Raw genomic sequence first — 115343 nt, forward strand, 5'->3', positions numbered from 1 at the left:
TCTTTTGAACATAATCATAGGTTTGACGCGAACGCATCTTTCTATAATGCTCTTTTACTGCAGCTGTAATATCTCCTTGCTCGTAATTTCTGAATTCACTCTTTTCCTTGGCAATAGTAGTTTCCATGGTTCTTTAAATAATTTGAGTTACAAATTACAAACTAAGATTTTAAAAATAAAAATTAGGGATGTATTACTGACAAAATAATCGCGCTAAGCAGCATCAGTAAACCAAGAATAAAAAATACGTTAGGGCTCAAAACGGGTACAGATTGGTCGTTTAATGAGGCCTCATACGGTTTTTCAGATAAATATCGAACTGGAATTTCCTGACCAATCTCATAATTTTTCATCAGACCTCTTTCCGCCTCACGACGAAATTCAAGTCCATTTACTTGATATGAAACGATTGGAAAATAAATTGGGAAACGACCTGCATGGTCTCCGCGGGCATATCGACGAGAAATCTCTACGACTCTCCCGTAGGTTAATTTACTGTGTTCAATCCATGCTTTACGTTTTTGGTATAATCTTCCGCCAACACCCAAAAGTACTAGGGCAATGACCGCGAACAGAGCCATAAACAAAAAGGTTGATCCTTGAAAATTACCCGTTGGCCTAGCCGAAATCAAAAAAATAAAATTCAATTCCATGTAACACAAATCCATGAGCGCTTTAATTTCCCTGAATTTTGGCCAAACTAACAACAAATATCATTGAAAATCAAATACTTAAGAGTTTGCGTTTAATAGTTACTTAATGCCTATTTTGGCTGTTTTTTGAAATATTTTTGTCAATTTTCTGTTTTAGGGTTTAAAATTTTAGCCTTTAAATAAAAAAAATGGGAAAAAGCTATTAGAAGAGTTCAAAATAATCATCAATAGAGGCTAAAAATTATTTTCTAAAAGAAGTAAAATTCATTCAAATTTGTATTTTTGGCTCACTCAAAACACGCTAAAATGAAAAACAGCACTCGAATTCAATTAATGACCATGATGTTTCTCATGTTCTTTTCTTGGGGATCATGGTATGGTCAAATGAGTAAATACCTATTAACCACCTTACATGCCACGGGAGATCAAGTAGGAAATGCCTATACTACTTTTTCAATTGCCTGTATTAGCGCTCCGTTTTTTGTTGGATTAATTGCCGATCGTTTTTTTTCTGCCCAAAAAGTAATGGGGGTTTTAAATATATTGGGGGGTATAATCTTATATTTCTTGAGTCAAAATAAAGACCCAGAAACGTTCTTTTGGTATATTCTAGCTTACACGCTATGTTTCGCTCCTAACCTAGCGCTCTCTAATTCCATCGCGATGAATCAAATGAATAATCCAGAAAAAGAGTTTCCTAGTATTCGAGTAACGGGAACAGTGGCCTGGATTGTTGTGACCAATATCATCGGTTTTTTGGCCTTAGGAGATCAGGTAGCTATATTTCAGATATCCATGATAAGTTCTTTTATTTTGGGAATTTATGCGTTCTTTCTACCAGACACTCCTCCCAAGGCAGACAAAAATTCATCCATTGGACAAATCATAGGAATCGATGCCTTACAACTTTTCAAGGATCGATCCTTCCTCATTTTCTTTGTTTCCTCTATTTTAATTTGCATTCCTCTATCCTTTTATTATGCCTTAGCCAATCCTTCATTAACAGATTCTCACATGCAAAATGTAGAGAACAAAATGTCGTTTGGTCAAGCATCTGAGGTCATTTTCATGTTATTAATTCCTGTAGCCTTTACACGTTTAGGTGTTAAAAAGATGTTGATTGTAGGTTTGATAGCTTGGGTTATCCGATTCCTGTGCTTCGGTTATGGAGATGGAATAAGTTCTGAATGGATTTTATTCTTGGGCATTATTCTACATGGAGTTTGTTACGATTTTTTCTTTGTGACAGGTCAAATCTATACCGATCAAAAAGCGGGGGAAAAAGTAAAAAATTCAGCCCAAGGTTTGATTACACTTGCCACGTACGGGGTTGGAATGGGCATTGGCTCCAAACTATCAGGAATAATTTTGGACCATTATACGGTTAATGGAGTACATAACTGGCAGGCAGTCTGGATGGTTCCTGCAGCCATAGCTGGCTTGGTACTGGTTTTATTTATTCTTTTCTTCAGTGAAAAAAAAAGAAGTTGTGGCTTAGGTATTTTTGATTTTACGGATCATCCAAAATAATAAAGATGGACTGAGGCGCTTGACAAACAAACCAAGCGCTTCCAGTTTTCCTCCGATGAAATATTCATTTTTTTGTTGAAAAACGGCCTGCACTATCCCTTTCGCTGTAATATTGGGGTCTAGACCTTTCGCTTGATTAGGGTCCATTTTTCCATAAGCTTGGCCATGTTCATTCATGGCATGTAAGGATATATTGGTCTTGATGTATCCGGGTAAAATTGTACAAACCTTGATCCCCAGATCATGAACTTCTGCACGAACAGCGTCAAAAAAACCAATTAGGGCATGTTTGGAAGCTCCATAAGCCCCCCTTCTTGGAGTGGATATTCGGCCCGCAACCGATGCAATAGGTACGAAGGTACCTGAACCCTGCTTTTTAAAAACCGGTAATAGTTTTTGAGTCAGAGACACAATCGAGAAAAAATTGATTTCAAATAATTTCCTGTAGACATCGAATTGGGTGTCCTCTACAAAAGATCGCTGACTAATTCCTGCATTAAGTACCATGATGTCTACTCGCCCAAAAGTAGATAAGACCTGTTCTAGCATGGCATCATGCAGCTCCAATTGAACCATATCAAAAGGCAAGACCAAAACACTATGTCCATACGTTTGACATTGGTTAGCTACTCTTTGTAATTCTGACTCCCTGCGAGCGGACAGTACGAGATGAGCACCTTCTTGAGCAAAGGCATGCGCTAAGGCCTCTCCAATGCCTGAGGAAGCACCGGTGATCCAAACAACTTGGTTGATAAATTTCATGATTACGAAGCGTAAGAAATATGTCTAATTTCTAATTCCTTGAAAAAGTCGGCCATGGGATTCACTTCCAAACGAAGCAGTTTTTGCCATAAACGAATGGCTTTAGTCATCAAACCGCTCTCAATTAAAAAACCATCGTGGCCATAAAGAGAGTCGATTACTTGGAAAGATGCTCCAGGAATATGTTTGGCTAAATATTCTTGCTCCACAATAGGAAATAAAGCATCTGATTTAATACCAATGACTAAGGTCTTTGACTTTACCGACTTCAATGCTTTGATAACTCCCCCTCTATTTCTACCCACATCTTGGGAGTCCATCATTTTTGACAAAATATAATAGGAATAGGCATTAAATCTGCCAGCTAGTTTTTCACCTTGGTAACGCTGGTAAGATATGGCACGAAGCGATTCCCCCGTCGAGTTTTCTTGTCGGGCCTGCGTGATTTGATAGGTTTCATAATTACGGTAAGAAATTAAAGCTGTTGCTCTAGCGGCTTTCATTCCTTCAATTCCAGCTCTTGGTTGAGATTCTTTCCAGGTAGGATCCACCTCAATGGACATTCTTTGGGATTCATTGAAAGCGATTCCCCAAGGAGAATGCACGGCATTAGTGGCAATTAATATAAGGTTCTCGATTAAATCAGGCTGAATGATGGCCCATTCTAGGGCTTGTTGACCACCCAAAGAACCACCGATACACGTTTTAATCCGATCAATGCCTAAATCCTTTCTGAGCAGGTCAAAACTATGGACAACATCTCGAATGGTGACTGTGGGGAAACTATGGTAATAAGGTTCATTGCTTAATGGATTGGTAGAAAGCGGCCCAGTAGAACCGTAATGTGAACCTAATATATTGCAACAAACGATAAAATGATTTTCCGGGTTAAATAATTTACCTGAACCAACCAAGCCTTGCCACCAATCAGAGACTTCATGACTACCGGTAAAGGCATGACATACCCAAACCACATTATCTTTTGCGGCATTTAATTTACCCATGGTTTCATAGGCTAATTGAATGGAAGGAAGAACGCCACCCATTTCTAGCGCAAAAGAAGAGGAAGAATGAAATTGATGAAACTCAGCTTGCATGTACAATTCGTTTATATTTCCCTAAACAGGCATTTGCCTGGGGTAGGAGTTAGCACCTTAGTCGATTAAAACTGGTTGCCAGAAGTTCGTTGAGCCTAGTCTCTCCCTTCTTCTTTATAAATCAATGCTGCTTTTGCGATTGACTTGGAAATACAAAGTAAAGGATGAAATGGAAGAATTCCAAAATTATCGCTTTTTCGGAGAGATTTGTCAACTTTTTAAAAGTTGACAAATCTAAAGTTGACAAATTTAAAGGACAGCAAAGCTAATTTCAGCCCAGCGAATTCGCCAATTTATTCTTGATAATTTTTATCTGTAAATTGATAATAGTACAAATTAGTAGTCAATGAAACCACTTTTTAAGACTTAATTCGGATATTTGCAGCATGCTAAAATTACTTAGTTTTTACGGCGGCTTGGGATTAGTGCTGTGGGGTGTCCATCATAGTAGCTTGGCCGAATGGTTGCATCCCGATGTTAAATTCATCTGGGCCTTCTTTTTCTTTTTGGCCTATTTAAGTCATGCCCTTCATCAAATCGGTTGGAAAAATGACCGAGAGAAATTCATCCCCTTCCACATGGCTTCACTAGCCATTCGGTTCATAGCAAGTCTCATTTTCATCGGAGTTTTTGGATATGTAGGAACTCCAGAAATGATCTTATTTGTAGGGAATTTTTTTGTACTCTATTTATGTAGTACAAATTTTGAAATAATTGGTTTGCTTCGTAACTTGCGACGTTTTTAGAAAAGGCCTAGGCCAAAAGTCACAAAAATCCTTTTCTACATCCAGCTAATCAACGAATTAGCAATATTATTCAAAGAAATTCAAGTAAAAGCGAGCATTAAGATGTCGGGTAAGTCCATTTTCAAAAAAGTGTATTTTTCAAATATAATCCTCGGATTATTCATTTCCCTTTTCAGTTTCTCTGCTTGGGCCAATGAGCCAGTAGCAGCCGAAGCGGCCGAGCATGCTCCAAAGCAAGAAGAGAAGTTCGATGCAGGTAAAATGATCTTACATCACATTGCTGATGAGCATGAGTGGCATTTCTTCACCATAGGACATTTCCATGCAACTGTTCCGCTTCCTTGTATTTTATATACTCAATCAGCTGGTTTGCAGATTTTTTCTTCTTCCAATTTCAAAAACGAACATCATGAAGAAGTTCCTTACCAAGGCTTAAAACTAGAACATGGTAAGATACATGCGGAAAATGGAGAACAAGTTTATGATATTTCCATCACCAAAAATGTGGCTTCCTTGTTAATCTCCGCTGTTTTATTGCTAAGTATTTTCATCGGAATTGGCAAAACATACAAAGAAAATCCTCACCGTGCACCTAAAGGCGTTCAATCATTATTTGAGCCCATCATCATATTTGTCCGTGACGAAATTGCCAAAAACAATATCGGCGAAAAACATTATCGTCGCTTTATGCCCTATTTATTGACTGTTTTCTTCTTCATTTGGTTCAACAATATGTTGGGCTTAATTCCAGGAGGAGCCAACGTAACTGGAAATATTGCGGTAACTGCGGTATTAGCCATCATTGCATTTTTTGTGACTAACCTAAATGGTAAAGCTACCTATTGGACTCACGTATTTGCCATGCCAGGTGTGCCGAAGTGGATGTTGTTGATTATGACTCCGGTTGAAATAGTGGGTGTTTTCATGAAGCCATTCTCCTTAATGGTGCGTTTGTTCGCAAACATGACCGCGGGTCACATCATTTTATTGAGTTTAGTTTCCCTAATCTTTATTTTTGAAAATTCAGCATTAGGAATTGCCGTAGTACCGTTCTCCTTATTTATGAACGTGATTGAATTGATTGTGGCCTTCATTCAAGCCTTTATTTTCACCATGTTGGTTTCAACCTACATTGGTGCAGCTATTGAAGAGCACCATCACTAGAATTTGTATTTTAATTTTTATTCATAAACCCAATTAGTATGTCTCTTTTATCAATTTTATTGGAAGTTTCTGTAGGAACTGGTCTTGCAGGTGTTGGAGCTGGTTTAGCTGCAGTTGGTGCTGGTTTAGGTATCGGTAACATCGGTGGTTCTGCTATGGAATCTATCGCTCGTCAGCCAGAAGCATCAGGAAAAATCCAAGGTGCGATGTTGATCGTAGCTGCTTTCGTTGAGGCGGTTGCTCTTTTCGCAGCAGTAATTTGTTTGTTGGTTACTTTAAAGTAATTCAACCCAAAGTTATGCCTCGGGTTAGCCTTGGCAAATGACTTAACTTATTTCAAACGCAATTTGGTCGCACTAGGCGCCAAATTGCGTTTTTAAGAAGATTCTAACATCTTAATTATACACAAGTATGGAGTTAATTACCCCAGATTTTGGACTTATCTTTTGGCAAATTCTAGTATTCGGAATTTTGTTCTTTCTCCTAGCAAAATTTGCTTGGAAACCCATCATTCAATCATTACATGAGCGCGAAGAGTCCATTGACCAAGCGATCAAACTTTCTGAGGAAACAAAGAAAGAAATGGCCGAACTTAAAGCAGGTAATGAGCAATTGTTAGTTTCTGCCCGCGCTGAGCGTGATGCTTTAATCAAGCAGGCTAAAGAAGCAGCTGATGCCATGATTTCTCAAGCTAAATTGGATGCCCAAACGGCTGCTAATCAAGAAATTGAAAAAGCCCGTGTAGCTTTTGAACAAGAAAAAGTAGCTGCTGTAGCTTCAATTCGCAAAGAGGCAGCCAGCTTATCGCTTGACTTAGCTGAAAAAGTATTAAAAAGCCAATTGAAAGACAAAGCTGCACAAGAGAAATTAGTTTCTGAGTGGATTGCTGATGTCACATTAAAATAAGAAGCAACACCTTAAATTTGATCAAATGTCTGAGTTAATTGTTGCCCACCGTTATGCCAAATCTTTGCTAGATTTAGCCATTGAAAAAAAGGTGGTGGAAGATGTTTACCAAGATATGGTGAGCTTCCAAGAAACCTGCCAAAACAGTAAGGAATTGGTGCTAGCATTTAAAAGCCCAATCATCAAGCACGGCACTAAAATGACTATCTTGAGTAAATTATTCAAAGATAAATTTCACGCTGTGTCTTATTCTATCTTTGAAATTATTACACGTAAAAACAGAGAAGAATTCTTACCTGCAATTGCGAAACAATTCATTGAATTATATACTTCGTACAAAGGAATTCAAAAAGCCGATGTCGTTACCTCTTCTGCCTTAACAGAAGAACAGCGTAATAAAGTGATTGCCATCGTTAAAGAATATTCTGGAAAAGATGTTCAATTACATGAATCCATTGACGAATCCTTAATCGGTGGGTTTATCCTACGTGTTGGAGACAAACAAGTCGATGATTCTATCCGACGGAAACTAAATGATTTAAAAGTTTCTTTCGCCTCATAAATTAAAAGCCTTGTTCATCAAGGCTTTTTTTATCCCTTTCTCATGAAACGTTTTTGCTTACTTGCTGGATCTATATTAGCCGCCCTTTCAGTTGCCATAGGCGCCTTTGGTGCTCATGCCTGGAAAGCTTATTTGTTGTCGACTCAAAGACTAGACACCTTTGAAACCGCTTCTAAATACCAAATGTATGGTGCTTTAGCCCTATTACTATTAGGTATCTGGCAAATTAACTCTGGAAACCGTTTTTTGAAATTAGCCTCCTACTTTACCTTGGCCGGTTGTTTTATTTTCCCTGGTGCCCTGTATTTAATCTGCATTACCCAACAAAATATTTGGGGAGCCGTGGCTCCTATTGGAGGACTATCCTTCATCCTAGGATTTTCCTGTATGGCGCTAGCCGCCTACCAAAAAGCCTAATGCCGCATGACCAATTCTAAACTGCTCCAAACAATTTCACCCATGGTTTTGCAGTTTAAAAAACGATCATCATTGTAATGCCTGGCTAATTCCAAGCGCAACTGTTCCATGTTTTCCACCGGAGCAATTTCATCTTTTGCCATGACTGTCATTAAATCATAGACGCGTTGGCTTTCCGATTTTAGTCGGCTTGCAATCATCGACCTTTCCTCAATTTGGTATTGCCAAACGGATTCAGGTGTCATAAATTTCATTCCCAGCTCTACCAAACGGTTGTTTTGTTTGAAATATTGAGGTAAATAAACAGACCGCTTACCCTCATAACATTGCTGATCGAAGTCGATTGGGCGAATTCGATAATAAATATCATCAAAATCGGGCGTTGTAATAACCACATAATTTGTGCTATGCATATCGCCTAAAAGTTGTACCAAACAACGCTCGTTGAACTTAACAAACTCCTTGGCCAGTCTGATAGGCGACTCTAAATCGTTTTCTAAATCTTGCTTTAGAAAAACATCCCCGGGGACCCCAGCAATATGCTCCTCCACCAAGGTATTATCATAAGTCACATAATTGATTCGGTTGGGAGACAGAATATGCTCCAATTCTAAACCATACACCCTGGAAGCATCCGCCACTTTGATGTAGAAATAATCAAAAATATCATTGACCTTATTAACGATTCGAATTCGAAATGGATGCGTATTTCCATAGGTACAATAGTCCACTCGATCAATGACCAAGTGCTTAATTACCCCCTCATTTCCATCCGTCTTTAAATCTGCATAAATATTTTTCAGGGATTCGTGCACTTCCTCCTGATCCGCAGGAGAATAAAAAACAGTTTCCCACAAGGTGTCATGCCCATTTTTATCATATAGGGTGATGGCATTGTCATATCGAAGCAAATCCTGATAACTAATATTCATAGAATACTCTCGACCATACTTATGTAGGTAGCGCCGCAACTGATTATTAATCCGATAAAGGTTTTTCTTCCGAGAGATTAAAGCCATTATTCTTCTATAAAATCCAATGATTTACCAAAAGTTTCCTTAAGCTGACTTACCGACCAAATCGATAAGGAAAAACATAAAACGCCAACGATGGTTGCGGCATGTACCATGCCAACACTTGGTATCAAAAATTTAAACAATAGACTTATCGGAATCAAGGCTCCACGCACAAAATTAGGCACCGTGGTCGTCACCGTCATGCGTAAGTTAGTCCCAAACTGCTCGGATGAACTAGTCAAGAATACCGCCCAATAGCCTCCAAAAAAGCCTAATAAGGTGATCATGATATTTCCATAAACCACCGATATGTCTGACATACCATACAAGAAGTAAATCGTTAATACCCAAGCAATGATCAAATAGGTCATGACAGCCTTATTTCTGCTCTTTAAAAATTGGCTCAAATATCCACTGGCAAAATCCCCAACTGAAAGACCCAAATAACAATACATGATAGCATCGCCCCCTGTTATTACCCCTTTTAGTCCCATTGTTTGCAAGAGCTCTGGGGAGGAAAAAACCAAGATACCAATGATATACCAAATGGGAAGTCCCATTAAAATACAGTAGATGTATTTCTTGAAAATCGTAGTATGCGAAAATAATTGAAAGAAGTTCCCCCTTTTTACATCTTTTTCTAATTCTAAAAACATCCCTGACTCAAAAGTTCCTAAACGCAATAGCAACAATGCCAATCCCATTCCTCCTCCTATGTAATAGCAAGTTCTCCACCATTCTGGATCAGTACTAAAATTAGAAACGATAGGGGCAAAAATAGCTCCAGAAGCCCCTACGCCAGCAATAATCAATGTACCTATCCCACGCTTTGAAGCCGGTAATGTTTCATTGACCAAGGTTATACCCGCGCCTAACTCCCCTGCTAATCCAATCCCAGCCAAAAATCGTAACCAAGCATAGGTATCCAAATCATGTACCATACCATTTAAAGCATTGGCCAAGGAATACAATAAAATAGAACCAAATAAGACCGATTTTCTGCCTTTTTTGTCCCCATAAATTCCCCATAAAATTCCGCCCAACAACATTCCACCCATTTGAATATTCATCAGGTTTAATCCTTGATTTAATAATTCTGGACCTACGAGTCCTAAGCTTTTAAGACTAGGATTTCGAACGACCGAAAAAAGGATTAAATCATAAACGTCCACAAAATAGCCTAGGGCAGCTACGGCAATTAAAAGTTTGGCTTTAGAACTAAGTTTTTCTTCTATCATAGGTTTAGGTTATTAACGCGAAAGCATGTCTGAACGATGAGAATCTAATTTCAGAAATATAAACAATAGTATGGTAAATGACCAAAGGGAAGAACCACCATAACTAAAAAAAGGCAATGGGATTCCCATGATGGGCATTAAACCAATGGTCATTCCAATATTCACTAGAAAATGAAAGAACAAAATCCCAACCACCCCATATCCATAGGCCCTAGCAAAACGAGAACGTTGCTGATCGGCCAAATACATGAGTCGCCATAAAAAGACCACAAACAAGATTATCACCACCATAACCCCAAAAAAACCATGCTCTTCACCAATCGTACAAAAAATAAAGTCGGTACTCTGCTCTGGTACAAAATCAAATTTAGTTTGTGTTCCTTGAAGATAGCCCTTTCCCCAAAAGCCTCCTGATCCGATAGCTATTTTGGATTGAGTTACTTGATAACCTAAACCCCTTGGATCAAAAGATGGATCTATCAATACTTTGATGCGATTACGCTGATGCTCTTTTAAAACTTTATTAACAGCTAAGTCTACCAAAAACACCATGAACATTATACCCACAATAAATAAGGCTGCCTTGACATAAGTTTGTTTTAAACGCTGAATATAAATGGGAGAAAGTGCTATGATACAGCCTGCTATGACAATTAAAGTGGCTAAAATGGTCCATGGACTCAAAAGCAAGGCTGAGACAAATATGGTTACAGAGCCAATGAATAATCCAGGGTATTCACCGGGTAAGCCTTCTCGATAAAGTAAGATTAAAAAGGAAGCAAATACCAAAGCAGAACCAGTTTCATTGGAAGCAATGATCAACAACATTGGTAGGCCAATAATGGCAGCCGAAAACCATTGGTTTTTCCATTTGGATAAATTCACCTGAGGTTCATTGATGTATTTTGCTAATAGTAAAGCCGTAGCCGTTTTGGCAAATTCCGCTGGTTGAATGGTAATTGACCCAAATTTAAACCATGAATGAGAACCATTGATGGTGACACCTAAAAAGGGCACTAATATCAATAATCCAATAAAACCAGCATATATAATGGGGGCAAAGGCTTCGAAAAAGCGAAAATCAATGGCAAATATACAGATGATGAGAATAAGACTAGTCGCTATCCAAATCAATTGTTTTCCTGCGTTGGAATCATAAAATTTAGCGTCAAAAATCCATAAATGGGTCTCTGGATTATATACGGCAGAATAAATATTCATCCAGCCTGCCAATACAAAAAGGGCATACAGAGATACGGTAATCCAATCAACCTTACTCACTAATTGATTTTGGTTACTCATTTTAGGGTATCTTTTTTAGGTTTTTGAGGTTTAGGGCCTGTGACGGATAACACATTGGGAAGATAACTTTTATTCATAAATTTCTCCTCCACAGCCTTTCTATCTACCTTTCCTTTTAAATATTTCTCAATAATAAGGGATGCGATTGGTGCCGCTGCAAAACCTCCAAAACCAGCATTTTCAACAAAAACAGCGATGGCAATTTTCGGATTCTCTTTGGGAGCAAAAGCTATAAAAACGGAGTGATCTTCTCCTTTAGCATTTTGAGATGTACCTGTTTTACCGCACATCACAATATCAGGAATTCGACCATCACTACCTACCGTACCATGCAAAACAGCATCCTTCATACCTTCAATAACCACACCAAAATGTTTGGCATCTATCCCAACAGAAACAGGGGTTTTATAAAATGGATCCACTACTTTATTGTCTCCAATGGCCTTAACTAAATGAGGAGGAATATACCATCCCCGATTAGCAATTATAGCAGCTACATTGGCCATTTTTAAGGGATTGACCACTAACTCTCCCTCCCCAATGCTCAAGGAATAGATATTGGAAAACTTCCAAGTATTTTCCCCTTTGTACACTTTATTATAATACTCTACATTGGGCAAGATTCCTTTTTTCTCATTACCTAAATCAACCCCTAATTTTCTTCCAAAACCAAAATTGGCCACTAGTTCAGACCACCGCTGCAATCCTTGAGCCGAGCGCTCAAAGGTATTACCTTGGGTATTCTCGTACAAGATTTTTCGAAAAGCATGATAAAAATAAGGATTACAAGACCATTGAATGGCATTATGTAAATCATTATGCGAAGTATTATGGGCATGGCATTTCACCGGGGCTCCTGCATGTGTAAAAACACTTCCAGGTGTGATGATTCCTAATTGTAAACCCACCAAAGCTTGAATCAATTTAAAGGTTGATCCAGGCCGATAATAGGCTGAAGGTGGTCGGTTCAACAAAGGCTTCATGGGATCCAAGGCCAAATCCCGATAATATTTGGAGAAATTACGTCCAGCTAATAAACTAGGGTCATAGGATGGCGCCGAAACCATGGTTAAAATCTCTCCCGAAGAAGGCTCAATGGCAACCACAGAACCTACCTTATGTTGCATAAGGCTATCCGCATATTCTTGTAAGCGAATATCCACACCCGTAAATAAATTCTTTCCTGCTATTGGTTGAATATCCAATCGCCCTTCTTTAAAATCTCCCTTTTCTACACCATTACTATTAACCATTCGGTATTTAACCCCCCTTTGCCCTCGTAAATCTTCTTCATAAAAACTTTCAATGCCGGAAACTCCTACATAATCGCCTTGGCGGTAATAGTCGTCTTTTTGATTCTGCAAGGAATTGGAATTAATCTCAGCTACATAGCCTAAGGCATTTGAGAAAGCCTTTGATTGGTAAGTTCGAAATGCCGTAGTGGTAAAGGTAAATCCAGGAAAATCGACCATAGCATCCTGAACCCGAGCAAAATCCTCTTTCGATAAATGTTTCAAAAATAAAAATGGCTTCACCCGAGAATAAGCTTTGGCTTGCTTACAAGTAGAATCAAAGTAAGCCCTAGTGATACCAAAAAGCTGGCAAAATTGTAAGGTATCACGCACATGCGCCTTTCTAGGAGTAATGTACAAATCATAGACAGGGGTATTGTAGACGATCAACTTATTATGGCGGTCATATACCTCACCTCGAAAGGGTATTTGAATGATTTTTCGAATGGCATTATTATCAGCCGCCTTTTCATAACTATCATCAATCACTTGAAGGAAAAATAACTTCCCTAAAAACACCAATCCAATGATGATAAAGAACAACAAAAGAATTTGTCTACGACCCTCGAACACGGAAAAATGGAGTTAATATGAAAAATCTCAGCAATTTACAGAAATATCTCGGCTTATAAATCGAGCTAAATCGCAATTATTTTGGCAAACTGCGAATCAAACCAAGCATGGAAAAAATGATGGAACCCAAGGAAAAAACGATGGTCAGCCAGGGTTTATCCAATTCAAAATACCCATCCAAATATCGACCTAACCAAACCCCTAATAGGATGGTAACCAACATTTGAAAGGCCGCTCCAATGAATTTTTGGTAAGAGTTCATGTATTTGAATTAAATTAATCGTAAAGCCATGCTAAATTTATCCCTTTTTCGTTGAGATAAATTGTAAATTTGAACAATTTTGGTTTCCCACATGATAAGACGTTATTGGCTTCTTGCTTTATTAGCCCTAGTGAGTGCTTGTTCTCAACAAAGCACGAAACCAGCTGCCGTCGCTTTTCATAACCTAAATGCCAAATATAATGCGATTTGGCAGGCGGATCGACTAAAAAAAACCATACAAAAGAAATTTTGGGAGGAGCGCAAAGAAGATTACAAATCCATATTACCCATTATTCCTAAGGTAGACTCAACCTTTGGCCAACAACATGCTTCGGACATTGATCAGGTAATCAAAAAGGCTTCTTTAGTCATCGACCGCCACCAAAATTCCAATTATATCGATGATGCCTATACCTTAATCGGTTGGGGTAGGTACATCAAAAAAGATTATAAAAATGCTTTAGAGACTTTCAAATTTGTCAACTCAATCGACAATGACCCGCGTTCCCAAAGTACCTCTCTGATTCATTTATACCAAATTTACATCCATCAGCATGATTTTGTTTCGGCCGAAAAGGTCGGTGAATTCATTCAAAGTTTAGACTTAAACCAAAGTCAAAAAAATAATTATTTACTTTCAAGGGCCTTTTACCATCAAAGTAAAAATGAAATAATCCCCACGATTGCCTTACTGGAGGAAACACTTCCTTCCCTTTCTTCTGGGGAAGAAAAAGCCCGCTTGTATTTTATTCTTGGTCAGTTATTTGAATCCCAAGGTAAAAACAAACTAGCTTTGGAAAATTATGCTGCTTGTAAAAAATCAAAAGCCAGTTATGAATTACAATTCAATGCTACCCTGGCAGTTCATAAACTGAACAATGCCCCAGAAGAATTAGAAAAAATGATTCGGGAGCCGAAAAATCAAGATCATGTACCCGCTTTATATTCGGCTTTAGGTGAAATCTATTTTAAAAATAAGGATTTTGAGAAAGCTAAAGATTATTGGACAAAAGGAGGAAAAAGTGCTGGCGATCGCGGGGAACTTTATCTACAATTGGCTAATCTATTTGCCCAGCAATTAAAACGTTTTGATGAGGCGGCAAAATATTATGACAGTGCAGCCACCTATTTATCGCCTAATCATCCATCCTACAGCGCTACGCAAAAATTAAAAAGTACTTGGTCTACTTATTTGCAACTAAGTAAAACAGTAGGTCAGCAAGACTCCTTACTAAACTTAAGCCAAATGTCGCTGGCAGACTTAAGCGAACTTTACCAAAAGAAACAAAAAAGGCAACAAAGGAAAGCAGATTCCTTACAAAGCAAAACCTTGGCTGCGGTAAGTAATGTAGTCTTTACACGCAGGGCTCCTAGCCCAGAACAACAAAGTTTCTATTTCCATAATGACCAAGCAAGAATGCAAGGTCAACAGGAATTTACCAATAAATGGGGACCAAGAACTTTAGAAGATTTTTGGAATCGAAAAAATAAAAATAATAACCTGACGAATCGGATTGTGGACTTAACCCAAAACACAACGAATACTTCGACAGAGAATACCAAAGTAAATAGCAATAATCCAGCCCAAATTGATTCCTTACAAATTTGGTTGAATACCATACCAAAAAGTGTAGAACAAATCGCCCAAGTAAAAAAACGACAAGAAGATGCCTTGTTTGAGCTAGGCAAATTTGTCCGATTGGAATTGGGTGAAAAAGAAGAGGCTAGCAAATTATTAAAAAAGCTTTTGACCAATTTCCCCACCACGAGCCATGAGGCGGAAGCCCTGTATCTATTATATCTAAGTACTGTCAAAGATTCTCCAGAGCAAAAAAACTACCGCAGTGTTTTATTTGATCGATTCCCAACTGCCTATTTCAAACAATTAATATTGAAAATTGAAAATGGTAGTTTAACAGAAAGCAATGAATTAGCGGCACAAAAAGCCTATGAATTAGCTTTTGCTCAATTTAAGGCTACTAATTATTCTGAAGCCTCGCGGCAATGTCAGCAAATCTTACAACAATTTCCGGGTAGTAACTTAGAAGATAAAGTCGTATTTTTAAAAGCGCTTTGCTATGGTGGCCTAAAGGAATATACCAGCTACCAAGATAATTTAAAAAACTTCATTCAGGCTTTCCCCAAAAGCCCATTAACAACCGAGGCAGAAGCTTTGTTAAAAGCCTATACCAAAAATAAAAACTAATATGTTCGAATTTGAAGAGGGAAAATATCTAAAACTGATTCGATTTACGTATAAATTTCTTGTAGGCTCTACCCTATTTGTGGTCCTGTTTATAACTGCCGTCAATTTCAATTTTCTATGGCTGTTTGGCGGTATGCCCAGCCTTTATGAATTGGAAAACCCAAAAAGCCAAGAGGCTTCTTTATTGATTTCTGAGGATGGACAAGAAATTGGCAAATACTTTAGAGAAAACCGAAATCCCGTTGAGTTTGAAGATCTATCTCCGACCATCATCAATACCCTAATGGCCACGGAAGATGCCCGATTCACTACTCATTCAGGTATTGATATGCGCTCCATGATGCGTGTCGTTTTAAGCTTAGGAACTTCTGGCGGGGGTAGTACCATTTCTCAACAATTAGCCAAAAACTTGTTTCATACCCGTTCGGTGGAATTTGGGGAAGACGACCCCTTGTATATGGGTTTACTCATGAAAATTGGAGGTTTGAAAACGGCTATTGCTAAGGTAAAAGAATGGATACTAGCCATCAAATTAGAAAGACGCTATACCAAACAGGAAATTATGGCCATGTACCTCAATGAGGTAAGTTTTGGTAATAATGCCTACGGGATTCAAGTGGCTTGTAGGACCTATTTTCAAAAGGATGTCAAAACAGTCACCTTACCCGAAGCCGCTACTTTAATTGGATTATTGCAAAATCCATCTTTGTACGACCCAAGGATTAGACCTGAAAAAACCTTAGAAAGAAGGAATGTCGTTTTAGGCCAATTAGCCAAATATGATTATGTGTTGGAGGAGGAAGCTCGTGCTATGATGGAAAGCCCTTTGAACCTAAAGTTTAAGGTTGAAAATCAAAATACCGGCGCAGCACCCTATTTCAGAGAAAGTATCCGTAAACAAATAGTATCCATCATCAAAGAAATCAATGCCGATCGACCGGAAGACCAGCAGATTAACTTGTATACTTCTGGCTTACGCATTTATACCAGTATCGATTCCCGCATGCAAAAATATGCGGAAGAGTCCATTCAGGAACACATGAAAGCGGAGCAAAGTCTATTCTATTCACATTGGAAAGGTAGAAATCCATGGGTAAACGAAGAAATGAAGGAAATCAAGGGATTCTTGAAAGATGCCATGAAACGCACTGACAGATACCGTGAATTGATGTCAGCTTACAATAACGATGAATTTAAGGTGTGGGAAGAATTAAATCGGAAAGTAAAAATGACCGTATTTTCTTACCAAGGAGATATCGATACGACCATGAGCTCCATGGATTCATTAAATTATTATAAAAGAATATTGAATTGTGGCTTTATGGCCATGGATCCAACCAATGGCCACGTAAAAGCATGGATTGGGGGTATTAACTACAAATACTTTAAGTTTGACCACATTACCCAAAGTAAAAGACAGCCTGGTTCAACCTTTAAGCCTTTTGTTTACGGGGCAGCCATAGAAAATGAAATTGCCACTCCTTGTGATGAGCTGATTGATGAACCCGTGACTTTTGGGGAAGAAGATGGCCTCACCAATGGAACATGGACACCTTCCAATTCTGATGGGAAATATAGCTATGAAAAACTCAAATTAAGAAGAGCCATGGCCTTATCCATCAATACCATTTCAGCTAAATTAATGAAAGAAATGGGGCCTCAAAAAATTGCAGAATTTGCCCACAAGGCCGGCATCTCCAGTCCCTTATATGAGGGCCCATCCCTTTGCTTAGGAGCCTCTGAAGTATCTGTGTTCGAGCAAGTATCTGCCTACAGTACTTTTGCCAATGGAGGAGAAAGAATTGAGCCTATTTTGATTTTAAAAATTACCGATAAAGTAGGCAATGTACTTCGTGAATTTTCCCCAACAGCTAAAGCCGTTATTAAACCAGAAACAGCTTATCTGATGACGTATATGTTACAGGGTGCAGTACAGGAACCAGGAGGTACTGCGGAGGGCTTAAGAAGAACATCCATTGTAGCAGGGAATGAAATAGGAGCTAAAACAGGTACTACCTCTAACTTTTCTGATGGGTGGTTCATGGGAGTAACCCAGAAATTAGTAGCAGGGGTTTGGGTAGGTGGAGATGACCGAAGCATTCACTTCAGATCTCTTGCCTTAGGTCAAGGGGCTAAAATGGCCATGCCTGCTTATGCCAAATTCATGGAAAAAGTTTATTCAGATCAATCATTAGCCATTGAAGGGTACAGAAAAATGCCTTTCTTAAAACCAGAAAAATTTGTGTTCGATTTTACCTGCAGTGGTAAAGTGGGCATAGATTCAACCGCCGTTCAAAATACCAATGTTCAATAACATGCGATTCATTACCTTCCTATTTATTTTCTCTACTGTTTTTACAGCTTGTAAACAAAGTGCGGATGAAAAAAGTGAAGCTCTTGCCAAGGAGACCTGTTCTTCTTGCCATAAATTCCCAGATCCTTCCTTATTAGATAAAAAAACTTGGAAAGAAGGTGTTTTACCCGAAATGGGTTATCGCTTGGGTATTGGAGATCGTTTTCAATTGATGACGCGTATATCAGAGGAGCAATATCAAAGTGCCATGGCCATGGATATCTATCCCCTAGATCCAAAAATAAGTGAGGAAGATTGGCAGTTGATCGTGGATTATTACGTCAAAAATGCCCCAGAAAAACCTCTTCCACAAAAACAAAGAAGTCCAATTAGCACCTCAACCTTACATTTTAAAGAAGAATCCTATATTTCAAAAACGGACCAACTAGGTGTCGTAATATCCTTGCGAATCCATCCAGACAAACCCGAAATTTGGGCAGGAACACGCAATCGGACCTTGTGGGTGATGGACGCCAACAAAAAAGTTAAAAATACGATAGAAACTCAAAGCCCTGTAGCCTTAACTCAAATTTTAGCAGGAAAGCCCTACCTATTGGCCATTGGCAAAATGTATCCTAATGATGAGAAAATCGGGACGATGTATGGAATTAATCCTAAAGGCAAAATGGAAGCCCTGGTGGATTCCCTTAAACGTCCAGTAGATATTCAAATCAGTGACTTCAATGGTGATGGTGTCCAGGATTTTGTGATTTGTGAATATGGGTTTGAACGTGGTCAGTTAACGTGGATTGATGGAAAAAACAAAAATCGGCATCTTTTAAAAGCCCAAGCAGGAGCGCGAAATGTGGTCATAAAAGATTACACGGGTGATGGAAAGCCTGACTTATTGGTCTTAATGGCTCAATCTAGGGAAGGTGTTTCTTTATTCATCAATAAAGGACAAGGTATTTTCGTGGAGAAACCATTACTTCAATTTGACTCCGTCTTTGGAAGTAGTTATATGGAAGTGGCTGATATGAACAAAGATGGACATGATGACATCATTGTTTCCAATGGCGATAATGCCGATTATTCTCGCTCCAAAAAAGCTTTTCATGGTGTTCATGTATACCTCAATGACGGCAGAAACAATTTCAAAGAAGGCTATTTTTATCCATCTTATGGAGCATCAAAAACCGTGGCGAGGGACTTTGACCAAGATGGAGATTTAGATTTAGCCATGATTGCATTTTTTGCAGAAAACGATAAAGGCTGTAATGAAAACTTTTTATATTTTCAGAATCAAGGCAATATGACCTTTCAGGTCAGTAATTTAAATATTGGCAATGGCGGTCATTATATCTGCATGGATGCAGGAGATGTAGATAAAGATGGAGATATCGACATTGTTTTGGGAAATTATCAATTTGGTGCAGTGAAACCAGGAATCAAATTGACCCCTGGTCTCCAACTGACCTATTTTAAAAACTTAATTCGCTAAAGTAGCCCCCTTGGGAACAAAGCTTTGAGCTAAGGAACTTTGACTCAAATAAGATGAGCCATAATTCCAATTTATTTTTTGTTTCTTCCCTAAATATTGGTAGGTGAAATCCTTTCCAGCTTGAGCCAACGAAACAAAGTTCTTTACAGGTTTAAACACATGCATCGCTCCTCTATTTTGAAGGGCAATGAAACCTAATTGATCCTTGGCTAAACGAATACTCACCAAGGCTTTCGCGTCACTTGGAACAAATAAGCCTGAATTAGCTTGGTAGGTGAATTTACCTTTTCCATTTCCCAAAAGTACTCCTCCATTAGAGGCATCATACCTTCCTGTGGAGACTTCATTCCCAAAATTATTCCCTACAAACAGCACGTCTAAATAACCATCTTGGTTAATATCAATAACCTGCATGCCGTTCAGGGCCGAAACTTGTGCCATCGCAGGAAGTTCGTGTACCGCAAATTTACCTTTCCCTAAATTCTCGATATAAACCGATGCATTCTCCGTGAAAGACAATTTTGAGGATTTCTGCTTTTCAGCATCGGTAAATAAATTCTCTTGTTTGGCTTTTCCAAAGTCTTTATAATAGACATAGCGAGCTCGTGTAGCATTTAATTGCTTATGCGTATCGTCCTTTCCAAACAATGGATAAGATTCATACAATCCTTTCGGTCCTTGAAAGTACACAAAAGGGAAAATATCGTATAAGCCATTACCATCCAGATCTCCATGAACAATTTCAACAGGCTGCTTGCTATTAGCACGTAAAATGGTGTTTTTACCCATATTTCCTGCGATAAAGTCCATATCTCCATCTTGATCAAAATCAGCACTGGTAATAGAAGCCCATAATCCCGTATATTTCTCCAATCCCGTTTCACTTAATTTTTTCAATTTGGCCTTTTGGTTTTCAAAAACCTGAATCGGTAAATATTCACCAGCCAATACCAAATCCACCCAACCATCTTGATTGACATCTGACCAAATAGCGTCACAGATTAAGGATTCATTCAATAATTCCGGTGCCCATTGAGCTGTTTGATCACTAAATTTTATTTGCCCTGGTTTAGAATCATTACGTAATAATCTAGAAACGGTTCCCTTTGGATATTCAAAAGGCACATTTCTTCCACTGACAAATAAATCCAAATCCCCATCTCGATCAAAATCAACGGACCTTACTGCCGAATTACTTTCCAAGAAACTAGGCAAGGCTTGCATATCCAAGGTAAAATTTCCCTTTCCATCATTCTTGTACAGCACATCTTGAAAACTTGGAGAGTCCGCTTTATCCTCAGTACCACCACGTGTTATATACAAATCTAAATCCCCATCTCGATCAAAATCAGCCAATAAAGAACCTAAATCTTCACCCATTTTTTTGGGTTGCTCTTGTACTCCATCCAATGGCTTTGTAATAAAGTGTCCATTAGCTTGCTGTAAGTACAATAGTCCAGAATAAAACTTAGCTCCTCCTACAAAAAAGTCTTCTAACCCATCTCCATTAATATCGCCGACAGAACAGCCTGGACCTAATTGAGAAAGTTTATAAGGAATTAAACTCTGAAAATTGAAATCGACAAAATCATATTCTTTGTGCACATCTGTCAATTGTAGGCTTTCACTGATATCCTCCAAAAGAGGCTTTACTTGATCAAACATACTTTGAACAGGTAATTTGGCATCACTGATCTTAACTTGAATGACTTTATTCTTACCCGGATTTTTAATCACTTGCATGGAGTCATTAGGCCAGAAAATGCGCATTTCTTTGATCGCCAATTTGGACCCTAAACCAATATGGGCAACAGTCTCTACACTCGACAAATAACCACGATATGGAGTATTCTCATAATAAAAACGTGAACCATCAGCAAAAATACCCTCGATTTTAGCTCCAATTCCCAATACATTTTTACCTTTCCCTTCAAACTTCACACGTAAAAACTGTGATTTTTCCTTATCCTGTTCTATGGTATTGTTACGGTAAACAAAAGCCTCATCATTGATATTATTAACTACATAATCTAAATCACCATCATTGTCTAAATCCCCATAAACAGCACCATTAGAGAATGAAGCTACATTAATACCCCAGTTGGCACTCACATCATCAAACTTCAAGCCCCCCATATTTTTAAAGGCATAGTTATTGATTTTGATCACAGGTAATTTTTCCAACATGATAGCCTCCGATGTTAACCTTCTTGATTCAGCCTGATATGACATAAAATCTCGATCGGTTACATCTTTTGGAAATCCGTTGGTGATCAGTAAATCACGATAACCATCATTATCAAAATCAGCTAATGAAGGACACCAGCTCCATTCTGTTTCAGCGACACCGGCCATCAAACCAATTTCCTGAAAAGGATACGGCTTACCGTTAGCTTGCTTCCCTGCATTTAATTGCAGGGTATTTCGCATGTATTGATAAGTATAGCCATAAGTATCACTATTCAAATAGGTTTGATAGTGGTTTCCTGGAGCTAATTGTTTTTTACGTTCATTACTTTTAGGAAGCATGTCCAATGCCACTATATCCGCCAATCCATCATTATTGATGTCAGCCACATCATTTCCCATGGCACTTAAACTGGTATGTTTGAAGTAAACTTTGGACTGATCCGTAAATGTGCCATTCTGATTGTTGATGTATAAAATATCATCTGATACGTAGTCATTGGTCACATAAATATCTGGCCAATTATCTTGATTGATATCACAAATATTAATTCCCAAACCAAAGCCCTCTAAGGTGATTCCTGCTTCTTTTGAGACATTGGTAAAAACAGGATGTTTTAGCGCATCAGACCAATCATTTCGGTACAAGCGATCCGTATTCGGATAGGAACCATCATTGACCTTAGGTCTAAAAAGGGAAGGGAACTCGGTTATTTTATCGGTTAAAACATATAAATCTAAATCCCCATCTTTATCATAATCAAAAAAAGCGGCATGCTGACTATGGCCATTATCATTGATTCCATATTCAACCGCCATTTCTTTAAAGGTAGGAATACCTTCTTTGATTCCTTGGTTGACAAAGAGCAAATTTTCACGGTCTTTATCTGCATTTTTTAGGGTCACGGAAACATAGACATCCAAGAGACCATCGGCATTAATATCCACCACACTAACGCCCGCACACCAGCGGTTTTTAGTATCGATTCCTGCTTTTTTGGATACATCCTCAAACTTCATTTCCCCTCTATTAAGATAAAGAGTACCGTTGGCTTGATTACCCGAAAAAAACAAATCCAATAAACCGTCATTATTAAAATCTCCCATTCCCACCCCACTACCGTTGTATAGGTATTCATACTTCAAAATACTCAGTGTATCATTCTCGACAATCTGATTGGAAAAATGAATGCCTGTTTCATCACTAGGCAATAGTTCAAAGGTAGTTTTGCTTTTACAGGAAATGATTCCAAAAAAGACGAAGCTAAAATAAAGTAGTTGGCGTAAGTTCATATAATTAAAATTACTAGGCTAAAATTAAAAAAGGTGGGAACAAGTTCCCACCTTCTCAAGGATAATATTCAAACGATTAATAACTAGGGTTTTGCTTCAATACTGAAGAACCTTGGATATCAATTTGAGCTTGAGGAATTGGTAAATATTCTTTACCTGTTGTGAATTTAGCACCACCGAACATCGTTACTAAAATCTTACCTTCATAATCTAAGTAAGGTTGTAACACTTTGGCAGCATCACCCCAACGAACTAAATCGAAGAAACGGTGACCTTCAGTTGCTAATTCTAACATACGCTCCATTTTAACTGCTTTCAAAGCATCATCTGCATTAGCGAATGCTGCGTAAGGAGCAATTGAATAGTTGGCTTCTAATTCACCAGTCTTAGCATTTTTTACAAAACTTGATGGATTAGCCGCACGGTTACGTACTTGGTTGACATATCCTAAAGCAGTAGCTAAACTTCCACCACCTCTGATTTCAGCCTCAGCAGCCATTAACAATACATCAGCGAAACGGATGATGTTGTAGTTAAGCGTTGCATAACCACGAGTCCAACCAGAACCGTCAGTCAAGGTATTTTCCTGAGATTTGTAGTAAACATATTTCTTAGGAGAATATGGACCTGCATAAGTTTGGTCACGAATCCAGTTTTTACCAGGGTGCTCGATCCAGTCTAAGTACTGAATACCACGACGACCGATAGTGTGGTCTATACGTGGATCCAAAGGATCCTTATCTTCTGTAAATGGATCACTAGAAGCTAATTTATAGTCATGCTTTACTGCATTTTCAGGTGCATTGTAAGCAGGCTGACCATCTTTTGTATCCAATAATGGTAAACCATCTTTGGTACGGTAAGCATTAGCTAAAGAGAATGAAGGCTGGAAGAATCCACAGCAGTTACCTGGACCATCAGTTCCTGTGTTATATGGGTAGTTCAATACGTCGAATGCATTCGAGTTATTAACGTTACCTGTATTCATAGAAGACTGAATAGCGAATACTGCCTCTTCATTGTTGTCATTAGCAGCGTTGAATACATCTTGGAACCTTGGAACCAAGCCGTATTTCTTACCATTGGTAGTTTTACCATTTGCAATAACTGTAGTGAAGATAGCTCTAGCTTCAGCAAATTTTCCTTGGTATAACAAAGACTTTGCTAAGTAAGCACCAGCAGCCCATTTGTTAGCACGACCAGCTGAAGACTGAGTCTCAGGCAAGTTATCGTACGCAAATTTGAAATCTGCATCAATTTTACCCCAGATATCTGGTGAATTTGGCACCTTTTCGATACCCTTACCATAATCCATCGTCTCATCTACGTATGGAACTGAATTAAATAAACGCTTCAATTCAAAGTAGAAATGAGCACGCAAGAAACGAGCTTCAGCGATGATACGAGTTTTATCTGCAGCAGAAAGTGCTTTAGACTCATTCGCTAAATTAATGGTTGCATTAGCACGCGCAATACCTTCGTATTTTGCCTGCCATGTACCATTAACCTCTCCTTGTACAGGAGAAGTCTCATAACGCTGCATCGGGTTAATTGCTGAAAAGTCACCAGCATCCGTTCCTTTGTTGTTTTCACCACCTAGGATTGAACCCCATAACCAGTTATTAGAAGCGGCTACCTGAGTAAAGTTCTTAGCTGCTAAAGCAGAATAAGCTCCAATCAAAGTACCCTCAACACCAGCCTTAGAAGTTAATTGTGCCTGGGCTAATGAACCCGTAGGTAAAACCTCTAAAAACTGATCCTTACAAGCGAATGTCAAGGTAAATGCAGATGCACTTACTAAGGCTAATCGTTTTAAAATATGATATTTTTTCATTTTATTTTAATTTAAATTGGCTTTCGCGGATTAAAATGACAAGTTGATAGCTGCGTTGAATGAACGAGTAACAGGGTAGTTACCTACGTCAATACCGAAACTAGTATCAGCTGCACCACCAACACCTGGGTCTAAACCTTTGTATTTAGTGAACGTCAACAAGTTATTAGCAGAAAGAGTCAACTTCGCACGCTTGATACCCAGTTTAGAAGAGAAACTTGTAGGAATGTTATATCCGAAAGAGATATTTTGGAAACGGATATAATCACCATCTTCTACGTACCAAGAGTTCTCAGCACCGTTAGTTGAGATGTTAGATGCTGACTCCCAGATTGGAGCTAATGCATTGTTTCCTAAAGCTGGAGTCCAAGACTGCTTAGCACGCTCTCCTTTTCCTGAACCTTCGAATGATCCGTGGAAATCAGTAAACCACTTAGACTGGTTCCAGATTTTATTACCAGCAGAAGCATAAACATACATGTTTAATTCAAATGCTCTGTAAGTCAAACCTAAGTTAACACCACCTGTATAAGTTGGCACTGGAGAACCTAAATAAGTACGATCATCTGGAGTGATTTTACCATCACCATTCATATCAGCATAACGGAAACGACCTACGCCAGCACCTGATTGAGCTGGTGCGCTAGTAACCTCTGCAGCTGTATTGAAGTATCCAAGTACTTTGTAACCATAGAAAGAAGACAATGAACGTCCAATTTCCATACGTACTGGAGTAATACCACGGAAACCACCACCTGTTAAGTTAGTGATACCTGGAGCGAATGCTACGATTTCGTTTTTCAAGAATGAGTTATTGAAAGTCAATTCGTATTTCAACTCGTTAGTGATGTTACCACGGTTAATGATTTGGAAGTCGATACCTTCGTTACGCATTTTAGCTACGTTAACTGATGGAGCTGATGCGTTTGGACCAACAACCGCTGGAAGTGGTACGTTGAATAACAAATCACGTGTATCTTTTCTCCATAAATCAAACACGATTTCCCACTTACCATTTAATAAAGTAGCGTCAAAACCGATGTTGGTTGTTTCAGAAGTCTCCCACTTAGCAGCAGGGTTACCAATACGAGAACGGATATAACCTTCGTTAGCTCCTGAGCTCTGACCATCGATTGGATAGAAAGAAACATCACGTCTAGCAGCATATAATGAATACTGGTTAGCTGGATCTACGTTGTTTGAGTTACCCATTTCTCCCCAACCTCCACGGATTTTCAAATCCGAGATAGCAGGAAGATCTTTCATGAATTCCTCTGAAGTTACACGCCAAGCTGCAGAGAATGCAGGGAAAATACCATAACGGTTTTGAGAACCGAAACGAGATGAACCGTCACGACGAACAACAGCTGTTAAATAATACTTCTCATTGAAGTTATAGTCAGCCTTACCAAATAAAGAGTAGAAATTAACACCACTGAATAAGTTAGAGTTAACTACTGGCGACTGAACTGCGTTCAAAGTAACGAAGTCTAAGTCCATTGAGAATGGGTTGATACCCGATCCTGAAATGCTACGACCACGACCTGTATTCAATGACTCTAAACCAGCTAAAGCTTTGATACCGTGCTTTCTCCACTGGTACTTGTAAGCAACTGTATTAGAGAATACCCATGCAAAAGAATAACCTGAACCTTCAGAGAAACTATCAGAAGCTTCTGGCTCTGAGTCTCCTAAGTATCTGTAGTTATAGTTTACGAAATATGAGTTGTTGTATTGACCTCCGATACTAGATTTGATGATCAAATCTTTGATTGGCTCAACTTCAACGTACACATTACCTACTGCATTTGCATTATAGTTTTGGTCATTGATTTGGTTTGTCATCAATGAACGAACTGGGTTACGAGGGTTGTTGAAACCAGCAGCTCTTGTTGAAGCGAAACTACCGAAATCATCACGTACAGGAATAACTGTTGGCATACGATAAGCAGATAAGATTACTGACTCATCACCAGCAATACCTAAACCACCGTTACCACCTGATTGACCTCTAACTGAACGGTAAGTGAACTGTAAGTTCTCACCAATTCTAACATGCTTTCCTAAATCAAATTCTGAGTTGAAACGTGCAGAATAACGACGGAAATCATTTTCTAACAAAATACCTTGTTGCTCTTGTGCAGATAAACCAATGTAGAAACGACCATTGTCAGTTCCACCACTGAATCCTAAAGAGTGACGTTGTGTATTACCAAAACGAGTAATCTCATCGTACCAGTTAGTTCCAGCTAAATTTGGACGAATCGCAAAAGTAGTTAATGGGCTAGCAGCATAAGCAGCTTGCGCAGCAGCCATGTCTACAGCTCCTCTTACACCATTTGCGCCATTAAAGTGCAAATAAGTAGGTAAAGAAGCTTGTGCTGATGTACCGTATTGTGGGTGAGAGTAAGAAACCGCAGTTCCGTTAGCTGCCGCGTTGTTACGGTATGCTACGTGAGTCCAATCTGCTTGCTCTTGTGGAGTTAACATCTTAGGAGCTCCTCCTACGTTAGGGTCTGTACCACCGTACAATCCATCATAAGTAATTTGTAAAGGTTTTTTTCCTTTAGCACCACGCTTAGTGGTGTAAACAATTACACCGTTAGCAGCACGAGCTCCATAGATAGAAGCTGCAGCCGCATCTTTCAATACCGTAGTACTTTCAATATCATCTGGTGATAAGAAATCAGTAGAACCTACTGGTACTCCGTCAACAATGTACAATGGCTCGTTACCACCAAAAGCACCAAAACCACGTACACGAATGATACTGTTAGTTCCTGGCTGACCGTTAGTGATCAATGTAACACCGGCTACACGACCTTGCAATTGCTGCTCAACGTTTCCTGAAGGGGCAATTTGTAAATCTTTTGCTTTAACAATAGATGCTGCAGCAGTGGATTCTTTCTTGTTGGTTACTGAGTAACCTGTTACGATTACTTCGCTCAATTGACTTACATCTTCTTCCAATGTAACCGAAATAGAGGACTGTGAACCTACAGTAACATCCTTTGTTTTGTAACCTACGGCAGAAATAGACAATACTGCGTTTCCAGATTTAACTGAAACAGAGAATGCACCATTAATGTCAGTAGTAGTTCCTGTATTGGTTCCTTTTACCAATATACTCACGCCTGGGATACCTTGTGAATCAGTACCCACCACTTTACCCGAAACCTTGCGGTCCTGAGCAAATGACGCAAAGCTTCCTAGGACCATGATGGCCAGCAATAAGAAGCTTTTGAAAATTTGATAATAATTGTGTTTCATAAGTAATAGTTGATTAATTATTTATTTAAAGTTATGCGTTTCGATAATCGCCATTTTTAAATCATCAGACCTCCTTTCATTTTAAAGTATTTAAACAATTTTAGAACTCGGATAAATTCTTTAAAAAATACCAGAAGCAAGAATGCAAACGATTGCCATTTGCCTTTACTTAAGATATAATTCTTCTAAGAACTTAACTATCCTACACTATCCTAGGGCGTAGGGAACTCTCAAATATGTGTAATTCAAGACTAATCTGCAAATAATAAATGCAAATTTTTAGCGGTATTTTATCATTTATCAATTTAAGCCTCATTTGCGCTATATAATATATTATAATGATACAATAGGACTGTGTTAAGTTTGCATTATTTTATTGTTATTAGGTCTTTAACCTAGGTCCTCAACTTTTGTAGCAAAAAAATAAACTAAAAAAGCAAATATAAGTTTGCTTAAAAATAGATATTCTTAGAAAAATACAATTATGGCAATATTCGGAATGAATTTATTAAATTTGAGTCATGAATAGTTTCGACCCTAAGAGCATTTTACCTACCCTTCCAGAGGAACCTGGCGTGTACCGGTATTTTGATATTCAGGATACCATCATTTATATAGGGAAGGCCAAAAATCTTAAAAATAGGATAAGTAGCTATTTCGTCAATCCCAAAAATCACGATACCAAAACCAGAAGGTTAGTCCAACAAATCTGCCGCCTGGAATTCACCATCGTACATTCTGAATTTGATGCCTTGTTGTTGGAAAATACGCTCATCAAACAATTTCAGCCTAAATACAATATTCTACTTAGGGACGACAAAACCTATCCCTTCATTTGCCTCAGCCATGAACGTTTTCCTCGTTTATTAACCGCCCGGAGAATAGACCATAAGCTAGGAACGTATTATGGACCGTTTGCCAATCCCAAATCAATGAATGCTCTATTGGAAATGTTGCACCAACTATTTCCTTTAAGAACCTGCTCCTTGGCCTTAAAACAAAGCTCGATTGATGAAGGAAAATTTAAGGTTTGCTTAGAATACCATATTGGCAACTGCAAAGGTCCATGTGAAAACCTTCAAAGTGAAGAGGATTATTTACAATACATCGAGCAAATCGCCCAAATCCTGAAAGGGCATTTCCAAAAACCCAAACAGTTTTTCGTAGAAAAGATGCAAGTGGCTGCAGAAAAACTAGCCTTTGAACAAGCCCAAGAATGGAAAGAAAAATGGCAATTGCTTGAAAATTTTCAAGCAAAATCTACGGTGGTTAATCCCGCCATTCATGATGTTGATGTGTTTTCCATCGTTTCTGATGATCAACTTTCCTATATCAATTTCATGAAAGTGATCAATGGAACCATCACGCAATCACAAACTTGGGAGGTAAAGAAAAAATTAAATGAGGAGGAGTCTGATGTATTAACCATGTTGATTTGGGAAAAACGGGATGAATTCCATAGCAGTGCCAAAGAAATTATTTCCAATATTCCCATGGCCATTGAATTCCAAGGGGTAAAAAATACACTCCCTCAAATGGGTGATAAAAAAAAGTTACTAGACATGTCTTTAAAAAATGTCTTGTACTTTAGAAAAGAAAAGGCCGATAGGAAAGCCGCAGAGGAAAGTGGTGGAGACCGAAAAATGAGGATACTTTTAACCCTAAAAAATGATCTTCATCTAAACAAATTACCGCAACGGATTGAGTGTTTTGATAACTCAAATTTACAAGGCACCAATCCTGTATCCGCCATGGTTTGTTTTCTACAAGGAGTTCCTGCTAAAAAAGAATATCGGTTATTTACCCCCAAGACTGTTGAGGGGCCCAATGACTTTGCCACCATGACGGAAGTGGTGGGAAGAAGGTATTCTCGATTATTGGAGGAAGAAGCTGATCTTCCCGACTTAATTATCATCGATGGAGGGAAAGGCCAGTTAAGCGCTGCTTGTGACGCACTGAAGGCCATCGGTATCTACGGGCAAATCCCCATCATTGGAATAGCTAAAAGATTGGAAGAAATCTATTTCCCAGAGGATAGCCTACCGTTGTACATTGATAAAAAATCAGAATCCCTTAAACTGATACAGCAATTGCGGGATGAAGCTCACCGCTTTGGTATCACCGCCCATCGAAATAAACGAAGCAAGAATTTTATTGTTAGTCAATTGGAAGAACTGGAGGGAATAGGAAAACTGACTGCTCAGAAACTATTGAAAAAGTTTGGCACGATAAAAAAAATCGATGAGGCTCCCATGGAAGAATTAGAAAAGGTTTTAGGCAAAATGAAAGCCTTGAGCTTAAAGAAGCAAATTAAAAATTGGGTAGATTAAAATCTGGATTTTTCTGCTCCCAAATCAATGTGCTTGAACTGGCGATAAATTTGTAAAATAATGGCTAAGGCAATAGTCATTTCACATACGCCAATCACTAATACAAATACCGAAAAGGCTAGGCCTTGCATCTGATCATCTTGTCTAGAAAAAGCAATCAAATTTAAATTGGCGGCATTAAGCATCAATTCTATCCCCATCAATATAAATATCATGTTGCGCTTGAGCAGCATAATACTCAAACCTACTGAAAACAATAGGGCACTTACGATTAAAAAGTAGCTTAATGGAATATCATTCATGGTGTTTAGCGATATAAGTTGCCCCCACTAATGCAATTAAAAGAAATACACCCGCTAATTCAAAAGCAAAAGAATATTCTGTCAATAAGGCTAAGCCAAGATGTGTCAATTTTGAAGAACGCTGTATGTCATCAGATGCCAAACTAAAGGAATCCATGGAACGATTTAGAATCCAAAGCAAACCTAAGAAGATGGAAAGGCTGATCGACAAAGACCAAAATCTTCCAGATTGCCTAGTCCATAAATCATTCGGTGCTTCATAGTCTTGGGATCTCGGATTTTGGGTAAGCATTATTCCAAAGAGAATCAAGATTAAAACTCCACCCACATAAATGAGTAAATGAGCAACTGCCATGACATCGGCATAGGCCATAACATATAAACCTGCCAATCCCAACATGCACATGAACGTGGACAAAGCAGCATGCAATAGATTTTTCGTCCAAGCCATAGCCAATGCGCTAGCGCTGGTTAATCCTGCCAAAACCAAAAAAGAGGCGATCATTGGATTCATGATTCGGTGCTAGGTGGCTTAGGTTTAAAACTCGGTTTAAATGCGGGCTTGGCCACAGGTTTTACTTCCTCTGGCTTTGCTTCCTCGGTACCAGCCTCCGCTTTAGGTTTAAAACTCGGTTTGAATGCAGGCTTGGCCACAGGTTTTACTTCCTCTGGCTTAGCTTCCTCAGAAGCAGCCTCCGCTTTAGGTTTAAAACTCGGTTTGAATGCAGGCTTGGCCTCAGGTTTTACTTCCTCAGGCTTAGCTTCCTCGGTATCAGCATCTGCTTTGGGTTTAAAACTCGGTTTAAATGCGGGCTTGGCCACAGGTTTTACTTCCTCTGGCTTTGCTTCCTCAGAAGCAGCCTCCGCTTTAGGTTTAAAACTCGGTTTGAATGCAGGCTTGGTCACAGGTTTTACTTCCTCTGGCTTAGCTTCCTCAGTAGCAGCCTCCGCTTTAGGTTTAAAACTCGGTTTAAATGCAGGCTTGGCCACAGGTTTTATTTCCTCAGGCTTAGCTTCCACTTGGCTGGCAGCTTGTTTCATTGCTTCCTTTTCAGCCACAAACTGCTCATACAATTGCTTCTTTTCAGCCGCTTGCTCTGGACTTAAATTAGCAAATGAGAAATTATGTTCTTTTACATCAAATACAGAGAAATCATATTCCGATGTCATGGTTAAACATTCCGTAGGACAAACCGTGGTACATAAACCACAAAAACAGCATTTCGACATATCTATGTCGAATTTAGCAGCATAAAGCCTTATCGGGGAACCATCCGAGGTATAACCCACCAATCCCGTGGCTTTGATGGGTTCTATTTCTATACAATCCACAGGACATACCTTCACACATTTATCACAGACAATGCAATCGTCCATTTCATTGTGTAATTGGTAGCGCCCATTTACAGGTGTAGGAATTTCTTGATGCGGGTATTGTAAGGTAAAAACACCCTCATTGGAGGTAAAATACTCTGGATTTTGAATATTTTGAATGGTTCTTTGTTTCCTCGCATTCCAAGCATGCTTCCATGTTAAAGCCAATCCCTTCCGCGTACTTGTGATAGCGGATTTTATACTTTTGAAATATCGGGCTATAGCTGACATGATTAGAAATATATAGCGGGGAAAAGTCCGGGGTCAGACTCTCTCATCATTTCATAAATGGTATCCACCACATTCTCTACATTGGGCTTAGAGAAATAATCACCATCTGAACTATAAGCTGGACGATGTGGAGGTGCGGCTAAACAACGAGCTGGGGTATCTAACCAAGCAAAAGCCCCTTGTTTATCTAAAACCTCTTGCATCATATATGCGGTAGTTCCTCCAGGCATATCTTCATCCGCAAAAAGCACTCGATGTGTTTTCTGAATCGATGCTGCAATAATTTGGGTGCGGTCAAAAGGCAATAATGTTTGAACATCTATTACCTCAACAGAAATACCCATCGTAGATAAGGTTTCTGAAGCTTCCATCACCAAACGGCACATAGAACCGTAAGTAACTATCGTAATATCAGTACCCTCACGCAAAACTTCAGGAATCCCTAATGGAACCGAAATTTCATCTAAATTTTCAGGTAAAGCTTCTTTCAGGCGATAACCGTTTAGGCATTCAACCACAATTCCTGGATCATCACCTTTCAACAAGGTTCGGTACATTCCGGCTGCTTGTGTCATATTCCTTGGCACACAGAAATGAATCCCCCGTAAACCATTTATTAATACAGCCATAGGACTCCCTGAATGCCAAATCCCCTCTAAACGATGTCCACGGGTACGTAATATCATAGGTGCTTTTTGTCCACCGGCAGTTCTATAATGCAAACAAGCTAAATCATCTGAAAGAACCGGGAATGGATAAAAGATATAATCCAAATATTGAATCTCAACGATAGGCCTCAAACCCCGCATGGAAGCACCAATTCCTTGACCTACAATACTTATTTCTCGTATGCCGGTATCGGTAATTTTCAAATCTCCGAATACTTCTTGTAAACCGGCAAGCGTTTGATTTACATCCCCGATTTTACCTACATCCTCCCCTAAAATAAACACACGTGGATCCTCTAAAAAATGAGCAAAACTCTTGTTTAAAATTTCACGTCCATCTACGAAAGTTGGATCTTTGGCGTAAATGGGTTTTACCGGATTAACCAACAATGGTGAATGCTGAGATTCACTGATTTGATGAGAGCTAAAACGACGATGATTTCTTTCTTCTAATTCACTCAACCATTTTCTCAACAGCTTAACTGCAGGGCCTTGATAGACTCGAAATGCTCGTAAAGTCTTTCGTCCTGCACGGACTAAGTCTGAGAAAATAGGATAGGGCAATTGCTTTAATTCATCCAAAATTGGGGATAATAAACTCCCTTCATTGGTTGATTCCATTAAATTTTGGGCTACCCTTAAAAATGCTTTTTTATCAGGCTCAATGGAAGCCATGTAAGCAGCAAAAGCTTCCTTTTGGTATTTCCTGGCTTCAAGTACCGCCGCATCATCGATGGCCTTCAATTGATCTTCTGAAGCAAATCCATGCTCCAAAACCCAATTTCTGAATAATACATTACAATCTACCTCATGCTCCCAAGCTAGTCGCTCTGCTGATTTATAGCGCTCATGCGAACCAGAAGCCGAGTGACCTTGAGGCTGGGTACATTCAATTACATGAATTAAACAAGGTACAAATTCTTCTCTAGCTAATTTGGATGCCTTTTGGTAGGCTTGAATTAAACCTGGGTAATCCCAGGCTTTTACTTGAATGATCTCTAAACCTTTTTCTCCTTCATTTCGTTGGAAGCCCGCTAAGACCTTGGAAATGGAAGACTTTGTTGTCTGATATTCAATTGGTACAGAAATGCCATATCCATCATCCCAAACAGAAAAAATAATTGGAATTTGTAAGACACCCGCGGCATTAATGCATTCAAAAAACATCCCCTCCGAAGTAGAGGCATCCCCGATGGTAGTATAACAGACCTCTTTACCATCCTTAGAAAAAAGCTCCTTCCATGGAGATAAATCCTCCCGATACTGATACATTTTTGAGGCATAAGCAATGCCTAAAGATCGAGGAATTTGCATGGCAGTGGACGAAACTCCAGCCACTGAATTGTATTGATTTGTTTGATCTAACCATTCTCCTTGATCATCCAACCAACGTGTGGCATGGTGATTATTCATCTGCCTACCCGCCGAATGAGGGTCGAACTGACGATCCGGATGTCCATAAAGCTGAGCAAAATATTGCGGCCAAGTTAAGTCGCCAATAGCCACTCCAATGGTTTGATCTCGATAATATCCTGAAACATAATCCCCCAACCTCATGGAACGGGCAAGGGCTATTTGGCACAATTCTTTACCATCACCATAGATACCAAATTTAGCTCGGCCAGAAAAAACTTCTTTACGAACTAGCAGGCTACATTGCCTACTGAGGACTGCCAAACGGTAATCTTCCAATACTTTGTCTGGATTGAAATCAATCTCAACACGTGAAAATTGGGATGGCTTGGGTTGAATCAAAGGAGAATTGTTAAAATTTACGAGGTAAAAATACGATAAAATAATCGTGAGCCAAATACTGTGTCAAGCAATTCTTCGATAAAAAATAAGTGAATTCTTTTGCTGAATCTTTGCTTTGTTATAGCTTTGCTATCCATACATTGAAAAATTTCAAACGAAAAAGCATGAAAAAATTAATTGGTATTTTGGCTTTGTTAGTAGGTTTTGCATTTCAATCCAACGCCCAAGGAACTTTAAAATTCAAAAAAGAAAAGCACGATTTCGGCACCATTGCTGAAGGAGTTCAAGCAACCTACAGCTTTGAATTCACGAATACAGGTAATGCACCTGTAGTTATTTCAAATGTTCAGCCTTCTTGTGGTTGTACCACCCCAGATTGGACAAGAGAACCGATAATGCCAGGTAAAACTGGAAAGGTTACTGCGTCATACAACTCAACAGGTAGACCAGGTAACTTTAGTAAAACAATAACGGTGATAAACAATGGTTCTACTTCCCAAATTATTTTAATGATTTCGGGATCTGTAAAACCAAAAGCTTAATCCTTTTCTACTTAAATAAAAAAGTCTCCTTTTTCAAGGAGACTTTTTTTATGCTTTAATCGCGATTTATCAAGGCGTCATTGGCTCTTTTCTGCGTTAGGCCATTAATCCAGGAAGCAATTTTTAAAACATCTTTAGCTGGAACGTGTGACATAGGCGCCATTTCAGTGGCAAAGTCTGGCCAGTTTTTAGGATTAGGCTTGTAAACCAATGCTAAAATTTGTTTGTCACTATATTTCCTTTTAGAAATATCGGTAAACGAAGGGCCTATTAATTTCTCTTCACGCGCATGGCAAGCGACGCAGGTATGTTTCTTCAATAATGCCATGGCTTCATTATCTGAAATTATTGTTGAGCCTTTCGCGTTTTCCACTTTAGAAACCTTTTTCTCAACCACCACTTTTTCCACAACTGGGCTATTGGATGCATTCAAAACGACTTTATCACCAGAAGGAATTTGATTCAAAGTATAATATGCCGTTTCGTGTAGTAAAGGTTCTCCTGCCTCATTTTTTACCCCTGTCAATTTAAATTCATGTATGAAATATTGACGAACATTATCCAAAACGAATCGAACCTTCTTTTTATCTGCGGACACCACAATGCCTTTTATCGTCAGGTCTTTTACATCAATAATGGGGCTACCATATTGATGGTGGTATTTGTAGATATAGGACCTTAGGGCATAAGAAGCTGCTTTTTTTACTGAGTTCACATCCACTGCTTGCGTAAAGCTAATTTCAAATCCATCCGATCTGGCTTCAATCATATTAATTTCGAAAGGGGTTATTCCATTCCAAATCAAGCGTTGTAAACCAAAATTATCTTTACCCGTAGACCCCCACCCGCGGGAGGTCATACCTACAAACATACTTCCATCTAAACCAAAACGTTCCCGTAAAATACCGGATTGAAAACCCTCTCGGTAATTAATGCAAAAACCTTGATAGACACCATTCACTTTCTCCAAACCCATACGCATCACTTTGGATTGCCCTTGGTCTGCCACGAAGTACTGACCTGGGAATGGACTAAACTTGCCACCTGTGGTATCTTGCAAAATATCCGAAGTGGAAATACCCATGATAGCATGCGGGAACCAAACGGCAGGAAGCTTCAAGTTTTTCACTTTTTTGGCCGCCTCAAACATCGGAGCGCCATTGTCTGGAATTTCTTCCAAAGTCAACTTAAAAGGACTATTGGGTTCTTTGGCCCATTTTAATCCTCCAGGATTGCCCGCAAAATCACCTTTGGCTAAATGCGTCACTCGACCAGACCCAACCCAGTCACCTTGGTTTTCACCGTAAAAAATATCTCCTTCTTGGTTAATGCTATAACCTGCTGGCGAGCGTAAACCTGCGGCAAAAGGTTCTAATTTCCCATCTGGACTAATCTTCACTAACCAGCCTCTCCATTTTGAAAACTTACCTTCTCCAAAGCCTACCCAGGCTAAATTAAGGGTAACCCACATATCTCCATTTTTATCAAATACTGGCCCATAGGTGTATTCATGGTAATTTCCAGAAAGCTGAAATTGGTAGATTGGCTCATAGCGATCTGCCACTCCATCTCGGTCGGTATCTGATACTTTGGTTAATTCGCCCCGTTGTGAGCAATAAAAAGCACCATCCTTATAGGCTAAACCTAATATTTCGTGCATACCACTGGCAAATCGACGGTAGTATGTTTGGTGGCTATCTTTTTGGTAGGGATTCTCGATAATCCAAATTTCTCCCCTTCGCGTACTTACACCCAAACGACCATCTGGCATGGTGGCAATTCCTCCGATTTCTAAATAAATATCTTGGGGAATGGGTAAGGTTTTTATTTCATAAAAATCCTTTTCTGTTTTTGCAGCTGGATTTTGGGCCAGTGCAAAAGTCGATATGCATATTAATAAGATGCTTATTGTATGTTTCATGTTAAAATAAGGTTTACCAAATCACTTGATATGAAATACTGTTTCCTTGGGCGGGAATTCGAACTTGTTGTTTGCCATTACTTAAACTTTGGACCGTCTCAGACCCTCCATTCCATTGGACAAAATATTGATTCCCATCCAATGATATCAAACCCGGCTGAACCTTCACCACGGAGGTACTTGTACCTAGAATTAAATCAAAAGATGGATTTGATCCTTGTTTCGTCTTCCAAGAAAGAGTCCTAGTCCAACCTGTACCATTCGAATTGGGCACCAAATTATCCTCTAAAAGCACATTGTCCCATTGGTACATAAAAATAGGTCTACCTTGGTGTATTCGATATCCTTTATACATCCATTGAGCATTATTAACGGAATCGGGCTGCGCTTGTCCACTGATAACCAAAGGAAACTTAGCATCCAAAACTTGATTTAAGCCCAAGGGTTCTGCGGTCTGCGGCTCTCCCCTATTTTCCCACATTTGTGTCGCATTCAAGAATTTACCACGCCAAACTTGCATCAAGCCTCCTTGATTTAAATCATAAGAAAAATGTACTCCAGCAGGATCACCTACATGAATGACATGTGTCTTTTTGACCCCTTGATGAAAGGCAAAGGAACGCTGATAAACAGGTTCCGACTCAGCTTTCACTTCAATTAATCCCACTGCTTCAGGATCCGGTAAAGAAGTTCTAGCATGCAAGGCCACGGTATGTGAACCAATCCTTTTTACAAATAGGCCCAGGGCTCTATTACCCCAAGAAAAATCCTTACTAAAGCTTAATTTAAAAGTATGTTTTCCTGCGCTTAATGCTTTGGATTGACTCACACGGTCAGTATACCAATAATCTCCTTGATTCAATACTTGACCATCCACTTCCAAGCGACCCTTTCCGGTCCAGTTTGTAATAAATTCATAGGTATCTGCCTCAGGAACGTTTAATTCTCCTTCGTAAACCAACAAAAAGTCCTTCTGCACTTTAATGGTCTTACCCGTAATTTCTGTTGCCTTAGCTTTCAACAAAGGAATGGCATTATTGGCTTGAAGATTAGTGAAGGCCCCTTCATAATATGAATAATTCAAATCGCCTAGACTTACAGTAGGCTTTTCGTATGTTTCATAACGTAAGTTTTTGAAGGCAATAGGTCCATGGTCTCCTTGAATGATAATTGGCCCCATGGCTGCTTCCTTTTCAAACAAAGCTCCACGAGTCATACCGGAAACTTCGATGTTTTCCTGAACTAAAATTCCATTAAGAATCACCTTTTTAATTACAGCATTTTTGATCTTTTTTCCAGCGGCATCAAATCTAGGAGCTTGAAAATCTATTTCAATGCTTTGCCATAATCCAGGAGCTTTGCAGGCATTTTGACGAGGGGCATACCCTTCGTAACCTTCATTTCCTTTACCTCTGGCATCATCCCATCTTTCGTAGATTCCTCCACAATCGCCAAACTTCATCCTTTGTTTTTTAGCGAAGGAATCAAAAAGTTGAACTTCATATCGACCTTGTAAATAGATGCCTGAATTAGCCCCCTTCGGAAGCATGAAATCAAGCATTAAACGAATATCTCCGTGATTTAATTTAAATTTTAAATCATCGGAACGCTTGTATTTTCCGTTTCTTAAGGTGTTGACTAAGATTCCTTTTCCAGCACTAACTTGAAAGGAGGTGTCTGTGAAATTGGCCTTTACAGCTTGTTCAATGGTCCAATTACTACTGGGTTGATCAAATGCGCGAAGGTCATTGAGAGGTATCTCCTGTTGAGCCCATGATACACAAGGCATTAACAGAAGGAGGAAAAGTTTTTTCATTTTTTTAAATGTAGGTTTGGGTAATCGTTGGTATAAATTTCATTTCTACCGAAAAATCAATTGGCTACTTCATCGGCACAATTGGGAATATGGTAGAAAATTTATGAGAAATATAAGAATTATTAAGTTAATTTGAGTTCGATGTACCCTAAAAACGATGCCAAATAAAATTTTTAGATTCAAACCCATTTTACTTCATGTCATATTCTGGGCATGTTTCTTAGCTTTACCCTATTGGATGCGGCCAAGTCCTAACACAACTGATCCTCAGGCATTACAACGTTATAATTCTTGGACTACTTTCTTTATTGCCTTCGCTTTCAGTAACATTCCTTTCTTCTATTTAAACACAGAAATACTTATACCTAAGATTTTAAAGAAAAAAGGAATCATTCTTTATTTGATTTTATTATCGATTGCTATCCCTGGAATGATTTGGGTGTATTATCAATTACAAGAATTGATTATTATTACCGAACATGTTAAAGGGCGTGGGAGCGGATTTAGAAGAGGGCCTTTCATGGGTACCATTTTCCAATTATTATTTATCGTAGCTATTGGCGTATCTTATCGTTTCTTATCAGATAATTTAAAAGAGAAAGAAATTCAAAAAGAGGAGGAAAACGAGAGGTTGAAATCAGAATTATCTTTTTTAAGGTCGCAAATTAGCCCTCATTTCATGTTCAATGTCTTGAACAGCATTGTTTCCTTGTCTAGAAGAAAGCCAGAAATGGTGGAATCGGTGGTCATCAAATTATCTGAATTAATGCGCTACATGATTTATGAAACGACGGATGCGAAAGTAGCGATTAGTAAAGAAATGGTGTATTTAGAAAACTACATTGAATTACAAAAAATCCGTTTTGGGAATGATATCGAGATTACATTCAACCATAAATTAGCAGATACCCCTAATTCCATTGAACCTATGTTATTGATTCCGTTTGTAGAAAATGCTTTCAAACATGGGGTAGGTATGGTGATGAATCCTATCATTGAAATCACCTTGTTGGATGACAATGAAAAATTATACTTTGGAGTTAAAAATAAAGTAAGTTCACAAAAGAGTGAGAAAAAAGATGATAGCTCGGGTATTGGATTGACCAATGTTAAACGTAGATTAGAATTACTTTATCCCGATAAGCATCAATTGAAGATTAGCGAAGAGGGTGAATACTACCAGATTGAACTAGAAATACAACACATGTAATTATGTCAGAAGAGGTCTCAAACGAAAAATTTACAGAAGTTTCTTCCACCATTTTACGTTGTATTGCGGTGGACGATGAGAGTTTGGCTTTAGATTTATTGGAAGATAATATTGCCAAAATACCTTTTCTGAAATTAGAAGCCCGTTGTCGGAATGCCTTTGAGGCCATGGAGTTTTTACAAAAAACACCGGTAGATTTAATTTTCTTAGACATTCAAATGCCTGGTTTAACGGGAGTTCAATTCCTAGAAGGGCTGACTCAAAAACCCATGGTCATTTTTGTAACCGCTTATCAGCAGTATGCGATAGAGGGTTTTAACTTGGATGTGGTAGATTATGTGTTAAAACCTATCTCTTTTGAGCGCTTCCTGAAGGCCACCAATAAGGCCCTAGATTTCTACAAAAGTAAAAAATCGATTGGTCTGCAAGTTGCAGACACCAATAAATTGGAATACATCTTTATACATGCTGATTACTCTTTAATGAAAATCATGTTGGATGATATTTTATACATAGAAGGATTAAAGGACTATATCAAAATTCATTTAAAGACGCAGAAATTCCCGGTGGTTTGTAGGATGACGATGAAGTCCATAGAGGAAAAACTGCCTTCTTCAGATTTTCTTCGAATTCATAAATCTTTCATTGTTTCATTGAAAAAGGTAGAGTCTATCCGTAATCAAAAAATCAAGATTGGGGAAAATCATATTCCATTGAGTGAAAATTATGCCGAGCATTTCTATCAAACAATTGGATATCAAAAACAATAACAAAAGGTCTTGACCCTACTTAAATCTATTCAAGCACCCTTCATTCCTGATTAAAAAATGTAACTTTGGTTTTTGGTAACATCAACCTATGTCCATACTCAAAAAATTAGCAGGCGAGACCCTTTCCTACGGATTCAGTACCATCTTAGGTCGTTCGCTCAATTTTTTACTGGTATTTGTACATACATGGGCATTTTTACCTGCTGAATTAGGCATCAATGTCAAGCTGTATGGATATATGGCCATCGCCAACATTGTCTACATGTACGGCATGGAAACCGCTTATTTCCGCTTTGCGAAAGAGGCTCCTCAGAAATATTACAACCTGATTTTATCGGCTATCATCATCACCTCAGGCTTGTTTACCCTTATTTTATTTCTATTTTCTGAGCCATTAATGGTACAGCTGGGTTATGCGGGGAAAGGTATTTTTCTCAAATGGCTGGCTCTCATTTTGGCCATTGACGCAATAACGGCCATCCCCTTTGCACGATTAAGGTTGGAACAAAAGATCAAGAAATTCGTACTAGCCAAAATCATATCTATTTTAATCAATGTCGGTTTAAACTTATTTTTCTTAGTCGGTTTAAAACCTTTACATGATGGCATTTGGGGAGGTACTTGGCCACATTTTTTACGAGATTTATATGACCCTTCCATTGGAGCAGGATATATTTTTATGGCCAATTTAATTGCCAATGCAAGTTTATTTTATTGGTTAGGTTCAGAATTCAAATCATACCGATGGGAATGGGATTGGAAAGAATTTAAATCGCTTTGGATTTACTCCTATCCGATCATGTTCATGAGTTTAGCCGCTATGTTCAATGTGATGTTTGACAGGTTATTATTGGAGGAATATCTGCCTGAAGGTTTTTATCCAGGTCAAAGTTCCCAGGATGCCTTAGGAATCTATGGCAATTGCTATAAGCTTTCAGTATTCATGAGCTTAGCGATTCAAGCATTCAAATATTCTGCAGAACCCTTTTTCCTTGGAAAGAAAAACAATGCGAACAACAAAGAAAATTTAGCCTTGGTGACGCATTGGTTTGTGATCGTTTGCACCATTTTATGGGTGGGTGTTTCTTCCAATTTATTTTGGATTCAAAAGTTATTTCTCAAAAAAGCCATTTATTGGGAAGGTATAGATGTTGTCCCTATTTTATTGTTGGCGAATTTATTTTTGGGTATCTATTACACCCAATCCGTATGGTTCAAACAAACGAATAAGACCTATATGGGAACCATTATTACCTTGGTTGGATTAGCGGTTACCATCTTGGGGAATATCTATTGGATACCTAGCTATGGATATATGGCATGTGCCTATTCTTTTCTATTGTCTAGTATCACCATGACCCTGTTATGCTATGCGGGAGGACAATTCTATGATCCAGCACCCTATCGCTGGAAGGGGGCATTGGTCTATTTAAGCTTAGGAGCCCTAGCCATATATTCCGGTACATACCTAAGTCAGATTCCACTACCTAAGTTCTTTACCCAAAATACTGGATTATTTGTACTTTTAGTTTTTCTATGTGTGAAAGAGTTCCAGTGGAGAGGCTTGAAACCTAGACTAAGAAATTGATAATTTTCTTCCGTTCATGAAGCAGGACATTAAAATGCAATACTTGAGCCTCCGACTAAAAATCAGTCAGATGGTTACTCGTTTGCAGGAAAATGAAGGAACGATTCGTGAATTGGCTCAACAATTACGCTTGGTACAAGATAAGCTAGATATCAAAACTGAGGAGCTTAATCGGTCGCAGAGGCGTTTAAAAGAATTGGAGAAAAACTTTAAAAAATCAGATAAAATTGTTAAAATTGTAGTTAATACAGATAACACAGCGGTGCCGACTGCTGAACTGAAGGAAAAGTTAGACGAATATATCGTAAAAATAGATCAGTGTATTGAGCAATTGCGTCAACCATGAGCCAAAACCTACCATGTAATCTAATTTTGGGCATTCAAACCATCGCAATGAAGGTTGATCCACAAGAAGAGGCCTGCGTAAGGAATGCCGCCAATTTGGTGAACAGATTAGTCAAATACTATGAACATCAGACAAATAGTTCAGATCCAAGTGCCGTAATGGCTTTGGTAGCCTTGGATTTAGCCATGTGTGGCATAAAATTTGATGAACAGCATCGTTCATTAGAGTCCAACATACTGAATGAAAACAAGCAATTGTTAGAATTGACTGAAATTTACGCCTTATAATCCCCTTTTTCTTGATTCAGTAAGTACGGAACCAAAGTACATAAACCCATAGGTTCCATGATAATAGAAATAGTTATAGCCATCGTTTTTTTAGCGGGTGGTGTATTTACTGGGAAAGTATTCTTTTCTAAGGTGAATAAAAACATAGAGGACGATGCTAAAAGAAAGGCGGAGGATATCCTCAAAAATGCAGAAATCTCTGCCGAAAATCTTAAGAAAGACCGTATGTTAGAAGCAAAGGAAAATTTCCTTCGCTTGAGAGCTGAATTTGAGGAAGAGACTCAAAACAAAAAGGGTATTTTGTTAGAAAATGAGCAAAAATTACGGGAGAAGGAGCGTCAATTGGCTCAACAACAAGAGCAACAAAGACAGGCTGATCAAGACTTACAATCTCAAAAGCAAAGTTTACAATCCAAAGAGGAAAATTACCGCAAGAAATTAGAGGACGTTGAGAAAAAGCGATTAGAAGCTGAGGCAATGTTGGCTAATCAAATTAGTCAATTGGAAAAAATTGCGGGTTTATCAGCTGATGAGGCGCGCCAACAAATCATGGATGCATTAAAAGCAGAAGCTGAAAGTAAGGCAAGTTCATTGGTAAAACAAGCTATTGAGGAGGCTAAATTAACAGCTACCAAAGAGGCTAAAAAAGTCGTTATCGAAACCATTCAACGTACAGCAGCTGAAAATGCGATTGAAAACTGCGTATCAGTTTTCAACATTGAATCGGATGATGTTAAAGGAAAAATCATTGGAAGGGAAGGTAGAAATATTCGTGCCTTAGAGGCCGCTACTGGAGTTGAGTTTATTGTTGATGATACACCTGAAGCCATTATCATCTCAGGCTTCGATCCAGTTCGTAGAGAAATTGCCCGATTGTCGCTTCACCGTTTAGTTCAAGATGGTCGTATCCATCCGGCTCGTATCGAAGAGGTTGTCAATAAGACGAAGAAGAATATTGAAGATGAAATCATTGAGATTGGAGAAAAAACAGTGATTGATTTGGGTATTCATGGATTGCATCCAGAATTAATTAAAATGATTGGCCGAATGAGGTTCAGATCTTCTTATGGTCAAAACCTATTGCAACACTCCCGCGAAGTGGCCAAGTTATGCGCTACCATGGCGGCTGAATTAGGATTAAATGCTAAGTTGGCCAAGCGAGCTGGTTTATTGCATGACATTGGAAAGGTTTGGCATGAAGAGCCTGAATTACCTCACGCATTATTAGGTATGGAATTGGCTCAAAAATACAAGGAGCATCCTGAGGTTTGTAATGCTATTGGCGCTCACCACGATGAAATTGAAATGACATCAATGATATCACCCATCATTCAAGTATGTGATGCGATATCAGGTTCAAGACCTGGGGCCCGTCGTGAAATGATGGAGTCATATATGAAGCGTTTACGTGATTTAGAAGCATTAGCGACCTCCTTTGATGGAGTACAGAAGTGCTATGCTATTCAAGCTGGCCGCGAGCTAAGAATCATGGTTGATTCGGAAAACGTGAGTGATGAGAAGGCTTCTAATCTATCCTTTGATATTTCTCAAAAAATTGAGAAGGAAATGCAATATCCTGGTCAAATCAAGGTGACAGTTATTCGAGAAATGCGAGCTGTCAATTTTGCTAAATAATCTAGTAGTAGATTATTGAACTAAATAATCAATATATTGATTGGTTGATAGGCCAAATTCGGATATTTTCGGTTTAAATTTTCAACGCTGTCAAGGTTTAAAACCTTGACAGCGTTACATTTTTCACCCTATTTTTATGGAAATACGCAGTCCACAAAATCCTGAAGAATGGGAAGCTTATTTTTTGCTTCGATATAAGATTTTGCGTGAACCTTGGAATCAAGCTGCAGGATCTGAGCATCTACCAGATGATCAGGATGCCATTCATGTATTTGCCATAGAAAACAAACAAGTTTTAGGAGTTGCAAGAATGCATAAATCAAGTCCTCTTCAAGGGCAAGTTCGATGTGTGGCAGTGGATAGTTCTCAACAAGGCAAGGGCATTGGTAAGCAAATTATGAAATACCTTGAACATAAGGCTATCGAGAATCATTGGAAGGAAATTATTCTAGAGGCTCGAGAAAATGCAGTCCCATTTTATCAAAGCATAGGTTATCAAATAGTAAAAGAATCCTATCTCCTTTTTGAAGAAATACAACATTATACTATGTCGAAAGTTTTGCTAGAAGATTAATTTCTAAGCAATTATTTGATTCATGGAATTTATCAAATAGTAGATTGTGAACTTTTTTTGTATTCATGATATTGCGCTGATAAAATTTCATGAAGATGCCGGGGTCTTTGGTAAAAATTTATGTACATGCGGTATGGGCTACAAAAAAAAGGGAGCCGCTTATCTTTCCTGACTTGAAAGATGCCCTATTAAAGCATATTCATTTGGAGTTGGAAAAGATGAATTGTCAACCCATCATCACCAATTCCATGCCAGATCACATTCATTGTTTATTTTCTATTTGCTCAACTAAATCCATTTCATCCATTATCAAACAGATAAAAGGAAGTAGTTCTAGGTACATTAATTTAGAATATTCCTTACAAGCAAAACTTGAATGGCAGGCAGGATATGCTGCATTTTCAGTTTCAAAATGGGCTTTGAAAAAGGTTTATGATTATATTAAAAATCAGCATGTACATCATGGATTGAAATCTCCCCAACAAAATGAATTCGATCGAGTCATGGATGTAGCCATGGATTTAAATCCATGGCTAGGTAATGAAAATTGATTAATACAAACCCAACTAGAGAGATCTTTAATGCCATAGATTGAAATCTCCCCAACAAAATGAAATGGATAGAGTCATGGATGCAGCCATGGATTTAAATCCATGGCTAGGTAATGAAAATTGATTAATACAAACTCAGCTAGAGAGATCTATGATGCCATGGATTAAAATCCATGGCTATAAAATAAAAAAGGCCGGGATTAAAATCCCGGCCCTATACAAATTACCTTAATCTTAATGAGAATGTTCTAATCCCTGTGCACTAGGGATTTGATTAAACTCTATTCCTTGTTTCTTCGCATCTTTGAAGGCCTCCTTTGGCTTAATATTTAAAATCTGAAACAATTCAGCATCAGATTTAGCATCCGGATTAGGTGTTGTCAATAATACATCGCCAGAAAAAATCGAATTAGCCCCTGCCATAAAACAGAATGCTTGTCCTTCATAATTCAATTCCAATCTTCCCGCAGATAGACGAACTGCCGATTTAGGCATCATAATCCTAGCCGTAGCAATCACTCGCACCAATTCCCAAACAGAAGCTGTCTTTTGATTTTCGAATGGTGTTCCTTCCACGGGCACCAAATTATTCACAGGAACAGATTCTGGATGCTCTGGCAAATTTGCTAATGTCAATAGCATACCAATGCGATCATCCACGCTTTCACCCATGCCAATAATACCTCCCGAACATACAGAAATTTTTGCCTTACGAACATTGCCTAATGTCTCCAAACGATCGTCATAGGTACGTGTGGAAATAACATCATCATAATATTCTTCACTTGTATCAATATTATGATTATAAGCATACAATCCCGCTTCTTTCAAACGTTCAGCTTGTTGCTCACTTAACATACCTAAGGTGCAACAAACCTCCATGCCTAAGGAATTTACTCCCTTCACCATGTCAATTACTTTATCAAAATCCGAATTATCTCTCACCTCTCTCCACGCTGCACCCATACAAAAACGAGAACTCCCATTATCCTTAGCCCTCAATGCTGCCTCAATGACCTCATTATAAGGCAATAACTTTTGAACTTTTACATTGGTATGATATCTAGCCGCTTGAGAACAATAAGAACAATCCTCTGGACATCCCCCTGTTTTAATGGATAATAATGTACTAATCTGTACTTCATTAGGATCATGAAATTGACGATGAACAGTGGCCGCTTGATAAACCAAGTCTAAAAATGGCTGATTAAAAATGGCCTCTACTTCGGCGCGGGTCCAATTATTACGAATCATAATTCAAATTTTACTCAAAGATACTTTGAAATTCTTTTAACACGAAACTCTATTCCAATTCCATCATATAAGGCATCATTGCCAAAAAGCCTTCTCGCTTTTTCAAACGATCTAATTCAAAAACAGATTTAGCCCAAGGCAAATGGGATTTTGCCCATCGCATCTCCATCGCTTCGGATGAAGTAGCTGATTCTAAAACTGATTCAAAAAATGATTTAGCTTTGGGGTAAACGGCGACTTTATATTCTCCATCCTTCAATTTGGATTTTTGAGCAGCTAAAGAAATCGCTTTGTCCAATCCGCCCAATTCGTCAACCAATCCAATCTTCTTGGCTTGTTCTCCAGTCCAAACTCGACCGCCAGCCAAGGATTTCAATTTCTCTAAAGACATTTTTCTTCCGGCTGCTGCTTTACTCGTAAAGCTTTCATAACCTTCATTCACCATATTTTGAATAATGGACTTTTCGAAATCAGTTAAATGACCCGCAGAATTCATGAAATGTGAATGCTCATGAGTATTCACATGATCCTGAGTTATACCTAACTTATTTTTAAAGAAATTGTCCAAATTCAACCATTGCGCAAATATGCCAATTGACCCTGTTATGGTCGTTGGCTGTGCCACAATGGCATCTGCTCCCATGGCCATATAATATCCGCCAGATGCTGCATAATTCGACATAGAAGCAATAACTGGCTTAACTTTCTTTGCCAATAGGATTTCTCTCCACATGATATCAGAAGCTAAAGAAGAGCCACCCGGTGAATCTATTCGCAAAACAATCGCCTTCACGGAAGTATTATCCCTCAATTTACGTAGCTCTTTGACAAAATCATCCGAGCCAATAGACCCCTCTCCTCCTCGCGTACCGACAATCTCTCCCTCTGCTACCAAAACAGCTATTTTCTTCGTACCCTCTACTTCTGGAATGGGGTTCTTGGCATGTAAATAATCTGATAATTTGACCATGCTCAACTTCTCTTTTTCCCCAATTTTAACTGATTTCTTCAACAAAGATTCAAATTGGTCCCAATAGCTCAATTTCAAAATCCCCAACTTCTCAGCATTATTAGGATTCATGGCTTGTAAACTATCCGCAATTCGATCTAAGCGAGGAACAGAAATTCCTTTACTCTGCGATATTTTATTAAATACAACTTGATTTATGGAACGAATAAAGGATAAACTTTGCTCCTTATTTTCAGGACTCATATCCTCTCGGATAAATGGCTCAACTGCTGATTTGTAAGTCCCCACTCGAAAGACTAAAGGTTCTATTTCCAGCTTATCAAATGCCTTTTTGTAGAACATATACTGCACTGAAATTCCATTAAAGTCTAATAGACCAGCAGGATTTAGGTACAATTGATTCGAGACGGAAGCTAAATAATAAGCCTTTTCTGAGTATGAATTAGAATAGGCATAAACAAACTTTCCAGACTTTTTGAATTTTTCTAAGGCATCACGAATTTCTGACAATTGTGCATAACCTGCGATTGGAAAACTTACATCCAAATAAACCCCTTTGATTTTATCATCTACTCTTGCCCTTTCTAATGCGGAAAGAATTTGAATAAGTCCGACTTTCTCCGTGCTGGAGAAAAATGGATTCGGAAATTCCGAAAAAGGGTTGTCTTCATTGGATGCATTTTCAGCCATTGGTCGATTCAAATCCAATTTCAAAATTGAATTTTCCTTTACCTCGTATTCTGAGTCAGATGAACTCATGGCAGATCCAATCCCAACTAACAGGATGATACTAACGAGCAGAAACAAAAACATTCCTACTATCGTCGCCAGGGTGTATTTAACAAATTGCCACATATCTATTTAAATTTATTTGCGAATTTGAAGTCAATACATAACAATCCATCACAAAATATGTTCAAAGGAAAATTCATACAAACAACGGGGATATGTCTATCCGAAGTTTTTGCGGTAATCCTCTCTTGATTGACGAATCACTTCATGAGCTACTTCTCTTCCGTAAACATCATCAATATCCACAGCCAATGAACTTGTTTCACCAGGTAGCATTTTATATGTCCAAAAATAGTGTCTCAATCGCTGAACTATATCCTTAGGGGCGTCAGAAATATCTCTCCATTTACCATAAATAGGATCATCTTTCAACACGGCAATAATTTTATCATCTGCCTCCCCTTTATCAATCATACGAATTCCTCCAATAGGAATTGCTTGACATAAAATATCACCATGGGTAATGGCGCGTTCCGACAAGACACAAATATCTAATGGATCTCCATCTCCTTGTAAAATCTCTTTTCCAGAATATTTTCTGGCCAATTCCGCTATTCCTTCGGCACAATACGTTTGAGGTAAAAAGCCATACAAGGCTGGAACGATATTAGAAAACTTTTGAGGACGATCAATCTTCAAATAGCCTGTTTGCTTGTCAATTTCATATTTAACGGTATCCGTCGGTACGATTTCAATAAAAGCCGTCACCAATTCAGGCATTTGATCACCAATTTGAATTCCGTGCCATGGATGTGCCTTAAAGAAGTTTCTATTCATGTTATTTTTTCTGGGTTAAATTGCTACTCAGGTTTTAATCCTACAAAATTACAAAAAATATGCTGAAATCAGTCCTGTTTAGACATTCCAAAGCGTAAAGGTTTAGCGGGCTTTCCATTTAATTTAGTTAAATTCGTAGTTTGAATTCCATTGACCATGATATATCCCATCATACCTTACGGTGACCCTGTCCTTAGAAAGATAGCTAAAGACATTGAACCTGGCAGTATTGATTTAATCGCACTAGCTGATGACATGTTTGAAACCATGTATGCCGCTAGTGGAGTTGGTTTAGCCGCTCCTCAAATTGGCAAGGATATCCGCCTCTTTGTGGTGGATGGCCGCCCCATGAATGAAGGAGAGGAAGATGAGGATATTGACACTTCTTTGATTGATTTCAAAAAAGTATTTGTCAATCCAACCATCATCGATGAAACAGGAGAAGAATGGGGATTTGAAGAAGGCTGCTTGTCAATTCCAGGTATTCGAGGCGAAGTATGGCGACCAGAATACGTCAAAATACATTATTATACCGAGCATTGGGAAGAAAAAGAAGAAGTTTTTGAAGGCCTAGCCGCTCGAATCATCCAACATGAATATGACCATATTGAAGGCATCCTTTTTACCGACCATTTGAACGTCGTAAAAAAACGCCTAATCAAAAATAAATTAACGGATATCACCCGCGGAAAAGTTTCTGTGGATTATAAAATGAAATTCCCTAGGTAATCGAATATGAAGATTTCAACAACTTGGCTTAACGATTTTATCGATTTATCACAGCTTCCTCAGCAAGGCAGTCCGGAAGAATTGGATGTTCTTTTAACCAATACAGGATTAGAAGTAGAGGGAATAGAAGCGCATGATCAAATTCCTGGTGGGTTAAAAGGTTTTGTGGTGGGGGAAGTGATTAGCTGTGAGAAATTCCAAGTCAAAGAGAAAACCTTGAGTGCTACCACCGTAGATGTAGGTCAGGAGGAATTACTCCAAATTGTTTGTGGAGCAGCCAACGTGGCACAAGGTCAAAAAGTGATTGTTGCTACGCCTGGGACTACGTTATACGACAAAGAAGGTAAACCCGTGTTTACCATTGAAAAAAGAAAAGTTTACGGACAAGTTTCTGAAGGCATGATTTGTGCCGAAGATGAAATAGGAATCGGGGATTCGCATGATGGCATATTAGTGTTAAAGACTGATTTAGCCAATGGAACTCCAGCTACTACCTATTTCAATATTCAATCGGATTTGGTATTAGAAATTGGGCTTACACCCAATCGTGCTGATGCCGCTTCCCATTGGGGAGTAGCACGTGATATCCGTGCTGTTAGTGGATTAGCCATTCAATTACCAAATGTTTCAGCCTTCCAGGAAGGACCTAACAACTTTCCTGTTCAAGTTCAAATTGAGGATGAAGGCTGTACCCGTTTTTGTGGCATTAGCTTAGACCAAGTTCAAGTTGGCCCTTCACCCGAATGGCTGAAAGACCGTTTACAAGCCATTGGCCTACGTCCGATCAATAATATTGTCGATATTACCAATTTCATTTGTCATGGATTAGGTCAACCCATGCATGCCTATGATGCGGAACAAATAAAAGGTCAACAGTTAATCGTTAAGACCTTAGCGGCTGGAACTTCCTTTACTACTTTGGACGGAGTAGAACGTAAACTTGACGGAGAAGAAATCATGATTTGTGATGCTGCTGGTCCGATAGGATTAGCCGGAATCATGGGGGGAGCCAATTCGAGCATTCAAGAAAGCACTACGCGTGTATTTTTAGAGGTAGCCCATTTCAAACCAGAGCGTATTCGTAAATCGTCTCAAGTGCATGGCTTAAAAACAGATGCTTCTTTCCGTTTTGAACGTGGTACCGATGTGGAAGCTAAATTATTAGCCTTGCAATATGCGACTCTCCTGATACAGGAATTGGCTGGAGGAAAAGTCGCTTCTAGCTTATTGGATTATTACCCCAACCAGCCTGAATTAGCCAAAATTGAGATGACTTTCGAGCGCATTCATTCCATCATGGGAATTGAACTAGCACCAGATCGCATTCAAGAAATACTACAAGCATTGGATTTCACTTTAGAAAACATCAGTGCTATTGGCTTTACTGCCATAGCCCCAGCCTATCGGGTAGATGTCACCAGGGAAGCGGATGTTATCGAAGAAATCCTAAGAATACATGGCTTGGATAACATTCCCTTGTCAGAACATTTAAGTGCTCATTTCATTTCAGAATTTCCTGCGCTAGATAAGGAAAAGGTACAACAAACGATTTCTCACCAATTAGCTGCCAAAGGATTTCAAGAAATTATTAGTAACTCATTAACGAAAGCAGAATTTCATAGCTGGATCCAAAAGGATTTAAGCTTTGAATCCGTTGACATTTTGAACAAACTTTCCGAGGATTTAGGCGTCATGCGTCAGCACATGGTATTCCATGGTTTGGAGGCTTTAGCCCATAATATTAACCGTCGTCAGAAGGATTTGAAATTATTTGAATTTGGTAAAACCTATCATAAAAAAGGAGCTAAATACCTAGAAAAACGTCATCTTGCCTTATATTCGACCGGGCTTTGGCAGGGAGAAACGTGGGATCAAACCCCTCAAAAATCGAAATTATATCATTTATTTCAAGTGAGTAAGGCCTTAATGCAACATTTAGGCAATAAGCCATTTGATACCGAAGTCATAGAAGGATCCTCTGTTTTTGCCTATGGTTTGCGTATTTCTGTTCAAAAGAAAACTTGCCTTGAATTAGGCATGATTCACCCAAATTTGGCGGATAAATTTGATGTCAAGCAGGATGTCTTTATGGCGGATTTCGATTGGGATTATTGGGTAAAACAAGAGAAAAGTGATTTTGTCTACCAAGAAATTTCGAAGTTCCCAGAGGTAAGACGTGATTTATCTTTGGTTATCAATAAAGAAGTAAGTTTTCAAGCGATCCAACGGGTAGCGGAGCAAACCGAAAAAAATATCTTGAAGCAAGTGGCTATTTTTGATGTTTATGAAGGCAAAAACTTAGGCGAAGGCAAGAAATCATATTCCATTAGTTTCATCTTGCAAGATGAAAATCAAACCTTGACCGACAAGGTGATTGACTCCACCATGGAGCGATTCATTCAACGTTTTGAGAAAGAATTAGGAGCGATTATTCGGAAGTAATTTCCAATTCAGCTTTAGGCAGATTATAAGTTTATTGATAATAATTTATCAGTAAACTTATAATTTATCCTAGCTTAAAGGCTTGATTTCAAATATTACCTACTTTTATTAGACAATTTTCAAAGGCTTTAAGCTTATTTGATGCTTGTTTATACATATACCAAAACCACTAAATCCCATGAATACAACTTTGTATTTCGATCAAACTCCGATATATTTCACCCTATTTATTCCTTGTAAATTAGAAATTGATGGTGTCCTTTTCCCTTTACAAAATGAAATTCAATTAGGGGAATTATCTAAAAATTATGGACATTTCAGATTAAGGCTTATTTTCTTTGGAATAGTTAAGTCAAAACCCACTATCGTTTCGGCTAATAATAAATTTATTCACTTGAAGATTGCCTTGATTAGACATAAGCTACCCACATTTACATTGGCCATGATGGCTGCCAATTTTCCAATCGTGTATCACTTGAACACTCGGATTATGGCTTATGCATTTTTAATCTTTATACCAATCACATACATGTTGGAAGCCTTGGTGAAATTGGTTGAAATCCGAGAAACAAAACCTAGCCAATAAAACTAAAAAGGGAGCCTAAGCTCCCTTTTTCTATGCTTTTTCTTGAATGAAACTTAGCGCTTCATCATATTCGCCATGTTAGGCATTTTCATCTTGCCATCCTGCACTTTGTTCATCATGCGCATCATTTTACGCATATCTTCAAACTGCTTCAATAAGTTATTAACCTGCTGAATCGAGGTACCCGACCCAACAGCAATACGATTTTTGCGCGAAGGGTTCAATATATCAGGATTTTGACGCTCTTTCAAAGTCATCGATTGAATGATTGCCTCAATTGGCTTGAATGAATCATTCGAAATATCTACATCCTTAACTGCTTGACCCATACCTGGCACCATCCCCATCAAATCCTTGATATTTCCCATTTTTTTGATTTGCTGCAACTGCGCATAAAAATCCTCAAATGAGAAATTATTCTGACGTATCTTCTTATTTAAACGGGCTGCTTCATCTTCATCAAAGGCTTGCTGTGCTCTTTCTACCAATGAAAGGACGTCGCCCATACCCAAAATACGGTTCGCCATACGATCAGGATAAAACTGATCCAAGGCTTCCATCTTCTCTCCTGTAGAAATAAACTTGATCGGTTTTTCAACTACCTGACGGATAGATAAAGCCGCACCACCACGAGAATCACCATCCAATTTAGTCAACACCACCCCATCAAAATCCAAACGATCGTTGAAGGTCTTGGCCGTATTTACCGCATCTTGACCCGTCATGGAATCCACTACGAACAAAATCTCAGTTGGCTTAATGGCAGCTTTCACCGCTGCAATCTCATTCATCATCGCCTCATCCACCGCCAAACGACCTGCGGTATCGACAATCACGACTTTCTTACCCATTTTACGAGCATATGATAAAGCATTTTCTGCAATGCTTACCGCATTCTTATTTTCTGGTTCAGCATATACCTCTACCCCTACTTGCTCTCCCAACACTTTCAATTGGTCAATCGCCGCAGGACGGTAAATATCACAAGCCACCAATAAAACTTGACGGCCTCCTTTTTTGATGTATTGCGCTAATTTTCCAGAAAAAGTAGTTTTACCAGAACCCTGTAGACCTGCAATTAAAACCACAGAAGGGTCTCCTTTCAAATTGATTTCTTGCTTTTGGCCTCCCATCAATTGAGTCAATTCTTCGTGAACAATCTTCACCAATAATTGACCAGGTTCTACTGAAATCAAAATCTTTTGACCCAAAGCCTGCTCCTTAATTCGATCAGTAATTTCCTTGGCTACTTTATAGTTCACGTCGGCATCCATTAAGGCTCTTCTAATTTCCTTAACCGTTGCCGCTACATTGACATCCGTAATTCGGCCATTCCCCTTTAGGGTACGCATGGCCGAGTTTAACTTCGAACTTAAATTCTCAAACATAATTTTGAATCAATTAAAAAAGGGACTGCAATTTACGCTTTTTCAATCAAAAATTATTCAAATAAGATGGTCTTGTTTTGATGAATAAAAACCCGATCCTCTAAAACCAAGCGCAAAGCCTTGGCTAATACAATTTTCTCCACATCCTTACCTGCCTTGGACATATCTTTAGCCGAATAGGTATGATTCACAGGTACAATCTCTTGACAAATGATAGGTCCTTCATCTAAATCATCGGTAACAAAATGAGCCGTGGCACCAATGATCTTAACACCCCGATTGAAGGCTTGTTGGTATGGCCTAGCCCCAATGAATGCTGGCAAGAAGGAATGATGGATATTTATGAGACGACCCAGGTATTTTTTGGAAAATTGAGGTGTCAATATTCGCATGTATTTGGCCAGGACAATTAAATCAGGTTGATAGAAATCAATCTGCTGATTAAGTAAATCCTCGTGGGCCTCCCGAGATAAACCATCGGCAGAAATATAATGAAAGGGCACCTGGAACTGCTGACACAGGGGAGCTAGGTCCTCATGGTTAGCAATAACACCTTCCAATTTAAAATTCAAGTCTTGATATTGGTGCTTAATCAATAATTCACCTAAACAATGATGCTCTTTAGTGACTAAAATTAGAACACGTTTTTGCTTAGGAGGTATAATTTCAACCTCTGATTTTTCTGGAAGTAGGTCAATCAATTGGCTTTTTACCAAGGCCAAATCACATGACCCTGTAAAAGATATCCGCATAAAGAAACGATCAGACTCCTCATCCACAAACTCATTGGTTTGAGTCACGTTGACTAATTGTTCCAACAAGATGCCTGTAATTTTATGAACTAAGCCCTTCTCATCCTTACATGCAATTTTAATAATCGTCTCCATGAAAAATTTATTGGTAAATTCTTCAAATTTAGGCGGAAATAATGGAGTAAAAAAGATTTAGTCTTTACCTTTGCAGGATTATCATGACGAGGTCTGGTAATTTTCTAAACGTAACATCATTTACTTGTATTAAACAATGGAAAAAATTAAAGTAGCTAACCCTGTCGTAGAACTGGACGGCGATGAAATGACCCGAATCATTTGGAAATTCATCAAGGATAAATTGATCTTACCTTATTTAGATCTAGATATTAAATACTATGACTTAGGGGTAGAGTATCGTGATGAAACCAATGACCAAGTAACGATTGAGGCTGCTGAGGCAATCAAGAAATATGGTGTAGGTATCAAATGCGCAACCATCACTCCAGATGAGGCTCGTGTAACTGAATTTGATTTGAAACAAATGTGGAAGTCGCCAAACGGCACTATCCGTAATATCCTAGATGGAACCGTATTTAGAGAGCCAATCGTATGTGCCAACGTACCCCGTTTAGTTCCTAACTGGACTGCTCCTATCATGATTGGTCGTCACGCTTTTGGAGACCAATACCGTGCTACGGATTTTGTAACTAAAGGAAAAGGTAAATTAACGGTTACTTTCACTCCAGAAGATGGCGGTGATGCTCAAACTTTTGAGGTATACAACTTTAAAGGTGACGGTGTGGCATTAACGATGTACAATACAGATGAGTCAATCCGTGGTTTTGCTCACTCATGCTTTAACATGGCTTTGAGCAAAGGATGGCCTTTATACTTATCTACTAAAAACACCATCTTAAAGAAATACGATGGCCGTTTCAAAGATATCTTTGAAGAAATCTATCAAGCTGACTACAAGGCGCAATTTGATGCAAAAGGCATTGTTTATGAGCACCGTCTAATTGATGACATGGTAGCTTCTGCCTTGAAATGGAATGGTAATTTTGTTTGGGCTTGTAAAAACTACGATGGAGACGTTCAGTCTGACACCGTAGCTCAAGGTTTTGGTTCATTAGGTTTGATGACTTCCGTATTAATTACTCCAGATGGAAAAGTAATGGAAGCAGAAGCTGCTCACGGAACGGTGACTCGTCACTACCGTGATCACCAAGCTGGAAAGCCTACTTCTACCAACCCAATCGCATCTATCTTTGCTTGGACTCGTGGTTTAGAGTTCCGCGGTAAATTAGATAACAACCAGGCTTTGATAAATTTCTGCCAAACCTTAGAAAAGGTTTGTGTGGAAACCGTGGAGTCAGGAAAAATGACGAAAGATTTAGCAGTATGTATCCATGGAAATAAAGTACAACATGGAGAGCATTACTTATATACTGAAGAATTCTTAACCGCTTTAGATGAAAATTTAAAAGCGGCTTTAGGGAAATAATCCTTTCCTTCAAAAAATTAAAATCCCCTTGAGAAATCGAGGGGATTTTTTTGCTTTAGAATAAAAATAAATAAAGCTTTATTCATTCGACTAGTAACTTCCCTGTCCATGTTTAGGTTTGAGGCAAGCCATACTTCAGTAAGACACATAGCCCATAAAACAAGAAAGTCGTACCAGATTAGCTCCGATACGACTTCCTATTTATTCTGTATTATTCCTTATTCAGAAACAACCGAGAAAGTTACTTTGTGCTTCACTTCTTTGTGTAAATCCAAAGTAGCTGCGTAATCACCAATGGTTTTTACTTCGCTATCGAATGAGATTTTCTTACGATCTACATCGAATCCTTTTTCTTTCAACATTTCAGAGATTTGAAGGCTAGTAACGCGACCAAAGATTTTACCACTGTCGCCAGTTTTAGCAACAATCGTTAAATTCATGTCACCAATAGCAGCAGCTAAATCAGCAGCATCTTGACGAATTTTCTCCACCTTGTGAGCCGCTTGCTTGATATTTTCAGCCAAGACTTTGCGGTTGGACGGTGTTGCCATCATAGCAAAACCTTGTGGAATTAGGTAGTTACGACCGTAACCTGGTTTCACAACCACGACATCGTTCTTGTAGCCTAATCCAGCAATATCCGTTTTTAATATTATTTCCATTTTTGTATAAAATCAAATGTTATTAGGATGTACCTGGTCTATTTTAAACCGTCAGCTACATATGGCATTAAGGCCAAGTGACGAGATCTCTTTACTGCTTGCGCAACTTTACGTTGAAATTTCAACGAAGTACCAGTAATACGACGAGGCAAGATTTTTCCTTGCTCGTTCACTAACTTTAATAAGTAATCTGGATTTTTGAAATCAATGTATTTAATACCCGACTTCTTAAATCGGCAATATTTTTTACGATTACTATTTTTATCTACAGGTTCGTTTACAAGTGTCATATTATGCTTCTGTTTTTTCTGGTTTTCTACCTACTAAACCTTTTCTCTTTTTCTCATTATACGCAACTGCGTGCTTGTCAAGGGCTAATGTCAAGAAGCGAATAACCTTCTCATCACGCTTGTACTCAAGTTCAAGCTTAGCAATTAATGCTGGTGCCGCTAAAAATTCAAAAATCTGGTAATAACCTGTGTGCTTGTTCTGGATAGGATAAGCTAACTTACGTAAGCCCCATGCATCTTCGTGAACAATTTGTGCACCGTTATCTACCAACACTTTCTTGAATTTTTCAACGGCGTCCTTTGTCTGTTGCTCAGACAAAACGGGAGTTAAAATGAACACCGTCTCATAGTTTTTTAAGTCCATAAAAAATTGTTGTTAGTAAAAAATTAAAATTGGACTGCAAAAGTATCAAAAATACTTCACAATCAAAAACTTGTAAGAAATAATTGCTTATTTAACTTCGAAAGAACCAAGCCCGATTAGGAATCCCTCCGCATATAACTCTATTTCATGCTTTCCTTCTCGATAAGGAACCGATCTGGCGTAAATGAATTCGACCGACTGGTGATTATTTTCATAAAATATTCGCTGCTTGGCTGTATAAGAGAGCTCTTTGGATTTAAATGTAAAAGTTCCAGAGCCCAAAGAATAATCAGACAGGGTATGACCTGTTGGCTCAATAATACGCAAATAAATAGTTTTTACTTCTTTGGATGCCAAAGGGTTTTCTTGAAGGTGAAAGATTACTCGAATCTTATCAATTTTCTTTGACTTTTGAATCCCCACTTCTTTACCACGAGAAGAAATGGCATATACATTAACTCCCTCCGCGCGTAAAGCTGCGGCCACGGATACCTTTTCTACTAATTCTTGATTCCTTACTTCTAAAATCCTGGAGCGCTCATTTAGCTCCCTTTGTTTTAAGCCGAAAGTTTCTGAAGAATCTTTTAAGGCCTTTTGAACATTCGATAAACCATCTTGTAATAATTTTGCTTCTCGGCTCAATGAATCGTTTCTGGCTAATAAGAAGGTGTTTTCTTTTCGTAATTTCTTGATTTCCTGATCTTTCAAGCCCAACAAGCGCAAATAATACGCTAATTTCTGCTTAAAATCGGCTTCATCCATTTGTGGATTTTCCGCAAGTTCCTTTTTATCTCCCAAAATTTGCTCTCGAGCAATTTCCAATTCACTTACTCGGCCACCTAGTTTCTTGATTTGAATCATGCGCAATTGCAATTGCTTGGAGATAGAATCTAGCTGCTCACTAGCATTCTCCGCGAATTTCTCCTCTGTATTTCCCAGAGAAAATAGCTGAATTTGATAACGCTCACACACCCAAAGCCCGCTCATTATCAGAAGAAGCAAAGAAAGCACTCCAATAATCCGCTGCTGACTTTTCTCTTTGGAACTCATAGTATCTGACTCCATGTTCAAATTTTTCTGGTAGAAGCTGATGCATATCAAACTCCTAGAATCAAAAATAATAAATTAATTTTACTTTTATTTTTTTCTTCTTTCAATCTTTTACAAATTTCAACCATGTCCATCGCTCAACAAATTTCAACCATTCAATCACAATTGAAATCTAGTTCTGCGAAACTCATTGCAGTGACTAAAACTCGAAGCATTGAGGAACTAAAAGCCACCTATGATGCTGGCATTCTTGACTTTGGTGAAAACCGAGTACAGGAAATGGTGGACAAACAAAGTCAACTTCCAAACGACATCAGGTGGCATCAAATCGGTCATTTACAAACGAATAAAGTAAAATATATTGCCCCCTTTGTTCATTTAATTCATTCCGTAGATTCTTTTCGTCTATTAAAAGAAATTGATGCCCAAGGGAAAAAAGTAGGCCGGATTATTCCATGTCTTTTTCAAATGTACATTGCCCAAGAGGAAAGCAAATTTGGCCTTGATGAAAATGAATTATTGAGCATCTTATCAAGCCCTGAATTCGCTGAATTACAGCACATTAGGATCATAGGATTAATGGGAATGGCTAGTTTTACCGAGAATGAGGCACAGGTCACTCGTGAATTTAATTCCTTGCGTGAGCTATTTATCAAACTTCAATCCAAGGAAATAGGATATGTTACTGGCCTGGTTAAGTGGAAAGAATTATCCATGGGTATGTCTGGCGATTTCTTGTTAGCGGCACAATTGGGTTCAACCATGGTACGGGTTGGATCAGCGATTTATGGTGCTCGTTCCTGAGGAATAGCTATTCCACATCACTAGCGCCATTTCTACTAAAAAGAAAAATAAAGCTAAACCGAAACAATACATAGCCCAACTCATGCTAGGATTGCTTTCCCCAAAATTCTGAGGTAGTTGCTGCTGGATACTTACCTGGCTTTGGCCTTGATAATGATCTTTCAGTTCATCCAAGGAGTAGCTTGCTAATTGACTAAACTCTTTGGGATAATTGAATGCCAAAGTCGCCATGGTTTTTGAACCAATTTTAGCCTCGACAAAACCGCTTGCCCCAGACCTTAGGTCTTGCATCATGCTAAGAGGAATTTGACACAACCAAGACTTTCCCTTCCAATTTTGCTCAGGAATAAAACGTTGGCCTTGTTTATGCCAAGTCAATAAACTTTTTTCGGGTGATTCAAACACAAAATCTGGACTGGCCTTTATGTCAACTCCATTGGGCGTGATTCGCTGATGCAATACCGGGTTGGAGGCACTTGACAATACCATTTCATGCCAAACAGGTAAAAACAAGCCATGTTTGTTAAATCCATCCTGAGGTGTTAAAATGGAGGAGGCAAACAAAAAAACCGATCCTTGTCCTAAGCTAATTTTTTCTAAATAGGGTTTTCCATTCATCCATGAAATCAACACTTCTGGGCCTGGATTCCATTCCCATAATGGCTTAGAAGTCCAAAGTTTAGCTCCTTGATTCCCCGATCTTTTAGCTAGTATTTCTTGAAAAAAACTGGGGCGTGAGGAAACTTGTTGGACTGGAAGTTCAGATTGAGCCGTTTGAGCCAGCTGTTTCCCTGAACCCATTAAAAAACGGTTGATATCTTGTAAAGTAGCCGTATTGGGGCCCTGATTAGGAATAAAAGCTATACTATGCCCCTGGGCCACCCATGAATTCAAGGCTTTCCAATCGGAAGCAGATATGTCTTCTACTCCTACCAAGCAAATAAATGCATCATCAGGCAAATGAGAAGGCAATATTTCCGATGCAGAAATAGGTTTAAATTCAAAGAATTCCTCCTGCTCAAATACTTTGGCTAAATTTTGAGGGTTTCCAACCACAAAGATCTTACGAGGAGCGGAACTTTGAAGCAGGAAATAAAAACTATTATCAAAAGCAACCGGATCATCCGACATGAATTTTGCTTTGTAAACACCCGATTTATTCAGTGAAAATGGAAAACGCAATTCAGTCAACTCATCAGGTTTTAAATTTACCGACTGGCTTGCCATCTTGAAATCATTCAAATAAAGTGAAAACTGCCTATTTTTCGCTGCTTTTGCTCCACCATTCTTCACCCGAACGATTAATTCATAACTGGTATTGGGACGAATGAATTTATGCGACAAGCGAAGACTATCCACATAGATATTATCGGCGTCAATCCCTTTCATTGCCTGTAAAACATATTGACCCTTTTTAGAAAATTCAGGTAAGGCTTTATTCTTGGGGAAATCTGAAAACCAATACAATAATGGTTTCGAGTTCGTTTCTTCGGCTATCTGCTGGGCATTGTCCAACACTTGAGAGGCCTTCACTATACTCAATCCTGGGCCTTGCTGGTTCCATTGTTCCTTGATTTGAGGCCAGGATTTGGATTCAAAATCTTGGCTTTCTACATCATTAAAAAACACATGGGCTTGACCATTAGGGCTTGTAGGAAGTGCTTCGGACTTCTCCAAATAGGCCTTTCTATTTCCCAAAACTTGAGTTGGGCTGTTATCCACATAAAGAATGACTGGAGATGAGGTCCCTTGACTCAAGGATAATGGCCCCAAAGGATTGGCAAATCCTAGTATCAAAAAAAAGAGGCTAAGTAGTCGCGCCAACAAAAGCCAGATTTTCTGTACTTGCTTAAGGCCTTTTCCTTCTTGATGAATCTTTTCAAGCCAACTTAAATCCGAATAATATAGGACCTTGGCTGCCTTTTTTGAGTAAAAATGCATCCAAAGTGGTATGATTAATCCCAATAAGGCCCATAAATACATGGGATGGGCAAAATGAATATTCATATCCTCTAAAATACAAAAAATCCCAATCGAATGATTGGGATTTCAAGATTTGAAACGATTATCTTAACGAGTAATTGAAATAATTTCAAATTCCAATTTCCCTGCTGGTGCCTGAATTTCTGCCAAATCTCCTACTTTCTTTCCTAATAAACCTTTGCCGAATGGAGAGGATGCTGAAATTTTTCCAGCCCGCAAATCAGCTTCTTCTTCCGAAACGATGGTATAAGTTACCACGGCTCCAGATTTGGTATTTTTAATCTGAACGATGGAATAAATAGAAACCTTGGATAAGTCAATGGTTGACTCATCTAATACTCGAGCGTTGGCCACAATTTCTTCCATTTTTGAAATTTTTAGTTCCAAAAGTCCTTGAGCATCTTTGGCGGCATCGTATTCGGCATTTTCACTTAAATCACCTTTATCACGCGCTTCTGCAATTTGCTTAGCCATATCTGATCTACCTTGAATCTTTAGGTGATGCAATTCCGCCTTTAACTTATCTAGGGCCTCTGCGGTGTAATATTGTAACTTTGCCATATGCTTTGTTAATTATATAGGGTGATAAAAACAAAATAGAACGGCCTCCGACCGTTCTACTTAATTTATTCGTAGTTTTGTTTCGGATTCGTTCCTAAAATAAATATTTTATAAATAACACGTAATTCGGTTTATTTTGCCATGCAAAGGTAATTAAAAAGCTGAGAGATTCCCAAATCATTTCGAATATCCGAATTATTGATCCATTATATATGCGTATTGTCTTTTTTGGTACTCCGGAATTTGCTGTTGCTAGCCTAGAAGCTTTAATTGAAGCTAATTTCACTGTTGTGGCCGTGATTACAGCCCCTGATAAACCAGCAGGCAGAGGCCAACAAATTCAAGCATCCCCAGTTAAAATTTTTGCTGAAAGTAAAAATTTACCAGTTCTGCAACCACTTAAATTAAAAGACCCTGCTTTTTTAGAAGAATTAAAATCATATCAAGCTGACTTACAAGTAATTGTTGCCTTCCGCATGTTACCTGAAGCTGTTTGGAACATGCCTCCCCTTGGCACCTTTAATCTGCATGCTTCCTTATTACCTAATTATCGCGGTGCAGCACCTATTCATTGGGCGGTGATCAATGGGGAAACGGAAACCGGTGTTACGACCTTTTTCCTACAGCATGAAATCGATACAGGAGATTTATTATTTCAAGAAAAAGAAGTTATTTCTTCCACAGATACTACGGGGGAACTTTACGAGCGTCTTATGAATAAAGGGGCTAAATTGGTCGTTAAAACAGCTCAAGCCATCCAAGAAAACAATATACATCCCACTCCCCAAATCCTAACAGGTGACATGAAGCCAGCACCTAAATTACATCGGTCAACGGGTGAGGTACATTGGTCCAAAACGGGTCGAGAAATTATCAATTTAGTGCGTGGTATGCATCCATTCCCTGGCTCCCACACCCAATTTCAAGGGAAAAACTGCAAATTGATTCAAGTAGCATTTCACCCAGAAATCATTCCTGACTTAGGTATTGGAGTTTGGGATTCAGACCAAAAAACCTATTTACGTGTAGGATGCGCAGATGGGTACATCCAGATTTTGGAATGGCAAATGGAGGGAAAAAAACGCATGAAAATAGCCGAATTTTTAAGAGGATATTCTTTTACTTTTTAGCCTGCCGCTGCCACAATCCTAAGCTAAAAAAATATCCCGTGTTACCTCTTTGAACATAGGCCCATTGATCTTTTAAATTAACATGAATTCTCGGTTTGGGATTTAGCTGGTAACTGGCTATCCAGGCATGGGCACTTGCCGGAATGGGTTGTGCCTTTTCACAAAGACAAGCTTGATTCAAGCGAAATTCATTCATAGCTTCCAAAAGGTCTTGGGTATCTTGAACTAAATCTTCTCGACCCACACTGGCCTTTTGAGTATAAACCTGTTCATAATTAGCCTTAAAATGTTCAAATTCAAAGGCTAAATTAGGATGTTGGCGAAGCAGTTCTGCTGAATTTTTAAAGGCTTGAATATGCCCCAAATCTGGGAAACCCACAAAATCTCCTCCCCAAAAAAGCCCAAGGTCTTTGGCGATTGTACCCATTTTCTCATAGATCAACCCGTGTTTCAAATAACGTTTTTTCCGATAAATTGCGACGTCTGCGGCAAGGCTAAAATTATGCATGGATAAAGCAATTTTAGATTTACCTCGTCGCTGTAAAGCTAATTGCTGTTTTAATGAGCGCGTCTCCGAAGAATAGCGCATGGTATAATATTTGAACTTAAATTTCGCTAGTAAACTATCTTTAAGGGATTTAAACAAACTAATATCATCTTCTAATTCCAATGCCCAAAAAGCGGTTAAATCGGGTTTGTCAATCATAATTCGTTGAGCCAGATATTCATCTACCGACTCATTCATCCGAAAGGTACTATCCGATTGAAAAGTTTTTTCCAAACGTTTTCCTTGACGGTCTTCTAAGATCAAGGTCAATTGAGTATAGGGATTTAAGTCTAGCAAGCTGTCTTGCTGGGCAAACATCCAGACCAAATCTTTAAACTGAAGACTATCTACTTGAAAAGGTTGACAGGTTCTTACTATGGATTGCGAAAAGGCCGTGCAGGAAATAATGCTCAAAAAAAAGAGAATTAGGGCTTTCCGCATGGAATATAATTTAATGTAAAGGGATGATGAGTTGTTCTCCTCGCAGGGTTATATCTTGATCTTTGTGATTAACTTCCATCAAGGATTTTTTAGAAACGCCATATTTAGCGGCTACTACCCGAAGGACATCGCCTGGCCCAACCGTATGTATGGTTTGAATTTTCACATTCAATTTGGTTACTCCTACTTTTATCCCATTGGGATCAACACCCGGATTGAGGGCTTTTAATTGGTCAGGTTTAAGTCCAAATCGATTGGCTATGCCAAAAAATGTCTCTCCTTTTTCGACAGTATAACTATGATTTTTACCAGCCACATTTTTTAAGCTTTCTGCTTCAGGTACTTTTTCGGCTTCCGCTTCTTTTTTCTGGGCTTCTAAGGCTTCTTGCGCTGAAGCAATAGAATCAGTGGAACTATTCACAGAGGAGTTCGGCTCCAAATCTTCTGTTGAATCAATGATGATGGGTGTAGGATCGTCCAACAAAGTTTCATCCTCTTCCATTTTTAGCTTTTCAGCCTTTACTAATTCCTCCGACTTAGGACTCAAAAAATGCTCATATCCCACCATCATTAAGCCTAATAAAGTCGCCAATAAAATCACTAAAGTGATTAATGGAAGTTTGGCTGTAGAACTATCTTTGATGAATGAAAATGGATTTTTCATGAATTATGACAAATTTGATTTAGTTTTTTGGCTCATTTCAGCCACCTTTTCAATTAAATCTTGCTTGTAGGTCACTAATTTTTGAGATAAAGTAGCATCCGAAATGGCTAACATTTGTACCGCTAAAATACCAGCATTTTTAGAGGCATTCAATGCGACCGTGGCTACTGGAACCCCATTGGGCATTTGAAGAATTGATAAGACAGAATCCCAACCATCAATGGAATTCGACGATTTTACAGGAACTCCAATTACTGGTAAAATGGTAGCGGACGCTACCATACCCGGTAAATGGGCTGCACCACCTGCACCGGCAATGATTACCTGTACGCCCCGCTCTTTGGCAGTTTGTGCATACTGAAGCATTTTTACCGGAGTACGATGAGCTGATACAATATCTACCTCATAAGCGACTCCAAATTCCTTGCAGACTTCGATTGCATCTTGCATAACCGAAAGATCTGAACTACTTCCCATGATGATTCCTACCATATCCTTTGATGCTTAACTAATGACACGAATGATTTTTTTTACTTGCTTGGCTTTCTCCTCTACTTCTTCCCTACTGGATCCAATGATACTTACATGACCCATTTTTCTATAGGGCTTGGTGATTTTTTTTCCGTATAAAAATGGATAAACTCCTGGAATAGCTAATGCGTCAGCCAATCCTTCATATTTTACTTTTCCTGTGTAACCTGGCTCTCCCAATAGATTTAACATACCAGCAAAAACATTGGTCGAGGTATCTCCAAGGGGCAAACCAGCGATGGCTCTCAAATGCTGCTCATATTGAGAAGTAGCATTTGCCCGAATGGTCTGGTGTCCAGAATTATGCGGACGTGGGGCTATTTCATTGATTAAGACTTGTCCGTCTTTGGTCAAAAACATTTCCACGGCTAATATTCCCACCATTTTCATTTCTTCAATTAGGCGGGTAGCTATTTCAACTGCCTGAGCCTCAATTTCATTAGAAATAGCTGCTGGCGAAATCAGAAATTCTACTAAATTTTGGATTGGGTGAAAAACCATTTCAACAGTCGGAAAGGCTTTTACTTCCCCATGAATATTTCTTGCTACGATGACTGCCAGTTCTTTTTCAAAATCTACCGCCTTCTCCAATAAACCGGGTGCATCAAAACCTTCAGCAATTTGAGATGTGTCAGCAATCAATTGAACTCCTTTCCCGTCATATCCTCCTTTACCTAACTTTTGATAAGCCGGTAAAAAATCCAGATGTTGATTTATTTCTTCCCGTGATTCAATTAATCGAAAATCGGCTGTAGGAAAACCATATTGTTGGAAAAACTGCTTTTGAGTTCTTTTATCCTGAATCATCCGAAGCAAATGAGGCTGAGGAAAAACTTGTTTGCCTTCTGATGCCAATTTTTCTAGCGCATCAATATTCACATGTTCAATCTCGATACTAATCAAATCTTGCCCTTGACCGAACTGATAGACCTTGTCAAAGTCTTGAAAAGAGCCTTGGGTGAATTCATAAGCTAGCCGATGGCAAGGCGCCTCAGGATCTGGATCAAGACAGGAAATTTGAAAATCCAAATCAATACCAGCTTGCAAAAGCATGCGGCCTAACTGTCCTCCCCCTAATAATCCAATTTTTGGCAAGTCTTGATACATAAATTCCATTCGAATGGATAAAATTACTGCTTTTGTTTTACCTTTGGAAATTATTTTCCCAGTCCAAAATAGATTCTTTCAAATTTTAAGATAATGTCGAAAAGAACGCTTACCCTCATTTGCATTTTATTGCTAGCTGTTGTTAGCCGACTTTTAATATTGGCTGGACCGGCTTGGGCTAATTTTTCTCCCATTACATCCATGGCCTTATTCGCTGGGGCCTATTTTAGCAGTAAATCACAATCCATCTCTTGGACTATATTAAGTATTTGGTTGGCTAACTTGGTATTAAACAATTTGGTTTACCCCCAATATTACCAGGGCTTCTCATGGGGCTTTGCACCTATCCATATGACATTATTCGTAGGTATCTCATTAATCGGAACCTATATGTTGAAAAATAAAATGACAGCGCTGAACTTCTTAACATCCAATTTAGCGGTAGTTATTGGTTTCTTTCTACTTTCTAACTTCGCTGTTTGGTTAAACATTCCGAGCATGGGTGCTGCTATTGTAGGAGATGAACTGGTGTATTCGAAAGATTGGAATGGATTAATGCAGTGTTATGCCATGGGATTACCCTTTTTGAAAAATAGTTTGATTAGCCAATTCTTATTCTCTGGTATATTATTTGGAGGCTTCGAATTGTTAAAAAAACAAGTCCCTGCGTTAAGGTAATTTCTGCTCAATCTGATCAATCTGCTCAATTCGAGTAGATTTGACAACCTTCCAAAGGTTGTCAAATCTAAGTGAAATTCAACAAATATTGATATCCCTAGGAATTAATACCAAGATACTTATACCTCGGAATCTAAGATTTTGTCGACATGCGACCAAAAGCTTGGGTAAGATTTAGCTACTACCCCAGGTTCATGAATAACAATTTCTGTTATTAAACCCAGCGGTGCAAAAGCCATAGCCATACGGTGGTCATCGTAGGTATCAAACTCAGGTACTTGGCTGCTAGCAAGGTTGTTTGGCCCTGATAATTCATATTTTACCCCTTTTTCTACCTCCACTAATTGGCCACCAATCTTCTTTAATTCTTGCTGAAGTGCCAATACGCGGTCTGTTTCTTTAACTTTTAATGACTCAATTCCCGTCAAGGTTAAATGAATATTTTTGGCGGCAGCTACTACACAAATAGTTTGAGCCAAATCAGGACAATCCGTGAAATCCCAAGCTAAACTTGGCTTGGCTTTACTTTTGGTCAACAAAAACCCTCTTCCTGTATAAGTGCTTTTAACTCCCATTTCTGCCATGATGTGCTGTATGGCGGAATCTCCTTGGAGGGAGTTCTCTTTCAAGCCCAATAACTCCAAAGAAGCATCTTCAAAGGGAGATAGGGCTACCATGGAATACCAATAACTAGCACCCGACCAGTCTGACTCCACAGCAAATGGATTTACTTGATATTTCTGAGCAGGTATCGAAATAACAGCTCTATTCCAATCGGCCTTGGCTTGTATTCCAAAATGACGCATTTGAGCCAATGTCATTTCTACATAAGGCTTTGAGCCCAATGAACCTGTAATCGTTAATTCTAAACCCTCTGGCAACAAAGGTGCGAGCATTAATATGGCAGAAATAAATTGTGAACTCACATCTCCACGAATGGATAAATGTCTATTTCCTGCATAGGTAAATCCATTGAGTTGCATGGGAGGGTAACCTTCCTGATTCAGGTAGGTAATATCTGCTCCAAGCGTTCTTAATGCATCAACCAAAATCCCGATAGGACGTTCGCACATTCTTGGAGTGCCCGTCATTTTTTTCTTTTGACCTTTGATGGCATAATAAGCCGTCAAAAAACGCATGGTGGTCCCGGCATCTAACACATCCGCCACGTCACCATTCTCTGCCAATAAGCGAATCATGGTTTGAGTATCTCTTGCTTCCGCCAAATTAGATACATTAGACAAGGCTCCTCCCGCTAAAGCATTGATAACCAATGCTCGGTTACTTTCCGATTTAGAAGCCGGCAAAGGAATAATTTCTTGAAAGGATTTGTTTCGTGGGAATAGGCGAATTTGACTCAAAACTAGCTAGCGCTTAGCGCAATTTTAATGTGACAAGTGATATAACAGCTAAAATAATACCCACAATTAGGAAGCGGATAACAATTTTAGCCTCATGGTAATTTTTCTTTTGAAAATGGTGGTGCAACGGAGACATCAAAAAGACGCGCCTACCTTCACCGTATTTTCGTTTGGTATACTTAAAATAAGCCACTTGTATGATGACTGATAGATTTTCCACCAAAAAGATTCCGCATAAAACGGGAATCAACATTTCTTTGCGAATCACAATAGCCAAGGTGGCAATGACCCCACCCAACATCAAACTTCCCGTATCTCCCATAAACACTTGGGCAGGATAGGCATTATACCACAAAAATCCGATGCATGCTCCTACAAAGGCTGCACAAAAGATAGCGAGCTCCCCTGAATTGGGAATAAACATCACATTTAAATATTGAGAGAATACCTTATTACCAGATACATAAGCCAAAATAGCCAAAGTCAAACCGATAATCACGGAAGTACCTGCTGCTAAACCATCCAATCCATCGGTGATGTTTGCGCCGTTTGAAACAGCCGTGATGATAAAAATAACAACCAAAACATAGACCACCCATACATAATGATCCGGGATAAAATCCGGCAAAAGCATGTTATAATCGAACTGATTATTCTTCAAAAAAGGCACCGTAGTCATCAAGGATTTATGATCCGTATAGGACTGCAAAGTGGATCCATCAGCTAACACACTTACTTTAGAAAAAAGCCTAACTTTAATATGCTCATTGAAATACATGGTCAATCCCACGATAATGCCTAGACCGATTTGACCTACAATTTTAAAGCGACCAGATAATCCGTCCTTATTCTTTTTAAAGACCTTGATGTAATCATCTGCAAATCCAACTGCACCCAACCAAATAGCGGAGGTTAGTAACAGTACAATATATACGTTGGTAATTTTAGCAAAAAGTAAGGTGGGGATAATTAATGACAAAAGGATAATAAATCCTCCCATGGTGGGCGTACCCTTCTTTTGCATTTGTCCTTCCAAACCTAAATCCCGTATTTCTTCTCCAATTTGAAGTCTTTGCAAGCGATAAATAACGGCTTTACCCCAAATAGCTGCTATCCCCAAAGAGGTTATGATAGCCATAAACACGCGAAATGAAATATATTGAAATACCCCTGCTCCCGGAATGTTCCATTGCTTATCTAGGTAATCAAAAAGGTAATACAACATATTTCTGAAATTTGGATTAGATATTAAAAGCAAAAATGCAAAATTTTACAGCGATGTACAAATTAATTCGAGGCTTCAAAAGCTTCTCCAATGACTTGTTTATCGTCGAAATCATATTTTACACCTTGTATTTCTTGGTAGGTTTCATGTCCTTTACCTGCTACTAAAATGATATCTCCTGCTCCCGCTAAATGCTGAATTGCATAAAAAATACCCTCTTTTCGATCAACCAAGCGAGTCATTTTCCCCTTTTCTTCCTCCGTCAATCCAGCTTCCATTTGATCTAAAATATATTCAGGATCTTCCTTTCTAGGATTATCTGATGTCAATACCAATGAATCCGAATATTTAGCAGCCAAAGCCGCCATGATTGGCCTTTTGCCCGCATCACGGTTACCTCCACAACCTACTACGGTGATGATTTTTTGATTTTTTGTACGAATTGCTTGAATGGTTTTTAAAACATTTTCCAAGGCATCAGGTGTATGGGCATAATCCACAATGGCCATTTTTTGTTGACTCCCTGCCATTTGTTCAAATCTTCCCGGAGCTGTTTTTAGGCTGGACAATTGAATCAATACCTCTAAAGGATCCTCTCCCAAAATAATAGCTGTGGAATAAATAGCTAGTAAATTATAGGCATTAAAGGTGCCAATCAATTGAGCATGTAAATGCTGCCCATTGATTTCCAATTGCAATCCCGACAGTCCATTACTAATAATCTTGGCTTTAAAGTCAGCTGCATTCAACAAGCCATAGGTATATTTCTTGGCTTTGGTATTTTGTAACATGACCATCCCGCGCTTATCATCAACGTTGGTCAAAGCAAAGGCCGAAGTACCTAAGGCGTCAAAAAAACCTTTTTTAGCGGAAATATAGGCATCAAAAGTCTCATGAAAATCGAGGTGATCACGAGTAATATTGGAGAATATGGCTCCACAAAACTGAACCCCAAAAATACGTTTTTGTACGACGGCATGAGAACTCACCTCCATGAAAACGTGACTACAACCTTCTTCTTTCATTTCCCTTAGCAAGGCTTGTAAGCTCAAGGCGTCGGGTGTCGTATGTGTAGCAGGAATTACTCGATCTTCAATCTTATTTTGAACCGTAGATATCAAACCACAACGATGTCCTAGTTTTCTAAAAAGCTCAAATAATAAAGTAACAGAGGTCGTTTTTCCATTGGTTCCTGTAATTCCAATTAATTTCAACTCCTTTGAAGGATGGCCATAGAACTCTGCCGAAGCTAAAGCCAAGGCTTCATTGGAATCCTTTACTTGAATACAAATAACATCAGCAGGAATAGCATCGGGTAATTGCTCGACCACCCAAGCGGTACAACCTTGGGCATATACTTGTGGTAAAAACTGGTGACCATCTACTTGTGTGCCTCGCATGGCAAAAAACAAAGATCCTTTCTGTGCCTTTCTTGAATCAAAACACAACATTTCAACCGATTGATCTTCGCCAGCTATTTGTAATGTGGGAATCGATTGAAATAAGGTCTTAACTAATGCCATATTATTGAAGTTGAATTTGTAATAAAAGATTTTTTCGGGTAGGACTTCCCGGGGCTAAAGACTGACTTACTACGGTTCCTAAACCATTGGCTTTAACTTTCAGTCCTCTGTTTTCCAGGGTAAATAAGGCATCTCTTAAATTCATACCTACCACATTAGGTACCGTCTTAGCAGGAAAACTCAATGGAGTATTTTGTACCAATTGCTTATCCATTTTAAACTGCAACCAACTGCCATCTTCCTCTACCTTCGGTAAACCAAAATTGGAATACAATATGGACTGATCCATGGGATGAACCGTATGGCTCAAAGACGCTTTGTTTAAAGAATCTGGCAAGGTCCCGGCCAATTTGCGCTGAAGTTTCATATCTCGCAAGTAAATATTATCCGAAATTTCCTTAAATACCGGCGCTGTTACCTGCCGAGCATAGGTTGCTTCTGCATGCCCTTGTGGATTGTCAATGGAAACTAAAATCGTGTATTTAGGCTTTTTCACAGGGAAATAACCAATAAAAGAGGTATAGTATTTACCCGGAATATATCGACCATTGATGATACGCTGGGCGGTTCCAGTTTTTCCTGCAATCCCATAGGTGGTCCCTTTGATATTATTGGCGGTACCTTTAGTCACCACCCCTTCCAACATACTTTTAATTTTTTCTAAAGTCTTGGGAGAGCATAAAGGCTCCTGATCCTTAACCTGACTAGCTCGATAATCAATCACAACTTCATCCGCACGGGTGGCTTTAGTAACAATGATAGGTTGAATCCAATACCCGTTGTTTGCAATAGCATTATAAAAAGAGATCAACTGTAGCGGGGAATATTGAGTGGAATATCCCACGGATGACCAAAGTAATTGAAAGGCATCCCACTTGGCAGGAACAGGAAAATTAGGCCTTGGATTTGGTTGGATTTGAAAATTTAGGGATTCTATTAAATGATACTTTTTTAAATAATCATAAAACTTGGCTGGCTTAGAAGCAAATACCTTTTTCATAAGTACCATAGTGCCCACATTAGAAGAACTTTCTATCACTTGAGCCACCGAAATCGTTCCCATCGGGTGAGAGTCAGACATGGTCCCATTATAATGATGGTATTTTCCATTTCCAGTAGATACAGGCATGTCCAATGGCAAATCGGCCTCCTCTAGCATGGCCATCATGGAAGGTAATTTAAATACCGATCCCGGGTCCCTTGCTTCTCGAATCGCATAATTAAAGCTCTCTGAATAACCTGTGGGTGAATTCGCGTTCTTTGACAAATTTGAAATCGCCTTGATTTCGCCCGTGGCTGTTTCCATCACAATAACCACCCCATAATCACCTTCATAAGTGGTCATGGCTTTCATCAAAGCCGATTCGACAATATCTTGAATATTGATATCCAAGGTAGTATAAATATCTAATCCGGGTTTAGGGACAGATTCTTCTCCTCCTTCCACAGGTCGCCAAGTGTTTTTATCCATTTTCTCAAACAGACCTTTACCTGGTATTCCTTTTAATTCCTTGTTAAAACTACCTTCGATACCTACAGCTACTTTATCTTTTAAATAACCAACGGTACGATAGGCCATTTGACCAAAAGGAGCATAACGAACATTTACTTTATCGAATACAATCCCCGTTTTGGTGGCTTCTCCTAAATTAAATAAAGGGAATTTAGCCACCTTTTTACGTTCTTGAAAATCCAATAATCGGTTATTCAACAAGAGGTAATTTTTACCATTCTTTTTCGCTGACACAATCTTATTCTTGTATTCATCAGCAGTATGATCCTGAAAAAAATTGGCTAAGGCAATGGACAGTTCGTCAATATGTTCTTTGAATTTTTTTTCCGACGCGGCATTTCTATTGTAAACGGAAGGGTCTAAACCTAACCTGTATTTAGGCAAAGAAGTCGCCAATAAACTTCCATCATCCGAGTAAATATTTCCTCGCGTGGCTTCCACACTTCGCTCCTTGATATAGGTATTAAATACATCATTCCGCAAAGTCTCGCCGTTGATGAATACAATTTTGTACAAGTTGATAACTAAGACCAAAAACAACATAACCACCACGATAAAAAAGGCGATGAATCGTTTGGTAATAATTTCTCGAATATTTTGTCTTTTTACTTTTGCCATGAGCTAGTCGTTGTTTTTAGCTTCTTTTGATTGATCATAAACGACTTTAGTAGGCGGTGTCAAGCTTAATTCCAAGGCATATTTCTTCATAGCAATGGCCAAATAACTCTGTTTCCCAATCTTCATGAATTCGGCTTTCTGAGTAGTATAATCAGCCCGAATCTCTTCTAATTCCGCTTTAGTTTTGGCTATTTGATGGATTTTCCCATCTGCTAACATAGAATAATAGATATAAGTCAAAATCAGCAAGGCCACATAAGCAATCCGCAGAACCAGCTTAAAAGGTAATTCTCCACCTGTAAGTGGATCCATGTTAAACAATAAATCCAATATCCCTTCTTTGGGAACGGAAGCTTTAGGAGCTTGCTCAGTATCAGAAACTTGTTTTGCCATGTTACAATTTAGCTGCGATTCTTAATTTAGCACTACGTGAACGCGGGTTTCTTTTCAACTCTTCTTCTGAGGCCGTAATTGGCTTACGGATGACAGATTCCAAGGGTTTATGAACCACGCCGAACAAATCTTTATCTTCTTTACCCTGACAATCACCTGTTCGAATAAAATTTTTCACCAATCGGTCTTCCAATGAATGAAAGGATAAAACAACCAATCTCCCTTCTGGAGCCAATAAATTAGCTGCTTGTTCTAAAAACTTTTCAATAACCGCGAGTTCTTGATTCACCTCAATACGCACTGCCTGAAAAGCTTGCGCAAAGTACTTGAACTCCCGTGATCTTGGAGCTAATTTAGCCAATATTTCTTTGAATTCCGACGTCGTTTTTAAGGCTTTTTGCGTCCTAGCTTGAACTACTGCTTGAGCTAAAGTTCGAGCATTTTTAATCTCCCCATACATGCCAAAAATCTTTTGCAAGCTGTCTGCCGAATAGGAATTCAACACCTCAGCTGCATCGGTGGAAGCAGATGGTCCCATCCGCATATCCAAGGGCCCGTCAAAACGTGTAGAAAAACCGCGCTCTGCAGCATCTAACTGAAAGGATGAGACGCCAAAGTCTGCCAATATTCCATCGACTTGTTTAATCCCATGTATGCGTAGGTACTTTTGAATATGCCTGAAATTGGCTGTAATCAATTCCAATCGACCATCATCAATTTTCTCAGCTTGTCGCCAAGCATCCGGATCCTGGTCAAAGGCAAATAATCGTCCATCTGGCCCTAATTCTTGTAGAATGGCTCGGGAGTGACCTCCACCTCCAAATGTCACATCGACATAAATACCCTCTGGTTTAATGGCTAAGCCATCAATGCATTCATGCAATAAAACAGAGGTATGGTAAGGGTTCTCGATCATAGGTTGTAGTCAAAACAAATTTACAAATTATCCTGCGGTCATTTCATCAATTTTCGAAATTGTCACCATTTTTTTTAATGCCGCCTAGCTTTCTCCTATCTTTGCGGACATGCATCTAAATATCATGAAGAAACGATATCTATTTTGGGTAATGATTACCCTCTTTTTGGCAACTCATGGTTTAGCCCAATCTAACAAAAAACCTCAAATGGGACCTTGGAGAGCGGAACTCAGTTCTCAGGGAGGCGGCTTACCCTTTAATTTACATGTAGCCCCAGGAAAAAAGAAAAATACCTTTTTAATCAAGGTCATCAATGGTTCGGAAAGCTTTCATTTAGGTGAATCCTTTTTTCGGGGAGATTCTTTAGTCATTCCCTTTGATCTATATGATTCTGAGCTGGTAGCCTATCTAGAAAGCCCTCAAAAGATGTCAGGCTTCTGGATTAAGAAAAGGAATGGAAAATTTGTCAACAAACTTCCATTTCAAGCCAAGTTTGGATCCAAAGAAAGATTCACCCAGTTAAAGGCTCCAACGGTTAATATTAGCGGTACCTGGAATGTCGATATTTCCGTGGACGACAAGCACACTCCTAGCGTGGGAGTATTTAAGCAAGTAGGCAATAAAGTAACTGGGTCTATTTTACAGACCTCGGGCGATTACCGCTTTTTACAGGGAAATGTATCAGGCGACAGCCTATTGGTGAGTTATTTTGATGGAAGTTTTGTTTTACTTTTCAAAACCAAAGTCATTGGCAAAGAAATCAAGGGAACATTATTCTCTGGTTTTGCCACGAAAAAGGATGTCAAAGGTACCCTTGACCCCAAGGCAAGCCTACCTGATTTGAAAAAATTAACCTTTTTAAAGCCAGGCTATGATCGTTTAAATTTCAGCTTACCAACTCCCAAAGGGGAAACAATCAGCCTACAAGATGAGCGTTTCAAAAATAAAGTAGTCATTGTCGAAATCATGGGGTCTTGGTGCCCGAATTGCATTGATGAAGCGCGATTTTTAGCCCCTTTTTATACTAAAAACAAAGCAAAAGGTGTGGAGGTCATTGGCGTATCTTTTGAATACTCTCCTGATATGGCCGTCTCTGGACCTAAAATTGAGAATTTCAAAAAGAAAATTGGTATCGATTACCCCCTTGTTTTTGGTGGTGTACCCAATGATGAAACCATCGCACAGGTTTTCCCGATGCTAAATAAATTTTATGGCTACCCGACCACATTTGTCATTGATAAAAAAGGTAAGGTTAGAGAAATTCATACCGGATTCTCGGGACCAGGAACAGGCTTATACTACACGGATTGGGTGCAAGAATTTGAAAAAACCATCCAAAACCTTTTAAAAGAGAAATAATGCCAACTTTAAAATATTGGGCTCTAGTTTGCTTACTGATACTTGGAATAAACGTTTCCTACGGACAAGAGAAAAAAAGCAATAAACTGAAGCCCTGGATAGCCCCCGTGGGTTTAAGTTTGGGTGGATTAGCTTTTTATAACCAAGCAGCCCACGATAGGCAAGTTAGTTGGCATCATGAAAACTACCACGGTTTTCAATCCTCCGCTGATGATTTCTTGCAATATAGCCCCACACTGATTCAAATTGGAGCCCGAATTTTAGGGGCTAATGCAAAGCATAAAGGAAAAGAACAATTAGGAATATTTATGTTGGGAACAGGTATCTATGTGGTCTCTACCCAGGGTTTAAAACGGATAATCAACGAAACGCGGCCCAATGGTGGCGAACATTCCTTCCCATCAGGGCATACAGCCACTGCCTTTTTTGGTGCCACGGTATTAGCCAAAGAACTTGGGAAAGAATATCCTTGGTTAGCCATAACAGGCTATACTTTAGCCACGGGAACCGCCTATTTACGGCTTGCCAATCATGAACATTGGCTAAGTGACGTGCTCGTTGGAGCGGGTATTGGTATCGCATCAGCTGAATTAGCCTATTGTATTTACCCAAAACTAAAACAACATTTCTCTTCCAAACAGGCCTTTCAATGGGAGCCAAAAATTGCTCCGAATTATTATGCCGCTAGCTTTAGCTATCATTTCTAAATAACCTCAAACCATTCTATGAAGGCTAGTAAATTATTTAAAGAATTCTTTGAAAGCGAAAAGTCGAGTGGTATCATATTGATTTTTTGTACCCTATTTTCTCTGTACATTAGCAATTCTGCCTGGGGAGATGCCTACCACCATTTATGGAAAACTGAAATTTTAGGCCACGCTCTTGAGCATTGGATCAATGATGGATTGATGACCATCTTTTTCTTATTAGTAGGTCTAGAATTAGAAAGAGAAATTTACATTGGGGAGCTCTCAAAAATCAAGGAAGCTTCTTTCCCCATCATAGGAGCCTTAGGTGGTATGATAGTACCTGTCCTCATTTATACTCTTTTCAATTATGGCACCCCCACCATTTCTGGAAGTGCCATTCCTATGTCCACGGATATTGCTTTTGCCTTGGGAGTTTTATCACTTTTAGGTAGTAAAGTACCTCTGTCTTTAAAAATATTTTTGACGGCTTTGGCGGTAATTGATGATTTAGGAGCCATTGTTATCATTGGTACATTTTACTCTAGTGGCTTAGATTGGACTAATTTATGTCTATCATTGGGCACCTTTGCCCTATTGGGAGGATTAAACTTTGCCAAAGTACGTTCCATACCTTTATATTTAATCGGAGGATTAGCCATGTGGTATTTCATGGGGCAATCCGGTGTACATCCAACCATCACGGGAGTATTATTAGCCTTTGCTATACCCTTTGACAAGGGCGACCAGCATTCCATTTCTACTAAAATTCAGCACTTTTTACATAAGCCCGTCAGCTTTGGCATATTACCCATCTTTGCTTTAGCCAATACCGCCATTATCCTAAACACAGATACAACTAGTAAACTCTTAGAATCTTATAGTTTAGGTATTTTTACAGGCCTAAGTTTAGGCAAGCCAATAGGAATATTCCTTTTTTGTTTTCTTGCTTCCAGCCTTGGATTGAGCAAAATACCCAAAGATTTAACATGGGGATCCATCGTGGGTGTAGGATTTTTGGGAGGAATTGGATTTACCATGTCCATATTCATCACCAACTTATCCTTCCATCAAGAATCCATTGTGGATGTATCCAAGTTTAGCATTTTATTGGCCTCCTTGGTATCTGCCATCATAGGATTCAGCATGTTAAGTAAAACGTTAAAGCAGAAATAGTCTAGCAAGGTGACCCTGCAAGAAAAGGCATAAAAAAAGGTTAGCCGTTGAGCTAACCTTTTATCTATATCTTGAAATTTGTTTATTTCAATTTAGCAACGGCATTTTTGATGCGCTCACAAGCTTCTTCCAATTGCTCATCAGCTGCAGCCGTAGAAATACGCATACAATTAGGCGCTCCAAAACCTGATCCAGCTACTGTAGCCACGAAAGCTTCTTGCAATAACCAGTTACAGAAATCATCAGAATCGTTGATGGTTGTTTTACCATCAGATTTTCCGTAGAAAGAAGAAATGTCTGGGAATGCATAAAATGCACCATCTGGCATATTTACCTTAAATCCTTCTATCTCACGTAATTTTCCAACCACTAATTTACGGCGACGGTCATAGGCTGCTTTCATTTCATAAGCATGATCTAAAGTGCCATTGAATGCAGCTACTGCTGCTTTTTGTGCGATAGAATTCGTTCCTGAGGTTACTTGACCTTGTAATTTTTCTACACCATCAGCAATCCATTTAGCTGCTGCAATAAATCCTATTCTCCAACCCGTCATGGCATGACCTTTGGCTACACCATTTACCGTGATGACACGGTCTTTAATTTCAGGAATAGAACCAATAGAGAAATGTCCACCTTGGGTGAAGTTGATGTACTCATATATTTCATCTGCCAATACAAAAATACGCTCATGACGAGCAACGACATTGGCGATGTCACGTAACTCAGATTCTGTATAAACTGACCCTGTAGGGTTGTTTGGAGATGCGAACATCACCATTTTAGTCTTAGGAGTAATAGCTGCCTCAAACTGCTCTGCTGTCACTTTGAAATTATTCTCAAAAGAACCCTGAACAATGACAGATGTTCCCTCGGCTAATTTCACCATTTCTGAATAGGAAACCCAGTATGGAGAGAATATGATTACCTCATCACCTGGATCAATTAATGCAGCAATAGCATTAGCTAATGAATGCTTAGCTCCGGTAGAAACAACGATGTTTTCAGAAGCCCATTCTAAACCATTATCACGCTTAAGTTTGTTGGCAATGGCCATACGCAAATCAGGATAACCTGCTACCGGTGAATATCCGTGGAAACCATCATCAATGGCTTTCTTGGCTGCTTCACAGATATGCGCTGGAGTTTTAAAATCAGGCTCTCCAACCGATAAACTTATAACTTTATGACCTTGGGCGGCTAATTCACGTGCTTTTTTAGTCATTCCCAAGGTGGAAGACTCTTCTAAAGCTTGAATTCGTTGTGCTAATAATGATGATGACATAGTAGATAATCAATGCTAATTTTTACAATTCGAACGCAAAATTACCCTTTTCTAAATGGAATAACTAATCATTTCTTGATAAATCGATTAAGGAATTTATCAAAGGGTAAGATTATTTGGAATGACTTAATTTGGCATAAACGCCCTTAGGATCACGCATTAATTCATCATGAGTTCCTCTTTCCACAATCTTACCTTTTTGAACCACCAAAATTTGGTCTGCATGCTGAATAGTGCTTAAACGGTGTGCAATCACCAATACTGTTCTGTTTTTCATCAGGTTGGTCAAAGCCGCTTGAACCAATTTTTCCGATTCATTATCCAAGGCGCTCGTAGCCTCATCCAAGATTAAAATTGGTGGATTTTTCAAGACTGCTCTGGCAATGGATATCCGCTGCCGCTGCCCACCTGATAATTTAGATCCTCTATCGCCAATATACGCCTGATAGCCTTCGGCTTGGGCCATAATGAAATCATGTGCATTCGCTATTTTGGCGGCTTCCTCAACTTCTTCCTGACTTGCTTCCGTACCAAATGCTATGTTATTGAAAATAGTGTCGTTAAATAAAACGGACTCCTGGGTCACAATACCCATCAGCGATCGTAAATCTTCTAAAGGCACCTGCTTGATAGGCACCTCATCAATCAAAATTTGACCTGAGCTAGGATCGTAAAAACGGGGCAATAAATCTGCCAAAGTAGATTTACCGCCTCCTGAGGGTCCCACCAAGGCAATCGTCTTTCCTTTGGGTATTTCAAAACTAACTTGATCCAATACCCATTTATCCTTTTGATAGGCAAAATTCACTTGATCAAAAACAATTCGATTTTTCAATTCCTTTTTTGGAATAATAGGCTCTTCTGCTACAATGCTTGGTTGGGTATCTAATATTTCAATGATACGGTCTGCACTGGCCACTCCTCGCTGAATTCCACTAAATGCATCAGCTATGGCCTTAGCTGGTCGCATGACTTGTGAAAAAGTCGCAATAAAAGCAATGAACGTAGAAGCACTTAACTCCCCATCACCAGAAATCACGAGTGTTCCTCCATACAGCAATATCCCCGTAACAACCAATACCCCCAAACTCTCCGATACCGGGGAAGTAAGCTCTTGTCGGAACACCATCTTCAATAATGAATGTCGGTATTTACCATTTTCTTGTTGAAAACGCTGATCCATCATGGGCTCTGCCCGAAATGCTTTTACCACGCGCATTGCCCCAAAGGTCTCATCCAACAAGCTAATCAAGCCACTTAAATGTTGCTGTACCTCTCCAGCGGCCCGGCGCAATCTCCTGGTTATCGTGGCTATAACCCCTCCTGAGAGTGGTAAAATCATGAGTGAAAACAAGGTCAATTTTCCAGACATACTGGCCAAAAAGACAAAAAACAACACCAATGAAAAGATTTCTTTGAAGGTGGCAGTAAATGCCCGACCAATGCTGTTTTCTACCTCTTGTACATCTGTAGTTAATCTTGACATTAAGTTTCCCTTCTTCCGCTCGCTGAAATAACTCAAGTCCAATCGTATGGCTTGCTCAAAAACAGCCTGACGCAAGGAAGCAATGGTGTCCGCCTCCACTGTTTTTAAAACCCTTTGTGAAAAATAGCGAAAGATATTCGACAAAATCACGGAAATCATAATAGCCCCACAAGCATATTGCAAAGCGCCTATTCGGCCATATTGCTCCAAGGCCCCATAGAAATAATGATTGAAAGCAAAGGAGAAATAATTGGGTGAGAAAGAAAATTCAGGTAATTGACGGTATAATTCAATATTAGAGGCTGCAGCCTGATTGAATAGCACATTCAAAAGGGGAATCAGCAAGGTGAAATTTAAGATTCCAAATAAGCTAGCCAATAATGAAAAACCAAAATAAGGAAATATATACTTCCGAATGGAAACGGCATAGCTAAGAAGTCGGAGGTAGGTTTTCAATGAGAATCTTTCTTAAATTTAGGCCAAATTACTACAATTTTAATAAACTACTTTAGAATTTATAGCCTTTCAATGCCCTCTATTCAGATTAACAACTTGAATTTTCCATTGATTTCTATCGTCATGGCTTGTTACCAGGGTGAGAAATTTGTGGAAGAACAGATTCAAAGTCACTTGGATCAAGACTATCCTCATCTCGAATTCATATATTTAGATGATGCCTCCACAGACCAAACTTGGGCTATTCTTCAAAAAATGGCTCAAGAAGATACCCGAATAAAGATTTATCAAAATGAAAAAAACCTGGGTTATGTCGGGAGTTTTGAGAAAGTGCTACAACTAGCCCAAGGGGAATGGATAGCCTTATCTGACCAAGACGACCTGTGGGATAAACATAAAATAAGTCGCTTATTCCAAGCAATAGGCACTTTTTCCTTAATCTATTCGGATTCTCAACTCATAGATGACCGAGGAAATAGCCTTTCCAAAAAAATGTCTGATCTAAAAAATCAGATTCCTTATAGCTCTCCACTCATGTACACTTTTGGTGCATGGGCACCTGGTCACAGTATGTTATTCCAAAGGTCTATTTTAGCTCAAGCCTTTCCTTTTCCACGTTTTGTATCACATGACTATTACATTGGTTTTTTAGCTACCTGTTTTCAAGGTATCACCTACCTACCGGAAACCTTAGTTAAATACCGTCAACACGATCAAAATGCTATTGGGGCTAATTTAAAAAAAGCCCCTAAACTTTATCAATCAGGTGAAGAGCGAGATAAACGGATTCAACAGCGGGTGCGACTATTGGCTGAGTTTTGTCCCAATGAAAAGGCCATAGAAAAAAAAGTACTAATGCAACTTGCCCTAGATTTTAGTTCATCCCAGCTGATTTCACGAATTAGGAGAGTCAGCCTAGTCATGAAGTTCCGAGATCTCATGCTGGCCTATAAGAAAAAAGGAGCCTTGGCTAAATGGCTTTACCCTTTTAAACTATTTTTCCGTATCTATTGATTTTTAAAAGCTACACTTATACGGTAATACCAATTTTTGAGATGTACCCAGAATGGTATCCGTCGCTTGCTCAATGGTCCTGTGAATGGTTTACCTCTTTGTAAGTAATAGGTGGAAAAGGTTCCTGAACTCATTCCCCACGTGCGAATAAACTGGTAATAACCTTTGTTTTGTTTAACTCTTTTTACTGAAATGGAGCCAAAATGATATACCCTACTGCGACTTACCCCTTTAAATAATCGAACACCAGCTTGCCATAATTTCATCGAAAAATCAGGGTCAGAATACATCCCTGGAGAAAACTCGACACTATAACCACCTACTAGATCCCATAAATCTTTGTGTACCACATTCGGCGGCCAAGTACTTCCTTGCCAATCGTTTTTCTGCAAATTTTGCCATTCCTTTAAAAGTCTATCCTCCTCAAAAGTCTCCAGAGTAAGTCCAAAATTCTGTTCAATCGAACAATTACTTTGTGCCCTAGGCTCTATCATGGTGGCAGAAATAAAGAAATATTGATTGGGACAAGCCAAAACCTCCTCTTTTAAAATCCCATCCCAATTGGGTAACACATACATGTCGTCGTTCAGGTATAAAAAATAATCCGCTCTGGCCAAAGTCCGCATGGCGTTCATGGCATAACAGACTCCAACATTTTCTTCACTGTGAGAATAGGCTATATCGCCCTGCTCTCTAATCCATTCCAAAGACCCATCACTTCCTTCATTAAGGTGAACCACTAATTGATAATTAGTTGTAGAATGTTTTCGAATACTTTGAATACACTGCTGAAGAAAAGCCAAATTGTTCCAGGTGGGGATCAAAATGGAGAAAAAGGGCTTGTCTGATGAAGCCGATTGGGGAAAATAAGATATCTTTTTTTCCATCATCAGATTATTCGATAATTTTTGTATTCTCCAATCCGTTTTCCAGTCCAATCTTCAATCTGCTGCAATATCTTTCTTCTCAAACTCATGCGTTTTCTCAAGGCCTCATTGTCCACATGAAATGGCCAATTTTGTTGAGCTACACGGGCTTGCATGACCTGAGGATGGGTCCCTTCAAAAAGACTTAAACGCTCTGCATTTCCATAATCAAATTGATAATCTGCCGGAACATTCATTTCGAGCCAAGCATCATCGTGATAAAACTGTATAAAGTTTCTCACTTTATTATTTAGACCTTGCGGAGGCTTAACCCAGCCATAGTGAAAAATATGGGCAGGAATCAACTTTACTTGTAACTTTTTACCTGCTTTTCTAAAGCCTTGAGCATCCTTGTAAGAATGTACATCAGGATGAAATTTCACGACCCGTATTTCACGTCGATACCACCTTCGAGAAACCGCGACATGCTGATAGGACCCATAAAAATGTCGGTAATGAAACAATAACCCCTCAACAGCTGCATCATGTAAATACTGTTCCATGGATTGCTTGATGACAGGCAAATCAGTTTCATGCACACATTCATCCCCTTGAATATAAAAGGCCCAATCCGTGTCAGGTGAAATAGCGGCATAGGCTTTGTCTGTTTCCAAAGCAAAAGTCCTTCCACCCTCTCGCTGGGTATCATCCCAAACCGTTTCTATGATTTTAATTTTATGAGAGGGTATAGCCTGAATCAAGGCCAAAGTATCATCTTCTGATTTACCTATGGCCACCACCACCTCATCACAAATGGGAAGAATGGAAGTAATGGCTTCCACGATGGCATAATCATTCTTTATGGCATTCCGAATGAAAGTAAAGCCTGCTATCTTCATTCGATCAATATTTTACTTGAATACCGTGATAGGTATCAGGTTCTTCATAATCTTTTCTCAAAGGATGGCCTTTCCAATCCTCAGGCAGCAAGATTCTTCGTAAATCAGGATGGCCCTTAAATTTCACACCCACCAAATCATAGGCTTCTCTTTCATGCCAATCTGCCGTTTTCCAAATATGCGAAACCGTAGGCACTTCAGGCAAGCTACCATCTTCTAGGAACCGGGGAAGAATAATTTGTATATGAAATGTCAAGTGATTGGGAATGGAATACAAGGTATAAATCAATTCCATCGTACCCTTTTCTGGACCATGATCAATGGCCGTTAAACAGGAAAGAGAATCAAAATAAGCCTCTGGACTCCGCCATAATAAGTCGCAAACAGCTACTAAATCGGCTGCTTCTAAGGTGATTCGATGATTCGCCTCGTCCCAGTGTACACTTTTGCCCACACTTTTTTCCACCAAATCTTTAATATGCAGCACCGAATTCATATATCTATTTTTATGCGATAGCTTCCAAAATACGAGCGGGAACCACCAAACTTTCCTTTTGTATTTTCTCCTGTAATTTAATGATTCCTCCCAACAAAGCTTCTGGTCTTGGAGGGCAACCCGGTACATAAACATCCACGGGAATAATCCGGTCTACTCCTTTCACTACATGGTATCCATGATCCCAATATGGCCCTCCACAATTGGAACAAGAACCCATGGAAATCACATACCTAGGTTCAGGCATTTGCTCATACAAACGGCGGATACGATCCGCCATTTTGAAAGTTACGGTACCAGCCACGATCATCACATCTGATTGACGTGGGGAAGGTCGAGGAAAAACACCAAATCGATCTAAATCATATCCTGAAGCAAAAGCCTGCATCATTTCAATCGCACAACATGCTAAGCCAAAGCTCATAGGCCACAAGGAACTAGCCCTAGCCCAATTAAGTAAATCTTCGACTTGGCTAATGACAAATCCCTCTGACTGAAACTGCTGGTCTAATAAGCTCTTCATATTTTATCTTACAATGGTCAAATTACCATAAATGGTCCCATATTCTTCACTCGGCGTAATGCGGTACATATAGGTTCCTGAGGGCAAATCCTTGCCATTAAATTTCCCTTTAAACGGTTTTTCCTCATATTCGTACCCTGTACTTTCAAAAACAGGCTGCCCCCATCGATCAAAAATCACAATTTGGGCATCTGGGTAATTGTATAAATAATCGATAAACCATTCATCGTTTGTATCATCTGAATTCGGCGTGATGGCATTGTAGGGGTGAATTTTCACTAAAATAACCACATCAATGGTAGCGAAACTTTGACAAGCTAGACCAGTACTGGCATCCTTCCCTACTCCCGTTATAAAATAGGTCAAGGTAAAACTAGTCCCCTCTAAATCTTGATGACTTTGAATGATTTTCTGGATGTCAAAGGTGGTATTTAATTTGGTAGAATCCGTTATACCAATTTCCTGACCTCGGTTTGTGCCTGCTAATGTCCAAGTCCATTTAATATCCGCATTTTGCGCCCCATTCACAGGAATTGGAACTGGATCTGGATAAGGTTCTCCTTTCAAACGATTGGGAGAGAATACCACTACTTTTTTTTCTGTGGCTACCCAAACTGGACATTGTGCCCAAGAAGCGTAGTAGGACCCCATTAAAAATATGAAAAACAATAGAGACTTTACCCGCGTTAAAGAATGGTATTTTAATCTAGAAATTAATAAAGTGTTTGTTAAAAACATAAAGCTTAAAAAATTCTCCCTAAGGTTTTGTAAATATACCTAAATTCACAAAATTTTTATGGAATGCCCATGACCCATTTTTTTGAAACAGATTTAGCCTTATTGCGTGGTATTACACCAGCAAGGCTTAGCTTGCTTCAAACTGAACTAGGTCTTTTTACCTATGGCGACCTAATTCAATATTTCCCCTTTCGTTACGAAGACCGAACCGCCATCTATCCCATTGATCAAATTACCGAACAATTGGAGCATGCACAATTCGTTGGGCGCATCCGTTACAAAGAAAAAATAGGTCAGGGACCCAAGCAGCGACTCGTTGCTCAATGCTGCGATGAATCAGGCTGCATAGAACTCGTCTGGTTTCAAGGCATCAAATGGCTTGAAAAAACCTTAACGCCCGGGATTGATTATTTATTTTATGGCAAGCCTACCAGTTTTAATGGGCAAATTCAAATAACACATCCTGAAATGGAGGTGTATAATGGGAAAGCCAATAATGACACCTTCTTTCATCCGGTTTATTCCCTCACTGAAAAATTAAGAAAAAAATACATCGATAGTAAGGTGATTGCCCAATTGCAAAAAAATGTCTTGCAAGTAGCATTCCCCTACATTCGGGAGACGCTTCCTTCGGAAATCATCCAACAATTTAAACTTATTTCCAAGCAAGAGGCACTTTATCATATTCATCTTCCCCAATCTGAAAATTGGTTACATCAAGCTAAAAGACGCCTAAAATTTGAGGAACTTTTCTACAACCAACTTCGATTAATCAAACAAAATTTAATCAGAAAGACGGCTTTCCCCGGACAAGTCTTCTCTTCAGCCGCCTTGTTAACCAATTTCTATCAAAATCACATGCCCTTTGAATTGACCAATGCCCAGAAAAAGGTGATTCGGGAGATTTTTCAGGATATGAAATCAGGCCAACAAATGAACCGACTTCTTCAAGGGGATGTAGGCTCAGGTAAAACCATTGTGGCCTTTATTGCTATGCTTTTGGCCATAGATAATGGTACCCAAGCCTGCCTGATGGCACCCACAGAAATTTTAGCGGATCAGCATTTTCAGGGTTTAAAGAAATTTGCTGATTTATTGGGTATTCAAATTGCTAAACTAACAGGCTCCACCAAAAAGAAAGATAGAGTGCTCTTGCATGAAGATTTAGCCTCGGGCAAACTACAGATTTTGGTAGGTACCCATGCCATTTTTGAGGATGTCGTACAATTTCACAATTTGGGTTTATGCATCATTGATGAGCAACACCGTTTTGGGGTAGCTCAAAGGGCTAAACTTTGGGATAAAAACAAACAGACCCATCCACATGTGATGGTCATGACTGCCACGCCTATTCCTCGCACTCTTGCCATGACCTTGTATGGCGACTTAGATATATCCATCATTGATGAAATGCCCGCAGGTAGAAAAGCCATACAGACCATACATCGCTATGACAGTCACCGCCTTCAAGTCTTTGGTTTTATTCAAAATGAGTTAAACAAAGGCAGGCAGGTATACATTGTTTATCCCTTGATTGAAGAGTCCGAAAAGATGGATTTTAAAGATTTGATGGATGGATTTGAAAGTATTTCCAGAGCTTTCCCGGACGTACCTTTGGGAATTTTACATGGCAAAATGAAATCGGCCGATAAAGATTTTGAAATGGCCCGCTTTGTTAAAAATGAAACTAAAATCATGGTAGCTACAACGGTGATTGAAGTGGGAGTGAATGTCCCCAATGCCAGTATCATGATTATTGAGAGTGCTGAGAGATTTGGCTTGGCCCAATTACACCAGCTGAGAGGCCGGGTAGGTCGGGGTGCAGAGCAGAGTTATTGTATTTTAATGACGGATTACAAATTAAGTGCGGATACCAAAAAACGCATTGAAACCATGGTCAGAACCAATAATGGTTTTGAAATTGCGGAGGTGGACTTACAATTAAGAGGACCAGGAGATTTGGGGGGAACGCGTCAAAGCGGCGCCATTGATCTCATGATTGCAGACTTGGCCAAGGATGGCGAAATTTTAAAAGTTGCCAGAGAGACTGCCCAAAAAATATTGGATGAAGACCCTCAATTAAACCATCCAAAACATCAAATGATTCGAGAACAGGTCGCACATCAACGTAGAGACACGACCAACTGGGCTAAAATAAGTTAGCCCCAATTTCTCTTTAATTTAAATTCGGATCATCTGGATAGGTAGATAACACACGATAATCCCCTCCTTTATCAAATAATACTTTCCTCCATAAATTCATGGAGGGTTCATCAAATACATATTCCGCATTGGCCGGATGAAGCATCCAGGCATTTGATTTCACTTCGCGTTCTAATTGACCTGCCCCCCAACCGGAGTAACCGATAAAAAATTTAATTTCATCAAAAGCAATTTCTCCTCCAACAACCAATTCAATGGCTTTTTCAAAATCCCCTGACCAAAATATCCCTTCTCCTATCTCTATGCCGTCCGGAATTAAATCAGGCCTGCGATGAATAAATTGCATGATTGTAGGGTCAACGGGTCCACCAGAATAAAGCGGCACATCTTCCATCACCTTTTCATCCATGTAAGAATCCAATACTATTTCTTGTCGTTGATTTAACACCAATCCAAATGAATGAGAGGACGAGTGTTCACATAATAACACGACAGAACGATGAAAAGAGGGATCCTCCAAAAATGGTTCCGAAACCAATAACATACCTGGTTTTAATTTCAATGGAGCATTTTTCTTAGGCATAAAAAAGAAATTTGTAAGTTTGTTAGAAATGAAATTGACCATGGCCACCAACATTTACCTCTCTTTAGGAGGCAATCTAGGAAATACCCTCGAAATTTTTAAAAATGTCTATCCAATTCTTGAAAAAAAAATAGGGCCCATTCTTCAATTTTCTTCCATATATCAAACCAAAGCCTGGGGAAATACCCAGCAAGCTGATTTTCTAAACCAAGTGTTGGAATTACGTACTGACCTTGAACCTCAAGCCTTACTCTTAGAAATATTAAGTATTGAATCCGATTTTGGTCGAATTAGAAAGCAACAGTGGGAAGCGAGGATACTGGATCTGGATATCTTATTTTATGGTCAACAAGTGATACAAGAAAGTAATTTGCAAGTCCCTCATCCGTTCTTAGCTCAAAGAAATTTTGTACTTATTCCCTTGGTTGAAATCGCCCCTGACTGGACTCATCCCATCCTAAAGAAAAGCATTCAAAACCTAGTGCAGGAATGCCCCGATGTGTCAGAAGTAAGGAAATTAAATCTATAAATTTTCTTGAACCTTAGACTTATCCATGGTATCCATGGTGCCAAAAACATAGTCCCAAATAGGAGAAGAAACACCAAAAACAGCATTTCCATCCTTGTAATGATGAACGGCATGATTGACCCAAAGCATCTTAAAATAATTCTTTGGAGGTGGATAGGCATGCACGCAATAATGTACTAATAAATAAGAGGCATATCCCCAGATAAAACCTGGGAAAAAGGCAAAAGCATAATGATGCAAAGCAAAATAAGAAATCGTAAAAAGTAAGGCTACTACTAGCACCGCAATCACCGGAGGCATGGCTAAGCGAGATTTATCTTTAGGATATTCATGGTGAACCCCGTGAGCAATGTATTGGAATTTGGCTCTAGCTTCTGTGCTAGGCTCAATGTGGTAAATACTACGGTGAACCCAATATTCAATGAAGGTAAATCCAAAGAATCCTATTGAAAACAAAGTCAGAATGATTAGATTGTCCAAGATAGCATAGGTAAATGCTATGTACAAAAGGACCATACCCGTCAGAAAAAATAATGTTACAGGAATAGCAATGTGAGTTCTGGACAATCTCTCCAATATTGGATTTTCAAACAATTGCTTAGAACCCGAGTGCTTCGGACGTAGATTTTGTTTTTCCATATTTCGAATTTTTAGAAAAAAATCGGAATTGAACGGTTTTAAACTTAGGCTTTTACAAAATTAAAAGAATCTATTCGCTATCCAAAAGATTCTGAGTCGGGAATTTCCAACTTTGACTGATGATTCTTTTGTAATAGTTTTCATAGAGAGGCAATATTTTCTCTATATCAAATAATTGAGCTCTTGCCAATGAATTTTCTTTCATTTGTGTCAACAAAGCTTCATCTGAAAGTAGTTTAATGGTATTTTTTGCCATGTCCTCGATATCCCCAATCTCGCTCACAAAGCCAGTTTCTCCATGTATATTCACCTCTGTAATACCGCCTGCATTGGATGAAATGACTGGGACTTCACAAGCCATAGCTTCTAAGGCCGCCAAACCAAAGCTCTCCTTTTCGGAAGTTAAAAAGAATACGTCGGCTAAAGAAAGGGCTTCTTCTATCGTATCCAATTTGCCCAAAAAGCGAACATCTCCTTGTACTCCTAAATCACGGCATAAAGCTTCAATCGCCGAACGCTCTGGCCCGTCTCCTACCAATAATAATTTGGAAGGAATGACTTTACGTACTCTTTCAAAAACATGTATAATGTCTTCGATGCGTTTTACTTTACGGAAGTTTGAGGTATGCATCAATAGCTTTTCTCCATGCGGACAAATGGCTATTTTGAAATGCTCCTTAGCCTGTTTTTTGAATCTTTTTAGATCAATGAAATTGGGAATAACTTCTATGGCACTAAGAATTTCAAATTCTGCATAGGTGTCATTTCGTAAACTTTCAGACACAGCTGTCACCCCATCTGACTCATTGATGGAAAAAGTAACTACCGGCTCAAAGGAAGGATCACGACCCACCAAGGTAATGTCAGTTCCGTGTAATGTAGTAATCACGGGAACGTGAATGCCCTTATATTTCAATATTTGCTTGGCTAAATAGGCCGCTGATGCATGAGGTATAGCATAGTGCACATGCAACAAATCCAACTTTTCATTGATGGTCACATCCACCATTTTACTAGCCAATGCAGACTCATAAGGAAGATATTGAAAGAGTGGATAAGATGCCACACTCACCTCATGATAGAAGATATTTTCGGAAAAGAAATCCAAACGCGGGGGCTGGGTATATGTAATAAAGTGTACCTCATGACCTGCCGAAGCTAGGGCTTTACCTAACTCAGTAGCCACAACCCCACTTCCACCATAAGTTGGATAACAAATGATTCCTATTTTCATGTTCCGATTTTAACCTGAAGAAACAAAACTTCCATTTTTGCCTAAAGGTTCCGCAATATGGCCTAAATTTGTAAGAAAATAATCGTTCAGGCTTGAAAAACATCGTCATTTTTGCTTCCGGATCAGGTTCCAATGCAGAAAAAATCATTCAACATTTACAGGGTTCCTCGCTAGCTCAGGTTAGTTGCATTTATTGCAATAACCCAGAAGCAGGGGTCATTGAACGTGCCAAAAGACTGCAAGTCCCTTGTCGCGTTTTCTCCCGAGAAGAATACAAAAATGGAATTGTCTTAAGTGAAATTCAAGCATTACAAACCGACTGGATTGTGTTAGCTGGATTTTTATGGTTAATTCCAAGCAGCTTTGTGCAAGCATATCCACAACGCATCATTAACCTTCACCCAGCTCTTTTACCTAAGTTTGGAGGAAAAGGAATGTACGGACACTTTGTACATGAAGCTGTTATTGAAGCGGGAGAAAAAGAATCAGGTATCACCATTCATTTTGTAAATGAGCATTATGATGAAGGTGCTATTATCCATCAAAGTTCATTTAGCATTGATCCTGGCGACAGCCCGGAGGATGTCGCCAGAAAAGGCCAGGTTCTTGAGCACCGTGATTTTCCGGTAATTATTGAAAAACTGATTAAGCAATCAAACTAATTACCAGCCTCCACCTAAAACACGGTATAACTGGATAGCATGTATCCAGCGTTTTCTTGAGATTTCCAATAATTCCAACTCCGAACGTAATGCGTTTTGTTGGGCAGTTAGAACCTCCAAATAATTAGCTTTAGCTGTAGTAAACAAGGTGCCCACCGTAGCAATAGCCCCTTTGGTCAACATTACTTCTCGTTCTTTCAACTGATCCATCCTTTGTAAATAGGCCAAGGACTTTACCTGAGTATCCCATTCCAAAAAGCCTTTTAATAAGGCATTTTGATAGGTTAAATCGAGGGCTTTCCAACGAGCATTTTCTCGACTAATATTAGAATATAAAGCCGAACGATTTAACCAGGGTGCTGTAATTCCCCCTATCAATTGATAGGCCATGGAGGTTGGCAACTGAAATAAATAAGCTGGTTGGAATCCTTGCACTCCTAACATACCTGATAATACCACAGATGGTTTCAAGGCTAAATCGGCACTTTGCTTGTTCAGTAATTGGGCTTCCAATTCTAACCTTGCCTGACGCACATCGGGTCTTCTTTCCAATTGATCAATCTGAATTTGAGCATACATGGTGCTATCCAAGGAACAATTAAATGGATACTGAGAACGAGCAATTTTTTTATTAGGTTGATTCAACCAATAACGAAGTTGATTTTCCAATTCCGTGATTTGCTGCAACACCAAACCTTCCTGAGCTCTTGAATTTAACCATTGTGCCTCCAACTGTTGAACTGCTGACTCATTCACCACACCCGCTTCTTTTTGAATTTTAACCAAGTTCAAGGCACTAAATTGTATGCCAATATTGGTTTTCAAAATGTCCAATTCTTGATCCAATGCCACCAATTGTCCATACATACCCGCTACTTCAGAAACCAAAGAAGTAATGTACCATTGTTGGCCTGATTCGGTTGCTAAATACCTCAAAGCACTTGCTTTTTTACGCTTTGAAAGTTTCCCCCAAATATCCACTTCCCAAGAAGATTGTAGCCCTATCATCACATCAGGTAAATGCTCAGGAATGATCTGATCTTTGGAAATATTAGGCGAAAATTGGGTATCGTAATTACCGACCCCATCCATGGTATATTTACTGAATTTCCTCAAACTCGGTTGAATAACTCCAGAAACAGTCGGCTTCATAGCTCCCCGATCAAAGGTATATTGAGCCCGACTAATGGCAAGATTTAGGAATCCAATCTTAATATCATTACTACGAATTAAGACTGAATCAATCAATTGCACCAATAAACTATCCTTTTTCCAACAGGCTTCTATACTGGATACAGACTGCCCAACATCTTTCATTCGATAGGCTTCTAATTCTGCATCGATTTTACGTGCATCTCGAAAAATGGCTTGCTGACAAGACAGCAAGCTCATGGAAAATATACTTATTATGACGATTAGACGCATATTAAACCTTGGGTTTAGAAAATTTAGCTGATATAGTGGCAAAGACAACAAACAATCCTGGAATAAGAATCAATCCTCCTATGGTTCCTAAAATCATCCCTCCAGCAGAAGCTGTTCCAATGGTTCTGTTCCCTATGGCGCCTGCTCCACTTGAAATCATCAAAGGAATCAATCCAGCTACAAAGGCAAAGGAAGTCATTAAAATAGGACGTAAACGAGCAAAAGCTCCTTGCTTAGCCGCATCAATAATACTGACTCCTTGTTTCATTTGCGCCAAGGCAAATTCCACAATCAAAATGGCATTTTTACCCAACAATCCGATGAGCATAACCATAGCCACCTGAGCATAAATGTTGTTTTGTAATCCAAATACCTGTAAGAATAGATACACGCCAAAGGCTCCCATTGGCAAAAAGATTAGCACCGGGAATGGCATAAGGAAGGATTCGTATTGAGCTGAAAGCAATAAATACACAAATACCAAACAAATGATAAAAATGAAAATAGCTTGATTCCCTGCCAAAAACTCTTCACGGGTCATACCTGACCATTCTATGGTATATCCTCTAGGAAGATTTTTCGCCGCTTGTGCTTGAATTTCCTTTAAGGCCTCCCCGGTACTGAAACCAGGAGCTGGCTCCCCATTCACCATGGCAGAGGTAAACATATTGAATCGAGTCAACTGCTCTGGTCCATATACCCTACGCATCTTCATAAACGACGAATAAGGCACCATTTCTCCATCCTTATTTTTGGCATAAAATTTCATAACATCATCAGGATGAATTCGATAACTCGGGTCCACTTGCACCATAACTTTGTACATCTGTCCAAATCGGATAAAGTTAGTGGCGTAAAAACTACCCAATAAAGTTTGTAAATTATCCATGGCCGAAATCACATTGACCCCTTTCTGAGCAGCCGCTGATTGGTCTACTTCCAACATATATTGAGGGAAAGTTGGGTCAAAGCTGGAAAAAGTATTTTGAATGGATGCGGACTCATTCAGTTTTTTAGCAAACTCTAATGTCACGGCAGAAAGTTTTTGCAAATCTCCACTACCCGATCTGTCTTGCACACGGAATTCAAATCCAGAAGCATTTCCAAAACCAGGCACTGCCGGTGGTGGAATAAGTTGAATGCTCGCTTCTTTAATTTCCTTGGTTTTTTCGCGAACTTCATCAATTACCTGATCTAAGTTTTTATCACGCACATCCCAGGGTTTTAAGGTCACAATACCCATACCAAAAGAAGCTCCACTTCCGTCTGTCAATAAGCTAAATCCTGCCAAACTTGAAAAAGATTCAATGGCAGAAACACTCTTTATTTGCTTATATACATCATCCATCACTTTTTCGGTTCTTTCCAAGGTAGCTCCCGATGGTGTCGTTACATTGACATACAAAGTTCCTTGATCTTCCGTTGGAATAAAACCCGTAGGTACTTGTCGTACCAAAAAGACGGTAGCCAAAGTAAAAATCCCCAGCGTTCCCCACATGATGGTTCTACGATGGATAAAAAATTGTACCACACCTAAATACTTATTCGCAATCTTATCATATCGATGATTGAAGGCTATGAAGAATCTGCCCAAGATATTTTTATCATCTAAATGGGGCTTTTTTAACAGCAATACACAAAGAGCTGGGGTTAAGGTTAAGGCCGTTAATCCTGATAAGGCAATGGATATAGCCATAGTTACCGAAAACTGCCTAAAGAAAACTCCCACTGGTCCAGATAAAAAGGCCACCGGCACAAATACCGAAACCATAACCAAGGTTATGGCCATAATGGCTCCAGAAATTTCAAACATGGCTTCTTTGGTAGCAGCAAGAACTGACATGTTCTTTTCTTCCATTTTGGCATGGACCGCTTCTACCACGACTATGGCATCATCCACGACAATACCAATGGCTAATACCAAAGAGAATAGTGTCAGCAAATTGATAGAGAAACCAAAAAAGAGCATGAAGCTAAAGGTTCCAACCAATGATACGGGTACTGCAATGATGGGTACTAAAGTTGCTCTCCAATCCTGCAAGAAGATAAACACCACCAATGCCACCAATAAAAAGGCTTCCAAAAGTGTTTTGATTACCTCATGAATTGATGCATCTAAAAAGCGGGATACGTCATAACTAATCGTATATCCCATACCCGGAGGAAAGGTGCTAACTTTTAATTCTTCTAAGCGTTTCTTGACATTAGCAATAACCTCTGCGGCATTAGATCCAGGTCTTTGCTTCAATAAAATAGCAGCCGATGGCTTTCCATTTTCCTTCGATAAAACATCATAATCCAAAGAGCCAAACTCAATATCGGCTACATCTTTTAAGCGCAATAATTGACCAGATTCGGTTGACTTGATGATGAGATTTTCATACTCTGCCACTTGGGTAAACTTACCGGTGTATCGAAGAACGTATTGCAAAGCTTGAGCTCTTTTACCTGAGCTTTCCCCAATTTTACCTGGTGCAGCTTCTACGTTTTGACTCCGCAATGCCGCTACGACGTCATCCGCTGAAAGTTTATAGGCAAACAATCGATCTGGATGTAACCAAACACGCATGGCATACTCACGCTGACCCATAATGTCCGCAAAACCCACCCCATTGATACGCTTTAATTCTGGCAACACGTTGATGTCCGCGAAGTTGTAAATAAACTTTTCATCGATGCTGGGATCTGAACTTAATAAGTTCACATACAGCAACATACTGTTTACCTCTTTCTCCGTCATTACACCGGCCTTAATAACTTCTTCAGGCATTTCGTCCAAAACCGTCTGTACCCTGGTTTGAACGTTTACGGCCGCCACGTCAGGATCAGTACCTACTTCAAAATAAACCTGAATAATACTTGTCCCGTCATTTCCAGAAACGGAAGTCATATAGGTCATTCCTGCCACGCCATTAATGGCACGTTCCAAAGGCGTCACTACGGCTTTCGCACATACTTCCGCATTAGCTCCTGTATATTTCGTTGTAACCGTTACCGCCGGAGGAACAATATCAGGAAACTGCGTAATGGGTAATTGTTGCATAGAAATAACTCCCAAAATCACAATGAAGAGGGAAACAACAATGGCCAGAACCGGTCGGGTTATAAATTTTTGTACCATGGTTCTTGCTTAAAGTGTTTTAGATTTTTCCAAAATGCGACGCATAGGAATATACTCTCCTTTGATCTTTTGTCCTTGTTTAACTAATTGAATTCCTTCCACCAAAATGGTATCCGTGGAGCTAAATCCTTTTACTAAATAAAAGTGCGGCATCCGAATTTCAGGTATTAAACTTTTCATCTTCAACATCCCTGTTTTATCCTTGACAAAAACATAATTTTTCTCCTGAATTTCGAATACCGCCTTTTGTGGTAATAACCAGTAACCATTCACCTTTTTAGGCATTTGAACGCGACCAGAAGAACCATGTTTCAACAGTTTTTCTGGATTATCAAATCTTGCTCGAAAAGCGATATTACCTGTATTCTTATCAAACTCACCTTCAATCGTTTCCACTTTACCCATGTGAGGATACAATTCCCCATTGGCCAATAATAATGAAACCGAAGTATTGTGTTTAAAGCCCTCGCCTAACTCTGCAAATGCCAAATATTCCTTTTCAGAAACATTGAAATAGGCAAATACATTTTTAGTGTCGGATAAAGTGGTGAGTAAAGTTCCCTCGTCGACTAAGCTACCTGATTTGAAAGGTAAACGGTCCACAACGCCATCAAATGGTGCCCGAATAGAAGAGTATTCTACGCGTAATTGAGCCGCTTTCACATGCGCTTCAGCTTCCTCTTTTTTCGCTTTTAATCCTTCTATTTTAGCTAGGGCAATGGCTAATTGGTTTTTCGCAATGACATTTTTCTCCACCAACAATCGTGTATTGATTAATTCCAACTCCTCGGCTTTGATGTCCGCCATGGTTTGATTCAACACTGATTTGGCACGCATCACTTCGGCCAAATATTCCAAATTATTAATGGTAAATAAGACCTGTCCTTTACGAACCGCTTTTCCTTCATCCACATGTATTTTATCCAAATAGCCTTTTACTCGGGCCCGTATTTCTACGTTATTGATGGCATTGATATCTGCCACAAACTCCTGAGAAATTGTCGTATCCATTTGAATAGGTACACTGACTTCTAGACTGGAAATCTCCTGACTATTGTTTTCGTTTTTGGTACCACATGCTTGTAGAAGGAATATACCCATACAAAACACTAGCTTAGACGCTCGATTCATTTTACTTTTCTTTAGTTTCGGCTATTGCCTGTTGTTTATAAGAACTACGTGCCAATCCTTTGCTCACAGCTACTTTTTGTTCGATCAATGTCTCTCTTTTTCTGTACTTCGGTGTCTCATGACTCGTTTGTTGAGAATACCCTTTTTCGATGACTTGAATAACTTTAGCTTCGGACTTTACATTTTTATTAAGCTGGGCTTTATAATTAGCTGGTACTTGGCTAATCCCTATGTGTGCACAGCATACACATAGCATTAACATGAAAAATTTCATATGATTCAAATTAATAGATGCGCGAAAGCCTTAAGCTTCACCCACCTGTTACAAGAAATGTTTTATTGTGTTTTGTTTCTAATTGTGCGGATTTAGACCGACAATTGGGGAGGAGGACAAATCATGTCCAAGGAAATATCCTGATACGGATTAGCTTTCAATGAAAGTACTAAATCCGATTGAATCACTTGAAACAATTGAAAATGAGATGCAGGTTGTAAAAGAAAAGCAAATCCCTCTTCTTCCATATCTTCTACTTCATCAGAAGTTTGACCTGCAGAATTGATGTCAGAGAACTGATCTACCCAAACTTTAGATGTTTCGTGGGAATTCTTAATCGTGCTCAGAATCAAACTGTCGTTTATCATCAAAACGGCAAGTAAAAAAAAGCACCACGTTAATAAATTCCTCATCTAGGCAATTAAAATGTCATTTGGTTTAAACAAGTATATATGATTAAACCCAAAAACTACAAAATCGTTTTAATAAATATAAAATCTCTCTCTTCTTACTCCTTGATTTCCTCAAAAGGAACGTAGTCTCCATCGTCAGCTTTAGTCGTCCGAGGCTTGGATTTAGCTTGGGGTGGTACATAGTCCACATCAATGCTCCCTTCTCTCTTGGTGGCCTCCTTTTGTCGATATGCCTGTTCAGATTGCTGTCTATGTACTTGAGTGATGATATAACTCTTAAACAGCAATTTGAACAAAGGCCTAATGACGTAGATAAACAAGAAAATAAGTCCGAGAATCTTTAACATGTTTCTATTTTTTGTCTATTAACGACTTAAATATAAATTTCGTTCCCCATACACCTTCCTGAAAAACTCATCTTTCAAATCATCAATGAAATATATCGCTTCCCCAGTGGATTTCATCTCGGGACCTAATTCCATGTTGACATTCGGAAATTTATTGAAAGAAAATACAGGAATTTTGATAGCGTATCCTTTTTTAACGGGTTTGAAGTCAAAATCCTTTACTTTTTTATCTCCCAACATCACCTTAGTGGCATAATTGACATAAGGCTCTTGGTATGCTTTACAAATGAAAGGTACAGTTCTGGAGGCCCTTGGATTGGCTTCAATGATGTAGACTATTTCATTTTTTACAGCAAATTGAATATTTAACAAGCCCTTCGTTTTTAAAGCCACGGCTATTTTCTTCGTATGATCCTCTATTTGCTTGAGAACATGCTCCGATAAATCAAATGGAGGTAATACAGAGTGGGAGTCTCCCGAGTGAATTCCTGCTGGCTCAATATGTTCCATAACACCAATGATGTATACATCTTCACCATCACAAATAGCATCCGCCTCCGCTTCAATCGCATTCTCAAGGAAGTGATCTAATAAAATTTTATTGCCTGGGATATCGCGTAAAATATCCACCACATGTTGTTCCAACTCTTGCTCGTTGATGACAATCTTCATGGATTGACCTCCCAAAACATAACTTGGACGAACCAACAAGGGGTATCCTAACTCACGACCTAAAAGCACGGCATTATCAGCATCTTCACATACCCCAAACTTAGGATAAGGAATATCTAGGTCTTTCAAAAGACTAGAGAATGCACCACGATCCTCAGCCAAATCCAAGGCTTCAAATGAGGTACCTAAGATTTTAATTCCGTATTTCGATAATTTCTCTGCTAATTTTAAAGCCGTTTGTCCACCCAATTGCACAATCACCCCTTCTGGCTTTTCGTGCTGAATGATGTCATAAACATGCTCCCAGAATACAGGTTCAAAGTATAATTTATCCGCAATATCAAAATCCGTAGAAACTGTTTCCGGATTAGAATTGATCATGATCGTTTCATAACCCGCTTCTTTAGCTGCTAAAACACCGTGCACACAAGAATAATCAAACTCGATACCCTGTCCAATACGGTTAGGGCCTGATCCTAAGACAACGACTTTCTTACGGTCAGATGACTTAGACTCATTATCCATGGATTCCGTACTTTGTCCAAAAGTAGAATAGTAATATGGCGTTTTCGCTTCAAACTCCGCTGCGCAGGTATCCACACACTTGTATAGTCGCTTGATGCCAAGGTTATTACGCTTATCATACACTTCTGATTCTAGGCAACGCATCGCATGGGCAATCTGACGGTCAGCAAAACCCTTATGCTTCGCTTCTTCCAATAAATCCGTTGGAATGGTCGCCAAAGTATATCGTTCAATTTCCTTTTCTACACGAACTAAATCTTCGATTTGGTATAAGAACCATTTATCAATTTTGGTCAATTGCTGAATGGTTTTGAAAGAAATACCCATTTTAAAGGCATCATACACATGGAACAAACGGTTCCAAGATGGATTGGCCAATGAATGCATGATGGCATCCTGATCTCTCAATTCTTTACCGTCCGCACCTAAACCATTACGCTTAATTTCAAGTGATTGACAAGCTTTTTGTAAGGCTTCCTGGAAATTACGACCAATTCCCATGGTCTCACCTACTGACTTCATTTGAAGGCCCAATGAACGATCAGCGCCCTTAAATTTATCAAAATTCCAACGAGGAACTTTCACAATTACATAGTCTAATGCTGGCTCAAAATAAGCCGAGGTAGTACCAGTAATGGCGTTGGTCAACTCATCTAAGTTATAACCGATTGCCATTTTAGCGGCAATTTTTGCAATAGGATAACCCGTTGCTTTAGATGCTAGAGCAGAAGAACGAGAAACACGTGGATTGATTTCAATAGCGATGATTTCATCCGTCTCTGGGTTCAAAGCAAACTGTACGTTGCAACCTCCTGCAAATTTACCAATGGCGTTCATCATCATGATGGCCATATCACGCATGCGCTGGTAAATGGTATCTGGTAAAGTCATGGCAGGAGCCACCGTGATGGAGTCTCCCGTATGAATACCCATAGGGTCAAAATTCTCAATCGAGCAAATGATGATAACGTTCCCTAAATTGTCACGCAATAGCTCCAATTCATATTCCTTCCAGCCCATGATGGACTGTTCTACTAAAACCTCGTGCGTAGGAGACGCATGCAAACCTTTATTCAAAGCAGCATCAAAATCTTTGGGATCATTCACGAAACCACCCCCTGTTCCACCTAAGGTGAAAGAAGGACGAATAACTAATGGAAAACCTGTTTCTTGAGCAATCTCTTTACCCTCTAGGAAAGAACGGGCTGTTCTACCTTTACACACTCCCACACCCAATTCCAACATTTTCAAACGGAATTTCTCGCGATCTTCTGTTGTCTCAATGGCCTTGATGTCAACCCCAATAATTTTTACTCCATATTTTTGCCAAACTCCTGCTTCTTCACAGTCTATCGCCAAGTTCAAAGCAGTTTGTCCACCCATGGTAGGTAATACAGCATCTATTTGATGCCTCTCCAAAATGTGAATGATGGAAGCTCTATCTAATGGCTTCAAATACACATGATCGGCATTCATAGGATCCGTCATGATGGTAGCAGGGTTGGAATTGATCAGAATCACTTCGATTCCTTCTTCTCGTAATGAACGAGCTGCTTGAGAACCAGAATAATCAAACTCACAGGCTTGACCAATTACAATAGGACCAGAACCGATAATCAGGACGGAACGGATAGATAAATCTTTTGGCACGGGATGAATTTATTTTGTATCAATAGAAAACAAATTTTTTGACCTTTACACTTAGGCTCAAAAATTGTACAAAGTTAGCAGTTGAAGCCCGAATTGGGAAACGTTCTTGAAAATAAAAATCAGGAATTTTAAGCTTATAGAGCTTTTCACTCATTTGATTTCATTTCGTCCCATTATTTCCCGTAATTTTGATAAAAATTCAAATACCGTGATCAAAATAATCGTGGCTTGTGATGAAAAAAACGTCATCGGCAAAAATAATCAACTCATTTGGCACCTTCCGGCCGACTTGAAACATTTCAAAAATTTGACCTCGGGACATTCCATCATCATGGGAAGAAAAACGTTTGATTCGATTGGAAAAGCCTTACCCAACCGAAATAATTTGGTGGTTAGTCGGCAAAGTAAATTAAATGCCGAAGGGATTATTCTATGTCAGTCCTTGGATGAAGCTATCTTGAAAGCCCAGAGTTTATCCAGAAGTGATGTTTTCATTATTGGAGGAGCCGAAATATACAAGCAAGCCATGGAAAGGGCAGACCAAATCATCCTCACTCGATTACATGATTATTTTGACGGAGACACCTATTTTCCTGAAATTACAAGCCAAGATTGGGAAATCATTCAAACAGAAAGAGGAATAACAGATGAAAAAAATCCCTATCAGTATAGTTTTTTAACCTACCAACGAAAAGTTTAAGATGGAAAGAAAAGTGGCATTATTGGATCAAGCTATCCGATTGGATGAATTTTATCCTTTTCTACAAGACGATGTAGCTGGAGGAATTTGCTTATTCATTGGTACCATTCGAAATAAAAATCAAAATAAAGAAGTGAAATCATTGGATATGGAGGCTTATCCTCCCATGGCAGTGAAACAAATCAACCTGCTGATTGATCAAGCAGGAAGCCAGTGGCCCATCCAAAAAGTAGTTATGGCTCACCGAACGGGTCCTTTGCAAATTGGTGACATAGCCGTTTTGATTGGAGTTACTTGTGTGCACCGAGCAGAAGCCTTTCAAGCTTGCCAGTGGTTGATTGACCGCCTAAAAGAAGAAGTTCCTATTTGGAAAAATGAGTTTTATGAAGATGGCTCCTCTTGGCTTGTTCCCCATCCTTGAGCCAACATAAGGTTACAACCCCTTTGTTCCGAATTATCAAAACGGCCCAGCACTTTAAACCTTACACCATCAGGCTCCAACGAACCTAGATCTTTTGTTTCAATAAAAGAACAAGAATCAATATTAGCCAAATCAATTACTTTAATACCTCCCACTCGACCCGCCTGAGTTACTTGTCCAAAGGGGTCATTTACTTCCCTCAATAATACACGCATACTAATTCCGGGAGTAAACACGCCAGCTTTATCGGCATAGGCTTGAGAGAACAATTCTGTCATTCCGTATTCAGAAGCTACCTGTGTCAAATGCATTTTCTCTTGAAGAAAAGCATGGACCTCTTCGCGTAACCATTCTGTTCTACGGCCTTTCATACCTCCGGTTTCCATGACCATGATTCTTCCTGAGGCAACGGCTTCCTTCCAAAATGAAAAATCTTGACCTGAATCCACCCAATCCAATAAGCCAAAAGTAACGCCCATCAACCATATCTTCCTGTGAGTTTTTAAAGCAGCCTTAACATTCTCCACCAAAGCATCGTATTGGTTAAGATAAAAACCAGCTACGTTAGATTGAGACTCTTTAATGAAATAGTCCATCATGAACACCAAGGAAGATGTACTTCTTTCTAAATAGGAAGGCAAAAGCGCAAAAATATGGTAGTCTTTTAATGACCCATAATTTGCTTCAAATATCTTTTTAGCTTGATTTTGATAAAATGATGGATCACAAACAATGTGTTTAGAGGGAATTTGACCTGTGGTACCTGAACTTTCAAACTGAAATAAAATGGGGGCAAAACCTGTTTGAACAAGGTGGTTTTTAAATAATTCAATGGGTAAAAAAGGAATATCCCTGATTGAGGTGATACCCTCAGCATCTACCCCCAATAAACTCAAGTATAAATGGTAAAGGGGATTGTGCGTAGATTGATAGCGAAAAACGTCCAAAGCGAGTGTGTCAAAATCAGCATTCTCCATCTGACTTACTCGTTTTTTTAAGCTCAAAGAAAGGCTTTCCCAATCTTCGTTTCCTCGCTGCATAGCTTTTTTTGAAATTATGCACAAAATTAATGCAAATCATTAACTTTACGCTTCTAATTACCACCGAATCTTCATGATTAAACTAGGTAGTCTCATCACACTCTTTGTATTATGCGCTTGGGCGTTCATTGCCTGCGTACAAGAACCGGATTATAGCACTACGCCTAGCATTGAATTTGAATCCATCAAGAAGATTACTAAAATCAGCAATGACGGTTTTGGAGGTAAAGCCAAAATAGATTCGGTCGTGATGACCATCAAGTTTCAAGATGGAGATGGGGATTTAGGCATTACTACGGCGGAGAAAAATTCAGATCCTAAATACAAAGATTACCGCAACTTTGAGGTAGATGTGCTATTAAGGAAAAATGGACGTTTTATTCCCGTAACATTTAGCCCCAAATTAGGAGGTCTGATGAATTTCCCATTCAAACCTGATCAAAAACCAGGACCCATCGAGGGATCTATTTCCTATTCCACCCAATTTGTGTATGCATTTTACAAGGGTTATTCCCCTGAATTCACCGAGAAAAACGACACATTGGCTTTCCGTATTTCCATTAAAGACAAAGCATTTCATCAAAGTAACACGATTGAGACAAGTCCGATCGTGATTTTTCAAGACTAAACATACCTATGATTCTACGTTATTACCGCACCTTCAGCTTGGCTGTTCTATTTCTATTGGCTCATGTGAGCTTAGCTCAAAAAAGTGTTAGTTTAGAAGATGTTTGGCAAAATTATACCTTCCGCCAAAGAAGCATTCAGAACTTAAATTGGACCAAAGATGGGCAACATTATACCGAATTAAAAGAAGGCAAAATCATTAAATACTCGGTGGTAGATCCTAAAAACTCAGAAGTGCTTTTTGATGAAGAAATACATCGAGTGGGAGGTAAAAAAATCAATGTCCAATCATTTAGTCTTTCTTCCGATGAACTAAAAATCTTAATTTCTACCGAGTCGGAACAAATCTATCGACGTAGTTCAAAAGAGAATAATTTCATTTTTGATCGCCAAAATAAATCGATTGTTCCTTTATCTAAATCGGGTAAACAGATGCATGCTAGTTTTTCCCCCGATGGAAAAAAAGTAGCTTTTGTCAGAGACAATAACCTTTTCTTAGTGGATTTAACTACCGGCAAAGAGAAGGCAATTACCACATCTGGGAAATTTAATCACATCATTCATGGTGCTTGTGATTGGGTGTATGAAGAGGAATTTTCTTTTGCTAAAGCCTTCCAATGGTCTCCAGATAGCAAAAAAATAGCCTATTATACCTTTGACGAAACAAAGGTTCCGGAATACAATATGCAAATGTGGGGCGAATTATACCCGAAAGATTATCGCTTTAAATACCCTAAAGCAGGGGAAGCTAATTCCATAGTTAGCCTTAGTGTATATTCGTTGACAAGTCAAAAAAACATCGCCATCCAAGTTGGAAAAGATAAGGACCAATACATTCCTAGAATGAAGTGGACAGCTAGTTCCGATTGGGTTTCTTTCATTCGTTTAAATCGCTTGCAAAATCACATGGAAATCCTACATGCCTCAGCCAAGGATGGTAGCTCCCAATTGATTTATGAAGAAAGAAGTAACACTTCCTTAGAAATTGAGGCGATTGGAAACGATATCACCTATTTACCTGACCAAAAGCGGTTTATTTTATCCTCAGAAAAATCGGGTTTCAAACATTTGTACATTGCCGATATCGCGACCAGAAAAGTGGAACCCATCACCAAAGGGAATTGGGACGTAGAAGATTTTTATGGATTTGATGAAAAAAGTCAAACACTTTATTTCAACGCCGCTGCTAAATCAGCCATTCAAAGAGAAGTGTATAAAATTCAATTGGATGGTTCTAACTTCCAAATGATTTCTCAGCATGCGGGTACCAATACGGCCAACTTCAGCCCTGATTTTTCCTTTTACATGCTGTATTTTAGTTCCGCAAAAGAACCTTTACAAATCAGCTTAAAGAGTAGTCAAGGAACCTTGATTCGTGTATTGGAAGAAAATAATAAGTTAAAGCAACAGTTAAAAGACTATGGCATAGCTTCCCGTGAGTTTTTACAAATTCCTTTAGCTAATGGGGAAAATTTAAACGCCTATACCATCAAGCCTAAAAACTTTGACCCCAACAAAAAATACCCGGTGTTAATGCATGTCTATGGTGGCCCAGGAAGCCAACAGGTATTGGATGCTTATCCGGTTAGTAATGATTTTTATTGGTATCAAACATTATTAGACAAGGGATATTTAATCTATTGTGTGGATAATCGTGGTACGGGTGCGCGAGGAGTAGATTTCAAAAAAATCACTTACCAGAATTTGGGAAAAATCGAAGTGCAAGATCAAATTTACTCAGCCCAATATTTAGCAAAATTACCTTATGTAGATGCCTCGCGTATCGGAATATGGGGATGGAGCTATGGCGGATTTATGTCGTCCAACTGCTTAATGCAAGGAGCCGACGTGTTTAAAGCAGCTATTTCGGTAGCCCCGGTGACTAACTGGCGTTTTTATGATAGCATTTATACGGAGCGATACCAAAGAACTCCTCAAGAAAATGCGAAGGGCTATGATGATAATTCACCAGTAAATCATGTCAATAAATTGAAAGGAAATCTCCTACTGGTTCATGGAACTGGCGATGATAATGTGCATTTTCAAAATGCCGTGGCTTTGCAAGAGGCTTTAATCAAGGCAAATAAACAATTCCAAAGTTTCTATTATCCCAATAGGAACCACAGCATTGCAGGAGGAAACACCCGTTATCATTTATATCAAATGATGACTAATTTCCTTTTGAAGAATTTATAATGATTTGAGAATTTGATAAACATCTGAATTTAACCGGTAGGTATACATACGTTGATCTTTCTCATCGGTATGTACATCTAAGATCTGGTCCTTCCCTAGTAGAAGACGCAGTGTTTTTGTCAAATTCTCAAACATTTTGGCTCTAAATTGACGTTGCGACTCAGGCGAACTTTTATGTTTGCCGAAAAACGCGATGATCTGATGACCAGAAACAAATCCGGTGGAATAATTCAAAAGCAGAAAATCCAAAAGCATTTTTTCATTTTCCCCCAACATGATTTTTAAGTGCTTAGCCAATTTTCTTTTTTTCCATTTTTGGAACAAAAAGATAACTAGAACGATAAAACCGAGGGCCAACAATATATAAGACCCCTCGATAATGGACTGATACCAAGGCACTTGATTTAGCTTACCTAAATATTCCGATTCCCGAAGTACCTCATTCACCATCATCCGATAATTTTTGATATTATTTGGAGAGGATTGGTAAGATAAATTGGTCCAAATCAAAGTATCTCCATTAATATGCAATGCCTTGTCAAAATTTCCGCTATTGGGGCCTTCTAAAACCAGGCGTTTACTATTTTTCCAACTATAGGTTTTAAAGTCATCTAGCACATCAATAATGTAGATGGCATCATAGTTCTTTTCACCACCAGATTTATCTAATAAAATAAAATATCGACCATTAAATAAATAATGTCGAGTTATATCCTTTTCCAGAAAGGATTTAATTTCCTCCAATTCAATGCTCCCCTTGATGACAAATTCACTATTTTCAAAATTGTACTCATAGATGTCCCAATCAACCAAATCATTGTGCTTGGTGTCCGTATCATTGATTAAGTGGTTTGCCATGGTTATAAACCTGTCCCGACTTGGAACATAAGCCGTCAAGCCCATGGTGATGGCAGCAGGGACGTCCCCCTTGGCTTGAATGCTCAACCATTCTTTTCCATCCGCGTTATATTTGGTCAGTATATTGGTGGAGGTCCAAAATCCATATCCTCCAAAAGAATATAGAATTCCGTTTCGGTAAAATGAATGGCTTAAGCAATTAGCTCCTCGATAATAGGTATTGTCTATTCGCTTAAGTATTAGTTGTTTTTTATTAATTTGATATACTTGGTTGGTACAATAAATTAATAAATATGCCCAGTCAGAATTTTCAATTTTAAATTCTTTAACCGCATAATTCGCCGAAATCAAATCTGCTCTTTCAACATTTTCAAGGGATAATACTCCTAGATTCGACCAAGGAAGCCCATTTTTAGTTCTTAATAAGTGATTACTTTCAAAATCAATTTTATAAAAATATCCTGTACTTGGACTAAACCATTCCAATGCTTGAGCTAAAACATTTACTTGTATCAATAAAAAAAGAGCTAAAATGTAATAGCGTATTCGCATGTTTAAGTTAATATGGATGATAAAAATGCAATTTTTTCAAGCAAAATTGTCACATTCTTAGGAATAGATTAAATGGCAATGCCCAATTTTTCAACAAAAATGGCTAATTTTACGCATTAAAGTTTAGTCCATCCATTGGATTAAACCATATAAATCGCTTATGACCCTACACAGAGAAGGAAAAACTATCTTATTGACAGCCATCATTATCGTTTTAGCTATAAATGCTTTAGTGGCTTATTTTCTACCAGAACAAGTTTACATAAGGGAAGCGGTGGTTGTCATAACTGCCATCTTTTACTTGCTTTTGCTACAATTTTTCCGAGTTCCCAAACGTGTTACTAACATCAACCCTCAAGATATTATTGCCCCAGCTGATGGTAAAGTGGTAGTTATAGAAGAAGCTGTTGAGACCGAATATTTCAAAGATAAACGCAGACAGGTGTCCATTTTCATGTCACCAATTAACGTACATATCAACTTTAATCCGATTTCTGGTATCGTTTCTTATTTCAAATACCATCCAGGTAAATACCTGGTTGCTTGGCATCCTAAATCCAGTACTGAAAATGAGCGTACTACCTATGTGGTTAAGCATGAAAACGGAACAGAGGTATTATTCAGACAAATTGCAGGGGCATTAGCCAAAAGAATTTGTTGGTATGCCAAAGAAGGAGATGCAGTTATCCAAGGCACCGAATTCGGCTTCATTAAATTCGGAAGTCGAATTGACATCTACCTTCCGCTAGATGCGGAAATCTGTGTCAAATTAGACGATAAGCCTGTAGGAGGTGAAACCGTCATTGCTAGATTAAAATAACCCCATTCATCATCTTTAGTTAATTCTACCTAGGAAGATTCCTTCCCTTGGCTTAATTTAGTAAAAATCGACAGCCATGTTTAGAAAATTAACGGATTTTTATCGTGCTTGGACCTATGAATCTGAAAGCACCATTAAGATGTTTCAAGCCATGAAGGCAGGGGAATTCTTAGATAATCCTAGTGAAAACTTCAGAAGTATAGCCCGTTTATCTTGGCATATTACAGAATCCATTGCTGAGTTATTACATCAGGCAGGATTAAAAGAAGTAGATGGGATAGTGGATGCGACTAAGGAAAAGAATGATTTAAACCAATTAATTACTGAATACCAAAAATCATCTGATTCTTTACTCCTAGCATTAAAAAATCACTGGACCGATGAAATGCTTAGCGAGCAAGTTCCTATGTATGGAGAGCAGTGGACAAGAGGTGCGGTATTGAGTATTTTGATTCGTCATCAAACTCACCATCGTGGACAATTAAGTGTATTGATAAGACAAGAAGGTCTCAGTGTACCAGGCATGTATGGCCCATCAAAAGAAGAATGGATTGCCATGGGAATGAAACCGCTAAGCTAAGGGTTTACACCCAGGTCGAATAATTTTTTTCGATTAGATCAATAATGGCTTGTAAACCTTCTCGGTCTATTTCACTAAAATCATCCAACAGGTCTGAATCCACATCTAGAACCATCAGCACTTCCCCTGCTGAATCCATGACCGGCAATACAATTTCCGATTTAGATGCAGAGGCACAAGCAATATGGCCTGGAAATTCATCCACATTAGGAACGATAATACTTTCTTGAGTACGATAGGCATGCCCACACACGCCTTTATGATAGGGAATTCGGGTACAAGCCACAGGCCCCTGAAAAGGTCCTAAAACCAATTGGTCCTGCTTATTCAAATAAAAGCCTACCCAGAAAAAACCAAAATACGCATGGATTGCTGCCGCAATATTGGCGAGGTTGGCATATAAATCCGTTTCCCCTTGGATAAGCGCTTCCACTTGGGGAATTAGCGCCTGATATTTATCCGCTCGGCTACCTTCAACTATGTGTAAATCTTCCGCCATAGCACTAAACGAATTTCTCTACAAAATACTTTTTAAGCCAAGAATCCTTTGCACTAACTGGCCATTGGGTTCGATATTCGCCTAAATCTTTAACTTGAGGAACAGCAATTAATGAATCGGGAGTGATTTGACCCTCAGCTACGGCTTGTTTAATTCCCAAAAATGGAAATAACCTGAGCGTCTCTCCTTGGACCAATGCCACTGATCGATCGAAGAAATCAATACCTAACTGAAAGGCCAAATCTTTAAACCAGCCAGTAGAAGCATCAATAGAACAGCCCGAAGCCGCATGGTGCTGCTCATCTACAGCAATTACGATGATTTGATGATAACGAATTTGAAAGGAGCCCGACAAGGGTACTCCATGTGCATTCCAATCAAGTACAGCTTGCTTCAAATAGGATTGAACAAAAGCATATTCATGTTCATTGAAAGCTCTATTTGCTTGGTAAATCCAAACGCGTGCATGGTTGGGTAATTCTTGAAATTCTATGTTCATATTTTTATATCATGGTTTGCTGAACCAATTCAGCCAAATCAACTACTTGTATTTCTTTATCTTTTCCGTGTTTGTTCAATCCATCTTGAATCATGACCATACAAAAAGGACAAGCTAGCGCTACCTTTTGCACACCTGAATCAATGATTTCTTGCGAACGCTTAGTTTGAATGTCGATACTCCCCTCCTCTGGCTCCTTAAATACTTGTGCACCCCCAGCGCCACAACATAAACCTTTAGTTCTACAACTTTTCAGTTCTTTTAGTTCCTTTTTTAAGCCTTGAATTATTTCCCGAGGTGCTTCATAAATTCCATTTCCTCGTCCAAGGTAACAGGAATCATGGAAGGCTACCGCTTCTTTCTCTTCCTCTTTCAATTGGATTTTACCTGCAGCTAATAATTCCGCCAATAATTGGCTATGATGTATCACCTCATAAGTACCACCTAATTCAGGATATTCACTTTTTAAGGTATTGAAGCAATGAGGGCATGCTGTGACAATTTTTTTTACCCCGTACATATTTAGCACCTCAATGTTGGACATGGCCTGCATTTGGAATAAAAATTCATTACCACTTCTACGAGCAGGGTCACCAGTGCAAGACTCCTCGGTTCCCAGCACAGCAAAGGAGATTTCTAGGCTTTGTAATATTTCACAAAATGCTCTTGTAACTTTTTTATAACGATCATCAAATGAACCTGCACAACCCACCCAAAATAAAAATTCAGGGCTTTCTCCTTTAGCGGCCCATTCAGCCATTGTACTAATCTTCAATTCCTTGCTCATCTTTTTTTAACTTATTTTGTTGACGCATTTGTTCTACGGTTAATCTAGAGCCGTCCGGACTCCATCCTGGAGGACCTACCACATAATTCCAAGCAGTTTTAAGGTTATTTGCATGAAAAATATCTTTGACTATTTGTACCCATTCAAAAAACGCAATCTTAGCCGGATTATAACTTTCAATCTGTTTCGTTAAGCCATAATGCGGCCTTTGATTTTCTGCTTGAAAAGAGCCAAACATTCGGTCCCAAAGTATTAAAACACCAGCATAATTAGTATCTAGGTAGTCCAAATCAGTTCCATGATGCACCCGGTGGTGCGATGGGGTGTTAAAAATATATTCATACCATGCTGGCATTTTTTTGATCAATTCGGTATGTATCCAATATTGATATAATAAACTAATTTGTTGAAAAAAGAATACGATAAAAGGATGAACCCCAACTAAAAGTATCCAGGTATAAAATAAAAATGCCCCAGATAAATTCCCCGTCCAGGTTTGTCGAAGTGCAGCCGCTAAATTATACTTTGGAGAGGAATGATGCACCATGTGAGATGCCCAAAAATAGCGTACCTCATGGGATATTCGATGGAACCAATAATAAGTAAAATCATCTGCAAAAAAAGCAAAGACCCAAACCCACCACCAAGAAATGGAAAGGTCAAATAGCCTCCAATGATCGTATACATAAAAATAACAAACATAGATGACCGACTTCGTCAGTAAACCTATGAAAAGATTACCCAGACCGAGTCCTATGGAGGTCAATGAATCTTTAGTTTCTACAAAATCCCGATGTTGTTTAAACACCACATAGGATTCAAAGATGACCGTAATCAAAAAGAATGGGACCGCATAGAGAATTAAATTGGGTGTCATAAATTAAGGTAAGTGAACTATTTCTTTCAAAAATTGAATACTAGCATTCAAAGGCAAATCTGTTCTTTTCGCTAAAATATCAGAAGTAATTACGTGATTTTCAGATAAAGGAAATGCCATTTCTTTTTTCTGGTTTGGTGTTGTCCCTAAAAAAGGAAACATGTGGCGCATAGCTTTTACCGAAACAACGGGATCTTGATGGGCCTCATCTTGGTAATAGTATCCCATGAAGACAGGACATTTGACCATTTCAAATACCTCATCCGTCATTTGATTTGTCAAAAAGTTTTGCAATTCCACCGCACCTTCTAAACGGTAATGTAGGTTCCAATATTGATCATGTGCTGGATTTTGTGCAGGAATATCCCGGTAATCACTACCCACAACCTTTCTTGCCAATTGGAGTCCCCATGGGTTATCAATCAAAATAGCCGCTGGGTCGGCTATGGCAATGCAAGGACTATAAAGCAATAATGCCTTGATCTCAGGATGTCGAGAGGCCAATGAAAGCGATAAAGCCCCTCCAAATGAAGTACCCAATACAATTACATGGTCTCCCATTTTCTTGGCTATGGCCAATTGATTTTCCACACTTTCATAAAAATCATCTGCAGTCACCTGCTTAAAAACACTATCAGATGTCGCAAAACCATGTCCAGCTACTCGAGTCAAAAGTAAATTAGCCCCAAAAGTTTTAGCAATTTGACGATGTACAGGATTTCCTTCCATGTGCGAGGCAGAAAAACCATGCACGTACATAAACACCCATTTCGTTTTTTTAGGATGAAGCGAATCAGCCCAAACAATTTTGGCCTCATTATTCTTTTTTATTTGAGGAAAAGCCGACTCCTTATCATGTAAATATTGAGATAAGGCAGTAAGGGAATCTGGGATGTTTTTCCAGGTGACGCCCCTAGATAAAGTAGGTTCCTGCGGACTAGGGCCAAGTGTAAAAAATAAAATTAGGCCAAGTACGATGGGTATAAAAACTTTCTTCATAAGATTAGGATTTAGCCCAGTTTAAACGGTCCCCTGGATTAAATTTCCACGGTGCTTGATTGGTTTCTATATTAGAAAACATACTATTCCAAGCGGCAGGAGCGTCAGACTGTTCCATGATTTGATAACGGCGAAGTGCCAAGATGATATTTAAGGGAGATAATTCCATAGGGCAAGCTTCGACACAAGCCTGACAGGTAGTACAAGCTCTTAATTCCTCCGCTGAAATATAGTCCCCTAATAAGGACTTCCCATCATCCACCCATTGACCCTTATTTTTGGCCAAAACACTGCCTACCTCCTCTAAACGATCACGAGTATCCATCATGATCTTCCTTGGCGAAAGCGCCCTTCCCGTTTGATTGGCAGGGCATTGTTCGGTACAACGGCCACATTCGGTACAAGAATAGGCATCCAAAGCATTTTTCCAATTCAAATCCATGACATCCTTCGCACCAAAACGCAATTGATCAGGGCTTGTGGTATTTTCCTCAACAGGTTGACCTAGCATCAATTTTACCTCATGGGTAACTGAAGGCATAGGACTCATTTTGCTATGGGGTTCTAAGCTTGAAAAATAAGCAGCAGGAAATGCAAAGAAAATATGCAAGTGCTTGGAATAGGTCACGTATAAAGCAAAACTCAAAATCCCTACAATGTGAAACCACCAGGCCACACGTTCAATAATCAATAAAGTTGGGGTAGAAAATTGAGTGAAAAGAGGGATGAAATGCTCAGACACCACAAATGCTCCCACGGGCTCAAAATGCTCAATTTGCCTAGCTTGTAAGACTGCATCACTGGCATTCATGGTCCAAAGTGCTAACATAAGTACACATTCAATGGCCAAAATGATGTAGGCATCCTGGATGGGAAATCCTCTTAATTCCCGATGGGAATCCGATTGAAGACGCTGTACTTGACCTAATCCACGACGAAGGAAAAAAACGACACAAGCGATAAACACCCCGAATGAAAGAAGTTCGAAAAAATTCAATAAAATGGAATAAAAAGAACCTAAATAAGGGGCAAATACCCGGTGAGTTCCTAGAATTCCATCGATGACAATTTCCAAAATTTCAATATTTATCAAAACAAACCCGATATATATTAAAAAGTGAAATATTCCCACCAAGGGTTTTTGAAACATTTTCTTTTGACCAAAAGCTAAGAGAAGTACGCGTTTCCATCGATCAGCAGGACGATCTTGCAACTCAATGGATTTAGCCAACCGTACCGTGGCTATAATAAGCTTAAAGCGTTGCGCTACCAAATAACCTAAGCCAGATAGCACTAAAATAAAAAGAACTTGGAGAAAAATATGCATGATTGATGAGTGTTTTGCTGAATCTTTTTCCCTTAACGCTGTCAAGGTTTCAAACCTTGACAGCGTTGTTGAAATGCCAATAAAGCTAAGTTTTTTTACTCAAAGTTTTCATCACATTTCTGATATTTTTTACCAATTATTTTAGATTAACATTCTAGCTAATTCATGACATTTGTCTCCTCACCTTAAACCACTTACATCATGAAGAAAAACACAGAAGCTATGGTACCAGATCAATTGTACCATGTATTTAACCGGGGAATCAACAAAACTAAAATTTTCAAAGAATATAGAAACTACCGATTCTTTAAGAGAAAATATCAAAAATACATTTCACCCATCGCTGATACGTATGCCTATTGTTTATTGGGCAACCACTTTCATTTCCTTCTACGAATAAAATCCGCACAAGAAATTTTTGAGTTCAAAAAAATTAAAACTGAACAAAGAAATCAAATTGATATTTCTAGACTTATTTCCCTTCAATTTGCCACTTTATTTAATTGTTATGCCCAAGCATTTAATAAAACCAATGAACGAACTGGAGGACTATTTGAAAACCCATTTAGAAGAATTGCGGTAGAGGATGAAATTTATTTTAACCAACTTATTAAATACCTCCATTTTAATCCAGAGAATCATGGCATTG

105 protein-coding genes and 1 riboswitch (2 of these 106 only partly in view) are annotated in these 115343 nt (G+C 39.0%); of the genes, 41 read left to right on the top strand and 64 right to left on the bottom strand.

Features of this window, described 5'->3' with window-relative positions:
• Together SKC36_RS05380 and SKC36_RS05385 are read right to left on the bottom strand one after the other, a co-directional pair.
• A protein-coding gene (locus SKC36_RS05380; protein WP_459454214.1) for an inositol oxygenase family protein crosses the window boundary here: on the bottom strand, positions 1-127 show its beginning. The gene continues 704 nt to the left of window position 1, outside the view; only the first 127 of its 831 coding nucleotides appear in the window; its start codon is at positions 125-127; its stop codon lies beyond the left edge, outside the window.
• 55 nt (positions 128-182) lie between these two features.
• A complete protein-coding gene (locus tag SKC36_RS05385) occupies positions 183-653 on the bottom strand; it encodes a DUF3592 domain-containing protein (RefSeq protein WP_459465091.1) in 471 nt (156 codons plus the stop codon).
• A 306-nt stretch (positions 654-959) separates the two neighbouring features.
• Between SKC36_RS05385 and SKC36_RS05390 the strand changes: the two genes are divergently transcribed.
• On the top strand, positions 960-2183 hold the full coding sequence (locus SKC36_RS05390) for a nucleoside permease (RefSeq protein WP_459465093.1): 1224 nt from the start codon (positions 960-962) through the stop codon (positions 2181-2183).
• Here the strand turns inward: SKC36_RS05390 and SKC36_RS05395 are convergent.
• Together SKC36_RS05395 and SKC36_RS05400 are read right to left on the bottom strand one after the other, a co-directional pair.
• Complete coding sequence (locus SKC36_RS05395; RefSeq protein ID WP_459465095.1) at positions 2148-2945, bottom strand: SDR family oxidoreductase; 798 nt, start codon at positions 2943-2945, stop codon at positions 2148-2150. The genes SKC36_RS05390 and SKC36_RS05395 overlap by 36 nt on opposite strands.
• Before the next feature lie 2 nt (positions 2946-2947).
• Complete coding sequence (locus tag SKC36_RS05400) at positions 2948-4042, bottom strand: homoserine O-acetyltransferase family protein (RefSeq protein WP_459454210.1); 1095 nt, start codon at positions 4040-4042, stop codon at positions 2948-2950.
• 8 nt (positions 4043-4050) lie between these two features.
• Positions 4051-4165: riboswitch (SAM riboswitch) on the bottom strand.
• A gap of 263 nt (positions 4166-4428) precedes the next feature.
• Between SKC36_RS05400 and SKC36_RS05405 the strand changes: the two genes are divergently transcribed.
• From SKC36_RS05405 to SKC36_RS05430, 6 genes are all read left to right on the top strand, one after another.
• Positions 4429-4788, top strand: coding sequence for a hypothetical protein (locus SKC36_RS05405; protein ID WP_459454209.1), 360 nt, complete (start codon positions 4429-4431; stop codon positions 4786-4788).
• Positions 4789-4890: 102 nt separating this feature from the next.
• Positions 4891-5952 (top strand): F0F1 ATP synthase subunit A, encoded by a 1062-nt coding sequence (gene atpB / locus SKC36_RS05410; protein WP_459465097.1) that lies wholly within the window; start codon positions 4891-4893, stop codon positions 5950-5952.
• A 38-nt stretch (positions 5953-5990) separates the two neighbouring features.
• The gene (gene atpE, locus SKC36_RS05415; RefSeq protein ID WP_109322163.1) at positions 5991-6236 is read left to right on the top strand and encodes an ATP synthase F0 subunit C; all 246 of its coding nucleotides are present in this window, start codon (positions 5991-5993) and stop codon (positions 6234-6236) included.
• A 127-nt stretch (positions 6237-6363) separates the two neighbouring features.
• Positions 6364-6858: a F0F1 ATP synthase subunit B gene (gene atpF / locus SKC36_RS05420; RefSeq protein WP_109322162.1), complete on the top strand. Its 495-nt coding sequence runs from the start codon at positions 6364-6366 to the stop codon at positions 6856-6858.
• Between the two features lie 25 nt (positions 6859-6883).
• Positions 6884-7420: an ATP synthase F1 subunit delta gene (atpH, locus tag SKC36_RS05425; protein ID WP_459454207.1), complete on the top strand. Its 537-nt coding sequence runs from the start codon at positions 6884-6886 to the stop codon at positions 7418-7420.
• 42 nt (positions 7421-7462) lie between these two features.
• On the top strand, positions 7463-7837 hold the full coding sequence (locus SKC36_RS05430) for a DUF423 domain-containing protein (protein WP_459454206.1): 375 nt from the start codon (positions 7463-7465) through the stop codon (positions 7835-7837).
• Here the strand turns inward: SKC36_RS05430 and SKC36_RS05435 are convergent.
• The 5 genes from SKC36_RS05435 to SKC36_RS05455 form a co-directional block, all read right to left on the bottom strand.
• Positions 7834-8856, bottom strand: a complete 1023-nt coding sequence (locus SKC36_RS05435; RefSeq protein WP_459454205.1) for a hypothetical protein — start codon at positions 8854-8856, stop codon at positions 7834-7836. The genes SKC36_RS05430 and SKC36_RS05435 overlap by 4 nt on opposite strands.
• A complete protein-coding gene (locus SKC36_RS05440) occupies positions 8856-10091 on the bottom strand; it encodes an MFS transporter (RefSeq protein ID WP_459454204.1) in 1236 nt (411 codons plus the stop codon). The genes SKC36_RS05435 and SKC36_RS05440 overlap by 1 nt, the downstream gene beginning before the upstream one ends.
• A 12-nt stretch (positions 10092-10103) precedes the next feature.
• Positions 10104-11393, bottom strand: a complete 1290-nt coding sequence (gene rodA / locus SKC36_RS05445) for a rod shape-determining protein RodA (RefSeq protein WP_459454203.1) — start codon at positions 11391-11393, stop codon at positions 10104-10106.
• Positions 11390-13258, bottom strand: coding sequence for a penicillin-binding transpeptidase domain-containing protein (locus SKC36_RS05450; protein WP_459454202.1), 1869 nt, complete (start codon positions 13256-13258; stop codon positions 11390-11392). Before SKC36_RS05450 ends, rodA begins: the two co-directional genes overlap by 4 nt.
• Before the next feature lie 76 nt (positions 13259-13334).
• Positions 13335-13520: an AtpZ/AtpI family protein gene (locus SKC36_RS05455; RefSeq protein ID WP_459454201.1), complete on the bottom strand. Its 186-nt coding sequence runs from the start codon at positions 13518-13520 to the stop codon at positions 13335-13337.
• Between the two features lie 91 nt (positions 13521-13611).
• Between SKC36_RS05455 and porW the strand changes: the two genes are divergently transcribed.
• The 3 genes from porW to SKC36_RS05470 are packed head-to-tail and all read left to right on the top strand — an operon-like array spanning position 13612 to position 19520.
• Positions 13612-15726, top strand: coding sequence for a type IX secretion system periplasmic lipoprotein PorW/SprE (porW, locus tag SKC36_RS05460; RefSeq protein ID WP_459465099.1), 2115 nt, complete (start codon positions 13612-13614; stop codon positions 15724-15726).
• 1 nt (position 15727) lies between these two features.
• Entirely contained in the window at positions 15728-18040 is a 2313-nt protein-coding gene (locus SKC36_RS05465) for a penicillin-binding protein 1A (RefSeq protein WP_459454199.1), read from the top strand.
• A gap of 1 nt (position 18041) precedes the next feature.
• The gene (locus SKC36_RS05470; RefSeq protein ID WP_459465101.1) at positions 18042-19520 is read left to right on the top strand and encodes an FG-GAP repeat domain-containing protein; all 1479 of its coding nucleotides are present in this window, start codon (positions 18042-18044) and stop codon (positions 19518-19520) included.
• Here SKC36_RS05470 and SKC36_RS05475 read toward each other — a convergent pair.
• The 3 genes from SKC36_RS05475 to SKC36_RS05485 all read right to left on the bottom strand — a co-directional run bounded on the left by SKC36_RS05475 (position 19509) and on the right by SKC36_RS05485 (position 28104).
• Positions 19509-23000, bottom strand: coding sequence for a VCBS repeat-containing protein (locus SKC36_RS05475; RefSeq protein ID WP_459465103.1), 3492 nt, complete (start codon positions 22998-23000; stop codon positions 19509-19511). The genes SKC36_RS05470 and SKC36_RS05475 overlap by 12 nt on opposite strands.
• A 76-nt stretch (positions 23001-23076) precedes the next feature.
• Positions 23077-24834 (bottom strand): RagB/SusD family nutrient uptake outer membrane protein, encoded by a 1758-nt coding sequence (locus SKC36_RS05480; RefSeq protein WP_459454196.1) that lies wholly within the window; start codon positions 24832-24834, stop codon positions 23077-23079.
• Positions 24835-24864: 30 nt separating this feature from the next.
• A complete protein-coding gene (locus tag SKC36_RS05485) occupies positions 24865-28104 on the bottom strand; it encodes a SusC/RagA family TonB-linked outer membrane protein (protein ID WP_459465105.1) in 3240 nt (1079 codons plus the stop codon).
• A 521-nt stretch (positions 28105-28625) separates the two neighbouring features.
• Here SKC36_RS05485 and uvrC point away from each other — a divergent pair.
• Positions 28626-30434, top strand: coding sequence for an excinuclease ABC subunit UvrC (gene uvrC, locus SKC36_RS05490; RefSeq protein ID WP_459465107.1), 1809 nt, complete (start codon positions 28626-28628; stop codon positions 30432-30434).
• Here the strand turns inward: uvrC and nuoK are convergent.
• Genes nuoK through SKC36_RS05510 form a run of 4 tightly spaced genes read right to left on the bottom strand, consistent with a single transcriptional unit; the run spans position 30431 to position 34764 of the window.
• Positions 30431-30736: an NADH-quinone oxidoreductase subunit NuoK gene (gene nuoK, locus SKC36_RS05495; protein WP_459454193.1), complete on the bottom strand. Its 306-nt coding sequence runs from the start codon at positions 30734-30736 to the stop codon at positions 30431-30433. The genes uvrC and nuoK overlap by 4 nt on opposite strands.
• Positions 30729-31250 carry an NADH-quinone oxidoreductase subunit J family protein gene (locus SKC36_RS05500; protein ID WP_459465109.1) on the bottom strand — a complete coding sequence of 174 codons (522 nt, stop codon included), beginning with the start codon at positions 31248-31250 and terminating at the stop codon, positions 30729-30731. Before SKC36_RS05500 ends, nuoK begins: the two co-directional genes overlap by 8 nt.
• A complete protein-coding gene (locus SKC36_RS05505; protein ID WP_459465111.1) occupies positions 31247-32341 on the bottom strand; it encodes a 4Fe-4S binding protein in 1095 nt (364 codons plus the stop codon). Before SKC36_RS05505 ends, SKC36_RS05500 begins: the two co-directional genes overlap by 4 nt.
• A 2-nt stretch (positions 32342-32343) precedes the next feature.
• Complete coding sequence (locus SKC36_RS05510) at positions 32344-34764, bottom strand: alpha-ketoacid dehydrogenase subunit alpha/beta (RefSeq protein WP_459465113.1); 2421 nt, start codon at positions 34762-34764, stop codon at positions 32344-32346.
• Positions 34765-34928: 164 nt separating this feature from the next.
• On the opposite strand from SKC36_RS05510, the gene SKC36_RS05515 reads away from it, so the two are divergent.
• A complete protein-coding gene (locus SKC36_RS05515; protein WP_129026463.1) occupies positions 34929-35306 on the top strand; it encodes a DUF1573 domain-containing protein in 378 nt (125 codons plus the stop codon).
• Positions 35307-35361: 55 nt separating this feature from the next.
• Here SKC36_RS05515 and SKC36_RS05520 read toward each other — a convergent pair whose 3' ends face one another.
• Both SKC36_RS05520 and SKC36_RS05525 read right to left on the bottom strand, forming a co-directional pair.
• A complete protein-coding gene (locus SKC36_RS05520; protein ID WP_459465115.1) occupies positions 35362-37227 on the bottom strand; it encodes a hypothetical protein in 1866 nt (621 codons plus the stop codon).
• A gap of 13 nt (positions 37228-37240) precedes the next feature.
• A complete protein-coding gene (locus SKC36_RS05525) occupies positions 37241-39043 on the bottom strand; it encodes a family 16 glycoside hydrolase (protein ID WP_459465117.1) in 1803 nt (600 codons plus the stop codon).
• A gap of 157 nt (positions 39044-39200) precedes the next feature.
• Here SKC36_RS05525 and SKC36_RS05530 point away from each other — a divergent pair, with 157 nt between their 5' ends.
• From SKC36_RS05530 to tnpA, 8 genes are all read left to right on the top strand, one after another.
• The gene (locus SKC36_RS05530; protein WP_459465119.1) at positions 39201-40253 is read left to right on the top strand and encodes a sensor histidine kinase; all 1053 of its coding nucleotides are present in this window, start codon (positions 39201-39203) and stop codon (positions 40251-40253) included.
• Between the two features lie 2 nt (positions 40254-40255).
• Positions 40256-41023 (top strand): LytR/AlgR family response regulator transcription factor, encoded by a 768-nt coding sequence (locus SKC36_RS05535; RefSeq protein ID WP_459454186.1) that lies wholly within the window; start codon positions 40256-40258, stop codon positions 41021-41023.
• Between the two features lie 88 nt (positions 41024-41111).
• A complete protein-coding gene (locus SKC36_RS05540; RefSeq protein WP_459465120.1) occupies positions 41112-42611 on the top strand; it encodes a lipopolysaccharide biosynthesis protein in 1500 nt (499 codons plus the stop codon).
• Between the two features lie 16 nt (positions 42612-42627).
• Positions 42628-42957 (top strand): hypothetical protein, encoded by a 330-nt coding sequence (locus SKC36_RS05545; protein WP_459454184.1) that lies wholly within the window; start codon positions 42628-42630, stop codon positions 42955-42957.
• On the top strand, positions 42954-43244 hold the full coding sequence (locus SKC36_RS05550) for a cell division protein ZapA (RefSeq protein ID WP_459465121.1): 291 nt from the start codon (positions 42954-42956) through the stop codon (positions 43242-43244). The genes SKC36_RS05545 and SKC36_RS05550 overlap by 4 nt, the downstream gene beginning before the upstream one ends.
• A gap of 57 nt (positions 43245-43301) precedes the next feature.
• A complete protein-coding gene (gene rny / locus SKC36_RS05555; protein ID WP_459465122.1) occupies positions 43302-44879 on the top strand; it encodes a ribonuclease Y in 1578 nt (525 codons plus the stop codon).
• 136 nt (positions 44880-45015) lie between these two features.
• Positions 45016-45453 (top strand): GNAT family N-acetyltransferase, encoded by a 438-nt coding sequence (locus SKC36_RS05560; RefSeq protein ID WP_459465124.1) that lies wholly within the window; start codon positions 45016-45018, stop codon positions 45451-45453.
• 95 nt (positions 45454-45548) lie between these two features.
• Positions 45549-46004, top strand: a complete 456-nt coding sequence (gene tnpA, locus SKC36_RS05565; RefSeq protein ID WP_459465126.1) for an IS200/IS605 family transposase — start codon at positions 45549-45551, stop codon at positions 46002-46004.
• A gap of 234 nt (positions 46005-46238) precedes the next feature.
• Here tnpA and bioB read toward each other — a convergent pair whose 3' ends face one another.
• The 3 genes from bioB to SKC36_RS05580 form a co-directional block, all read right to left on the bottom strand.
• Positions 46239-47258: a biotin synthase BioB gene (gene bioB / locus SKC36_RS05570; RefSeq protein WP_459465127.1), complete on the bottom strand. Its 1020-nt coding sequence runs from the start codon at positions 47256-47258 to the stop codon at positions 46239-46241.
• 49 nt (positions 47259-47307) lie between these two features.
• Positions 47308-49083 (bottom strand): signal peptide peptidase SppA, encoded by a 1776-nt coding sequence (sppA, locus tag SKC36_RS05575; protein ID WP_459465129.1) that lies wholly within the window; start codon positions 49081-49083, stop codon positions 47308-47310.
• 96 nt (positions 49084-49179) lie between these two features.
• The gene (locus tag SKC36_RS05580; protein WP_223142879.1) at positions 49180-49797 is read right to left on the bottom strand and encodes an inorganic pyrophosphatase; all 618 of its coding nucleotides are present in this window, start codon (positions 49795-49797) and stop codon (positions 49180-49182) included.
• A gap of 156 nt (positions 49798-49953) precedes the next feature.
• Between SKC36_RS05580 and def the strand changes: the two genes are divergently transcribed.
• From def to SKC36_RS05595, 3 genes are all read left to right on the top strand, one after another.
• Positions 49954-50526, top strand: a complete 573-nt coding sequence (gene def, locus SKC36_RS05585) for a peptide deformylase (protein WP_459465130.1) — start codon at positions 49954-49956, stop codon at positions 50524-50526.
• A gap of 6 nt (positions 50527-50532) precedes the next feature.
• Complete coding sequence (gene pheT / locus SKC36_RS05590; protein WP_459465132.1) at positions 50533-52968, top strand: phenylalanine--tRNA ligase subunit beta; 2436 nt, start codon at positions 50533-50535, stop codon at positions 52966-52968.
• A 178-nt stretch (positions 52969-53146) separates the two neighbouring features.
• On the top strand, positions 53147-53554 hold the full coding sequence (locus SKC36_RS05595; protein WP_459454175.1) for a hypothetical protein: 408 nt from the start codon (positions 53147-53149) through the stop codon (positions 53552-53554).
• A gap of 53 nt (positions 53555-53607) precedes the next feature.
• Here SKC36_RS05595 and ffh read toward each other — a convergent pair whose 3' ends face one another.
• Entirely contained in the window at positions 53608-54942 is a 1335-nt protein-coding gene (ffh, locus tag SKC36_RS05600; protein WP_109322127.1) for a signal recognition particle protein, read from the bottom strand.
• A gap of 53 nt (positions 54943-54995) precedes the next feature.
• The gene (gene purU, locus SKC36_RS05605; RefSeq protein ID WP_459465134.1) at positions 54996-55829 is read right to left on the bottom strand and encodes a formyltetrahydrofolate deformylase; all 834 of its coding nucleotides are present in this window, start codon (positions 55827-55829) and stop codon (positions 54996-54998) included.
• A gap of 136 nt (positions 55830-55965) precedes the next feature.
• Between purU and SKC36_RS05610 the strand changes: the two genes are divergently transcribed.
• Positions 55966-57198 carry an isocitrate dehydrogenase (NADP(+)) gene (locus tag SKC36_RS05610; RefSeq protein WP_459454173.1) on the top strand — a complete coding sequence of 411 codons (1233 nt, stop codon included), beginning with the start codon at positions 55966-55968 and terminating at the stop codon, positions 57196-57198.
• A gap of 218 nt (positions 57199-57416) precedes the next feature.
• Here the strand turns inward: SKC36_RS05610 and rplI are convergent, their stop codons facing one another.
• The 4 genes from rplI to SKC36_RS05630 all read right to left on the bottom strand — a co-directional run bounded on the left by rplI (position 57417) and on the right by SKC36_RS05630 (position 59579).
• Positions 57417-57860, bottom strand: coding sequence for a 50S ribosomal protein L9 (gene rplI / locus SKC36_RS05615; protein ID WP_223142885.1), 444 nt, complete (start codon positions 57858-57860; stop codon positions 57417-57419).
• A 38-nt stretch (positions 57861-57898) separates the two neighbouring features.
• Complete coding sequence (rpsR, locus tag SKC36_RS05620) at positions 57899-58150, bottom strand: 30S ribosomal protein S18 (protein WP_109322123.1); 252 nt, start codon at positions 58148-58150, stop codon at positions 57899-57901.
• Position 58151: 1 nt separating this feature from the next.
• Positions 58152-58514 carry a 30S ribosomal protein S6 gene (gene rpsF, locus SKC36_RS05625; RefSeq protein WP_459454172.1) on the bottom strand — a complete coding sequence of 121 codons (363 nt, stop codon included), beginning with the start codon at positions 58512-58514 and terminating at the stop codon, positions 58152-58154.
• Positions 58515-58601: 87 nt separating this feature from the next.
• A complete protein-coding gene (locus tag SKC36_RS05630; RefSeq protein ID WP_459465136.1) occupies positions 58602-59579 on the bottom strand; it encodes a hypothetical protein in 978 nt (325 codons plus the stop codon).
• Positions 59580-59690: 111 nt separating this feature from the next.
• Here SKC36_RS05630 and SKC36_RS05635 point away from each other — a divergent pair, with 111 nt between their 5' ends.
• Positions 59691-60368 (top strand): YggS family pyridoxal phosphate-dependent enzyme, encoded by a 678-nt coding sequence (locus SKC36_RS05635; RefSeq protein ID WP_459454170.1) that lies wholly within the window; start codon positions 59691-59693, stop codon positions 60366-60368.
• Here SKC36_RS05635 and SKC36_RS05640 read toward each other — a convergent pair.
• Both SKC36_RS05640 and greA read right to left on the bottom strand, forming a co-directional pair.
• On the bottom strand, positions 60342-62375 hold the full coding sequence (locus tag SKC36_RS05640) for a BatA domain-containing protein (RefSeq protein ID WP_459465138.1): 2034 nt from the start codon (positions 62373-62375) through the stop codon (positions 60342-60344). The genes SKC36_RS05635 and SKC36_RS05640 overlap by 27 nt on opposite strands.
• A 63-nt stretch (positions 62376-62438) precedes the next feature.
• Positions 62439-62912 (bottom strand): transcription elongation factor GreA, encoded by a 474-nt coding sequence (gene greA / locus SKC36_RS05645; RefSeq protein ID WP_223142889.1) that lies wholly within the window; start codon positions 62910-62912, stop codon positions 62439-62441.
• A gap of 212 nt (positions 62913-63124) precedes the next feature.
• Here greA and fmt point away from each other — a divergent pair, with 212 nt between their 5' ends.
• The gene (gene fmt / locus SKC36_RS05650) at positions 63125-64042 is read left to right on the top strand and encodes a methionyl-tRNA formyltransferase (RefSeq protein WP_459465140.1); all 918 of its coding nucleotides are present in this window, start codon (positions 63125-63127) and stop codon (positions 64040-64042) included.
• On the opposite strand, the gene SKC36_RS05655 is transcribed toward fmt, so the two are convergent.
• From SKC36_RS05655 to SKC36_RS05670, 4 genes are read right to left on the bottom strand one after another with little or no spacing between them, the layout of a single operon-like run.
• The gene (locus tag SKC36_RS05655; protein ID WP_459465142.1) at positions 64032-65030 is read right to left on the bottom strand and encodes a M15 family metallopeptidase; all 999 of its coding nucleotides are present in this window, start codon (positions 65028-65030) and stop codon (positions 64032-64034) included. The two genes, fmt and SKC36_RS05655, sit on opposite strands and share 11 nt — an antisense overlap.
• Before the next feature lie 10 nt (positions 65031-65040).
• Complete coding sequence (locus SKC36_RS05660; RefSeq protein ID WP_459454166.1) at positions 65041-65694, bottom strand: LysM peptidoglycan-binding domain-containing protein; 654 nt, start codon at positions 65692-65694, stop codon at positions 65041-65043.
• Between the two features lie 3 nt (positions 65695-65697).
• Positions 65698-66186 carry a 5-(carboxyamino)imidazole ribonucleotide mutase gene (gene purE / locus SKC36_RS05665; protein WP_459454165.1) on the bottom strand — a complete coding sequence of 163 codons (489 nt, stop codon included), beginning with the start codon at positions 66184-66186 and terminating at the stop codon, positions 65698-65700.
• Positions 66187-66198: 12 nt separating this feature from the next.
• Complete coding sequence (locus SKC36_RS05670; protein WP_459465144.1) at positions 66199-67332, bottom strand: 5-(carboxyamino)imidazole ribonucleotide synthase; 1134 nt, start codon at positions 67330-67332, stop codon at positions 66199-66201.
• A gap of 93 nt (positions 67333-67425) precedes the next feature.
• Here SKC36_RS05670 and SKC36_RS05675 point away from each other — a divergent pair, with 93 nt between their 5' ends.
• A complete protein-coding gene (locus SKC36_RS05675; RefSeq protein ID WP_459454163.1) occupies positions 67426-68010 on the top strand; it encodes a DUF6580 family putative transport protein in 585 nt (194 codons plus the stop codon).
• A 119-nt stretch (positions 68011-68129) separates the two neighbouring features.
• On the opposite strand, the gene SKC36_RS05680 is transcribed toward SKC36_RS05675, so the two are convergent.
• From SKC36_RS05680 to rsmH, 6 genes are all read right to left on the bottom strand, one after another.
• Complete coding sequence (locus tag SKC36_RS05680) at positions 68130-69371, bottom strand: 3-phosphoshikimate 1-carboxyvinyltransferase (RefSeq protein WP_459465146.1); 1242 nt, start codon at positions 69369-69371, stop codon at positions 68130-68132.
• 13 nt (positions 69372-69384) lie between these two features.
• Complete coding sequence (mraY, locus tag SKC36_RS05685; protein WP_459454161.1) at positions 69385-70596, bottom strand: phospho-N-acetylmuramoyl-pentapeptide-transferase; 1212 nt, start codon at positions 70594-70596, stop codon at positions 69385-69387.
• 62 nt (positions 70597-70658) lie between these two features.
• Positions 70659-72119, bottom strand: coding sequence for a UDP-N-acetylmuramoyl-L-alanyl-D-glutamate--2,6-diaminopimelate ligase (locus SKC36_RS05690; protein ID WP_459465148.1), 1461 nt, complete (start codon positions 72117-72119; stop codon positions 70659-70661).
• A gap of 1 nt (position 72120) precedes the next feature.
• Entirely contained in the window at positions 72121-74250 is a 2130-nt protein-coding gene (locus tag SKC36_RS05695) for a penicillin-binding protein (RefSeq protein WP_459454159.1), read from the bottom strand.
• A gap of 3 nt (positions 74251-74253) precedes the next feature.
• A complete protein-coding gene (locus tag SKC36_RS05700) occupies positions 74254-74643 on the bottom strand; it encodes an FtsL-like putative cell division protein (RefSeq protein WP_459454158.1) in 390 nt (129 codons plus the stop codon).
• A gap of 1 nt (position 74644) precedes the next feature.
• Positions 74645-75559 (bottom strand): 16S rRNA (cytosine(1402)-N(4))-methyltransferase RsmH, encoded by a 915-nt coding sequence (gene rsmH / locus SKC36_RS05705; RefSeq protein ID WP_459465150.1) that lies wholly within the window; start codon positions 75557-75559, stop codon positions 74645-74647.
• Between the two features lie 124 nt (positions 75560-75683).
• Between rsmH and SKC36_RS05710 the strand changes: the two genes are divergently transcribed.
• From SKC36_RS05710 to nhaA, 3 genes are read left to right on the top strand one after another with little or no spacing between them, the layout of a single operon-like run.
• The gene (locus SKC36_RS05710; RefSeq protein WP_459454156.1) at positions 75684-76919 is read left to right on the top strand and encodes a peroxiredoxin family protein; all 1236 of its coding nucleotides are present in this window, start codon (positions 75684-75686) and stop codon (positions 76917-76919) included.
• Positions 76919-77626, top strand: coding sequence for a phosphatase PAP2 family protein (locus SKC36_RS05715; protein ID WP_459465152.1), 708 nt, complete (start codon positions 76919-76921; stop codon positions 77624-77626). The genes SKC36_RS05710 and SKC36_RS05715 overlap by 1 nt, the downstream gene beginning before the upstream one ends.
• Before the next feature lie 18 nt (positions 77627-77644).
• Positions 77645-78781: a Na+/H+ antiporter NhaA gene (gene nhaA, locus SKC36_RS05720; protein WP_459465154.1), complete on the top strand. Its 1137-nt coding sequence runs from the start codon at positions 77645-77647 to the stop codon at positions 78779-78781.
• 82 nt (positions 78782-78863) lie between these two features.
• Here the strand turns inward: nhaA and SKC36_RS05725 are convergent, their stop codons facing one another.
• Both SKC36_RS05725 and SKC36_RS05730 read right to left on the bottom strand, forming a co-directional pair.
• The gene (locus tag SKC36_RS05725; RefSeq protein ID WP_459454153.1) at positions 78864-80066 is read right to left on the bottom strand and encodes a pyridoxal phosphate-dependent aminotransferase; all 1203 of its coding nucleotides are present in this window, start codon (positions 80064-80066) and stop codon (positions 78864-78866) included.
• A 112-nt stretch (positions 80067-80178) separates the two neighbouring features.
• Positions 80179-82008, bottom strand: coding sequence for an ABC transporter ATP-binding protein (locus SKC36_RS05730; protein WP_459454152.1), 1830 nt, complete (start codon positions 82006-82008; stop codon positions 80179-80181).
• A 96-nt stretch (positions 82009-82104) separates the two neighbouring features.
• Between SKC36_RS05730 and SKC36_RS05735 the strand changes: the two genes are divergently transcribed.
• Positions 82105-83022: a glycosyltransferase gene (locus SKC36_RS05735; RefSeq protein ID WP_459465156.1), complete on the top strand. Its 918-nt coding sequence runs from the start codon at positions 82105-82107 to the stop codon at positions 83020-83022.
• On the opposite strand, the gene SKC36_RS05740 is transcribed toward SKC36_RS05735, so the two are convergent.
• Genes SKC36_RS05740 through SKC36_RS05760 form a run of 5 tightly spaced genes read right to left on the bottom strand, consistent with a single transcriptional unit; the run spans position 83016 to position 86457 of the window.
• Positions 83016-83909 (bottom strand): glycosyltransferase family 2 protein, encoded by an 894-nt coding sequence (locus tag SKC36_RS05740; protein WP_459465158.1) that lies wholly within the window; start codon positions 83907-83909, stop codon positions 83016-83018. The two genes, SKC36_RS05735 and SKC36_RS05740, sit on opposite strands and share 7 nt — an antisense overlap.
• A 2-nt stretch (positions 83910-83911) precedes the next feature.
• Positions 83912-84787 carry a glycosyltransferase family protein gene (locus SKC36_RS05745; RefSeq protein WP_459465160.1) on the bottom strand — a complete coding sequence of 292 codons (876 nt, stop codon included), beginning with the start codon at positions 84785-84787 and terminating at the stop codon, positions 83912-83914.
• Positions 84788-84791: 4 nt separating this feature from the next.
• Positions 84792-85283, bottom strand: a complete 492-nt coding sequence (locus SKC36_RS05750; RefSeq protein ID WP_459454148.1) for an NADH-quinone oxidoreductase subunit C — start codon at positions 85281-85283, stop codon at positions 84792-84794.
• A gap of 10 nt (positions 85284-85293) precedes the next feature.
• On the bottom strand, positions 85294-85806 hold the full coding sequence (locus SKC36_RS05755; RefSeq protein ID WP_130924535.1) for an NADH-quinone oxidoreductase subunit B: 513 nt from the start codon (positions 85804-85806) through the stop codon (positions 85294-85296).
• A gap of 3 nt (positions 85807-85809) precedes the next feature.
• On the bottom strand, positions 85810-86457 hold the full coding sequence (locus SKC36_RS05760) for a gliding motility-associated C-terminal domain-containing protein (RefSeq protein ID WP_459454147.1): 648 nt from the start codon (positions 86455-86457) through the stop codon (positions 85810-85812).
• A gap of 156 nt (positions 86458-86613) precedes the next feature.
• On the opposite strand from SKC36_RS05760, the gene recG reads away from it, so the two are divergent.
• The gene (gene recG, locus SKC36_RS05765; protein WP_459454354.1) at positions 86614-88707 is read left to right on the top strand and encodes an ATP-dependent DNA helicase RecG; all 2094 of its coding nucleotides are present in this window, start codon (positions 86614-86616) and stop codon (positions 88705-88707) included.
• A gap of 13 nt (positions 88708-88720) precedes the next feature.
• Here recG and SKC36_RS05770 read toward each other — a convergent pair whose 3' ends face one another.
• On the bottom strand, positions 88721-89290 hold the full coding sequence (locus tag SKC36_RS05770; protein WP_459454146.1) for a YqgE/AlgH family protein: 570 nt from the start codon (positions 89288-89290) through the stop codon (positions 88721-88723).
• Between the two features lie 40 nt (positions 89291-89330).
• Here SKC36_RS05770 and folK point away from each other — a divergent pair, with 40 nt between their 5' ends.
• Positions 89331-89819, top strand: a complete 489-nt coding sequence (folK, locus tag SKC36_RS05775; RefSeq protein ID WP_459465162.1) for a 2-amino-4-hydroxy-6-hydroxymethyldihydropteridine diphosphokinase — start codon at positions 89331-89333, stop codon at positions 89817-89819.
• Here folK and SKC36_RS05780 read toward each other — a convergent pair.
• Positions 89814-90458, bottom strand: coding sequence for a sterol desaturase family protein (locus SKC36_RS05780; protein ID WP_459454144.1), 645 nt, complete (start codon positions 90456-90458; stop codon positions 89814-89816). The two genes, folK and SKC36_RS05780, sit on opposite strands and share 6 nt — an antisense overlap.
• Positions 90459-90528: 70 nt before the next feature.
• Positions 90529-91692, bottom strand: a complete 1164-nt coding sequence (bshA, locus tag SKC36_RS05785; RefSeq protein WP_459454143.1) for an N-acetyl-alpha-D-glucosaminyl L-malate synthase BshA — start codon at positions 91690-91692, stop codon at positions 90529-90531.
• Between the two features lie 92 nt (positions 91693-91784).
• On the opposite strand from bshA, the gene purN reads away from it, so the two are divergent.
• Positions 91785-92354, top strand: a complete 570-nt coding sequence (purN, locus tag SKC36_RS05790; protein WP_223142916.1) for a phosphoribosylglycinamide formyltransferase — start codon at positions 91785-91787, stop codon at positions 92352-92354.
• Here purN and SKC36_RS05795 read toward each other — a convergent pair whose 3' ends face one another.
• The 7 genes from SKC36_RS05795 to carB all read right to left on the bottom strand — a co-directional run bounded on the left by SKC36_RS05795 (position 92355) and on the right by carB (position 101912).
• Positions 92355-93779 carry a TolC family protein gene (locus SKC36_RS05795; protein ID WP_459465164.1) on the bottom strand — a complete coding sequence of 475 codons (1425 nt, stop codon included), beginning with the start codon at positions 93777-93779 and terminating at the stop codon, positions 92355-92357.
• Between the two features lies 1 nt (position 93780).
• Positions 93781-96900 carry an efflux RND transporter permease subunit gene (locus SKC36_RS05800; protein ID WP_276344165.1) on the bottom strand — a complete coding sequence of 1040 codons (3120 nt, stop codon included), beginning with the start codon at positions 96898-96900 and terminating at the stop codon, positions 93781-93783.
• 9 nt (positions 96901-96909) lie between these two features.
• On the bottom strand, positions 96910-98031 hold the full coding sequence (locus SKC36_RS05805; protein ID WP_459465167.1) for an efflux RND transporter periplasmic adaptor subunit: 1122 nt from the start codon (positions 98029-98031) through the stop codon (positions 96910-96912).
• Position 98032: 1 nt separating this feature from the next.
• Positions 98033-98305: a hypothetical protein gene (locus tag SKC36_RS05810; RefSeq protein WP_223142920.1), complete on the bottom strand. Its 273-nt coding sequence runs from the start codon at positions 98303-98305 to the stop codon at positions 98033-98035.
• 92 nt (positions 98306-98397) lie between these two features.
• Complete coding sequence (locus SKC36_RS05815; protein ID WP_459465169.1) at positions 98398-98673, bottom strand: hypothetical protein; 276 nt, start codon at positions 98671-98673, stop codon at positions 98398-98400.
• A 140-nt stretch (positions 98674-98813) separates the two neighbouring features.
• Entirely contained in the window at positions 98814-99065 is a 252-nt protein-coding gene (locus SKC36_RS05820; protein ID WP_223142922.1) for a hypothetical protein, read from the bottom strand.
• A gap of 18 nt (positions 99066-99083) precedes the next feature.
• Positions 99084-101912: a carbamoyl-phosphate synthase large subunit gene (gene carB, locus SKC36_RS05825; protein ID WP_459454135.1), complete on the bottom strand. Its 2829-nt coding sequence runs from the start codon at positions 101910-101912 to the stop codon at positions 99084-99086.
• Between the two features lie 208 nt (positions 101913-102120).
• Here carB and SKC36_RS05830 point away from each other — a divergent pair, with 208 nt between their 5' ends.
• Both SKC36_RS05830 and SKC36_RS05835 read left to right on the top strand, forming a co-directional pair.
• The gene (locus SKC36_RS05830) at positions 102121-102612 is read left to right on the top strand and encodes a dihydrofolate reductase (protein ID WP_459454134.1); all 492 of its coding nucleotides are present in this window, start codon (positions 102121-102123) and stop codon (positions 102610-102612) included.
• 1 nt (position 102613) lies between these two features.
• A complete protein-coding gene (locus SKC36_RS05835) occupies positions 102614-103033 on the top strand; it encodes a molybdenum cofactor biosynthesis protein MoaE (RefSeq protein WP_459454133.1) in 420 nt (139 codons plus the stop codon).
• Here the strand turns inward: SKC36_RS05835 and SKC36_RS05840 are convergent.
• Positions 102994-104073 carry a LuxE/PaaK family acyltransferase gene (locus SKC36_RS05840; RefSeq protein ID WP_459465171.1) on the bottom strand — a complete coding sequence of 360 codons (1080 nt, stop codon included), beginning with the start codon at positions 104071-104073 and terminating at the stop codon, positions 102994-102996. The genes SKC36_RS05835 and SKC36_RS05840 overlap by 40 nt on opposite strands.
• A 73-nt stretch (positions 104074-104146) precedes the next feature.
• Here SKC36_RS05840 and SKC36_RS05845 point away from each other — a divergent pair, with 73 nt between their 5' ends.
• On the top strand, positions 104147-104701 hold the full coding sequence (locus tag SKC36_RS05845) for a hypothetical protein (protein WP_459454131.1): 555 nt from the start codon (positions 104147-104149) through the stop codon (positions 104699-104701).
• A gap of 8 nt (positions 104702-104709) precedes the next feature.
• On the top strand, positions 104710-106896 hold the full coding sequence (locus SKC36_RS05850) for a S9 family peptidase (protein WP_459465173.1): 2187 nt from the start codon (positions 104710-104712) through the stop codon (positions 106894-106896).
• Here the strand turns inward: SKC36_RS05850 and SKC36_RS05855 are convergent.
• A complete protein-coding gene (locus tag SKC36_RS05855; RefSeq protein WP_459465175.1) occupies positions 106891-108306 on the bottom strand; it encodes a hypothetical protein in 1416 nt (471 codons plus the stop codon). The genes SKC36_RS05850 and SKC36_RS05855 overlap by 6 nt on opposite strands.
• Positions 108307-108466: 160 nt before the next feature.
• Between SKC36_RS05855 and SKC36_RS05860 the strand changes: the two genes are divergently transcribed.
• Positions 108467-109126, top strand: a complete 660-nt coding sequence (locus tag SKC36_RS05860) for a phosphatidylserine decarboxylase family protein (RefSeq protein WP_459454128.1) — start codon at positions 108467-108469, stop codon at positions 109124-109126.
• 76 nt (positions 109127-109202) lie between these two features.
• Positions 109203-109706: a DinB family protein gene (locus SKC36_RS05865; protein WP_459454127.1), complete on the top strand. Its 504-nt coding sequence runs from the start codon at positions 109203-109205 to the stop codon at positions 109704-109706.
• Between the two features lie 4 nt (positions 109707-109710).
• Here the strand turns inward: SKC36_RS05865 and SKC36_RS05870 are convergent, their stop codons facing one another.
• From SKC36_RS05870 to SKC36_RS05895, 6 genes are read right to left on the bottom strand one after another with little or no spacing between them, the layout of a single operon-like run.
• Entirely contained in the window at positions 109711-110205 is a 495-nt protein-coding gene (locus SKC36_RS05870; protein WP_459454126.1) for a GAF domain-containing protein, read from the bottom strand.
• A 4-nt stretch (positions 110206-110209) separates the two neighbouring features.
• Positions 110210-110704: a hypothetical protein gene (locus SKC36_RS05875; protein ID WP_459465177.1), complete on the bottom strand. Its 495-nt coding sequence runs from the start codon at positions 110702-110704 to the stop codon at positions 110210-110212.
• 4 nt (positions 110705-110708) lie between these two features.
• Entirely contained in the window at positions 110709-111491 is a 783-nt protein-coding gene (locus tag SKC36_RS05880) for a (Fe-S)-binding protein (protein ID WP_459465179.1), read from the bottom strand.
• Positions 111469-112368 carry a sterol desaturase family protein gene (locus tag SKC36_RS05885; RefSeq protein ID WP_459465181.1) on the bottom strand — a complete coding sequence of 300 codons (900 nt, stop codon included), beginning with the start codon at positions 112366-112368 and terminating at the stop codon, positions 111469-111471. The genes SKC36_RS05880 and SKC36_RS05885 overlap by 23 nt, the downstream gene beginning before the upstream one ends.
• A 3-nt stretch (positions 112369-112371) precedes the next feature.
• Entirely contained in the window at positions 112372-113367 is a 996-nt protein-coding gene (locus tag SKC36_RS05890; RefSeq protein ID WP_459465183.1) for an alpha/beta hydrolase, read from the bottom strand.
• Positions 113368-113371: 4 nt separating this feature from the next.
• The gene (locus SKC36_RS05895) at positions 113372-114694 is read right to left on the bottom strand and encodes a 4Fe-4S dicluster domain-containing protein (RefSeq protein WP_459465185.1); all 1323 of its coding nucleotides are present in this window, start codon (positions 114692-114694) and stop codon (positions 113372-113374) included.
• A 201-nt stretch (positions 114695-114895) separates the two neighbouring features.
• Between SKC36_RS05895 and SKC36_RS05900 the strand changes: the two genes are divergently transcribed.
• A protein-coding gene (locus SKC36_RS05900) for a transposase (RefSeq protein WP_459454120.1) crosses the window boundary here: on the top strand, positions 114896-115343 show its 5' portion. The gene runs 173 nt beyond the window's last position; only the first 448 of its 621 coding nucleotides appear in the window; the start codon lies at positions 114896-114898; its stop codon lies off the right edge, out of view.

Source organism: Aquirufa sp. OSTEICH-129A (genome assembly GCF_054558355.1).

Bases quoted from the DNA above. Each gene is read 5' to 3' on its own strand.
- rpsR (WP_109322123.1), bottom strand. From the start codon at position 58,150: ATGACACTTGTAAACGAACCTGTAGATAAAAATAGTAATCGTAAAAAA.
- SKC36_RS05635 (WP_459454170.1), top strand. From the start codon at position 59,691: ATGTCCATCGCTCAACAAATTTCAACCATTCAATCACAATTGAAATCT.
- pheT (WP_459465132.1), top strand. From the start codon at position 50,533: ATGAAGATTTCAACAACTTGGCTTAACGATTTTATCGATTTATCACAG.
- SKC36_RS05890 (WP_459465183.1), bottom strand. From the start codon at position 113,367: ATGAAGAAAGTTTTTATACCCATCGTACTTGGCCTAATTTTATTTTTT.
- SKC36_RS05630 (WP_459465136.1), bottom strand. From the start codon at position 59,579: ATGGAGTCAGATACTATGAGTTCCAAAGAGAAAAGTCAGCAGCGGATT.
- ffh (WP_109322127.1), bottom strand. From the start codon at position 54,942: ATGTTTGAGAATTTAAGTTCGAAGTTAAACTCGGCCATGCGTACCCTA.
- SKC36_RS05780 (WP_459454144.1), bottom strand. From the start codon at position 90,458: ATGGAAAAACAAAATCTACGTCCGAAGCACTCGGGTTCTAAGCAATTG.
- SKC36_RS05845 (WP_459454131.1), top strand. From the start codon at position 104,147: ATGATTAAACTAGGTAGTCTCATCACACTCTTTGTATTATGCGCTTGG.
- rodA (WP_459454203.1), bottom strand. From the start codon at position 11,393: ATGAGTAACCAAAATCAATTAGTGAGTAAGGTTGATTGGATTACCGTA.
- bioB (WP_459465127.1), bottom strand. From the start codon at position 47,258: ATGATTCGTAATAATTGGACCCGCGCCGAAGTAGAGGCCATTTTTAAT.
- atpH (WP_459454207.1), top strand. From the start codon at position 6,884: ATGTCTGAGTTAATTGTTGCCCACCGTTATGCCAAATCTTTGCTAGAT.
- SKC36_RS05875 (WP_459465177.1), bottom strand. From the start codon at position 110,704: ATGAACATAGAATTTCAAGAATTACCCAACCATGCACGCGTTTGGATT.
- SKC36_RS05815 (WP_459465169.1), bottom strand. From the start codon at position 98,673: ATGATAAACGACAGTTTGATTCTGAGCACGATTAAGAATTCCCACGAA.
- SKC36_RS05745 (WP_459465160.1), bottom strand. From the start codon at position 84,787: ATGAAGATAGCAGGCTTTACTTTCATTCGGAATGCCATAAAGAATGAT.
- tnpA (WP_459465126.1), top strand. From the start codon at position 45,549: ATGCCGGGGTCTTTGGTAAAAATTTATGTACATGCGGTATGGGCTACA.
- atpE (WP_109322163.1), top strand. From the start codon at position 5,991: ATGTCTCTTTTATCAATTTTATTGGAAGTTTCTGTAGGAACTGGTCTT.
- SKC36_RS05810 (WP_223142920.1), bottom strand. From the start codon at position 98,305: ATGAAATTTTTCATGTTAATGCTATGTGTATGCTGTGCACACATAGGG.
- nhaA (WP_459465154.1), top strand. From the start codon at position 77,645: ATGAAGGCTAGTAAATTATTTAAAGAATTCTTTGAAAGCGAAAAGTCG.
- SKC36_RS05470 (WP_459465101.1), top strand. From the start codon at position 18,042: ATGCGATTCATTACCTTCCTATTTATTTTCTCTACTGTTTTTACAGCT.
- SKC36_RS05800 (WP_276344165.1), bottom strand. From the start codon at position 96,900: ATGGTACAAAAATTTATAACCCGACCGGTTCTGGCCATTGTTGTTTCC.
- SKC36_RS05405 (WP_459454209.1), top strand. From the start codon at position 4,429: ATGCTAAAATTACTTAGTTTTTACGGCGGCTTGGGATTAGTGCTGTGG.
- SKC36_RS05840 (WP_459465171.1), bottom strand. From the start codon at position 104,073: ATGCAGCGAGGAAACGAAGATTGGGAAAGCCTTTCTTTGAGCTTAAAA.
- SKC36_RS05850 (WP_459465173.1), top strand. From the start codon at position 104,710: ATGATTCTACGTTATTACCGCACCTTCAGCTTGGCTGTTCTATTTCTA.
- SKC36_RS05805 (WP_459465167.1), bottom strand. From the start codon at position 98,031: ATGAATCGAGCGTCTAAGCTAGTGTTTTGTATGGGTATATTCCTTCTA.
- SKC36_RS05475 (WP_459465103.1), bottom strand. From the start codon at position 23,000: ATGAACTTACGCCAACTACTTTATTTTAGCTTCGTCTTTTTTGGAATC.
- SKC36_RS05500 (WP_459465109.1), bottom strand. From the start codon at position 31,250: ATGAATCCAATGATCGCCTCTTTTTTGGTTTTGGCAGGATTAACCAGC.
- SKC36_RS05640 (WP_459465138.1), bottom strand. From the start codon at position 62,375: ATGAATATTCATTTTGCCCATCCCATGTATTTATGGGCCTTATTGGGA.
- SKC36_RS05400 (WP_459454210.1), bottom strand. From the start codon at position 4,042: ATGCAAGCTGAGTTTCATCAATTTCATTCTTCCTCTTCTTTTGCGCTA.
- SKC36_RS05895 (WP_459465185.1), bottom strand. From the start codon at position 114,694: ATGCATATTTTTCTCCAAGTTCTTTTTATTTTAGTGCTATCTGGCTTA.
- mraY (WP_459454161.1), bottom strand. From the start codon at position 70,596: ATGTTGTATTACCTTTTTGATTACCTAGATAAGCAATGGAACATTCCG.
- SKC36_RS05595 (WP_459454175.1), top strand. From the start codon at position 53,147: ATGAATACAACTTTGTATTTCGATCAAACTCCGATATATTTCACCCTA.
- atpF (WP_109322162.1), top strand. From the start codon at position 6,364: ATGGAGTTAATTACCCCAGATTTTGGACTTATCTTTTGGCAAATTCTA.
- SKC36_RS05865 (WP_459454127.1), top strand. From the start codon at position 109,203: ATGTTTAGAAAATTAACGGATTTTTATCGTGCTTGGACCTATGAATCT.
- rpsF (WP_459454172.1), bottom strand. From the start codon at position 58,514: ATGGACTTAAAAAACTATGAGACGGTGTTCATTTTAACTCCCGTTTTG.
- SKC36_RS05885 (WP_459465181.1), bottom strand. From the start codon at position 112,368: ATGACACCCAATTTAATTCTCTATGCGGTCCCATTCTTTTTGATTACG.
- SKC36_RS05715 (WP_459465152.1), top strand. From the start codon at position 76,919: ATGCCAACTTTAAAATATTGGGCTCTAGTTTGCTTACTGATACTTGGA.
- SKC36_RS05430 (WP_459454206.1), top strand. From the start codon at position 7,463: ATGAAACGTTTTTGCTTACTTGCTGGATCTATATTAGCCGCCCTTTCA.
- SKC36_RS05755 (WP_130924535.1), bottom strand. From the start codon at position 85,806: ATGAAGAGCTTATTAGACCAGCAGTTTCAGTCAGAGGGATTTGTCATT.
- greA (WP_223142889.1), bottom strand. From the start codon at position 62,912: ATGGCAAAGTTACAATATTACACCGCAGAGGCCCTAGATAAGTTAAAG.
- SKC36_RS05515 (WP_129026463.1), top strand. From the start codon at position 34,929: ATGAAAAAATTAATTGGTATTTTGGCTTTGTTAGTAGGTTTTGCATTT.
- SKC36_RS05690 (WP_459465148.1), bottom strand. From the start codon at position 72,119: ATGGCATTAGTTAAGACCTTATTTCAATCGATTCCCACATTACAAATA.
- SKC36_RS05390 (WP_459465093.1), top strand. From the start codon at position 960: ATGAAAAACAGCACTCGAATTCAATTAATGACCATGATGTTTCTCATG.
- SKC36_RS05660 (WP_459454166.1), bottom strand. From the start codon at position 65,694: ATGAAAAATCCATTTTCATTCATCAAAGATAGTTCTACAGCCAAACTT.
- SKC36_RS05880 (WP_459465179.1), bottom strand. From the start codon at position 111,491: ATGAGCAAGGAATTGAAGATTAGTACAATGGCTGAATGGGCCGCTAAA.
- SKC36_RS05540 (WP_459465120.1), top strand. From the start codon at position 41,112: ATGTCCATACTCAAAAAATTAGCAGGCGAGACCCTTTCCTACGGATTC.
- SKC36_RS05860 (WP_459454128.1), top strand. From the start codon at position 108,467: ATGACCCTACACAGAGAAGGAAAAACTATCTTATTGACAGCCATCATT.
- porW (WP_459465099.1), top strand. From the start codon at position 13,612: ATGATAAGACGTTATTGGCTTCTTGCTTTATTAGCCCTAGTGAGTGCT.
- SKC36_RS05700 (WP_459454158.1), bottom strand. From the start codon at position 74,643: ATGGCAAAACAAGTTTCTGATACTGAGCAAGCTCCTAAAGCTTCCGTT.
- SKC36_RS05870 (WP_459454126.1), bottom strand. From the start codon at position 110,205: ATGGCGGAAGATTTACACATAGTTGAAGGTAGCCGAGCGGATAAATAT.
- rsmH (WP_459465150.1), bottom strand. From the start codon at position 75,559: ATGATCGAGAACCCTTACCATACCTCTGTTTTATTGCATGAATGCATT.
- SKC36_RS05760 (WP_459454147.1), bottom strand. From the start codon at position 86,457: ATGGGGTCCTACTACGCTTCTTGGGCACAATGTCCAGTTTGGGTAGCC.
- SKC36_RS05435 (WP_459454205.1), bottom strand. From the start codon at position 8,856: ATGGCTTTAATCTCTCGGAAGAAAAACCTTTATCGGATTAATAATCAG.
- purE (WP_459454165.1), bottom strand. From the start codon at position 66,186: ATGGTAGGAATCATCATGGGAAGTAGTTCAGATCTTTCGGTTATGCAA.
- SKC36_RS05725 (WP_459454153.1), bottom strand. From the start codon at position 80,066: ATGTCATCATCATTATTAGCACAACGAATTCAAGCTTTAGAAGAGTCT.
- SKC36_RS05820 (WP_223142922.1), bottom strand. From the start codon at position 99,065: ATGTTAAAGATTCTCGGACTTATTTTCTTGTTTATCTACGTCATTAGG.
- SKC36_RS05530 (WP_459465119.1), top strand. From the start codon at position 39,201: ATGCCAAATAAAATTTTTAGATTCAAACCCATTTTACTTCATGTCATA.
- SKC36_RS05480 (WP_459454196.1), bottom strand. From the start codon at position 24,834: ATGAAAAAATATCATATTTTAAAACGATTAGCCTTAGTAAGTGCATCT.
- SKC36_RS05835 (WP_459454133.1), top strand. From the start codon at position 102,614: ATGGAAAGAAAAGTGGCATTATTGGATCAAGCTATCCGATTGGATGAA.
- SKC36_RS05675 (WP_459454163.1), top strand. From the start codon at position 67,426: ATGTCGAAAAGAACGCTTACCCTCATTTGCATTTTATTGCTAGCTGTT.
- SKC36_RS05710 (WP_459454156.1), top strand. From the start codon at position 75,684: ATGAAGAAACGATATCTATTTTGGGTAATGATTACCCTCTTTTTGGCA.
- SKC36_RS05525 (WP_459465117.1), bottom strand. From the start codon at position 39,043: ATGAAAAAACTTTTCCTCCTTCTGTTAATGCCTTGTGTATCATGGGCT.
- SKC36_RS05465 (WP_459454199.1), top strand. From the start codon at position 15,728: ATGTTCGAATTTGAAGAGGGAAAATATCTAAAACTGATTCGATTTACG.
- purU (WP_459465134.1), bottom strand. From the start codon at position 55,829: ATGGAGACGATTATTAAAATTGCATGTAAGGATGAGAAGGGCTTAGTT.
- SKC36_RS05545 (WP_459454184.1), top strand. From the start codon at position 42,628: ATGAAGCAGGACATTAAAATGCAATACTTGAGCCTCCGACTAAAAATC.
- rny (WP_459465122.1), top strand. From the start codon at position 43,302: ATGATAATAGAAATAGTTATAGCCATCGTTTTTTTAGCGGGTGGTGTA.
- SKC36_RS05655 (WP_459465142.1), bottom strand. From the start codon at position 65,030: ATGCGGAAAGCCCTAATTCTCTTTTTTTTGAGCATTATTTCCTGCACG.
- rplI (WP_223142885.1), bottom strand. From the start codon at position 57,860: ATGGAAATAATATTAAAAACGGATATTGCTGGATTAGGCTACAAGAAC.
- SKC36_RS05610 (WP_459454173.1), top strand. From the start codon at position 55,966: ATGGAAAAAATTAAAGTAGCTAACCCTGTCGTAGAACTGGACGGCGAT.
- atpB (WP_459465097.1), top strand. From the start codon at position 4,891: ATGTCGGGTAAGTCCATTTTCAAAAAAGTGTATTTTTCAAATATAATC.
- SKC36_RS05535 (WP_459454186.1), top strand. From the start codon at position 40,256: ATGTCAGAAGAGGTCTCAAACGAAAAATTTACAGAAGTTTCTTCCACC.
- def (WP_459465130.1), top strand. From the start codon at position 49,954: ATGATATATCCCATCATACCTTACGGTGACCCTGTCCTTAGAAAGATA.
- SKC36_RS05455 (WP_459454201.1), bottom strand. From the start codon at position 13,520: ATGAACTCTTACCAAAAATTCATTGGAGCGGCCTTTCAAATGTTGGTT.
- fmt (WP_459465140.1), top strand. From the start codon at position 63,125: ATGCGTATTGTCTTTTTTGGTACTCCGGAATTTGCTGTTGCTAGCCTA.
- SKC36_RS05440 (WP_459454204.1), bottom strand. From the start codon at position 10,091: ATGATAGAAGAAAAACTTAGTTCTAAAGCCAAACTTTTAATTGCCGTA.
- SKC36_RS05550 (WP_459465121.1), top strand. From the start codon at position 42,954: ATGAGCCAAAACCTACCATGTAATCTAATTTTGGGCATTCAAACCATC.
- SKC36_RS05520 (WP_459465115.1), bottom strand. From the start codon at position 37,227: ATGAAACATACAATAAGCATCTTATTAATATGCATATCGACTTTTGCA.
- SKC36_RS05580 (WP_223142879.1), bottom strand. From the start codon at position 49,797: ATGAATAGAAACTTCTTTAAGGCACATCCATGGCACGGAATTCAAATT.
- recG (WP_459454354.1), top strand. From the start codon at position 86,614: ATGACCCATTTTTTTGAAACAGATTTAGCCTTATTGCGTGGTATTACA.
- SKC36_RS05385 (WP_459465091.1), bottom strand. From the start codon at position 653: ATGGAATTGAATTTTATTTTTTTGATTTCGGCTAGGCCAACGGGTAAT.
- SKC36_RS05505 (WP_459465111.1), bottom strand. From the start codon at position 32,341: ATGTCAGCTATAGCCCGATATTTCAAAAGTATAAAATCCGCTATCACA.
- SKC36_RS05795 (WP_459465164.1), bottom strand. From the start codon at position 93,779: ATGCGTCTAATCGTCATAATAAGTATATTTTCCATGAGCTTGCTGTCT.
- SKC36_RS05485 (WP_459465105.1), bottom strand. From the start codon at position 28,104: ATGAAACACAATTATTATCAAATTTTCAAAAGCTTCTTATTGCTGGCC.
- SKC36_RS05770 (WP_459454146.1), bottom strand. From the start codon at position 89,290: ATGCCTAAGAAAAATGCTCCATTGAAATTAAAACCAGGTATGTTATTG.
- SKC36_RS05855 (WP_459465175.1), bottom strand. From the start codon at position 108,306: ATGCGAATACGCTATTACATTTTAGCTCTTTTTTTATTGATACAAGTA.
- SKC36_RS05695 (WP_459454159.1), bottom strand. From the start codon at position 74,250: ATGGCAAAAGTAAAAAGACAAAATATTCGAGAAATTATTACCAAACGA.
- sppA (WP_459465129.1), bottom strand. From the start codon at position 49,083: ATGTGGCAATTTGTTAAATACACCCTGGCGACGATAGTAGGAATGTTT.
- SKC36_RS05395 (WP_459465095.1), bottom strand. From the start codon at position 2,945: ATGAAATTTATCAACCAAGTTGTTTGGATCACCGGTGCTTCCTCAGGC.
- uvrC (WP_459465107.1), top strand. From the start codon at position 28,626: ATGAATAGTTTCGACCCTAAGAGCATTTTACCTACCCTTCCAGAGGAA.
- bshA (WP_459454143.1), bottom strand. From the start codon at position 91,692: ATGAAAATAGGAATCATTTGTTATCCAACTTATGGTGGAAGTGGGGTT.
- SKC36_RS05560 (WP_459465124.1), top strand. From the start codon at position 45,016: ATGGAAATACGCAGTCCACAAAATCCTGAAGAATGGGAAGCTTATTTT.
- SKC36_RS05740 (WP_459465158.1), bottom strand. From the start codon at position 83,909: ATGGAAAAAAAGATATCTTATTTTCCCCAATCGGCTTCATCAGACAAG.
- folK (WP_459465162.1), top strand. From the start codon at position 89,331: ATGGCCACCAACATTTACCTCTCTTTAGGAGGCAATCTAGGAAATACC.
- nuoK (WP_459454193.1), bottom strand. From the start codon at position 30,736: ATGAATGATATTCCATTAAGCTACTTTTTAATCGTAAGTGCCCTATTG.
- SKC36_RS05750 (WP_459454148.1), bottom strand. From the start codon at position 85,283: ATGAATTCGGTGCTGCATATTAAAGATTTGGTGGAAAAAAGTGTGGGC.
- SKC36_RS05670 (WP_459465144.1), bottom strand. From the start codon at position 67,332: ATGTATCAAGACTTGCCAAAAATTGGATTATTAGGGGGAGGACAGTTA.